Source organism: Ravibacter arvi (assembly GCF_039540405.1).
Classification (GTDB): domain Bacteria; phylum Bacteroidota; class Bacteroidia; order Cytophagales; family Spirosomataceae; genus Ravibacter; species Ravibacter arvi.
In genome coordinates this window covers 1-115,343 of sequence record NZ_BAABEY010000029.1, presented here as the reverse complement: position 1 = coordinate 115,343, position 115,343 = coordinate 1, and the positions used below count along the sequence as shown (strand labels likewise).

The window sequence follows — 115,343 nt, the reverse complement described above, 5'->3', positions numbered from 1 at the left end:
GTGCAGGATCAGGTCACCGTCGATCTGGATGATATAGGACTTGGAAGCCGCGGCGATAGCCTTATTCCTGATTTTTCCCAGCCGGAAGCCGTCGTCCGGCTGCCAGATATGAACAAGCGGGACAGGGAGGTGTGGTCGCATCCGATCAATTACCCGCGCAGTCCGTTCGTCGGACCCGTCATCGGCTATAATCACCTCATCCGGAAGAACAGACTGGTGCGCTACACTGCGGAGGCATAGTTCAAGAGCTTCGGGCCAGTTATAGGTGGAAATGATAAGGGCGATACTGACAGGAGTACTCATAAAGTGTGAGGGTTATAGCCGTTGGGACAAGTTTTAATGTTATTTAGTCGGACATTGCGCAATAATGCCGTATGAGAGGGTTCGTTATCCCTTGGTCTTTCAAAATGATGCAAGTGGAACTGGACCGCTGAAAGTTTTACGATTTTTTTGATAATTCCATTGTTGATGAAGCGGGCGGCGAGCTCTTCATCTTCATGCCCCCAGCCTTGCAGTTCGTTGTTGTAACCGTTGACCAGGATAAAATCTGATTTCCAAAAGGCCATATTGCTCCCTCTTACACTTCGGGAATTCATTTCCCTGCGTTGGCCGAAGAACCGTAGTACAGGTATACGCATCGCATTCAGCCGATTATATACACCATTTGAAAAAGCGTGGATCCCGGTTTCCCCGGATAAGAGTACTTTTGTACTCCTGGCCGGGGTCAACATAGCCCGGGTGCCGCGTATAAATGCACCTTTTTCAGCTGCCGCCAGGTGATCCCGGACGAAATACCTGTTCAGAATCACATCGCCGTCGATCTGAATGATGTATTCTCCCGTGCTGCTTGCTGCGGCTTTATTGAGTATCCGGGCTTTTCTGAAGCCTTCGTCCTGATGCCAGATATGAATAAGGGGGACAGGAAAGTTTTTTTCTATCGCTTCAAGCATGGCGCGGGTGTCGCCGGTCGATCCGTCATCAGCAATTATCACTTCGCCTGGGAGGACTTTTTGCCTGGCCACGCTGAGCAAACAGCAGCGCAAGGCTTCGGGCCAGTTGTAGGTGGATATGATCAGCGACGTCTTGGGCGCTGATGATAGCGGAGATAGAGCCGGGCGTTTGAACATACTATCCAACCAATGTCGTTATACCATCAAATTAAGGTCTATCTGGCGCCCTGGGTAAAAAAAGGAACAAAAGGCGGCATGTTTTGCCACGAACCGTGCCGGTGTTTTTGGGATAATACTAGATCCGATAGCATGGTATTTGCTATTCCTGTTTTAGAAGAGTTTCTGACTTAGTAGATCGAGATTGCGTCAGGCGGATAGTGTACCGGTTGACATCTATTGCCTTCAGGGGCGTTTCCTATCTGCATATTAACTACAAGTGATATTATAGGATGAGTTTCTTTTGTCCGCTTCCTGCCCGGAGGGTTAACCCGCAGCAAGCTTTGGAGACCAAATATCAATTTATTTTATACTTTATGCAAAAAAATGACAGTACCGGGCCGATATTTTTAATCAGTGCGACGTTAGTCCATATTGCATATACGTCGACTATTTGGATTTTGCACAATTTGTCCTGTCTGCAACCAAAGGCGGCGGCATAGCTGCCCCTTTTGAAAGCATTGAGGGGGGCTATAATAATTGAAATGGATTCACATTTGAGTGGTCAGCCCGTAGCTTTACGAAAAGGAACTGCCTTGCGCCGGCGACCCCGGTAATTGCCATGACCCTTGATTTCCTGTAATGCGCCTATATTTGTACCGTCATTAAACAGACAGAAGGACGTAAACCCTTTCTGCACCCTCTTCCTTAGATACGAGTTTCCATGCGCCTCCTGACGCTTTTCCTGTTCCTGTTTTTTGGGTTGCCGAACCCGGCGGCTGCTCAGTATGAGCATCTTTTGCACAAATCCTATGCGGAGAATGTCTACGGGATCCACGATATGTACAGGGACCTGATCGAGACGCCGGACTCTGTGCAGCGGGCCTTGAAGGCCGGGCATATCAAAGAATTCGCCCGTCATCACAAGGACAGGAGACTCGAATTGAATGTCGATTTTTTCCTGGTTTTTTGGAATACGTTCTATCAGCAGCAGCCAAAAGACATATCGCTCCGTAAACTGACCGGCCAGTTGGAAGCAGCGACCCGGGAGAACCTCGATTTTTTAAGGGCGCGTTCGTTGCGGGCGCTGGCTGAGTTCTATTGGAAAATAGAAAAAAACTATGAGCTGGCTTTCGAGCAGTATCTGTTGCTGGACAAAGAACTGGCATCTGCCAGGCCGGCCGATTACCCGGAAATGGCGAGGGACCTGATGCAGATAGGACAGGCTTATTATTTTTTCCAGGACTACCAGCTGGCCGGAAAGTATTTTAAAAAAGCGATGGTATTACCGGAAACCTCATTTACCACGATGGTGATCAACGATGCGAAAAATACCTTGGGGCTGTGTTACCAGCAGCTAAACCAGCTGGATAGCGCCGATTATTTTTTCAGGGAAGTTCTGAAAACGACCTTCCCGGAGGCGGCCATCTGGAAAAGAATCGCGACCGGCAACCTTGGGGCGAGCCAATACCTGCGGCGGCAGTATGACCTGGCCATACCATTGCTGGAAGCAGACTTTAAAGGGGCCGTTGCGGCCAACGACTATGGCTGCGCCGCCGGGGCTTCCATTTTGCTCGCCGATATTTTCCGGCACCAGAAAAAAATGAAGCTGGCCGCCGTTTTTATTGCCAGGGCGGAGAATTATATCGCAAAGGCTGAGCAGCCCGACAGGCTCCGGCTTTTGTATCCGGTAATGAATAAATGGTTTGCCGCCAACGGAGACGCGGAACGTGCCCGGCAATACCTGGACTCATCGGTAGTAGCTATTAACCGTTACCACGAGAAGTTCAGCGCGCTGAAAGTGCTGAGGGCACAGCAAAGAGTGGATCTCCAGGCACAGGAACTGCAGCTAGCTGCTTTCGGCCTGGAAAGACAACGGAAAATAGCCGAGCGGAATTTCCTCGTTATGCTGGTGCTGATTCTGATCGCTATAACGGCACTTACCTTTTTTATCCAGAAGAAACGGCAACTCGCCAAGGACCTCAGACTACAGGCTGCAACCCAGGATCTCGAAATAGCCGCGCTTAAGCTGAACAGGTTTACTGAAAGTATCCTGGAAAAAAACAAGCTGATAGAAGATTTGCAAAGCCGGAGTACTCAGGAAAATAAAGATTTGATTTTTAAGGAGCTGATGCAGAGCACCATTCTCACCGACGACGACTGGCTGTCTTTTCAGCAGTTGTTTGAAAGGGCTTATCCCGGCTTTATCATGCGGATAAGGGAAAAATACCCGGAACTTTCACTTGGCGAGCAACGGTACTTTGTGCTCGGCCGGTTGAGTCTTTCAACCAAAGAGATGGCGGCAATGCTGGGGGTTTCTCCCAATGCAATCCAGGTAATGCGCCATCGCATCCGTAAAAAACTTGAGTTATCGGATAATGCCCCGCTCGAGGAGATAATGAAAAACACGTGATCCGGACGGCCCTCGCGGCCGGGAAAAAAGAGGACAGCTACATGCTGGGAGACGGATTTTATTTTTATAATATTCTAATATTTTTTTGATTGATAAGGTGCCGGTATTGCGCTCAGTCTCACAGGTTGTGTCACTACACTTTTGTCTGGAAGTTTGTCGTTTTCTATACTATGGTTGCCGGAAGTGCGACCTGGAGCGCATTAATAGTTAGTACTGTGTTTCAGTGTATTGGCGGAATTTTTGCAATGAGATTAGATTTTTTTTATTCGAAAATGTAGAATTATTTCGAATATTCATAGTTTTCTTTTTTGTCTTTCCTAATACAGTTAATATTGCGCCGGACATGGTCGGTTCCGCATGTCCGGTGTTTTTTTTGAATAAAGGAAATTGTCTTTTTAGTAGATGATGCATGCACGATTATTCAACAAGATCCTTTAACCTGTAGAAATATGTAACAAAAACGCTATCCAAAACAAGCCCCCCTGTTTTTGGATAGCACTTTGTTCCGTATGGCTTGATTCCCGGTTTCGTGTCGGGCCGGCAGCGCTTTGCTACTACTGTCGTTTCAGCGCCCCCCGCTGTTAGGGCATGTTCTGCAAACTCTGACTTTCGACGCCACTATGAACTTTAATAATTAACAAAAACAACACATGAAATTTTTTAACTCAAAGCTGATTATTTCAGCGTTTGCCGTTATTATCGCGTCTCAAGCTGCTATGTTTGCCGCCGATTGCGATGATGCAAAGAATGTGCTCGTCAACGGATCCTTTGAACGGGTCAGCAACGGCAGGCTCGTCGGGTGGACCTCGGAAAGCACGGGTCAGCGCGGCGCCTCTTTTACCAGGGAAAGCGGTTACCAGGTGTGTGGAAGCTATTACGGCCTTATCACTCATCAGTACGGGTCTTTTGCCCGTTTGTACCAGGATGTCGCAATAGCAGAAAAGGCATCGTCCGTGACGCTGACGATGTGGGGCGGCGTGCATGAATTATGCCGTGGCGAATTCCGGCTCATATTTCTCAATGGTACGGGTGAAATTGCCGGAACCCGGAAGGTAGCAGAAGTGAAGAAGCGGGTTCCCGGCCTGCAAAAATATACGCTTACCGCTGACATTCCCGCCTCTGCCACAAAAGTAAGGATAGAAGTCGCTATGAACAGGACCAGCAACAGTAACGGTATCTACCTTAAAATGGAAGCCGCAAAGCTGGAGTTCGAATTCTCGACGAGCTTGCCTGTGACGCTTGCCGGCTTCTCCGCAAAATCGCTTGAAAACGACGTGCAGCTGTCATGGCAAACCACCAGCGAAACCAACGCTGCCTATTTTGAAGTTCAGCACAGCCGGGATGCGAAATCCTGGAGCAGGATAGGGGAGGTGAAGGCTCAAGGCTCGGAAACCGGCTTTTTTACCTATAATCAGCGGCACAACCTGCCGGAAGCCGGGAAAAATTATTACCGGTTAAGAATGGTGGACGCGGATCAAACCTTCACATTTTCGAAAATCGAGATAGTTCAATTTCAGCCCGGCGGCGGTTCTTCAGTGTTTATTTATCCTAATCCCACCCGCGGAGAAGTGAAGCTGTATCCCCGCGCCGTGAATTTCTCGGTGTATAATGCTGCCGGGAGAATGGTGCTTGAAACCCGCAGTGCAGGATCGGAATCGGTCGACCTGGGTATGCTGGGCGAAGGAAACTACCTGTTGCGGTGGTCCGATCACCTGAACCAATCGCATAGCCGTTCGCTTGTGATTTCGAAATAGTTTTTTTGATACAGGAGCTTGAAAATAAGATTGCGCCCGCATAACGGCGGGTTTTTACAAAAATTGATTTCCTTGTTCGAAGTAACGCTTTCTAGGTAGGTATCTATTTAGAAAGCGGTTTTTTTTTGGGCTATACCGAAAAAAGCGATCTATCTCCTCCCGGTCATTCCCTCAATTCTGCCAGCCGTAATTTTTCCCAGAGAAAGGGTTTGATTTCAGGCCAGTATGCTCCGCCTAAATCCATATCAATGGTGTGGGTCATATTGGGTTGTGCCACTATGCGGCATTCATTGCCCGAGGCGGTAATCGCAGTCTGGGTAGGCAATACGTTGCCGGTCCAGGTTGCCCCCGTGAAGCTGTCGGTTGGCCGGGCATGAAAAAGCAATACCGGTGAATCGGAGGCGTCGTAGTGGAACAAGCCCGATACCCCGCCGATTTTTTCGTTGACCAGGGTTGCCCCGGTAGAAAGGCCGGCCTGCACTTTTGAAGAAAATCCCGGGAAGTCCGACCGGAGCAACCGGCTATCGGCTTCAATCGCATTGACCAGGGCGAGCGCGCCGCCGGCAGACGTGCCCATTACGCAAATCCTGGCCGTGTCAACGCCGTACCGGGCCGCATTCGCTTTCAGGAAGCGGATCGCGTTTTGAGTATCCTCTTCGGCGGAGACAAGCGTTTTATACCTCCGTTCAGCCGTAGCGAGGTTGTTGGCCGTAAGCCTGTAGTTAATGGAGGCCAGTACATACCCGGCTTTTGCGTAAGACATGCCTTTTTCAATGCCCTCAGCCTTGTCGCCATTTTCAAATCCGCCGCCATGTATGAACACCACCAGGGGCTGCCTTTTGTCCGGTGTTGCATTGGGAGGTACAAGAAGGTCCATTCTGATAGTCAGTGTATCGGCTCCCTGCTCGCGCGCCCTGGTCCGCTCGGAAGTATATTGAAGCCCTGAGAAGTTCGGACGGGTACTGTACGGAATCTCTCTGAAAAACGCCAGTTCCTGCTGGGCGTACTGCCCGGCAGCGTAGAAGCCTTCGGCGGGGAGCGAAGGTTCCGGAGAAGGAGTTTCCGTTTTGCTGCAGGCCAACAATAGCAGGATGGCACTTGCAAGGACGGGAAGTGGAAATTGCATACCAGAATTTTTTTGATGAGATTGCCAGTCCTAAACCGGTGAGCCGCCCCCGATCTCACAGATTCCCGCCATAAGAAAGATCACCACTGATTTCAATACCCCCATTTCTTCAATATTTGATTTGCACTGCAAAGGTAGAAAGGTGATGGTGCTTTACCGTCGAAAACTAGTCCTCTCTCGAATCCATTACCAGGTTTTCTTCTGCGCCTTTGAAGGCGAGCCGGTATTCTTTCGGGCTGTGGCCGGTAATTTGCCTGAACTGGCGATTAAAGTAAGACAGGTTTTTGTAACCGCATTCGTAACATATCCGCAGAATATCCCACTGTTCTGTCACCAGCAGGCTGGTGGCATGGGTAATGCGTACTTCGTTAACAAATTGGGAGAAGGTCTGCTCCATACGCCTTTTGAAATAGCGGCAAAACGAAGCTTCATTTAGGTGCATCAGTTCCGCGGCTTTCTTACTGTCCAGTTCTTCTTTGAAGTTCCCGATTACGTACTTCATAACGGGTTCAAGCCGTTCCGAGTCGCGGTTGGTAAGCTTCACGAGCGACTGTGATTCGTTCATGATGGCCAGGTTGCCGGTGTTCATGGAAGAAATATGGTGCAGCATGCGCAGGAACGTAATCAGCTCGTCCATGCCATGCTGCGTGACGAGCCTGCCGAAAAGTACGGACAATTCTTCGGTTTGCCGGACCTGGATACCATTGGCAGATTTTTCCATCAGTTCTTTCACCTTAATATATCCGGAATTATCGAAGAAACCGGGGCCCAGAAAGTCTTCCCGGAAAAAAACCACCAATGCGTGTGCTTTCTCGCCCGAATCGATAAACGATTGCTCATTATAGAAACAATGGCCAAATCCCGGTCCGAAGAGAAAAATATCACCGTCCTGGAAATTCATGATGCGCTTCCCGGCATAAAGCTTTCCATAACTCTTCCTGATCAGGATCAGCTCGTACAAATCATGGAAATGAAAAGGAGACGTAAAATAGTCCTGTACGTACTCCTTTACCAAAAAGCCCAGACCGGATGGGTGAGACTGGTGTTCGAAAATTACTTTCATGGAACTTGGAAATCGGAACTTGGAAGTCGGAACTTGGAAGTCGGAACTTGGAAATCGGATTCAGGAATACGGCCCCGAGGTAGCTCCGGTAACGTCATTAGCAACGGGCTGACTTCCGATTTCCGACTTCCGATTTCCACTCATCACGAAATTAGCCCTTTTTTTATGAAATTATTAATATTGGCAAATATTGTATCGGTATTGGCAAGCGTAGTGGTGTAAAACCCTTTCCGGGCCCTATACCTTTACAACACGAAAAAGTATCAGCTATAGCTAAACGCGAGTGTGGTCTCCGGCCCGGGCAGTTGCCTGTGTCCTGGAACTGTCATGTTGAACCCTGAATTAATTTAGACCTGGTGATGAGTTATTTATACCTTTTATTCCGGCAATGATGAAAATAAGATCCTTTGACTACAGGTTGCTGAACAGGTATGTTCTCCTGTGGCTTGCTGTTTTTTTGCCGGCAACGGTCGTTGAAGTCCGTGCAACGGCAATTAGTCCGAAGCCGGGGCGGCTTGCCGCCGGCGTGAGCCAAATTGAAATTTCCGGTACGGTCAGGGACGAAAGCGGGCAGGAGCTGCCGGGCGTCAACGTGCTGGTGCGCGGTACACAGACCGGTACCATTACTGATGCTTCCGGCAAGTACCTGATCCGGGTTCCCGACGAAGATGCAGTGCTGGTCTTTTCCTTTGTAGGCTACCTGAGCCGGGAAATCCAGGTGTCGAAGCAAAAAGTGCTCGATGTGACGCTGGCTCCCGATCAGAAAAACCTGGATGAAGTAGTTGTAATTGGTTATGGTACGCAAAAGAAAACGTCGTTGACCGCAGCGGTATCAACATTGAAAGGCGACGAGGTCCGTGAGGCGCCCGTTACCAATATCACGAATGCTATCGGCGGCCGGGTGGCGGGCGTTATTCTGAAGCAAGGCTCCGGCGAACCCGGTCGCGACGGTTCGAATATTTTTATACGGGGTATTTCTTCTACCGGTTCCACCCAGCCCCTGGTGATTATCGACGGGATTCCCCGCGATTTCAGCCAGTTTAGCCAGCTGGACCCCAATACAGTTGATTCATATACCATTTTGAAGGATGCAGCTGCAGTGGCGCCTTATGGTGTGGCCGGCGCTAACGGCGTAATCCTGGTCACTACCAAACGCGGGAAGACCGGGGAGCCGGTGCTGAGCTACAACGGCTACATCGGGATTCAGAACCCGACCGTTCTTCCAAAATACGTGACGAACTATGATTACGCACGCCTGAGAAATGAAGCCGCCGCCAACGACGGTCTGCCTCGTCCTTACTCCGACCACGCGCTTCAGAAATACAAAGACGGGACAGATCCGGATGCTTTTCCTTCTACCTATGTATGGGACTACCTGGTAAACAAAAACGCAGTACTGACCACGCATAATGTGGAAGTAAGCGGCGGAACGGAGCGTATATCATATTACGGTAGTTTTGGCTATCAACTGCAGGAAGGTATGTGGAAAACAACATCGAATAACCGGTTTAACCTCAATATGAACCTGGATGCCAAAGTGACGCGTACTACACGGCTTTCGCTGGGGATGATCGGACGGGTACAGAAGTTTCTCTACCCGCCTTCCGACTATCCCGGTAACGGAACGGGAAGAATTTTTGAACTGGCCGGCTTCGCCACACCCCAGTATGGCCCCTTTGAGTTTAGCAACGGTATGTTTGGGAATCACGTAGCTTCCGGCATTTTCGGTACCGGCTACTACCGGTTCAATACAACCAATATCAATACCCAGCTCACTCTTACCCAGGAGCTTCCTTTTGTTCAGGGGCTTAGCTTCAAGGGAACGGTAGCTTTTGACCCGACCTTCACCGACGACAAGACCTGGCGGACTCCCATGCACGTTGCGACCATTGATACCACCCGTAAACCCTATGTGATTTCGGATGGGATTTTTAATGATCCGAAGGCGAGCCTCGGGCAGTCCTATTCCAAGGCACAGCAATTGACTTACCAGGCAGGACTTTACTACAACCGGGCGTTCGGGAAAAATAACCTGAATATTATTGGTGTATTTGAGGCCAAAAACAATTACGGCGCCAGTTTCGGGACCAGTAGAAGAAACTACGACCTCCTGGTAGATGAAATCAATATGGGGAGCTCAAACCCGCAGGATTGGGGAAGCAACGGTAGCTCCTGGGAAGCAAAGCAATTGGGGTTGGTTTACCGCGCCGCCTATGATTTTGACGGGAAATACATGCTGGAGGCAAGCGGCCGTTACGACGGCAGCTACTATTTTGCCCCCGGCAAACGGTTTGGCTTTTTTCCCGCGTTTTCGGCCGGTTGGCGCCTGTCTGAAGAACCGTTCCTCAAAAATGTACGCGGCCTCAGCAACCTGAAGCTCCGCGCTTCCTATGGCGAAGTGGGGGCGTTGGCGGGCAGCCCGTTCCAGTACATGGGAACCTATAACGTGATCGGCGGTAACCACGTTCTGGGCGGCAATCCTGTTATGGGGATCAGCGAAAGAATTGAGCCTAACCTGAACATCACCTGGGAGCGTGCGCGCAAAACCGATGTGGGGGTAGAAGTGGGGCTATGGAATGGCCTGCTCAATGCGGAAATCGACTATTTTTATGAGAAAAGATCCAATATGCTGGTGAGCCCGAACGAGGTGGTGCCGCTCGAATACGGCATCGGGCTGAGCCAGCAGAATGCAGGGATTATGTCGAACCGCGGAATTGAGTTTACGGTGGGTTCGCGTTACCAGGTTGCCAAAGACCTGTCAGTATCGTTAAGCGGTAATTTTACCTATGCCCGGAATAAACTGGAGCAGGTATTCGAAACCTCGGCGACGTATGACAACCCTAACCGGCGACGGACCGGAAGACCGTTGGGGACCCAGTTCGGTTACCAGGCTCTGGGATTTTTCCAGCAGTCTGATTTTAACGGCGACGGCGCGCTGAACGAGGGCATTGCCATTCAGCCCTGGGGTAAGGTTAGCCCGGGTGATATCCGCTACCAGGACATGAACCATGACGGTAAAATTGATGAAAATGACCTCACCGTGATCGGCGATCCGTCGGCAGCGCCAAGAATTATTTATGGATTGTCGCCTTCGGTGAAGTATAAAAACATTTCGCTGGACTTGTTATTCCAGGGAGCGGCCAGGGTGAATTATTACTATCACGCTTCATCCATTATGCCTTTCTGGAACGGAATGCAGGCGTACACCTTTAATTTTGACTACTGGAAACCGGAAAATCCAAACGCCGCCTACCCGCGGCTTACCGGCAGCCCATTGGCCAATAATATGCAGACTTCGTCATTCTGGATGGGCAATGCAGCCTATCTGCGCCTGAAGAGTATCAATGTTTCCTACACACTTCCGGCAGGCATCCTGGGCCGGGTCGGGCTTGAGGCGGCGAAAGTATATGTGTCCGGGCAGAACCTGTTTACCTGGACCAAAATGTTGTATGACCCGGAGTTGGGCGGAAATACGTCCTATGCGCCGTCAAGCGCGTGGACCTATCCTCAGCAAAAAGTGGTTTCCGTCGGACTTAATCTAACTTTCTAACCCCAAGATCATGAATTTCAAAAGCTATCGAGTAGCGACAGGCGTTTTGGTGGTTGCCATGATGGGCGCTTGTTCCGATTCACTGGATGTAGTCCCCAGGGACCAGGTGTCCGACGCCATTATGTGGAACAGCACGGCGAACGCCGACCTTTTTCTCAACAATATTTACGGGGCTGTAGGCGGCCCCAATGTGGCGGACTCCTGGGAGAATTTTTCCGACAATGCCATCAACGGCGTGGCCGGGCAATACAGTTCTACCGTATTCGGCCAGGGAAACTACACGCCGAGCAACGCACCCAGCCTCTGGGGGAACTATGACTTTATCAGGAAAGCCAATCTTTTTATAGAAAAAGTCACGGCGTCGCAGCTTCCCGCAGATTGGAAGAAGTCGCGCCTGGCCGAGGCGAGATTTTTACGGGCTTACTTTTATTCCCAGTTATGGAATTACCACGGCGGCGTGCCGCTCATAACGGTTGTGCTCAACAAAGCTGAGCAGAAGGATGAGGTGTTCTATCCGAGAAGCACATTTGATGAAACTTTCCAGTTTCTTGTGACCGAGCTGGATGCCGTAGCCGGAGATCTCGAAGCAAAGCCCGTGACCGGCCGGGCCTCCGCCGGGGCAGCACTTACCCTGAAAGCCTGGTGTGAATTGTTTGCCGCAAGCCCGCTGAATAATGGCAGCAATGATCTGAAAAAGTGGGAAAGGGCGGCACAGGCGTACCGGAAGGTGATTGACCTGAAGGCTTACGAACTGTTCCCCGACCACCGTGCGCTTTTCCTGGAAGAGAACAACAACAACCCGGAGGTTATTTTTGACAAGCCTTACTACAAAAACAACGGGCGTACCGGCGTTCAGGGGCCTTCTTATGTGGGTACCGAGTATAGAGGTTACGGGATGTCCAACCCCACCCAGGAACTTGTCGACGACTACGTGATGGCCAATGGTCTGCCCATTTCCGATCCGCTTTCGGGGTATAATGCGAAGCAGCCGTACAAAGGCCGGGAGCTGAGGTTCTATAATGACATCGTGTACGACGGATCGGAATGGCTCGGCACCGAAATGGTAATGAAACAGGGCGTAGGCAGCAGAAGCGCAACCGACCTGAGCAACCTGAATGAGGCGACCAATACCGGCTATTACTGGAAAAAAATGATGGACCCGAAATACGCTTTTGTAGGGAACAGCCAGAACAGCGCGCATTTTATCCTGTTCAGGTATGCCGAGGTGCTGCTGGGTTATGCGGAGGCTCAAAATGAATATGTTGGACCCGATCAATCGGTTTACGACGCGGTGAACCTGGTAAGAAAGCGGGTGGAGCTGCCGCCGTTGAAAGCGGGCCTGGACAAAGTTTCGATGCGGAAGGCCATCCTGCGCGAACGGCGGGTAGAGTTTGCATTGGAAGAAAAAAGGTGGATGGACCTGGTCCGCTGGAAACTGGCAGAGGAAAAACTGAACGGTCCGCTGCACGCGGTGGTAATCAGGCAGGTGAACGGGCAATGGGAGCATAGCTACGTACCGGCCCCCGGTGGGCTCAGGGCGTTCCATGCCAACCGGAACTACTGGCTGCCCATACCGCAAGCGGCGAAAGACAGGAATACGAAGCTGGTACAAAATCCGAATTATGAATAAGGGAGGTCGGAAATCGGAAGTCGGAAATCGGCCGCGCCGCGCAGGTTCCGTTGCAGGTAACGCCGGTAGTATCCGACCTCCGACCTCCGATTTCTGATTTCCGATTTCCGACTTCCCACCCACTAATGAACACTAAACATGGATCAAAATAAAAATGGCATGAGTTCAAGACTAATCTTATTGCTTGCGGCGCTGGTTATGGGGACGGCGTTTTCTTTCGGCCAGAAGCCGCCCGCTACTGAAGCCGGTGTCGTCATGGTTTGGGAGGGAAGCGTGAAGAGCGGCTCAATCGAGGTATCGAACGGGAAGCCGGGGCGCATTATTTTACCGAAAGGGGGCGGAAAAGCTGACGGAAGCAAGTTCGCGGTCAGTGACAATACCAGGAGCCTCCAGGTGCATATCAGTGAGGCGCATTTGGGTATAGGACCTGATCCGACCATTGTACATGTCAGGTCTGACCGTTTTTCGTTCTCGTTTTTACTACGTGATGTCAACCGGGAATACCCCGTCTATCTCCCTCAATATAAAGTAGCGGTTTCGGCAGCCGGTGACACGCGGTCTTACGGCGAAATAGAGAAAGCGATACTCGAACGCAAGACATTTACCAAAGTTCAGCAAATCGAAAAGGAGCCGGAGACTTCTTTTGAAGCCGTTGCACCGCAAAACAAGGATATGAATGTCCCCATCTGGCTGGGAATAGGGCGGGATATGCGGATGTTTGACATAACCGAGGAGCTGCAGGACGTAGGACAGGAAGGAAAAGTGATCCGTCCCAAATACGCCTCTTCCGGCGTAAGGGTCGAGGAAACTAAAAATAACGGAGCTTATATCTACGTGCTGGGCAGGGGAGTGGGGGCCAAAAACAATGTTTCCAGGCGATTGGATAAAGGGGTGCTCCCGATTTATCATTCGGAGCTGAAAGACGATGATGTGGTATACAATTCCATATCGTTCGTGTCCTTCGCCGGCAAGTCGCTTACCGAGGCTACCAACAAAGGAACGCACTATGTGGTATCGGACAAGCACAGCTATGGTCGCTCGTTCAAAGACGAGCACAAGGCAGAGCTGGAAGAACGGATGAAAACTGCTTACAGCTTTGACGAGGATATGGTGTTGTACAGCCGTACGACCATTGAAAACACGGGCAGGGTCCCGCGTTATGCCTGGTTGAAGGCGCCGCGGCCCGGAACCGGTTGGTGGTATCAGAAGATCCACAACTACGATGAAAAAACGGGTTTTTCTTCCTATACAAGCAGCAATAACGTTTTTTGTATTTCCCACCTGAACGGGGAGCCACTTCCCAACGAAGAGGTGGCCATCCTGTTGAAACCGGGGGAGAAGGCTGAATACGATTTTTTTATGCCCCATTCCCCGATTTCAGCTGAAAAGGCAGGCTTGCTGGCAAAGCAGTCGTTCCCGCAGCGCCTGGCTGAATCCCGGAAGTACTGGGAGCAAAAGCTTGCCGCCGCAGGAAAGCTCAGACTGCCCGAAAAGCGCATTGAGGAAATGCTTCAGGCCGGCCTGCTCCACCTTGACCTGGTTACATTCGGGCAAGGCCCGCAGGGTACGCTTTCAGCCAATGTCGGGGTGTATTCGCCGATCGGGACCGAAAGTTCGCCTATTATCCAGTTTTACCTGTCGATGGGTTGGTTTGACGTCGCGAAAAGAGCTTTGAATTATTTCCTGGATACACAATTAAAAAATGGGTTTATCCAGAATTTTGAGGGGTATACGGTCGAAACCGGGGCGGCTTTATGGAACATGGGCGAGTATGTTCGCTATACCGGCGATTCGGAATGGCTGCAGCAGTCCAAAGCCAGAATCCTCAAATCGTGCGAATACCTGATGGAGTGGCGGGAAAAAAATAAAAAAGAAGAATTGCGGAAAAAAGGCTACGGGATGATCGCGGGCAAAGTCGCCGATCCCGAAGATCATTTCCACCAGTTCATGCTGAACGGCTACGGATACCTGGGTTTGTCGCGGATTGCCGAAGCGTTGAAAAATTCCGATCCGGAGCTGTCGGCCCGTTTGGGCAGAGAAGCTGCGGCATGGAAGAACGATATCAGGGAAACCGTCGGTGCGCTATGGGGGCATTCGCCCGTGGTACCGCTGGGTGACGGCCGCTGGGTGCCGACCCTCCCCCCCTGGGCAGAAGCTGACGGGCCGCGAAACCTGTACCTGAAAAAGGAAACTTTCTGGTCGCATGGTACTTTTACGGGAGCAGATGCACTGCTGGGACCGCTGTACCTCGTTTTCTGTGAGGTGATTGACCCGCAGTCGCCGGAGGCCGCTACTCTGCTCGACTACCACAGCGAGCTCTACTACCAGGGGAATTCCGCATTCAGCCAACCCTACTACAGCCGTCATAACTGGCTTCAGGCCAAACTAGGAATGGTAAAACCTTTCCTGAGTACTTATTACAATACGTTTTCCGCGCATGCCGACAGGGGGACCTATACCTTCTGGGAACATATGTACCGGCTCAGCGCCCATAAAACACATGAAGAAGCATGGTTCCTCATGGAAACCCGCTGGATGTTGTACATGGAAGACGGTGATACGCTCGGTTTGCTGAAAACCATTCCGCGGGCCTGGCTGGAAGATGGAAAGGAAATTTTGCTGGAGGGAGTGAAAAGCTACTTCGGAGAGGTTACGGCAAAAGTCAGCTCGAACGTAGAACAGGGCTTTATTGAGGCCGCAATCGACTGCCCGGGGAATAAAAAGCCGCGCACGGTTACCATCAGGCTGCCGCATCCCGAAAACAAACGGCCGGCGGCAGTTACGGGCGGCGTCTATGACGAAAAATCCGAGACGGTCACCATTAAGGACTTTAACGGCTCGGCCCGGGTCAGGGTAACATTTTAATGTTGTGAACACAAGATTATATGCCTGCAAATACGATTGATATTGCCACTATTGTCGGCTATTTCGTAGTTATTCTGTTCATTGGCCTGCGGTCGAGCAGGGGGCAGCAGCGTGACGCGGCCACCTATTTTACCTCCAGGGGGTCTTTGCCCTGGTGGGCTATGGGAATGGCCTACGTATCGACCGGCCTTAATTCCGAACAGCTCATCGGTATGAACGGGATGGGCTATTTCGTAGGCCTGCCGTTGGTCAACTCGTACCTGAACGCTATCCTGGTGTTCACGGCATTAATCTTTTGCTTCTTCCCGGTCTACCTGCGAAACAATATCATTACCATGCCGCAGTACCTCGAAGAGCGGTTCGACAAAAGAAGCGCCAATGTTTTCAGCGTATTGTTGCTGATCAGCTATGTTTTTCTCAGTCTGGCCGTGGTACTGTACGGCGGGGCCAAGCTTTTTGAGGTCATTTACGAGGTTCCGCTATGGCAAAGCGTACTGGTACTCGGCCTGATTTCGGGCGTGTTTACCATTTTCGGCGGGATGTCGTCCATGGTCAATGCTTCGGTCTTCCAGTTTGTACTCATGTTCCTGGGCGGCGGTATCCTTTTTTACCTGGGTTACGACCAACTTCCCAATGGCTGGCAGGATATCATGGACCACGCGCCGGGCGGGTTCCACCTGATGCAGCCTGCCGACACGCCCGTGATGCCCTGGCATGCCGTTTTACTGTCATTATTCAATTTGCAGCTGTTTTACTCCTGCATCAACCAGGCATTGGTACAGCGCGGTTTCGGCGGGAAAACCGAGTGGGACGTACGGATGGCCATTGTCTTTGCGCTCGTCTTTGCCTTGTTCCGACCTTTCCTGGAAGTGTTCCCGGGACTGATGGCGCGGGCGCTCGCCTTTACCGGCCATACCGCATTCCAGCTGACCGAGGCCGAAATCGATAATGTTTACCCCTTGCTGATCGCCAACCTGATCCCGGCCGGATTGCAGGGCCTCATTATCGTGGGAATCCTGTCTACCGTGATGTCTACCATTGCGGCCTTCCTGAATTCAATTTCCACGCTGTTTACCTACGACGTCTATAAGAAATGGATCAATCCGGCTGCCGGCGACCGGAAGCTGGTAAGCGTGGGAATGTGGTGTACGTTTGTGCTGATGGCATTCAGTATCTTGTATGCACCGGTGATCGGGAAACTGGGCGGTATTTTTATATACTTCCAGTCGCTGGCCACCTACCTGGCCGTCCCGGTGGCTACCTGTTTCCTGGCGGGCATGTTTTGGAAACGCGCGACGCCCGCGGCCGCCCTGGTTGTTTTGGTTGCAGGCATTCCGTTGGGAGCAATGATTCAGCTGGTAGCGATCCCGGCATTGTTTTCGCCCGGCTTCATTGCCGCTCACGGCCTGGGTAATTTTTACGTAACAGGCGGTATTACCCAGGTATTTTGTGTGGCGATCATGGTGGCCGTGAGCCTGTTCACACCACCCAGACAGACCGCTGAAATAAAGCGCCTCATGTGGACACCGGCCATGATAAGCCTCCCGACCAGCGACCCCCAACGCCCCTGGTGGCAATCCGTAGGGCTCTGGTGGGGCATCATGGCAATAGTTTACGGGGTGTTGTATTGGATGTGGTGGTAGGAGTGAGGGGTGAGCCGTGAGGTGTAAGGCGTGCGACAGACACCAAAACCACCTCCCATCAAAAATTACGCACCCCTCATACCTCAAACCTCAAACCTCACGCCTCAAACCTCACGCCTCATACCTCAAACCTATTAACCCCATGAAAAACAAAACTGTTTTATGCCTGATGGCTCACCCCGATGACGCCGAGATACTGAGCGGGGGGACGCTGGCTCGGTTGGCCAGGAGTGGATGGCAGGTTGTGATTGCCAGCATGACGCCCGGACAGGCGGGTTCCGCCAGGCTGAATGCAGAGCAGATCAGCGCCGTACGCCGCGTAGAAGCCGCCCATGCAGCCGCTGTCGTAGGCGGAAGCTACCATTGTATGGAATCGGAAGACGTGTTTATCGCCTACGACAAGCCGACTTTGCTCAAAGTGATCGCCCTGTTTAGGGAAGTGCAGCCCGCGCTGGTGATTACGGCAAGTCCTTCTGATTATATGTTCGACCATGAAATCACCAGTCACCTGGCACAGACCGCCTGCATGGCGGCTACCATTGGCAACATAGAAATTCCCGGGCTGCCGCTGCTGGCGCAGGTGCCGCACCTCTACTATGCAGATCCCGTTCAGGGAAAAGACCGGTTCGGCGCGGAAGTTACCGGTAGCCTCCTGGTGGACGTGACGGACGTTATGCCGGTCAAGGAAGAAATGCTGTGTCATCATGCTTCCCAGCGGGACTGGTTGAAGGTAATGTCCGGGGTAGATGAGTTCGTTCTGATGATGAAGTCTTTTTCGGAAAGGAACGGGAAACTTATAGGGGTCCGATATGCCGAGGGCTACCGGCAGCACCTGGGGTTTAGCTATCCGCAGGACGATTTGCTCGCCGCGGAATTGGATGGTTTCGTTTATTCTCTCCCGAAATCGCGCTCATGATTTTTAGAAAGGAAGAAAACGGGATCGTCTTGCTGGTGATCGAGAATGACCGGATCAGGGCTGAGCTGGCGCCGGCATTGGGCGGAAAATTTACCAGTGTATACAACAAGATCCTGGGAAGGGAGTTTCTCTGGCACAATACTGCGTTGCAGCTCGAAAAGTCGGCGCCCGGAGCCGATTACGAGGATAACTTCTGGGGAGGTATCGACGAACTTATACCCAACGATGTTCCTGAAAACGTCGATGGTATCGATTATCCCGACCACGGGGAGCTTTGGACGACAGAACTGGAAGCCACGCTTGAGAACGGGAAAGTAGGCTTATGGGGTGTACTTCCGAAAAGTGGCCTGTATTACCTGAAGGAAGTTTCGGTAGTGGACGGGAAACCCGAAATCAGGGTCAGGTATGTGATCCGCAACACGGCGGATGCTTCGCGCAGCTTTCTCTGGAAACTTCACGCAGCGCTCCGGATCAGTCCCGGCGACCGCGTGGTGAGCAACGCCAAAGCAGCACGCATCGTTTACCCGCAGTCGTCGCGGTTTTCTTTTCAGGGGGAATTTCCCTGGCCGCAGATAGAGGGACAAAACGCGTCCATCGTCCCGCCCAAAGACGGCTCAATGGACTTCTTTTACCTTTACCGGGAAACAACCGGGGCGATGTCCATGTTTTCGGAGGGCGACCGCCTGCAATTCAGGTATGAATACGACCCTGCGGTGTTCCCCTACCAATGGTATTTTGCTTCCTTCGGCCAGTTTCGCGACCATTATACGGCCATACTTGAACCCGCAACCGCTATGCCTTTCAGTGTGAACGAGGCGGCGGCGCAGGGACAATGCACCGTGCTGAAACCGGGAGAGGAAATTGTGACAACCGTAACCATTTATGCAGGGAAGAGTCAAATCTGAATTTTATTTTAACATTTATCACAGAGCGGGTATGAAAAAGTAGAAACCGGAAGTCAGAAATCAGAGGTCAGCGGGAGCTGATTTCCGATTTCTGATTTCTGACTTCTAACCCCTCACACCCCATCGCTCAAACCTTTTAAACACATGAAAATTGAATCAGTAGATTTCTTTTACCTGAGTATGCCGGTGGTTGAAGACATAGGCGATGGAAGCCAGGACGCAACGCTGGTCCGGGTCAGGGCGGGCGGTTTGGAGGGCTGGGGTGAATGCGAGGCTTCGCCGTTGCCTACGATAGCCGCCTATGTATGTCCTATGTCGCACAGCGCGTGCAAGCCGGTGAGGTATTCGGTTGAGGGAATGCCGCTCAATGAGCCGGCCGACATTGTCAGGATTGGTCAGAAAGTACATGCCAATAGCTTTGATTTACTGCAAGCGGATCATACGCTTTCGGGGATAGACATAGCGCTCTGGGACTTGCTGGGGAAAAAATTGGGGGAGCCGGTATACAGCCTCCTGGGGTATAAAAAAGCTTATCCCAAAACACCGTATGCCTCACAGTTGTTTGGCGACACCCCGGCGCAGACCTACGAGAAGGCAGTGCAATCGCGGGCTTCGGGCTATAAGGCGGTTAAATTCGGCTGGGGGCCGATTGGCAAGGGCAGCGCGGCAGAAGATGCGGCCCATTTCAGGGCTGCACGCGAAGGGCTGGGGGGCGATGCCTACCTGATGATCGATATCGGTACCGTCTGGGGAGAGGACGTTGCTACCGCAGAGCAACGCCTGGAAGCTCTGAAAGAGGTGAATGCCTACTGGTTGGAAGAACCATTTGCCAATATGGCACTCGGGCCTTACAAGGCGCTTTCGGGGTGCACGCCGCGTATACCGCTTGCAGCAGGCGAAGGATGCAACAATTATGTACAGGCTGCTGCAATGCTGGACTTCGCCGGCCTCGGCTTCGTGCAGATCGACACCGGTCGGATCGGTGGCATAACGCCGGCCAAACGGGTGGCCGATGAGGCTGCCGCCAAAGGCATTACCTATGTGAACCACACTTTTACCTCGCACCTGGCGCTCAGCGCGTCGTTACAGCCCTATGCCGGGGTAGAGAAAGATGTCATTTGCGAATACCCGGTAGAACCGAGGCAACTCGCTCTGGATATTACGACCGACCGGATATTGCCCGATGCCAACGGACAGGTGACGGTACCCGAAAAGCCCGGTCTGGGGCTGACTATTAATACCGAAGGGTTGAAGCCATACCTGCAGGATATGCAGATTACCATAAATGGAAAGACTCACTATCAGACACCTTTGTTGTAAGTGGCAGCCGCCCGGCTTTTTTCAGGCAGGCGGTAATCAAAATCGGTAGCGGCTGCCTGGGTGCCCATAATTTTGATTTTTAGGTATGAATAGAAAGAAAGTAGTGATCCTGGGCGGGTCTTCGGGTATAGGGAAAGCGACCGCCGAACGTTTTTCAAAAGAAGGATGGGCCGTGGTAATCGCGTCTTCCGACCGGTCGAAGCTGGAGATTGCCTATGCCGGGCTGACCGGGAAGGGGCACGAAGCGATACAGCTGGATATCCGTAACGAAAGTCAACTGCAGCATTTTGTCTCGGATTTGAAGGAGACGCACGGGACTTTCGACGTTTTGATCAACAGCATCGGCGTGTCGGAAAACATCCCGGCACTCGACAGCAATTTCGCCGAGTGGGACGATGCCTTGCAGGTAATGCTTTACGGAACGGTAAGAAGCTGCCGGGCCCTCATCCCGCTGATGGAAGCCGGCGGAAGGGTCATTCATATTACTTCCATACATGATCGCCGTGTGGAGCATGGCGCGTCGGCCTATGGCATGGCGAAAGCCGCCATTACCCAGTTCACCCGCTCACTGGCCCTCGAGCTCGCGGCTAAAAATATTCTTGCCAACACCATAGCCCCCGGTTTTATCGATACGCCCATGTCGGTTGACCGTAACGGCCAAAATGAGCTGGAGACCGAATGGTTTCATGATAACTATGTGAAATACAGTCATTTGCCTTTAAAAAGAGCCGGCCGTCCGGAAGAGGTAGCGGGTGTAGCCTGGTTCCTTGCCGGGGCGGATGCCACTTATATTACCGGGTCTGTGCTGACGGTGGACGGCGGATTGACCATTACATTTTGAGGTAAGTTTAGACCAATAGAAATGCCCGCCGGTTTTCACCGGACGGGCATTTCTATTGGTCACTAAAACATACTCCGGTATCCCGGAAAAAAGTTAGTCACGGATTACCTTTCTCACCAGGGTGGTATGTCCATCCGAGAAATGTACGAGGTTCATACCTTTGCCGAGTTGGTCAACGGTAATGGAATGAAGACCGCCAGGGAGCGTACGGGATTCCGAGTGGACCTCCCTTCCCAGGGCGTCGAAAATCCGGATTTTCCATACGCCGGGCCTGTCTGTATAAACATCGATTTTCCCGCTGCCGGACTGAGTAACCGGGTTCGGATAGAAGCTTCCGACTACCGGAATACCGGCGCGTCCCCTGATTGAGATTATATCGGAGAAGTCAACCGAGCCGTCGATATCAACCATTTTCAGGCGGTAGTAGGTTTGTCCGCGCGGGTTAGTGTCAATGAACTGGTATGCCCGGAGCTGGGTCGGCTGTTTTTGGGCTGCATCCACATGACCGATGGTTTCAAACGACTGTGCATCTCCTGACCGCATTATTTCAAAATGACTGAATGCCTCTTCATCGGCTGTCACCCAGTTGAGCTGGTTTTCACCCGACGACAGCGCCTTGCCCTGGAATGATACCAGTGTAACCGGCATGGCCTGTGACGCTGACTTAATGAAGAAGCCGCTAAACCCGGAGGTTACCTGGAAAGTAACTGCCCAGTGGTTCAGCACCGGGTCCCAGGTGACGGCATCAGGCACAATATAAGACGGCACGTCTGACGCATAGTGCTGTGGCAAACCGTCGTTCGGGTCGGAGACTCCTGCAAATCGTACTACTTGTACATTTGTGGTACCGGAAGCCGGGCCCGATGGAAGAAAGTCGGCTGTGATGGTCTGGTTATAGGCATCAAATTCGCCTTGAGTGAAATAAAGTGTGACCGTTCCTGTAGAAATTTCCGGGTCAGTTGCCGGTGCAATTTCATAGTGACGGCCTACCAGGCCATTTATCGGTCCGGTTTCAACCCAGACACTTGCTTTTACCAGCCCCGCCACCGCGTGGTTACCTGACGGAACGATTTTAGCCACGAATGAACAGGAATTTGCAAACATGCTTCCGGGCCCGACTACCTGTTCAACACTGGCAGAAGACGCAGGGATGTTTGCCGCATTTACCGTGACGCTGTGAGTGGAGGATGCAGAACAGCCATTGGCCGCTACTACCGAAACCGTATACTGCTGCGTTCCGGTAGCGACCGGATTGGCCACTACGGCATTGGTATTGGAAGCTGTGAGACCATTGCCACCCCAGGTATACGTGGCGCCCGCGCCGGCTGAAGGTACGCTAAGCGCAAGGTCGGCGGTCTGACAGACTTCACTTGCCGCCGTAATAACCGCTGATGGCAATGCATTTACGGTTCCCCGGATGGCAAAAGTGTAGGGATTCTCGTCGAGGTCGTTGTTGGCGATCGTCACCACGGCATCATGCGTTCCTGCCGTACCGGTAGTAAGCTGAATAGTAAAGCTGGTGGTTTGCCCGGATCCGACCGAGCCTGCCGGCTGCGTGGTTACCGAAAAATTCGATGCGCCCGGCCCCGACAAGGTAACAGCGGGCGAACCGGTCAGGGAGAGGGCTCCCAGGGTAGCCAGGTTCTTGATCGTGTACGATATTGAAGGGGCGGTTCCATTCAGACAAACAGCCCCGAAGTCGGTCTGGGCTTCCACAGACGGAGTTGAGCTCCCGTCGGCGATTACCTGGTCGGCGGCATTCACCACTTCTATTTCGGGGTCGCTGTTGGCGGTTACATAGCTGAAGTTATCCAATGCAACGTAATTGGCTCCGCTGACGATGATGACCTCCAGTGAATTCAGCACTACATTTTCGAGCGGAGTACCGCTGAAAGCAATGTTCTGAACCCAGCCGCCGGGCATGTCGCCAGACGGGCTGATGTTTTTGTCGACTTCTACCGTACCGCCGCCGTCGGTGCGGGTACCTTTAAATTTAATCACGGCAGAGGATTGGCTCCCTTCTGCGCCATCATTGTTGGACGTCCAGGCGTCGATAGCGATCAGCTTAAACCCGGTATTCGCGGTCGTGATCGTGGCAGACCCGGCCGATCCGGTCGGTGTCCCCCCGTTTCCGATGCCGGTGTCGAGGAAAAAGTTGGATGGGCCGCTACCCAGGCCGGAAGAGCTGCGCACTTTAAAGTGCCCGGTAGAATTAAATGCGATGCCATTTTCTGAAAAGGTAGTTGCGTTGGGAGTTTCGCCTTCAAACCTTTCAATAATGCCGTCATCATCGTTGATGGTTCCTACCCCGAGCCCGTCCAGTATGGCCACGCCATTGGTCGAATTGGAAAGCACCATGTGGAAAACTTCGTTGGGCTCGGCCACAGCGTCACGGTTGACCGCAACGGTGATGTCTTGCGTAAGGGCGCCGCCTGCTGTAAAGTTGACGGTAGTCGGCGGGAAGTTGGAAACAAAGTCATTGCTGCTGGTCGTGACATGTGCAAGCGCGACATCTACCGAGAAAGCGGTCGTGTTATTGGACCGGGTCAGCGTGAAGGCCATATTGGTATTGCCCGGGCCGGTGCCCTCCGAGATTGCAGCGTCGCCGATAGATACCTGGTGCACAACAATCGCGTTTGTTCCGAATTTCATGTTGTCAAGCGCCAGGTAATTCAAACCTGGTGAAATTGCCACGGAAACGCTGGTCAGCTGGATATTACTGAAAGGAGTGCCTGCAAAATTTACATCTGTAAAGTTATTGCCTGAGGCACTAAATGCTGCGGCATGGGTGACTGTGCCGGAACCATCGGCTTTTGTTCCGGTAAAGGTTACGGTTCCGTTTTGCGCTGAGACGCCGTCATTGGCCGAGGTGAAAATTTGTATCGATACCAGGTTGAATGAGGTGGCCAGCGTCGTTATTCCGAAGGTCCCCACCGTACCGGCCGGGGTGCCGCCATTGCCGATACGGGTATCCAGCGTCCCGCCTGAAACCGAGCCGCCGTTAGGTGAAATGATCAGGGCGCCGGTGGCTGTGAAATTGATCCCGTTCTGGCTGAAATTCTGGCTGTCGGTGGTTTCTCCTTCAAAATTCTCCGTTATGCTGTCGTCATCGAGGATGGTCCCGACACCCGTTCCTTTTAAAATTACCCCGTTAACCGGCGCGCTGAGGTTAACCGAAAAGAATTCGTTAGGCTCCAGTGAAACGTCGCCGTTTATGGTAACGTTGAAAGACTTGGAGGATTCTCCCACCCCGAAGTTGATCACCTGCGAATTGGGAGCATAATCCGTGCCGGCGCTGGCACTTCCGTCGACGGTTGTAGCGGTTACCGAACCTGACGAGCTGGTCTGGGTCCGGCTGACTGTAAATGTGAGCGTCTTCGTGCCGGAATTCCCTTCGAGCGTGCTTACATCATTGATGGAGTATTGATTGGAAACAATCGGGGCGGTTGTAAATACAATGTCGTCCAGGTCAATGTATTGAATCCCGGAAGGCAACGTAACAGTCAGCGAGGTAATGGGCGCATTGAGCGCTCCGGTAAAGGAATTGCTCAAATCATACCCCGATCCGATGTTGGTTGTGTTGATCGTTACATTTTCTGTAACCGTGCCGCCGGCCGCCAGGTTGGCTGTAAATGTTACGGTGCCGTTGGTTGGGTTGTTTCCGAATAAGTCCGATGCTATGTAAGCAGCAAATGAGCTGATATGGAAAGAGGTCGCGGGAGTGGTGATAGAAAAACCTCCCACACCATTTGCGCTGGTGAGCGTGTTGTCAGTATGGAGATAATAATGCGAACCGTTGGCCCCGTAAGCGCTGCCTGTGTTACCGAAGACCACGAACTTGCCTTGCGTGGTGAAGCTGATCCCGCCCTGGGAGAAATTCCGTAGGGGCGATTCCCCTACTGCCGGCCCCTCGTCTTCGAAGGACTCGGTGATCTGTGCGCCTGCGGGGAAGGCCTGTAAAAGAAAAAGCAGGCCGACCACAGCAAGATAACCTGTTTTCAAGCGCGGCGTGACAGATCGTAAAAGTTTGTCGATCATGGTTGGTTTATTTTCATAGTTGAGAAGCTGCCTTTCCCGGAAATGGCGCAGGCAGCCGTAAAATTGGCAGAGGCATGAGGGCCGTTCGCTTTGGAAACCCCTCATGCCCCGCTGTAAATGCTAGTTGCGTGACGGGAAAACACCGAACAAGCAGATGATATAGTTCATTCCTAAAACGGGCTGAACGATGCTGAAAGGCTGCCCGGCACCGGCCGGGGCCGTAGTGCTGCCCATATTTACCGGGTTTGAGGCCGCGGCATAGATGTTGGGCATCGGCGGATTTGTGGACCGGCCGTTCGATGCCAGCGCGGCTCCCGACGCAGTGTTCTGCGACGGTTCGTTCCCGGATGCCGTTTGTTGATGTACGTGCGGGGGCAGGTTGTTCTGTGTAAGCGTCATGTTTTCCGTCCCCTGGACTTGTCCGAGTGTGTAGTTACCGAGACCGGGCCCCTGGCCGACCCCGATTCCCACACGGCCCCGGAAATCGGGAAGTCCGAATGTAGTTTGTCCATTTCCGCCGTAAGTAGTGCCCAGAATAGAGAACAATGCGGTATTCTGCTGGATAGCCAGGATTTGCCCCTGGCAAAGCGCCCAGTTTCTGGGTGCAAAATTTCCTGCAAATAGCCTGATTTCGCCGATAGTACCTTCCATAAATGGTTGAGTTTATAAGGTTTACAAGATGTTTAGTTTCTGCTGGGGAAAATGCCTTCCATGCAGATAATGAAATTTGTTGTCAGAATTGGCTGTATGACGGAAAAGGGTTGGCCCCCTCCCGCAACACCCGTCGTTTGACCCATTGATACCTGGGACACGGTTCCCGTATAAACGTTGGGCATCGGCGGGTTCGTGGACCGCCCGTTCGATGCCAGCGCTGCTCCCGAAGCGGTATTCTGAGTGGGCTCGTTTCCTGATGCCGACTGCTGATGGACGTGGGGAGGCATGGTGGTAACCAGAAGTGTAGTAGATTCCATCCCGGTCATCTGGCCGAGCTCAACGTTGCTGAGGCCGGGGCCCTGGCCTGTACCAACAGGCAGCCTGCCGCGTAAATCGGGCAGGGCAAACGTATTTTGTCCGTCTCCACCGTAGGTTGTTCCCAGGATCGCGAACAAGGCCGTTTGCTGGGCGATGGAAACCAGACTTCCGTCGCAGAAAGCCCAGGTCAGGGGTGGGAAATTGCCGGCAAATAGCCTGATTTCCCCGATTGTTCCTTCCATAAATCAGAATAGGGTTGGTTGAAAGATATGTAAAGTATAACGTTGAAATCTAACGGTGAACGGTCAGCTTCCTGCCCACATCCGGAGCAGGTTACTGTGCGCCTGCAGCAATAAATTCGCCTCCGGAGCATTCGGGTCGCGCTGGTAAAGCGAGCCATGCACCTGGTTCAGATCGAAAAGGATCTGCCGGTGCCCGATATCTTTTACCTGGCTTTGTATCCAGCTCACTGCAACGCACCGCTGTCCGCTCAACACCGGGTTCACACAATGTAAATACTGGCATGGATATACGACGGCATCCCCTTTGCCCGCTTTGAAAGCCGTTACACCCTGTGGTCCTTGTATCACCAGCTCGCCGCCTTCATAGGCGTCCGGGCCGGAGAGGAAAACGGTCATCGCGAGATCGGTCCTGATGGGGGGCTGCCCCATAAACGGGCTGTCTACATGCCAGCCGTAGGCCATCCCTATTTCATACTTGCTAAGGAGAAAAGGGACTATTTGTGCGGGCATGGAATAAATCTGGAACAGCGGGCTCGCGCGCAGCGCCTCGTCAAAAATTGCCTGGATCCGGGGAAGTGTATCCTGGTCCTGCCGGTCGATCTGGAGGTTGTTTTTGACTGCTTTTGCAGCCATGCTTGCGGTTTTCGAGCCATCCAGGAAAGCGCTTTCGTTCAACAGGCTGTCGATCAGCTCAAGCTCGTCCGGTTTCAGTAATTGCGGAATGTGCAGCATATTTTCAGGCGACATTACGGATCCACCGCCGCATTTTGGGGTACACAAAACGCTCTTCCGGGCCAGTGGCCGCCGGCCGGTCGGTCAATCCCAGCCACTCCAGGATGGGAACTCCGAAATATCGGCCATCCTTAAAGTTCTCCAGGATATTTTTGCCCCCGCCGTGATATCCGCTGTTGTGAAATACCACCGCAGGATCTATCCCCGCCTCCAGGCTGGCAGCAAATGACCATGCAATTACAGCCATTTCGATGGCTTCCTGGTTTTCCTGCCCGGTCAGGTCCCCGGAGCGAAGCAGGCGCTCCCCCGGTTCCAGCAGGGCGATATGTCCTGCCTCATGTAGAAGGTCGCCAACGTATAACAGGCGCGACTTATCGACCAGCAATTTGCCGCGGTCTATTTTGATACCCGGTAAAAAGGTGTCCTCTGTTAATGATGTAAAAATAACTTCAATCCCTATTTCTTCGAGAAAGCGTTGTATTGCCAACAGCGAAAAATTGTCAAGATTTTCCATAGGGCAACTATTATAGCGTTTTGTTTGCCGGTAGAATAGGAAAACGGAATGCCGGAGACAGGAAATGAGCCATAGAATTATGCAAATAAAGCAGATCGTTGAGAAAAAGGAGGTCGGTAAAACTATTTTACAATAGTAGTAGAAATAGCTTGAACAAAAGTAAATATTTTAAACAAATACTTTATACAACAGTTCGTCACATTTTTTGATGATATAACTATAAATATTAGCTATGGATTCCTGTCAGTTTGACATAAAATTTGATCAATCGTTATTGTCGTGGGACCTGGCGATTTGTCTGAAAACGAAATGGCCGGTCCATTTCAACCAGCAGGATTATAGCGGTACCTGGTCCAGTATTTCGCTTCGCTCGGCCAGCGGCTCCGAAACGGATATACGTGCTACGGCAAACGCACGGTATCAGGATACTCCGTTATTGGACCGGTGCCCTTATTTCAGGTCCGTAATGGATTGGTTTCTTTGCGAAAAAGAAGCGGTACGGTTGCTTTCTCTCTCTCCCGGCAGCTTTATACGTGAGCACCGGGATCTGTCATCGGGCTATGAGGACGGTTTTTTCAGGATCCACGTTCCGATACAGACCAATGACTCGGTGTTGTTCCGGGTAAACGGACAGGAACTGAAAATGCTGCCCGGGTCGTGTTGGTACGCTAATTTCAACCTGCCGCATTTCGTTTCCAACGACGGCGGGACTGACCGGATACACCTGGTAATTGACTGCATCAGGAACAGCTGGTCGGACGAGCTGTTCCGTCGCGCGGGGTACGACTTTGAAAAAGAAGGGTACGTTCGTTACGACAGGGCCACCAAACTGGCTATGATCAGTCAGTTGTCGGCCATGAACTCGGAGACCGCTGCCCGCATTGTACGGCAACTGAAAGATGAGCTGGCGGCGGAGCAGGATGCATTATAGTGGAATGCGTTCAAAGCGGTCTCCTTCCGAAAGCCCGAAAGACCAGATTCTGGTTGTTTCGAAATAGCCGAATGTGCAGTAGAGGATCCGCAAGATTACCGAGGTTTTGTCGCGGCAGGCAACCGCCATTTCACCGGCGGCGGTCCGGAAAATAGTGCCGGGAGCTAGTTCCGTATCTTCCCCGGGACCGGCTTCCATGATTTTCACGTCGAACCCGTTGACCAGGGCCAGCGCGCCACGGTTCCAGGGATTGGTGGCCAGTACGAGCGCAGTAACCTGCTTTGCGTTCATTTCTTCCCACCGGATAACAAGATCTTTTACGAGCGGTTTCCCTTGCGCCGGTGACGTAGGCGCAGTTTGAGGCACCAGTTTCAACGTATTGTTCGCAATAGACGTCAGCAGCTGGATGGTTGCCTGTACAGCCACAAAGCCGTATTGTGCATCCACCAGTCCGAAAGATTGACTATCCCCGATTTCGAAAGGAATTTCGACGGCTACCGGACCGGTATCGAGTCCGGCGTCCATGCGGTGAATGGTAAGTGTTGCGCGCTGCGCTCCATTTAATATTTGCCAGAAAACAGGGAATGACCCGGCATATTCCGGCAATTTGCCAAAATGGATATTGTACACGCCGAAAGGTGCCGAATCAAGAGCGCGGCGCCGTATTCTGAGCGGGAACCCCAATACCAGTACGATATTTATCGAAGAGCTTTTCTGCCAGCCGACCAGTTGGTCGGTGATGTTCTGACGGTCCAGGATACGGAGCGGAACGCCCATGCGGGTGGTGAGGGAAACGGCCTGCTCATAAAATTCCGAGGCCTGGTTCAGAATTGCAACACCGCCCAGCAATTGGTTGGCAGCGGCCCATTGAAGCAGGGGAAATGCCGCAGCCGTGTTACAGATCAATCCTATTTTTAACATAGAGCGGTTTAGAAAACTTCCCAAAGGTGGGGAAAAATTTCTTTAGATTTGAGGGGTGAGGTTTGTGGAGGAACCATTCCACCCAAATTTCCCCCCACACCCCACACCTCACACCTCATACCTCACACCTCATACCTCACAACTTACACCTCACACCTCATGATCAATACCAAAGCCATCGTCATTACCGGCGGACCGGGAATGGGGAAGACGTCGATACTCGAGTATTTGGACCGCGCCGGGTATGCCTGCGTGGCGGAATCCGGGAGGCATATTATCCGGCACCAAATCGAAACCGGGGGGAGCAAGCTTCCCTGGGCAGACCGGGAGGGCTACGCCATCGAAATGTTTCACATGGCGGTACGCAGCCATCAATTGGCGGCCGAAACCGGCGCGCTTACTTTTTTTGACCGGGGACTGCCGGACACAGTCGGTTATCTAAGGCTGTGTAACCTGCCGGTTCCTGATGAAATCAGGCTGGCGGTTATGCGCTACAGGTATTGCCAAACGGTTTTTGTGACACCTCCCTGGCCGGAAATTTATGTCAACGATACCGAACGAAAACAATCATTCAGGGAGGCCGTCGCTACCTACGACGTGATGAACGAAGTCTATGCCGGTCTGGGGTACGACCTGGTCGAAATCCCGCATCTGCCTGTGCCGGAGCGGGCAGATTTTATTCTGGACTATTTGTGAGTAGCAATGTTTTCCCGTTTCATGATCTGTTCCCGGTCAGGGCCGACCGAAAGGTAGCCGACGGGTATCTGAAGCTCACGTTCCAGGAAAGCAAGAAAATTCAGTAGTGCCGGCGGCAACTCCGCGGGGTTTTTCCTGTTGGAGATGTTTTGTTTCCAGCCTTCGAGCTCTAACCAGACCGGTTTTATTTCTTGCTGCGTGAACAAAGACGAGGCATCCGCCGAGATATGGTCGCCGCATTGATAGTGGGTGCATACCTGGATACGATCAAAATCATCCAGGATATCCGCTTTGGTGAGGACCAGGTGTGTTACCCCGTTGAGCATGACCGAATACCTGAGAGCAGGCAGGTCGAGCCAGCCGATTCTCCTCGCCCTGCCGGTATTAGACCCGAATTCATGACCTTTTTCGCGGATAAGACCCCCGGTTTTGCCTTGTATTTCCGTCGGGAAAACACCGTTCCCGACGCGGGTGCAATAGGCTTTCGCCACGCCGTAAATCTTACCGACCAGCCTGGGCGAGACGCCGAGACTGCTGCATGCGCCGGCGGCGAGCGTAGTGGAAGAGGTTACATAAGGGTAGGTGCCGTGATCGATGTCGAGAAGCGTTGCCTGGGCACCCTCTGCGAGTACTTTTTTCCCGGTTCTGATCGCTTCGTTGAGGAACAGCTCGGTGTCGGTGATGGCGAAATCTTTAAGGAATGAAATGGCGTCGAGGAAAAGGTCGAGTTCTGTGTCGGGCACATTCACGCCCAGCCGGGCCAGTTCGGCGCATTGCCTGTCCCAGCTTTGAAGAAGCTCCGCCTCGAACCCCGGGGCAAAAATGTCGCCTGCCCGGAAATTTTGGCGAAGTGCCTTGTCTGCGTAGGCCTGTCCGATGCCGTTTTGAGTCGTGCCGATGGTGCGGTAAGCGGGATCATTCTCCATGTAAACATCCCGCCATTTATGCGTGGGAAGCAGGAGGTTGGCCTTTCGCGAAATCAGCAGGTGTTTCCGGGGGGTAAGGTCGCTGTCGAAATCAGTCAGTGACTGTACCTCTTTTTGAAAGCTGACGGGGTCTATCACCACACCCGACCCCAACAGGTTTTGTACACCGGGAAGCAGGATGCCGGAAGGCAGGGACTTCAGCGTAATTTTTTTGTTCTTGTAAACGATGCTGTGGCCGGCATTGGCGCCACCGTTGAAGCGCGCGACAATGTTGTAATTGCGGCTGATAAAATCGATGAATTTTCCTTTGCCTTCATCTCCCCACTGTAGTCCCAAAACGATATCCATATTGATTGTTTTTTGGACAAAATTAAGGACGGTCTACTCGCCGGCAATTGTCATTTGACAACTAACGGCCGGGGAGAATGGATTTCCTGATCCGGCTTAATGACGACGGCGTTACGCCCAGGTAGGACGCCAGCATGGCCTGCGGAACGCGGTTGGCGAGCCCCGGATAGTGCTGGAGAAAATGAAGATAGCGGGCCTTTGCGTCGAGATTGAGCATCATACTGGCTGTTTTGAGTTTGCTTTCGATGGAAAATCCGTGCAGCTTGGCCAGGAGGCGCGGCCATACCGTCACTTTTTTTTCCAGGGCGGCGAAACCGGAGAAACTGATGCTCCACACTTCACTGTCGGTGATGGCTTCGGTGTATTCAGTAGCGGGCGTTTGTTCGGTGAATGCCTGTAAGTCGCCGATAAACCTGCCTTCGTAGATGAAATACCGCGTGAAATCGTCTCCTGATTTGTTGTAATACAAAGTGCGGAATACCCCGGACCTGACAAAGGCAATACTGTTGCTGGTTTTCCCGGCTTCGGTGAAATATTCGCCTTTGGGAATAATTGTATTTTTGAAGGATGCTGCTATCGCCTGCTCCTCCGTTTCCGAAACGTTGCCAAACTTTTTAAGGTAGTTCAATAATTCTTCCATTTGCAGACGGTCGAAAGGTGCCGGAGCATAAAGGTAGAGAAACGGGTACTCCCGGCCATTGTCATTTGACAATAAAAATGCGGCGCCCGGGACCGTTATTGCAGCTTTACGGCCGACAGCGTAGTATTCAGGAATTTTTTCCGAAGTTTGAGGTGAACCAATTTTGTGAGTTTTGGATCCTGACCGTCTTATTATCCGTCGCCTGACCCGTGCCGACTTCCCGCTTTGCCGTCAACTGGTGGAGCAGGCCGGCTGGAACCAGCTTGACGACGATTGGGAGCGGGCGATCAGGCTGGAACCTGATGGGTGTTTTGTCGGGGATCTGAATGGGGTAGGAGTTGCCACGACCACCTGCTGCCGCTTCGGTACAACCGGCTGGATTGCCATGGTCCTGGTAGACAGGGCGGCACGCGGCCGGGGAGTTGCGCGGGAGCTGATGGCTCACGCGATTGCCTATCTCCGCGACTCGGGAGCTCAGACGATCCGGCTGGATGCCACGCCCCTGGGCTTGCCGGTGTATCAAAAACTGGGGTTCCGGATTGAATTTGAGCTGGTACGTTATGCGGGTAGATTTCCCGGTGCGGCCGCGCCGGAACGGGCAGTGAGACGCTACGCGGACGCTTCGGTGATGGCGGAGATCGCTGCCCTGGACGCGATAAGTGCAGGTGCGGACCGGTGTTCCTTTCTCGCATTGCTTCATCCGGCTGCCCCCCCTTCCTTTTACCTGAACAGAGATCAATCCGGCCGGCTTGCCGGCTTTGCCGGTTTCCGCAAGGGCCGCAACGCGGTGCAGATCGGTCCGGTTACGGCGGTTACCGAAGCTGCTGGAGCAGCGCTTATGGCAGACCTGGCTTCGGCTTTTCCCGGTACGGCTTGTTTCCTGGACATTCCCCTGGCAAATCCCGGGGCAATAAAATGGGTGGAAGCCCGCGGTTTCGAAAGGCAGCGCGGGTTTATGAGAATGTGCCTCGGGCCGGAACCACGCGACAAGCCCGAGTGGATGTGGGCCAGCTCGGGACCGGAAAAAGGTTAAGTTTTTTTTCTCCATGGCTCCGCCCGGCGGAATGGTTGTCGGGCGGAGCCGTGGAGCGCTGAACTCCGCTTATTGTTTCGCGTATACCAGTGGATTCAGATCGGAATCGGCGAGGCTTCCGACGGGACGACTGCGAAGCCAGGTATCAAGATCGGCCTGCTGATTTTGATTTTGCGGTTCGGTGACCCTGGCGCCGTCGGCGAAATAAATCACGGTCATTACCTCCCGCATCCGGTCGGGCGTATTGTTGCCGGGGGCCGCGTGGAAGGTCCAGCCGTAATGCCAGGTGGCATCACCGGCTTTCATGGTTTCGGCCCGCGTAACGGCCATGCCCTGTGATTGTATGAGGTCCAGGAATTCATTTTCCGACTGGTCGGAAATGCCTACGTCTACGGCGAAGCCCTTTTTGTGCGAGCCTGAAGCGAAGGTAAGCATACCCATGTCTACGTCAATGTCTACGAGCGGCATCCACATGGTGACGGTATTGCGCGTGTCCAGTGGCCAATAGTATTGGTCCTGGTGCCAGGGGGTGTGCCCGCCGCCCGGCTCTTTGTAAAGCGCCTGGTCGTGGTAGAGTCGTACCCGGTCGACGCCCAGAAGATCTGCCGCTATTTTGGCAAAGCGTTGCGCCAGCGTAAAATGTTTTACAACCGGGTCGACGGTCCAGAGATTCATGACCTGGAGAAAAGCCTTTCCATAAGTGTCGCGGTCTTTGATATCGCGGGTTTCCTTGTTGTTGGCGAAGGTTGCGGCATTGATGGCCTCACGGTAGAAGGCAACCTCGTCAGCATTGAGAACGCCGGGGATGAGCACGTGACCGTTTTCCCGGAAGTAGGTTTGTTGTTCCTCCGTTATGTTTTTATAACCGCTCAGATCGGGCGGGTTTAGTGTTTTATTCATAATAAATACAGCTTTTTGTAGTAAAGGTGCTGCAAAATTGTAGAATGCGGAAAGAAATAGTAAGGCAAAAAATTTCCAATTAATGGTTTATTTTGTCCTGAAATTAGAAATTGTTAAAAATATCAAAAAAATAAGCGATGATAAGGGCCACTTTCGAAAGTATTACGCCCAATGACAAATCTTCTTTCCTGGTAAATAATTTTGCGCTGGAGAAGTTCACTGCGCCTTATCATTTTCATCCTGAATTTGAGCTGACCCTCATCACCGCCGGTACCGGTACCCGCTTCGTCGGGAAGAGCATCCAGGCTTATGGCGCGGGAGACCTGGTATTGCTGGGCCCGGACCTTCCGCATTGCTGGAAATCGGAGGACATAGTCAGAGGAGAGTTAAGGTCGCATTCCATCCTGGTGCAGTTTGAGAGCATGTTCCTCGGCCCGGCTTTTTTCGAGCGGCCGGAGCTGGCGTCAATTTCGGAGCTCTTCAGAAGAAGTGCCTGCGGTATACGTTTCCTGGGCGACACGGTAGCGGATGCTACGGGGATGATGAAGTCACTGAGCCGGGAGGAGGATCGCTTCCGGAGAATGATTGCTTTGCTTGAACTCCTGGAGATGCTGGCCAGTTCAAGACAATACGAACTTCTCGACACTGACGGTACGATGGGCCTGTCGAAGCCCGGCGAGCAGGAGCGGATCAGCATTGCTTTGGCTTACGTGGTAGAAAACTTCCGGGACAAGGTGGTACTTGAAAAGGTAGCTTCGGCGGTAAGTATGTCTGCAAGCGCTTTCTGCAAATACTTCAAGCGGGTGACGGGAAAAACGTTTGTAGAGACCGTTACTGATTACCGGATCCATTTTGCCCGCGAGCAGCTTCTGATGTCGGAGCGATCGATGACCGACATAGCCTTTGATAGCGGCTTCGGGGATTTATCCCATTTCTATAAGGTGTTCAGGCGCCGGATGAAAATCAGCCCGCTGCAATACCGGAAGGATTTTCTCAGGAAGCTCCGGCATTCGAACGGCTGATGTAAACAACGGATACCATGTACCCGCCGCGCGTATTTTTTTGACTGAATTACGCCCGGGAGCATCCTGCTGCGACTTAGCTGAGCAAACATGATGAAAGTCATTTGTTTGCTTCCCCGGGAGTATTACTTTAGACGTTATTATAATCCTCCTTTATCTATTGTATTCTCCGGGCCATCCTGGAAATACAGTTGTGCCCGGAACTTCCGGGACCTTTGATGGGCAGCGTGAGCGGTAGTAATGCAGTTCGCGCTGTCTGCTTTGGGAATGAGGAGGTGATGTGGAAGGCGTAGTAAAGTTGAAACCAACCACTGCCTTCTAAGCAGTAGGTCTTTGGTTGTTACAATCGTACTGTAGTGAAACATTGTCCCAACGACACTCTCCTTGTCACTTCCCCACATTCTAAAAATAAAGCCACGCCCACTCACTCATCCCTCACACCTCACACCTCATCCCTCACCCTCCCCCCTAGTATCTCCCCTTAAATACCAGATTATACGAACAGGTTTATTCTCATACTCCGGTTAAGGTTTTCACGATGAAAAAAAACTTGTTTCTGATCGCCGGCTTATGCCTGGCAATTCTCCCTGTATTCTCTAAAGCGGGAAATATTCCTGAAGGCGGAAGCCGCGTAGAAACTGCGGCACCCACGGCTCCGGCCCCTTTTCGTTTCACCGCTGCTTCGGCCAGGGTCAACCCGGCAACGGCGGGCATCGTAACCGACGAGCGCCTCGGCGAGGGTAAAGGCGTTTCATTAAAATCGGGGATACAGCCGGCCATCGACAGCGGGCGCGTTGATGCCGACGTGGTTTTTGACGTGAAACTCCCGGCTCCCGGGCGGTACCTGATGCACACTTTCGCCGTTACTGACGAAGAAGGAGCCGAAATGATGAAAAAGGCAAAAACCAAGTTCGAATCGCTCTATATCAAAATACAGATCGACGAAAACCGGCCCACCAAAAGGGTGGTGTATGTGCCTTGGGATGTGAAAAGACAGGAATCCGGGAAGTTTGAATTTTCGGGCCGGGACCAGCAGCTCAAGATCTGGCTGCCTAGGGGGGTCAGGCTCGAATATATTGAGTTGAAACCCTATGTGGCGCCTAAAATTCCTGAGGGAGCGGTGAATTACAAGCCGGCTGTTACGCCGCCCGCTTCTCATCCGCGGCTATGGGTAAACCGGCAGACGTTACCTGCCCTGAAAGCCGGCCTTGACAGCCCGGAACATCGTGACGCCTGGAAAAAAGTAGAGAAAGCCGCCGCCGAGTCCTATGATTTTAAGTTTGAACCCAACCAGGAGGTTTCCTTCGATCCGAAGCTGGAAAAGGCCGCCGAAGCCAAAGCCTTTTACTACCTCATGACCGGTGACCAAAAGACAGGACGGGAGGCGGTAACGTTGATCCGGAACTACATTTCACTGGTGGAATTTGGCAACCTGCTGGATATTACCAGGGAAATCGGCCGCGCTATCTATACCACTTCACTGGTATACGACTGGTGCTACGATCTCCTCTCCACCGAAGACAAATTGTCTCTGCAAAAGCACCTGATGCGATTGTCGGACGATATGGAAATCGGCTGGCCTCCGTTTCTGACGAGCATTGTCAACGGCCACGGCAACGAGGCGCAGGTATGCCGCGATCTTCTTTCCATGAGTATTGCGTTATACAACGAAGACCCGCTTCCCTACCAGTATACGTCCTATGTCGTGCTCGAAACCTTGGTCCCGCTTCGAAAATTCGAGTACCAGTCGCCCCGGCACAACCAGGGAGTCAGCTATGGCGCTTACCGGTTCGCCTGGGACATGCATGCGGCCCTGCTTTTCGAACGGATGCTCGGGAAACCGGTATTCGACGACAATATCAAACGCGTTCCGGAATATTTCCAGTACATGCGCCTGCCCGACGGTCAGATGCTGCGCGATGGCGACGGTTTCGGCACCGGGAAACCGGGGGAAGTTTTCTATTGGAAGGCGCCGCTCACCATGCTGCTTTGTTATGCTTACTCTAAAGACCCGCTTATTAAAGGCGAATTTGTGAGGCAAGGCGGGTTGCCTGCTGACCCGGTCCTGTTCCTGCTGCTCAACGACCCGGCGGTAAAAGCAAACGAGGACGTGACGTCACTGCCGCTCACAAAGGATTTCGGCCCGGTGCTGGGATCCATGATTGCCCGCACAGGGTGGAATATCGGGATGGATAGTCCCGACGTGGTAGCTGAGGTAAAGGGTGGCGGCTATCATTTCGGAAATCACCAGCACAGCGACGCCGGCTCTGTCCAGCTTTACTATCGCGGCCTGCAGTTCGGCGACCTGGGGGTATACAAGTTTTATGGTACGCCCTACGACTTCAGTTTTAACAAGCGCTCTATTGCGCATAGTATGGTGCTTGTTGAAGATCCTTCAGAAGAAATACCGCGGAGCCAGGACATCGACGGCGGTACCAGGTTCAACCAGCGCTACCCCAAAACCGCCGAAGAGGTAACGACCGACCCCTGGTATAAAAATGGAGAAGTCCTGGCGGCAGATTTTGGCCCGTCAAAGCAGAAACCCGCTTTCAGCTATTTCTCGGTAGACCTCGCAAGCGCGTACACAAAAAAAGTAGAAAAATTTAACCGCAGTTTTGTCTTCCTGAACCTGGAGAGCACCGATATCCCTGCGGCGATCGTCATGGCCGACGACATCACCGCTTCCAACCCGGCATTTAAAAAATACTGGCAGATCAATGCGCTGAATGAGCCGGTCATAAATGAAAAGGGTTTTGTGCTGCACAGCGAGCGGGAAGGTAAAAAAGGTTTTACCTATGCCGAAATGCTTGTTCCGAACCCACAGGAGCGAACCATCAGCGTAAAGAGTGGCGGGGAGGCGAACAGCTCGCTGGTAAAAAAAGTGCAGGCACCTGATGTGAATCTGCCTGAAATAAAGGGGCACAGGATCATGGTCTCCCCGCTGAAAGCCGCCGCGAGGGATCATTTCCTGACCGTGTTCCAGGTAACCGCCGATGGTGTAAAACCCATGCCGGTGCAGCATTTGAGTACTGAGGTAAGCGACGTAGTTGTGCTTGGCGACAGATTGGTAAGCGTAAGCAGAACAGGCGGGCTTATCGCGGAGAAATTTACGTTGAAAGTGCCGGGCAAAGCCGGCGTACAGGCTGTATTAACCGGTATGAAAGCGGGGAAATGGACGGTTTCGGGTGGAAAACCCCGTACCAACCTGAAATTAACAGTAGAAGAGGGCAGGCATACTCTCTATTTCGAGGGCCGAAAAGGAGCTTACGTGATAGCGCCTGCTGAAGATTAGGTGTGTAAAAAAGAGGGTGTCTGAAACAACCGTTTTAGACACCCTCATATGGTGTAGGATTACTTTTTGAGATTTTTAATGCCGTCAGGCAAAGACTCCAGGAAGGCCATAAGGTCGGCAAGCTCTTTTTTCTCAAGCAGCTCATCCAATCCCGGAGGCATCATCGACACGTTGTGAGGATCAATGGATTTGATTTCCGACCGGTTGATGCGCAGCCCCGGTCCGGGGCCCGGCGCAACCACCACGTAGTCGGCGGTTTGTTCTTTGATGATCCCCATATAAGTTCCGGATGCAGTTACGACGTTCACTGTCTCATGCTCTCTTGCAAAGCTTGAGCTGGGGAAAACAATAGCTTCCAGGATATCGGAGCTAGACCTGATATCACCGATGTTGGTCAGGTCGGGCCCGAAAGGATTTCCCTCTGGTCCTACTGCGTGACAGGCCGAACAAGAAGCTTTGCCGAAGAAGAGCTTGCGGCCCTCCAGCACATCGCCGCCTTTCAGCTCACTTTCGAGAGAGGTCAGTCTTTCCTGCTGGGCAGCATGCAGGCTACGGATTTTCGCAATTACCGGTTTGGCCTGCTCTTTTACGCCTGCCGGGTATTTGGAAAGAATGCGGGCCAGGTCCTGTTCCGGTATGTTCGTCAGGTTGTCAGAGATCCTGGTCAGCGTTTGCACAAAGCGTTGTCCCACTTTTTCAGATGTGCTGTGGCCGAAAACCTCCATAAGCCCCGGGAGCAGGAAAGGGTCGGCTTCCGGAAGTGTCTGTCCGGCAACGGAAAGCAGCTGGCTTTCGGTCGGTTTCATCTGGCCCAGTACGTTTACTGCAGCCTGACGCACGGGAGCTTCCTGTTTCTTGCCAAGTAAATCTGAAAGGAGACCGAAATCCTGGTCGCCGAGCTCGGGGGTGGTGGCAATGCGGGCTGCGAGCGCCTTGACGCGTAATGCAGCCGGAACTGACGTATTGCGGAAAAGGCCAAGCAAAGGTTGATCTACACCTTTCACACGTCTCGATTGAATGAGGTTAAGCGCCTCTGAAACGATGGCTCCATCCTTTGACGTCATCAGCTCTTTCAGCTGATCAGTCCAGGTGGATGGCAGCTGACGTACGTCGCAACGGCCGATTACAGAGAGGAACAGGAGTTTTTCCGCCGGTTCAACACTTTCCCGAAGCTGTTTGGAAACGAACTGCTGCATTTCGTCATTCTTGCAGAAGGTCACCATCAGGTCGCGCAGCGCCATTAGCTCTTCGTCGGTGTGGTCCTTTTTGGTGAGCTGCTTCTTCATAAAATCAACTACCAGGTCGGTCCATTCGGGGCGGTGCGTAGCTACCCAGATGCCTACGGTCCGGAGATCAGCGCTGTTGCTGGCCAGGAACGGCGCGAGGTGCTCTTTTTTCAACGGGGAGTTATCCATTTGATCAAGTGCGATAATGGCCGCCTTTTTTACCCGTTCCGACGGGTTCTGTAGTGCCGATAGCAAGGCGTTGCTATCATTCAGCGAGATCAGCGTATAAATGACGGCGTGTTCTACAAAGCGGTCATCGGTCCGGGCGACTGCTTTCAACAGGGAAGGAATGGCCGTTGCATCGCCTATTTGACCGAGTGCGGTAGCCGCCTGCCGGCTCACCTGGGGCACGTCGGTAGCTGCTGCCTTTGACAGAAGGGGCACAGCTGCTTTATCGCGGGCCATGCCGAGCGCGCGTGCAGAAGCGGTCCTCACCAGCGGGCTTTTGTTTGAAAGCATTGACCGTACCGCCGCTAGTGAAGCCGGGGTGCCGATACGTGAAATGGCAAAAGTCAGCGCTGCAGCTTCTTCCGCATCCTGGGTAGCGGCAATTTTCGAACGGAAAACCGCGATAGATGCGTCTCCTTTTTCAACCAGCTGCTGTATGGCCCGTTTTCTCACCGCCGGTCTTTTATCGGCCAGGAGTGATTTCAACTGTGCCGGTGTCGAGGCAGACCAGTTGATTGCGTTGCCCCAGGGGTCTTTGGTCTGCGCAACGCCGTTCTTCCGGATCCGGAAGATGCCGCCTATTACATCCGGTTTGGCTACCCTTGAAAGCGGGCAGCCTTCTATGAACCAGCCGCCGGTGGTAACCACCAGCATACCGCCGTCGGCGTCCATCAGGACGTCTGTCGGATGGCTGTCAGCGACAGACGACGTCATGAACGGGGTATCTACGCTGGTATAGCTGGCGCCGGCAGTCTTTATTTCATGGCGCATAATCCTGCCGGTATTGAATTCAGCGCTGAAGAGGTTACCCTGAAATGCTTTGCCCCATTCCTGGTTTTCGAGGCGCATCAGGCCGGAGGGTGCTACGCGGGCCGTTTTGCTCAGCACCGGCATGAGCGGGCCGGTCAGTTTTAACTGGTCTTCCTGTATAACCGGGTTGGGTTTGGGATATACGCCGCCTTCTACCCAATGCATCAGTGCATCGCGGAAACCGCCTTGCGGGTCAACAAAGTAAGTCATGGTACCGATTGTCTCGCCACCCGGCATGAAGGCCAGTTCAATTGAATTGTCGAACCCGCCGGCAGAAATCCATTCCAGGCCGCTTCCGTCGGTCCTGCAGCGCCAGATCCGCGCTCCTTTTCCTTTGAGATTGACCCCCTCTTTGGTGGTGATGTTGAAGCTGCGGCGGGCATCGGTCATATAAAGCCAGCCGTCAGGCCCCATAAAAGGCCCGTGGAGGGTAGCCCCGTTGGCGTGCAATACCCAGCCGCTCATCAGCACCTCGCGTTTGTCTGATTTGCCGTCACCGTCGGTGTCCGTGTATTTTACCAGGTTGGGAGATTCGGTGACATAGAGGCTGCCCTGGTGGAAGACGCCGCCCATAGGAAGCGGGATTTTATCGGCAAAGATGCCGCTCTTGTCGAACTTGCCATCGCCGTCGGTATCTTCCAGCAGGCGGACATGGTAAGTCGGGTTTTTGAGCATTGTCTCGGTACCCATGTCGTTGATTTCGGTCGATTCAAAGACAAAAAGCCGCCCCCGTTCGTCATAGGAGGCAAACATGGGGTAAGAAATCAGGGCGGGATCTACTACCTGTTCAATAGTAAAACCTTCAGGAACGTGAAGCCCGGGGGCCGGAATAGGAGAGTCGCTGAGCTGTTTCGGGAGCGCGGCAAGGCCCAGCAGGGCCAGCAGCGGAATTCCTTTTGACAGCAGGGATCGCTTCTTGTGTAACATTGATATAAACGTTTATAGGTACTCTTTTCCCTGCGCGGCACCTGCCGCGCAGGAGGGATATTATGGGTTTTGCTTCAGACTGGGGTTCACAATTATTTCCCTTTCCGGAATGTAGAAAACCACCCTGGGATCGGTAGGTTCTACGCGGAAATGAAAATTGTCTGTTCCGTGCATGCCGGGGTAAGCCCGTACCAGCGGCAGGTTGTTCCGGTACAAATCCCCGGGGCGATGTCCTTCGTAGGCGAGCTCCATGCGGCGTTCCTCCAGCACCACCTCCAGCGCGGTGGCATGCCCTTGCATGTTGCCGGTCGAATACAGCGCGTTACCGGTTAAACCCGCCCGTTTGCGGATCAGGTTGACGTCGTCGAGGGCGCCTTTCGCATCGCCGGTTTTTGCCAGCGCTTCCGCACGGTTCAGGTACATTTCGGCCAGGCGGAGGTATACCGGTGACGACAGGTTGGCAATGCCCTCCTGCCAGTTGAACTTGTTAATGAAATACTGCGGGGAAGTGCCGCGGTATTGCAGTACGCCATTGATATAATGCACGGTTATAAATTTGAGCCGGGCGTCCTCCGGGTGTTTCATCAGCAGGTCCATCAGTGATTGAGAGGTGTAATACTCACCCCAACCGGTAGATAGCGTTGCCGGGTCGTTGTAATAAAGGGAACCTACGGCATTTTTATCCTTATTATCTGCGATGGTATGCCTGAAATTAAAAATGGTTTCGGGGTTGGACTCCGGCACCAGGGTAGGCGATTTGATATAAGTGTCGCGATTGGCCAGCTCATATTTGCCCGATTCAATCACCTTATTGGCGAACGCAATGGCCTTGTCGTTTTCGTTCTGGTAGAGGTACACGCGCGAAAGAAGGGCCCAGGCAGTCTCACGGGAGGCAAAATTGGCATTTTTTTCAACCGTCATGAGATTGGAAGCCTTTTCGAGATCCTGTATAACTGCCTCATATACTTCTTTTACCGAGTTGCGGGCTACCTCCATGGGCGGCTGTGCCGTCAGGATTACCGGAACGCCGGGGTTTTCCCCGTTCCCCTGCGTAAAAGGACGACCAAAAAGGCGCACCAGGTTGAAATGTGCGAGTGCCCGCAGGAAAAGATTTTCTCCTTTCAGCTGGTCGAGCTCGGGAGATTCGCCGTCCGCGATGCGCTCGATGATCAGGTTGGTGCCGTAAATCAGCTTATACGACTGTTGCCAGAAGTCGGTGGTGGGGTACATGGTCGGGATGTGCTGGTACGAAGCCCCTAGTGATGCCTGGTCGCCATCGGCGCCACTTTGTACGACGTTGTCGCCCGGCCACTCATTCAGTGTAAGGTAGTGGCGGGTATACGGCTCGGCTACCAGCATGGCATAGTTGCCATAGGTGGCAATCTGGATGTCCGACAGGGTAGAAAGCGCCGTTTCGTTCGACTTCCCGGTATAGGGCTGCAAATCGGTGTCGCAACCGGCGCATACTACCGAGAGCGAGAGTGCTATTTTTATGATGGTTGTTTTCATTGGGATAAAGGTTTGAGCGGTGAGGTGTGAGGTTTGAGGTGTGAGGTGTGAGCGCTTACGCCAATTCTCTCATAGCTAACACCTCACTACTCATAGCTAATACCTCACTACTCATGGCTATTCTAAAAACCTACGTTAATACCAAACATGACTTTTCTGCTGATCGGGTATTTGATACTCGATGACCCGCCACCTGAACCGATGACTACCTCCGGGTCCATGCCCGAGAATTTGGTGAACGTCAGCAGGTTGTCGGCGCTCACGCTCAGGCGCGCGTGCTTCATCCTGATTTTCTGAAGCAATGATTCCGGCAGATCGTAGCCCAGGCTTACGTTCCTGAGCCGCAGGTAGCTGCCGTTTTCCAGGTAGCGGGACGAGGCCTGGTTGGAGTTGCGGTTGCCCCCGAATACCGGTTTGGGGTGCGTCGCAACGTCGCCGGCTTTTTGCCAGCGGCTCCAGCCGTCGGCCAGTGCCATGCTGTTATACGTGTAATATGCTCCGTCTGAGTCGAATAGCTGGCGCGAAGTGTGATAAATCTTGTTGCCGCTCACGAAATTAAAGAACAGGTTAAGGGTAAATCTCTTATAGCCGAAGGTGTTGGACATACCGCCGGTAAAATCCGGCAGAGAGGGGCCCACCACCTGGAGCGTGGCGTCGCTGTAGTTGTTGGTGATGGTTTTGACCTGGGAACCATCGGCTTCCGTCGTGATTTTTTCCCATTGCGGGTCCCCGTTCGCAGGATCAACTCCTGCCCATTTCCTCATCTGCCACATATACAGTTCTTTCCCTTCGCTGATCAGGAGGTTACCCTGCCTGATGTCTTTTCCCTGGTTAAGCGTGAGGACATTGCTTTTGTTGAACGCGATGTTCAGACCCGCATCCCAGGTGAAAGCGCCGCTGCTCAGGTTATAGGTTAAATTGGCTTCAACGCCCTTGTTCCTGATGGCGCCTACATTGCGGGTGACGGACGGGAAACCACTGGTAAAGGGCAATTCTACGTTGAGAAGTAATCCGTCCGTGGTTTTTTGATAGGCGTCGAGGTTGATCATCAGCTTGTTAAAGAGCCCGATGTCCACACCAATATTCCCGCTTTTTGCCTTTTCCCAGGTGAGATCCTGATTCTCCAGCTGGAAGGGCTCTGCCCCTGAATTGCCGGCATACTGCGTGGCATAGCTATAGAGTCCCAGGGCCTTGTAATTGTCGATCTGCGCGTTACCCGTTACGCCGTAGCTGGCCCGTAGTTTCAGAAGGTTGACCGTAGACTTATCGAAGAAATCTTCATTGCTCACCAGCCACGAAGCGCCCAGCGTGAAGAAATTGCCGGCTTTGTTGTTTCTTCCAAAACGGGAGGAATATTCCCTGATGTACGACGCCGAAAGAAAATACCGGCTCGCATAGTCGTAATCCAGCTGGACAAGGCCTTTGTTAAAGCTATTTTCTAAGATATCGCCGGATGCACTAAGAATCCGTGACGCAGTGCTCATGACATGCAGGCCCGGGGCGAACCCTTCGCCGGTGGTATACCGGTCTTCGGTACGGTTTTTTTCCATTTCAACAACACCGAGGGTTTTAAACCCGTGAAGGCCAATGTTGAAATCGTAGTACAACCGGTTGGAAGATACCATTGAAAGATTCTCTCCCATACCGTTTCCAAGCCGACCCAGGCCTTTGCCCGCTTTGGAGCGTACGTCGTTGTAAAGCTCGCTTTTCGAGCTGGTATAGCTTACGCGGTTATACGAGGAAAAGGAAAGCCCTTTGGAAATGTGGTAGGTGAGGTTGACATCGGTATCGGCCCCCGACTGGTTGCTGTTGTTGCGGTTATACTGCCAACCGTGGAGAAAATTCTCCTGCTCTCTTCCGAACCATCCGCCTTCCGTACCCCGGTTGACGGAGCCGTCTGCATTGTAGGGGCGGTCCCAGGGCATGTTGTTGTAGGCGCCGTACAGCGCGCCGTCCAGACCCGACGGGTCGTATTCGGCGTTGTTTCTTCTCAGGTTGATTTTGACCGCCAGCTCGAGCTTGTCATTAATGGCGTGCGTAATATTGGTCCGGAGATTGAACCGCCGGGCAGAATTATGGCGGAGCGTACCCTGTTCGTAGTAATAATTGCCGGCTGTGTAAAAGCGTGTTTTTTCGGTGCCGCCTGAAAGCGACAAAACATAGTTCTGTGTAATCCCGGTGCGGAAAGCGAGGTCCCGCCAGTTGGTATTCTGTTGCAGCACAGAAGAAGGGATGTCCTTGTCGAACCGGTCGGTCGGGTAGAAGCTCTTGGTATAATCATAAAGTTCCCGGGAGTCCATCACCCTGAAATTGCCGGAGGTAGGGGTTGCGGTTCCCGTGTTGATGCTGAAATCAATCCTGGGTTTGCCGGACTTCCCGGACTTGGTGGTGACAATGATCACCCCGTTAGAGGCCCGGGAGCCGTAAAGCCCGGTTGCCGCCGCATCTTTCAGAATGGTGACCGACTCCACGTCATTGGGGTTGGCGGACCCGCCCACGATACCGTCAACCACCATCAGTGGTCCCGCACCGGCGGTAATAGAGCCCGAGCCACGTATGATGACTGTCGACGTGGCGTTCGGGTCCCCGGAAGCATTGGAGACGATGACACCCGCGGCTTTTCCCTGCAGGAGATTGGTGGTATTGTTGGACGTTACGTCGTTCAGCTTCCTGCCTGACACGGTGGCGACAGCGCTCGAAATCTCCGAGAGCTGCTTTGAAGAATACCCCACAACGACCAGCTCATCCAGGGCTTTTTCGTCCTGCACCAGGGTGATTGACAGAGTGCGCTGCCGCCCTACCGCAACCTCCTGCGTTGCAAACCCTACGAATGAAAAGACCAGGAGGGTATTTTCATCAGGGATTTCCAGCTCAAAATTTCCTTCATTATCAGTAGTTGTGCCTCTCTGCGTGTTTTTGATGAGAATACTCACGCCGGGCAGGCCGATGCCGCTTTCGTCCGTTACTTTCCCTTTTACCACTTCCGCTGCGGATCTCGCTGGCGCCGGTGCAGCCTGAAGCACCGCACTCCCGCTTCGCCTGCCATTTAACTGTGAACTGCCTATTGGCTCGGGGCGTGCTTTGCCTGTCAGCACAATCTGGCGGTCTTCCAGCTTCCATTCAATTCCGAGGCTGCCGAACAGGTTATTCATGACCTGTTCCAGCGTACCGGTTTCCCTGAAGGTGATTTTGCGCTGGCTGTCGATGCGGTGGTTATTAAAGAAGAAGCTGACCGAAGTTTGCCGTTCAATTTCTTTGAGAACATCCCGGAGCGGCGCTCCCTTAAAGGCCAGCGATACCTTCGCTTGCCTCAGGTTCGATTGGGGCCCGTAAATGGCCGGCGCATTGCCTCTCGATGGTGCGCCGCTGGCCGGGGTACCACCCTGAAGGATCTGGAAAGAGAGCAAAATTGCAACGATCATTCCTTTTTCTATTTGGAAGGATAAGGTGTTGAATGGAAACAAACCGTATGAAGTATTTCTCATATCTTTGTTTAAGGTTTAAAATCGGAAAAGGATTTGGCCCGGATGCCGTCTTGCTCTCGCCAAAGACTCTGACGGCATCCATTTTTATGGCAGGACCGGAAACAACTCCCTGTTTCGGTTTCTGAGGTTTTTACATTTTCTTAAGGGTCAGGTTGCTGGGTTTGGTTATCTGCACAAATCTCCGCCTAACGAGATGACTCCCCCGGCGGAACGATTGAATTTAATACCTTCGGAAAGCTCGAAAAACCGGAGCATCTGGTCGAGTGTTTCGGTCTCTATCGACATGCTGAACCGGCATTTCGCATTTTTAGGAGCTACTTCAAACCTTACACCATACCATTTTTCAAGCACCGGCAGGATATGGGCCAGCGGTTCATCTTCAAAAACCAATTTCCCGCTGCGCCAGTTATTTTGGTAATAGGCGGCCATATCTCCGGGGACAAGTGCCAGGTCCTGCTTCCTGAAATGAACCTGCTGGTTCGGGCTCATCTCCATTCCGTTGCCGGCGTCAGTTTCCAAATGGACTTTCCCTTCCAGCAGTGTGGTGGAAACCGCCTGGTCTTCCTGGTAGGCCTTTACGTTAAAAGAAGTCCCCAAGACCTTGATCTGAATGCCGGTGGCCGCCACTTTGAAAGGTTTTTCAGGGTTGCGTTTCACATCAAAGAAAGCTTCGCCGGACAGGGTTACGTTCCTGGTTCTGTTATTCTGAATGAATGAAATTTTAGAGTTGCTGTTCAACGTTACCAGCGACCCGTCAGGTAAAATGATGCTCCGTTTCTGCCCTTTCCCGGTTGCGTAATAGAGCTTTTCTCCCACCGGTTGGTAGAGCCGGAAAACCAGGCCGGCACCCAGCAGCAGCAGGATCGATGCCGCCCAGCCCCATATACGCCAGTTGATTTTCCGGGCAGTTGTTGTTTCCAGGTTTTCTTCGATGCGGCTCCAGATCCGGTCTGTCGTGGCCGGGGCCAGACAGAGCGCGTTCATCAAAATGATCTGAGCTTCCTGGTCGATCATCTCGCCCAGTACCTGTTTTCCCTGTTCTGTCTGTAAAAGGCGCGAAAGCTCCGCACGTTCGTCGTCGGTCAGCGCCTGTTCCAGGTACCGGGTAATAAGTGATTTAACTCTGTTTTGCATACTGTAGCGGTACTTGCTACCATTCAATACAGGATATAAGGCGGGTAGACATGCCCGGTGCGGAAAAAAATAAATTATTGAAGAGAATACTTTGAAAAAAGCAGACGAGGCGTCAAAGCCATAGGAAAAACAGGAGCAGCATGTCGATCCGGATCCCGGCGAGGTTTTTGACATAAGTCCGCAGATACCGGTGGGCTTTCAGAAGGTGATCCTTGACGGTGCCTTTGCTGGTCCCCAGTTCGGCGGCTATTTCTTCCAGGTTCTTGTTTTCAAGGCGATACATGCGGAATACACGCTGGCGTTGGGCGGGAAGCGAAGCTATGCCTTTGTCAAGCAGCGCCGCGTATTCCGAAAAGACCAGGTCGTCAACCGGGCTGTCCATACCCGCGATTTCGTCGGAATGGGTATGGATGGATTCAAACCTGGCTCCCTTTTTTGCCAGCTCGTTGATCAGGTGGTTTTTGCAGGACCGCAAAAGATATCCTTTGGCTGAACGTCCGGGATCAAGGGCCGCTCTATTTTGCCAGAACTTCAGAAACACGTCCTGAACGGCTTCTTCGGCCGGTTCCGTTTTTTTGAGGAAACGCAGCGACAGGTGGTATACATGGGCATGATACCGCAGATAAAACGCTTCAAATGCGCGCTTTTCGCCCTCCCTGATCCTTACGACCAGTTCGGGATCGCTCAATTTTGCCAATGCGTTATCCATGGCCTGTCGGAAGACTAGCAGATTGAATTGAAAAAAGCCCTCCGGGCTTACCGGAGGGCCCCGTGCCTCTAATATACGGTTTTTCCTGATTTCTACTCGTCCGGCCGGCTGACAGCCTTCATTACGGTGGTTAGGGTTTAGCGTTTTTTTTGATTAACCATACTTCAGCTACCGAACAGCCGCGCCCCGGCCCGTCGCCATTAGGGTCTATTTGCCAGTTAAGCGTCAGTGTGCCGTTTTGCGTGGCCCGGGCCGGTACATCGAACACCAGCGGGCGCGGATCAAATTCCGGCATAACAAAATCATGTACGACAATACCGTTATTGGCAGTCAGTTTCAACGGGATGTCTTCTATGTAAGTCACTTTTACCTGGTACTCGGCTCCGGGGTCAAGATTTTCGTACCGGAGTTGCAGGGGCAGGCCGTAGATGGTCTGCATGTAGGTCTTCCAGGAAACGCGCCATTGCCGAATTCTGTCCATTTCGAGGCTGTATCCTCCGGGCAGGCCCGCAAAAACCGAATGGAAGGAGTTGGGGTCTTTGGCATAGTTGTCATGCAGGACCAGGTGACGCTGGTGGTCGGGGTTGCCGAGGTCGTCATAGAAGCCTCCCGGGCCGGGGTTTTCCCAATCCAGCAGCTGTTGTATTTCCTGTATCCGCTTGGCTTCGTCTTTCATTTCTTTGATCCTGTCGAATTGTTTTTCCAGCCAGAAACGGTTATTGAGCGGCGAATCAACCAGGTCGAGATTAGCCCCCCTGATGGTTGCGATGGCATGGTATTTGGAAACGCTGAGCTGCATCCTGATGCTCTGGAAAAGCGCTTCGGCCAATTCGAACACCCGTTGCCTCCAGTCGGGAGAAACCCTTTCTTCGGTTGCCCTGGCCAGGAGATTCCGAGCTTTTTGCATGGCCTGGAGGCTCCCTGTCTGTGACGCACCGCGCAGCGCGCTCAAGGCTGCATCTTCAAGGTGATTTTCGTACACCAGGCGGCTGCGGGTATAAGCATCATAGTACGAACGGTACAACGCCATCTGGAAGCGCCAGTTGAGCTTGACGGCGGGCGACGCATTCTTTTCCAGCGCCTGGAAAATGGCGTGGTGACTGTAGACGCCCTGGTTGGTCAGGAGCGCCTTTCGCCAGTTCTGTTCCAGGCTGAGCAGGCCCTGGGCAAAATCGTCAGTATATTGGCTGCCAATGAAATACCGGCTATAGTCGCGGAGAATATCAATAACCGGGGTGTCACGGTTCCATCCGAGTCCGCTCCAGATAATTTTGTTGACATCGTCATTTACGCCTTCGGAGTAACTGATAAAGCCTTCGAAGGAGGCCGGGTCTACTGCTTTGTAAATAGTCTGCTGGTCGAGGGGGCGGGGGTTAATGCTTTCCCGGTTTTCGGTGACCGTATAGGCGAAATCCCAATCCGGTACATAGTACTGGGCGTCAATATTGTGCGTGATGTCCGGGTACCGTCTGATGGGGTATTCCGCCGGTATGATTTTGCGGAGCGAATCGGCGTCCATGCGCGTCCAGGGACCATGTACAATGCCGGTAAGGGCCTTGGGTTTCCCCTTCATGATCCTGATAAACTTGTCCATCCACTCTGCATTGTATCCTTGCGGGGACATCCAGATCTGTGCTTTCGGGTGATATTTGTGAAGAAGCTTCAACTGGCGTTCGAGGTGTTTGAACAGCACATCGGGGTCCTGCTTCCCGGGGTCGCCGCCGGGTACAAAAACGGCATCAAGCTTGGGCATGCTGCGGAAAATGGAGTCGTTTTCCTGCAGTGACCGTTCAATTACCTCTTTTTTGCTATAGTCACCGTGCATAAGCGGGTACCAGATCCATGCATCCAGGCCATATTTTTTCAACAAACCGCTCATTTCAACCAGCATTTCTTTCTGCGGAAGCGGGAACATGGGGCTGTCGGAGTCATCGTCCGTAAAAGGGGCCATGAGCTCTATGGCGTTCGTGCCGAATACGGCGAGATCGCGAATGTATTGCTCCCACATCTGCACTGTGAAACCGTCGTACGAATTGACTTTTGGCCGGTAGCCCAACTGATGTCCGCGGATCGGTACTGCGGGTGCCGTCGTGACAGGTATAGAAAGTGGAATCGAGATTTTGCCTTTCGCGAAAGAAGATTTTCTCAGCACATACCCGATTCCGAACAACAAACCCCGGCTGTCGTTGCCCAGTACCAGGAGCTTCGGAGCAGCACTGTTGCCGTCAACCAGGCTGATGGTGAAGCCGTCCGGCCTGGAGTCGGCCTGTGCGGTGATCCATTTGGCGTACGCCTGTTGTTTCATGATGGAAGACCGGGTACCCACTACAATTTGAGGAACATTGGCGGGCGCCTGCTCCCGCAACCGGACGATGCTGCGCGCCATCACTTCTTCGATGAACATTTGGATCGCTGCGGTTTCGGTTTCGGATTTGTCGGAGGCGTTGACAATAATTGCCTTCGAAAAATCGAGTGCCGGGGCAGCGGCGAAAAGGCGTCCCGGCAGAACCATGCATAAGAGCAGGACGGGGCTTATGAATCGGTGATAAGGGAAAGTGGCAAGAGAAATAGCTTTGAGAAAACGGAACTGCATATTGACGACGGGTAAAATAAGCGGGTATTGTTTACCAGATTTTACGCCCTTTCGTTAAAAAGGGGCTATCGGCCGGCTTATGCCGGCTTCTCGAATACAGTTGGCAGGTTTCAAAAAGCCGGTATTGGCGCCGGCCGGCCGGGGAGCTCATCCGCCGGAGGGGGTGTCGCTATCGAGCCGGTAGCGGTAAGTTTTTTGGGAGGGAATCCTGGCCAGCAGGAGCAACCCGATCACGAAGTAAATAAGCAATGCCAACACACTGTTGCGCATGCTGCCGGTGACAGAATCAATAAAGCCGAAGGTGAAAGTACCGAGCACCAGTGAAACTTTTTCTGTTACGTCATAGAAACTGAAATACGAAGCGGTGTCTTTGGTGTCGTCGGGAATGAGCTTGGTATAGGTTGCCCGCGACAATGCCTGTATGCCGCCCATAACCATCCCGACGGTGGCGGCCAGCATGTAGAATTCTTCTTCTTTGGTTACAAAGTATGCGCCGGCGCATATACCGATCCAGGTAGCGACCCCCACCATTAGCGCATAAATATTTCCTATTTTTCCAGACAACCAGGAGAAAAAATAAGAACCGGCGATGCCGATCACCTGGATAAGGAGGATGGTCGTAATCAGGCTCTTGGCTGGTAGTTTTAATTCATTGGCGCCGAAAAGCGTCGCTACGTACATCACGGTCTGTACGCCCATGTTGAAAATAAAGAAGGCGATCAGGTAACGCGGGAGCATCACCTGTTTCTGTAGCTGGCGAAATACGGTTCCCAGTTTCCTGAAGCCGTTAAAAAGCCAGTTGCCCGTGGGTGTGCGCTCATAAATGTTGTTGGGCAGCCTCCTGAAAGGTATCTGTGCAAAAACCACCCACCACACGCCCACCGACAAAAATGACAGCCGGGCCGGCAGCGACTTGTCGGTGATGCCATAGAAAGCGGGGAACATAATCATGGTCAGGTTAAACAGCATCAACAGCACTGCTCCGGCATAGCCCCAGGCAAAGCCCCTGGCGCTGAACCGGTCGTAATTGTCTTCGGTAGCTATTTCGGGGAGAAAAGAATTGTAAAAAACAATGCTGCCGCTCCACCCGATAAGGCTCGACATAAAAGCGAGTACCGAAAACTCCAGGGTGTCACGTTTGAAGAAAAACAGCAGCGCGCAGCTGGTCGCACCCAGGTAGCAGAAAAATTTCATGAAGGTCTTCTTCCGCCCGGTATAGTCCGCTATTGCGGTACAAAACGGGATGAGCAATGCAATGAGGAGGAACGATACCGAAACTGAATAGGAGAAGAGCACCGTATTTTTTACGGGGTGCCCGAAAAAGCTCACCACGTCGCTTCCGTCTTCGGCGAGTGCGGTGGCGCTGAAGTAGACCGGGAAAACGCTGGCCGTGATCACCAGGTTATGAACCGAATTGGCCCAGTCGTACATGCACCAGGCATTGATCAGTTTGGGGTCATTTTTCTTCATGCGGGTACTTGCTTGAAAATAGGGGTGGGGAGAGAAAAATATCAGAACGGGTAACCCACCCCGATATTGAGGTTCAGGAAATTGGTTTGGCGGTTGTTAAACAGCTTGTTAAACTTCAGCTCATCGAGCACAAATCGCTGGAGAAACGGATCGTACACTTTAGCGCCGAAATCGAACCGCAGCACAACAAAGCTGAAATCATAACGCAGGCCGAAGCCGGTTCCCACCGCAATTTCCTTAAAAAAACGGTTCGCCCGCAAGGTGCCTGGCCCCAGCTCCGAGCCGGACATGTTCCAGACGTTCCCGGCATCAAGGAACAGTGCATAATTGATCTTTCCGAAGAAATTGGCGAGATGTCCTCTTAGCTCCAGGTTTCCTTCCAGCAGGAACTCTCCCGGCGACTCAATGGAAAGATTGTTGGAGGTATAGCGGGGCTTGGTAGAACCAGGGCCCAAACGGCGGGGAAGCCAGGCCCGCACACTGTTGGAGCCGCCTGCAAAAAAGTACTTCTCGTAAGGCGGAACGCTGCTGATACCCCTTCTGCCGCCCCCGTAGCTATGCACGCCGCCGGCGTTGATCCGGGCTACAAAGGAGCTGGTGTTGCTGATGCGCCAGTATTTCCGGAAATCAAAATTCCACCGGATATACTTAAAAAATTGCAGCGTATCGCGTCCCGCTCCAGGGTTGACAATCTTATTGATGATATTCATCTGGCCCGGGAGGAAGTTCAGCGTGGTGCCGCCCGATTCAACCGACGCCCGCAGGTACCGTGCATTTTCCGGAGCGCCGAACAAGGGGTTGGTATTGTAGACAAAAGTAAAGTTGATGTCCGACACGAAGGAGCGTAAAAAGCTGTTTCTCAGATTGTTGCCTTGTATGGCCAGTGAGTCGAGTAATTGCTGGAACTCTGAATTGATCCGCTGCGTGTTGAGCACGCTGAGGTCGATTAGCGACAGGTTATAGAATACGTGGTTATTGGGCTGTAGTGAATAGGTAGCGGCAGATTTAATGCTGGTTCTTACGTATTCCGGGCGATCCACGTAGTTGTACCCCAGGTTTACCTGCGTTTTGGGGTTGAGGTGGCCGTATTTGTAACGGATTCCGCCTACGGGCACGAGCAGCTGCGGGAAGGTAAGCGAGCTGTTCAGACCCAGCTCGGTGCTCCGGTACAGCAAGTTGCGGCCGCCATAGCCGGAAACCGCTTCGATACCGCCCCTGAGATTTACCTCGAAGTTCTCGAGGCCGTTGAACACATTCCTGATCTTATAGGAAAACGTTGCAAACGGTCCCGGCGCCTGTGATTGAATTACGTTGAGACCCAAGTCGGTCGACAGCTCATATTTGTTGAGGGGGATCATGTTGATGCGGCCGTTGAGCTTGTTCCCGGTGGAGTCAAACATGACGTTGACAAACTGGAACTGGTCGGTAAGCGACAGCTGTCGTTGGGTGTAGCGCTCGTCCAGCTGGCTGAAAACGCTGTCAGGACGGAGCCGTATCATGGAATTGAGGATGCGCGGAGAATACCTTTTGTCGCGGTGGATATACATTATACCCTGGTATGTGACTGTATCGGCGATATTCAGCGCCGCGGGAAGGCCATTGGAGGGCTGAATGTCCACGACCAGGCTGTCTATCCGGAACCGTTTTTGTCCGCCCGCCGGTGGTGTGTTGGCTACGTAAGTTCTGATGTCAATGGTTTTCCGGAGGCTGTCGGTATCAAGCCTGATGGTATCGTTGATCAGGAAGGAAATGTTCTGGCGCCCAAAAGCAAAAAAACCATTGTTTTTGAGCAGCGATTCAATGCGTATCCTTTCTTCTTCGAACACCGCCTGGTCGTAGCGGTCGCCCTGCCTGAGCTTGCTGTTGGCTCCGCGGCCATGGTGCAGCAAACTGTCGATGTCCTTGTTGCGGCTGCGGACCGTGACGTCACGGATAATGGTGGGGCGGCCCTCCGTGATGTGATAGGTGTTGCGCACCCGCTGGAAAGAGGTATCCGACTTTGCACTGACCGTGGCTTCAAAAAAACCGCGGTTAAAGAGGTACGACCTGATCTTTTCCAGGTTCTTTTCCACATCTGCTTTGGAGTGAAAAACCGGTGGTTCGCCGGGCACGCGCATCCACCAGTTTCCTTCGTCTACGCCGAGACGGGCCTTTTCGATACGGCGCGCGTATTTTTTCCGGAGCTTGTTTTGGGCTTTGGTGGTCAGGCTGGTGTCGGCCGCCTTGATTTGGTATTCAAGTGTAAGGTCTGAAAACCGGCGGCGGTAGTGTTCTTTGTTATAGACACTTTCACCGACGCGGTAAAGCCAGAGGTACGGATATAGGGGCAGAGCCAGGAACCGACGATTGGGTTTGGTCGGAATAAGCGCCTCCATATCTTCATTTTTGATAACTTTATTGCCTTTAAAGACTGTGTTCCCCAGGAGGTATTCTTTCCTGCCATCGGTTTTCGTGGTGGCACACCCTGAGAACCAGACGGAAAAGAGAGTCACAAGAAGAAGACTTACAAGGCGCTGATTTTCAAAATATGCTTTCAAAAAACCAAATCAAATATTATAAATCGCTGCAAATTAAAAAGTTCAGACAGATTCACCAATCTTTCACGGTAGAAGGCGCCAAAAGCGTGGTGGAACTGTTGGAATCGGACTTCGAGGTTGAGCTGGTGGCGGCAACGGAAGATTTCCTGGACAGCCACGCGACGCTGCTCCGGGCAACCGGTGTGGACACTGTTCCGGCGACGGAAGGCGATCTTGCGCAAATAGGTAGTTTTCAGAGCAACAACGCCTGCGTAGCCATTGCTAAAACGAAAGAAAACAGATTTACGGATGTCAGCGGCCAGGAAATTGTGATTGTGCTCGACGATATCCGCGATCCGGGCAACCTGGGCACCATTATCCGCATCGCGGACTGGTACGGTTTTCCTAAAATAGTATGCTCCGTTACCACAACCGATTTTTACAACCCGAAGGTCATTGCGGCGAGTATGGGCTCGTTTACGCGGGTGCAGATGTATTACGCCGAGCTTCCGGCCTACCTGGAAACGGCCGCGCCGGCGCCGGTATTCGGCACTTTTTTGGAGGGGGCTTCGGTCTATGATGCCGTATTTGGTCCGAAAGGAGGCTACCTGGTGCTGGGCAACGAAGCGAACGGCATCAGCGGTGAGGTAGCGGCCTATGTAACCGAAAAGATTTCGATCCCGCGTTTCGGCGGGGCGGAGTCGCTGAATGCGGGCATCGCCACGGCAGTGGTATGTGACAACATACGGCGGCAATGGAAATAAATTTTTCCGAGAATTTGGTGTGAATCAAACAAACCCCTACATTTGCACCCACAAAACGCATAAACGAATGTGTTTTGACTTTTAGAGAGTTGGCGGAGTGGTCGATCGCGGCGGTCTTGAAAACCGTTGTACCGCAAGGTACCGGGGGTTCGAATCCCTCACTCTCTGCTTGGGGGGATTTCTTTACGAAATTCCCCTTTTTTTCGTAAATCAAGTATTCTTTCTTGCTTATTTCCAGATGATTATGGGTGAAGATGCCCATCATAGTGGGTGTTCGATAAATACCGTTTTGGTAGTATAAGTTGTTGTCGAACACCAGGTGTATAAATTCTCTCTTTTGCAGCGTATCGGCCTCCGAGTACACATACCGGATATCGGTCAGATAATCCATGTTCTTTTCTAATATTTTGTAGGCATGGCTATGGTCTGCACTCAAACGCTCGATAGCTCCTTTTAAGGTAGGGATCTGTCATTATAGTTACCATACCAGCGCTCATAAGTACCTTTGATAATTCCATTCCTGATCCACTTTTCTTCTACGGTAAACAGTTTCTCCTCTATGTCTGCCAGTTGCTGCTGTTTCTCAATTACTTTTTTGTGGTTATTCTTTACTTCCCGCTGAACAGAAGTCCTGCATTCGGCCTTTATTTTCCACATGGGACATCGGAAGGTTCATCAGGCTGCACGCTCCCATTAGCTGCTCTTGCGCTTTGGTGGCACTAATGTTATTATGTTTGGCGTGCCTGCATTTATAGAAGTACTTTCCGGCTTTTCCTCTGGATGCTGCACCCGATAAAGGATTGCCACAATGACATTTCAATACACCGCGTAAAGGGATTTCGTGATCAATGACTGCCCTTGTTTTGGCAGGGCGCTTCATTTTCTCCTGTATTAACTTCCAGGTCGTAGATTGCTAACATATTTTTCATTCCGCTATTAAGTGTTCTAAATCCATACTCTTTGTCTGCTTAAAAACCGCAGTTCACTTTGTACACATTTTTATGAGTGACAATTTTGTACTTACTAACGCTATGGAGGCCCAAAGTGGTGAAGATATGGGAGTATCTCACGGATACGTAAGTATGTTGGCGGTGTTACAGATTTCTAAGAGAATGCTATTTGTTTATATTTTAATTTTATTATACTGAAATATAACGCCTTATAAGGGTTTTTGTGGATTTTATGATAGACAAATATTATCTATGTGATAGATTTTGATTAATTTTGTCTTGATGTACTTTTAAAAGTGCAATCATTATTTATATGACACACACAGAACAATTTTTATCATGAATAAAAAAAAGAGAATGGAGGTGGGGAAGAAATCCAACAAGGTTAAAAAAGGTGCCGAATGTACTGATACCGAAAGCTATTCGAGCTTGAGTTTTCCGCAACTCATGCATAGAGAAATTACAAAAGGTACTGGCTCTCTTGAGCGATCGTTAGATACTATATCTAATAATTTACATGCTATAGACCAGGTATGTAATTTCGGTAGAATTTCTGAAAGCGTTATAGATGCCTCCTCACGGTTACCCTGTTCGTTATATCAGGGCAATAGTGGCTATACAGCAGCAGCATTGGTGGGAGGCCGGGTAAAGACGAATCCTTGGGATTACGATATCCTATCGGCAGGCTCCCCATCATTGTATAGCCCATTGCATCAATACGGAAATGGTTACATGGCAGCATCGTTGGTAACAGGCCAGGTGAAGACCAATCCCTGGGTATCCGATATTTCATTGGTCGCTTCTCCATCAGCATACAGCTCATTATACCAGCCAGAACGAGGATATGGTGCAGTATCGTTAGTAGCATGCCAGGTAAATACGAGCCTTTGGGCATCCGATATTTCATCAGCCGCCTCTCCATTAGGATACGGCTCATTGTACCAACCCGATAGCAGATATACCGCAGCATCGTTGATAACAGGTCAGCTAAAGACGAGTCCCTGGGTATCCGATATTCCATCGGTTGTCTCTCCATCGTCGTACAGCTCATTATACCAACCCGACAGCGGATATACCGCAGCATCGTTGGTAACAGGTCGGGTAAAGACGAGCCTTTGGGCATCCGATATTCCATCAGTTGCCTCTCCATTAGCATACAGCTCATTATATCAGCCTGAAGGAGGATATGGTGCAGTATCGTTAGTAGCAGGCCAAGTAAAGGCAAATTCTTGGGATTCCAATATTCTATCGGTTTCATCACTGGTATATAACTCATGTCATCAGGCTGAAAGAGAGTATTGGGCGGAATCGTTGATAGCAGGTCGTGTAGAGACGAATCCTTGGATAACCAGCATTCCTTCGGTAGCCTCCTTTCCCGCAGATAACCCATTGTGTGTAAGCACTAAAAACGGTGTAGCTAAATTTTCAGTACTATCTACAGAACTACGAAACTCTTGTAAGATACAATCCGATCAGAAAGTATGGGTTGACATGCTAGAAAGAATGGGAAACGAAAATTCCATTTCTAAATTGCTTAGTTATGATAATTCAATATCTATGACGGAAACGCGAAATGGAAATAATTATACTCTAGCGCTACATATACACATATATATAAATGGCAGCTACAATATAGTTGGTGACAAAAACACTCAGGTGATTATAGCGATATAAATTATGAAGAATATAAAAATAGTAGGAAACCAGAATATTGTTGGCAGCCACAATAATGTAACTTATACTGCCGATTCTGCTGTATTTGAAGCTATTAAAGTCTTGATTGAGAATGAAAGTAGGAATGAAGATGAAAGGCTCCAATTGTTAGAGGCGATTAAAAACCTGACTGATAATAAAAAGGAATCGTTGGTTAGGAAAGGTGCTGCAACGGTGATATCCGCATTTTTATCCAGTTTGGCTGAAAAAGCATGGGATATTTTCCCACAATTTCTTGCGTATGCCCAGACCATCCCCTTGGGATGAAGATAATACGGCATCTCTGCCCGGTTAACAAGCTAGGAGATATTGTAGGTTTAAGTGACTTCCGGAATATATCGTATGTTAAATATATGCTCCATAAAAAGATAGGTAAAATGTTAAACAAATAGAAGGAGAAGCACGATCCGATTTATTCATTTTACTTTTCCAAAGGAAGCAGCATACTGAATATTAGTCACTTAAATGCATCCAAAAACGGTATCAGGTGTTCGACTGGAACCCCTGTAGCTTGCTGGTTTTTAAAGCGCTGATTTTCAGTGCTTTTTGTTTTATGGTGGAAGGGGGCGAACATCCGATAGATTTTCAATACAAAAATCCAAAAACCCAAAGAGGAAGTTGCGAAATGGGATATTCGGTATCATCGGCCACGATGAAACCATTGGGAATATGCTGCAGTTGTTTATTGCCTTTACTTTTGCCCCCCACCTCAAAAATATAATTTTCGTCAACCAGGAAATCGCCGTGTGACGGATAGGTCAGTTGATGGCTTACCCGAAGTTGAGAGGCGAAGAAAGTTTCGCGTAGGTTGCCTTTGTCCGGCTCGCCGGGGTGTAGTGCATAGGCTAGGTTTGTGTTGTCAACGTAAATTTTCTCAGGCTTTTGCAGAATAGCAACGCTGATTCCGGCCGGGTAAAGCTGACGGATAAGCCTTGCCTGTTCTAGGAAATGCAGGTAAGAGTTCACGGTGTTTCGATGTATACCGCTTTTTTCAGCCAGCATTTTTAAGTTGGGCTTAAAAGGGACATTGGCTGATAGCACATATAGTAACTGAAGCATTTTTTTTGCATTGCGGATATCAAAGTCGTGAAGCTCGGCCATGTCGTATTCCACAATGGTACGGATAAGCTGGTTGAGCCGGGCACCATAGCCTTCTTTACCCTCCAATGAAAACGGATAGTAGCCAAACTGAAGGTAATCACGGAAATGCTGTAATGGCCTGAAGTCAGTGGGAAAGCCACGACGCCATTCCCGGGCGGGAGATATCAGCGTATCCAAAGAAATGGGATGAAAGGCCCCTATCTCTGAAAATTCAAGGAATTCCCGGTAGGAAAGGCCGAACAGTTCGTACATAAGGGCACGACGACTCAGATCAGCTTCCTGCCGAACGATATCGATAATCGAAGAACCGGTGAAGACAATATTCAGATCCGGATAAAAATCATACAGATTTTTGATGTGGGCGCTCCATGCCGGGTACTTGTGCACTTCATCGAGAAACAAATATTTTCCGCCCTGCCGGTAAAATTTCTCCACTACTTGAGAAAGCGGATGAACAGTAAAATAAAGATCGTCCAGGGAGAAATAAGCTGCCACTGTCGGCGGGAGATCAAGGGATTTTAGCCGCTGAAGCAATATAGTGGTCTTTCCGGTGCCGCGGGCTCCTTTAATTCCTATCAAACGGTTTTTCCAGTTTACCTGATCAAAAAGGTATCGACGTTTCGGGGAAAGAGTACGTGTAACCAAACCTTCTGATTGCTGAAGTAGTTTTTCCATCTTGCACTTTTTAATATGCAAATATACTGAGAAAATGCATATCAAAAAGTGCATTTGATTATCATAGGCTTACACGGGATTTTGCCTTGAGACTATATGAATCCAATCCGGCTCCGGTCATGATGCCGCCTCTTCCATCATCCACGCTTTTCTTCCTGCCAGACGGAAAATAGGTTTTTGATGCCTAATGAACTTCACAAATTGTGAAGTTGTTGTATATTTGCAGTAAGATGAGAATACTTAACAAAGAGGTATTAGATGAGCTCATGGGCAAACATGCTGATGCCATAGCTCCTGTGAACAGGTGGATTGAGATTGTTGAAAACAACGATTTTAAGAACCACAATGAGTTGAAAAGCTTGTTTCCCAGTGCGGACTATGTGGGCAACGGCCGTTATGTTTTCAATATAAAGGGGAATCGATATCGGTTCCTTGTGCTGATAGTTTTTATCAATGGGATAATGCAGATCAGGTTTTGCGGAACCCACGCCGAGTACGATAAGATCAAAGACATCGAAAATTTATAATACCATGGAAAAGAAATTTCAGAGTATAGAAAGTATCACAGATCGTCAAACCTATGACGAGGTGATGGGGTATATCAACAAGATGGTGGATTATGCCACCCGGAACGGGTACCTGAAAGACCCTGATGCAGATAATGAATATACGCAGGAATTAGGCCGGGCCATGGCTCTGGCTGCCGATTATGAAAGTATTTATATGGATTTTAAGCATTTGAAGGTAAAAAACCCGCTTATTATATCTATAGAAAATGAGATAAGGAGGAAAGCGCTGAATCAGCGCCAGACAGCGGAATTGCTAGATGTAAAGGAGAACACCCTGAGTCAGATTATGACAGGTAAAAGAAATGTATCCATGAAGTTGGCCAAAAAGCTGTATAAAACCCTGAATATTGATCCCAAACTTATTTTGGAATTTGCATAAGACGGAACAACGGAAGTCATCAATAACATCGATAGAGACAGAAAATACTTCAAGGAAAAGTTTCCGGATCTTTTATTCTGATAGTCAGGGCCGGGAATAGAGTTGAAGGTCATATCGGGTTGTTACGCCCCTCACTCATCCCGAACCTTATACGACGTGACATCCAGAAGGTAAAATTCTACTCCGGCGGGGTATCCAGTTTTCTTGTCCCCTGTATAAGCGTAGAAGTTACCGCTGACATATACCTTAAGTCCGGCTTGTTTGGGGATTGACGAGGCTTCACAGATAAGTCCTACATCAACGGAATCATAAGTGCCGGGTATAGGGATGCTGATTGAATATTGGTCCCCGGAAGCGTTGGACTGTACGATCCCTTTTTGATTTCTGACGCTTTTGACAATCTTGCCGGAGTGGCAATTTTCCGCGCTGGGCTTAAGCGTATCTTTTTCTTGGTTGCATCCGGATACGCCTAACATCAGCGCCGCTAAAAATGGAAATACAAATTTCATGTTCTTTATGATTCTTATATTGACAGCACTATGGATGGGGGAGCACCGACCGGAGGGTCATCCCGACCGCAGTGGAGGGATCTCCCGCTCCCCGTACCCAATCCCTTTCAGAGGACTTTTTTCTTGCAACAGGAGATCCTTCAGTTCCACTGCGTTCCATTCGGGATGACCATCCGGCAGATGCGCTACCATTGACAACATCTATTTGTCATCTCTGCTCCAAGGTGTTTTGGTAAAAAAACTTCTTTCTCATATTGACGTATAGCTTTTACGACCCACGACAGGCGGGAACGGTTGTAAAGGTGCAAAATAAAGCGCATAAAAGCTGGGGACCAACTGAATGAAGTACGAGGCAGACACCGAGTCAGACGATCCTTCGGGTTTGCAGTTTTGGATCTAATTTTTCTAGGAGAGGACAAGCTTTTTTGCTTGTGTGAGCGGCCGGAAAATCGAGAATTCAGAATGGCCGGAAGTTCTGGTGATGCTGAGACAAAATGGTGTAAAAGAAAAAGAGATGATGGTCTGCAGCTGCCGATGTGCAATTGATGGAAGTTTATTTTGCGATTGTCAAAGACCACACAACAGTTTCCAGGCGTTTTTTTATTTCATACAGTGTCTGTTGTATTGCTGCTTCAGTAGGGAGCTCCTGATATACAATGTTTCTAAAATCCCTGTTATAAGCTCCGCGCAACTCTTTCCAGATAACTTCAATATCGCGGAATATCAAAGCATCTTTCGGATGGTTGGCAAGCCATCGGTTATTGTTCTTAAAGCTGACAACATCATCTTGACCAACCCGTAAAAGCATTTGGTCGAATCTGGTGGAATTAAGGAAATTGGAGTACTCTGTCTGCTGTAGTAATTGGTGGAGATCGTAGATATGTCTGATTTTTTTTCTCAAATCTGTAATCGGCTCTTCTCCATAGGAGAACCGTACCAGGCTCATTATTTTCTCACAAATTGTTCTCACCGGTTCTAAAACGAGAACTTCAAAGGGAGTCAATTCAAGATCCGCTGTAATTTTTTCCTGCCCGTTGGCCAGCATCATGGATCCGACAAACGAGTTGATTGGCCGGGTAGTATAGGGTTCAAAATACCCGAGCCAGGTGGCTTCCACAATAATGACATCTCTTATCTCCCCATAGACCCCGGCAAATTCCTTGTGATAAGTATGTGCAGTTTTACGGCTCATGCCCATTTTGTGGGTTAGGCCTTCGATTCGGATTTCCGGCAAAACGGCATTTATTGCTGCGCCTATCGTTTTGATTTTGGTTGCCAGTTTTGTGTTTGAGTCTCCCTCTCTCCGAAAAACCACGAGGTCGATATCTTCGGAGAAACGATTTATCATGGCGTAACATTTTGAGAGCGCGGTCCCTCCCTTAAACACAGTGTCGACGCCGATCTCGCTTTCGAAGATAGTCTTCAGTGCAAACGTAATCCAGTAGTCTTTTTCTACATAGATTGCCGGAATCTGCATTTGATCTGCCGTGAACTGAACTGCTTGCCTGAAAAGACGTGGATCTTCGTGTAATCTCATTTGATGTTCCAGTTTTTTGCCGAGCTAACCACGCTTCCTATCCCGGTAAACGTATAACTGGTAATCGGGTTCAACGTTTTTCGGAGGGGCGTTGTCACACCTTCCTTTCCCAAATCTTCCAGAAGAGCTCCTAGCAGCGCCCTCGTAGCTGGAGGATATTTTGCAGCCAGGCGGATCATTTTTATATGATCAGTTTCCGACAAGTCTCTAAGTATAGCAAGCAGCCTTCGTAAAGATGATTCCAGTGTCGCATCCGGTATTTTTTTGATGTTTTTGACAGCGTCTAGGATTTGCAGGAATGGGATATTTTCTTTTGTGATCGTGTTTTTCTGCCTCACAAATGAGATCGTGTACCGTTCCCGCCTGAAGGCTGGTCGCACTTCATTTTTGCCAATTTCTATCGTGTTACTCACCTGGGTGGATAGCCCGAGACGGTTGTAAATGCTGGCTCCTGTAGGATAGCCGGTAATTTTTCCATTGTCTTCCAGCAGGTCCTTTACAACCTGGGCTTCATCTGGAACCAGGTTTCCAAATAGGGTGCGTTCCGGCTTGTAGTATTTCCCTTTGGCCAACTTGGTGATCTTGCCTGATTGTGCCATGCGATTCAAAGCTTTGATCACGGCCTCTTTCCTTTCAATATCACCAGATATATCGGTATAGGTAAAAACATAGCCGGTGGGAAGCTTATTTATCCGGGATGTTACGATATCAGACGCTTTCATGTGACAATAATAGGGTTTTGTTTTTAATATGTCCAGTTTTTTATATAAAAAACTGGACATTTTAGCGTGAGCCACCGGCGCTGCAACCAACCACAATCCTTTAAAACAAAGAAGCACCACCCTCAGGCAGTGCTTCTTTGCTTATATCGCTCGTTCGGTTCGCCATTCCTGACCCGCGCTACTAATCCACTACAAGCCTGCACGTTTGCAACAGGGCGCCTTCGCTGCTATAGCACGAAATAAAATAAATCCCGCCGGGTGTTTCTGCCGGTAGACTGAAAGAAGAATCCCCCGTTTTTTCAACCGTATACGCGCCTGCCAAAAGGCCCGCCTGCGTGTACAAGGTAACTCTCGCCACGGGTTGGGCACTGCGGGCAATAGCAATACGCAACGGCCGTCCCGCCTTGCCCGGATTGGGATAGACTTTAACAAGGTTCACCTGGTGGCGAGGGTAAAATACCAGGATCGGAGAATAAGTAAAGCTCCCGTCGAAATCCTCGATGCGCAGGCGGTAATAGACCGGTGATAAACCGTATAGCGCACCATCATTAAAAGCGTACGTTTTTCTTTCCGCTTTGCCGGAAGCTTTTACATTGCCGATCTTTCTGAAAGTGCGCCCGCCTGTACCCGCTTCAATATCGTAATGGGAAACGTTTTCCTCTTCGGCTACCTCCCAGGTAATCCGGGTGCCGGCCTCCCTTTCCGTAACATCCAGGCGCACCAATTTTACGGGAAGCTGAACCTGCACCGTGATCGGTTGCGACGGCCCGACACAGGCGCCGGCCGAAGTAACAAATACCTGCACTACGTCACCATTCTGCAGCGTGCTTGATTTCCACTCGTTCGAGGTAGTCTTCTGGACTTCGGTACCGTTCAGGTGAAAGCCGAAAACCGGGTTGACGACCCCACCTGCTACTGAGCCGGTAAAGGTGACTTCTGTCCCGGGTTGAATATTGTTGGAAGAAGCCGCCAACCCTGTAGTCGAGGTATTGGCGTTGACTGTGATTTGAACGGAGTCATTAAGTACGGTGCTGCATCCCCCGCCCGCTACCGACAGCCTCACCCATTGGCTTCCGGGCGTGTCAAACCTGAAAACTGCCGTCCCCAGGTTATCGTCTGAGGCAACGAGGTTCCCGTTGCCGGAGCTCCATAGAATGCCGGATTCAAAAGTCGAGCCCGCGGCGCTAAAGTTCAGGGTCATGCCCTCGCAAACCGAAGTTGCAGAAGAAGCAAGTGCAATCGATGGGGGCGGCGACGCAAGAAACGGGTGTACGTAAAGCGAGGCACTCAGGTTCCAGCTTCCAGCGGTGGTGTATTGATACCAGTTATTATCGGATTGCAGTTCCCAGATTGCGCTCGGGTTGGTTTGTCCGGCCGTATTGCTGATAATTGACAACGTGTCTTTGACCGTGTTATTCCAGCGAAGGTTCGAAAAATCAACGCCTACAAAAATTTTCCTGGAGGCCGGAAGCTGTACGGGGCTCCTGAATACGGCCGAGGTATAGAGACCTGCCGCATGGTGCTGCATGATCTCTTTCATTTTGAAAGGCACCTCACCGAGTACCGCACCCGGCCGGTTGGAGGTGCCGTCGTATACCCGAACGTTTATCGTCTTTTCAGGATCGGCGGAGTAAGTACGTCCAAAACCCACGTAGACTTCCGTCAGGTGCGTTTCTGTACCGGAAGACAGGTCGAAATACATGGCTTTTGCTTTATCCTGGTATACGTTCATGCCGTTGATCCATCCGTCGGAGCCTACCGTCGCTCCCGTGTAATAGTTTGTAGCACCCCAACCCGCGGGTGCGGGATAATTAATCCGCGAGCAGGAGGCAGCTGTCCTGGCATCGGAATTTCCCCTGTTCGCATAGCCCGTTATTTTTGGCAATGGAGTTTCAGGGTGGATAGCCTGAACGGCTCCCGGGGCAGTGTCTTTCTTTGCCGGCCGCGGCGGAAGCCCGGGGAGAATGCCCTGGCCTGAAGCCGTTAATACCATCAATACGAGAAACAAAGTTTGCGTAAAATTCTTCATCGTTGAGAATATAAATAGAGGAAATTGACTACAGTCTGCTTATTGTGAAGATATTAGCGGGCAGGAATGTCGTTGAGTAACCAATATCGGTTCACAATAGCTCAGACTGGTTACGCAAAAGTATAAAATAGTCGCTGTGATTCTACAAAATGCAGGCTCCGATGGTTAGATCCCAGCCTGCACCGGTTTCAACTAGCCGGGCGTTTGCCTGACCTTCTCGACGAAGGATATACGCGGCGGAGCGCAAAGTCCGTTAGTTAGAGAACTCATTAACCCGAAAATCAACCCGATGGAATTCAATCCCAACAACCCCGTTGTAAAGCACTGTCTCCAGGGAATGGAAATGGAAGGTAGCAACCGACCCGAAGAAGCGCGCGCCTGCTTTCGCCGGGCCTGGGAGGTAGCCACAAACGACTATGAGAAATTTATGGCGGCGTACTACCTGGCACGCCACCAGGATACCACCCGCGACCGGCTAAAATGGCTTGAAACGTCTCTGCAGTTGGCCTTGCAGGTGAATGACGAAGGGGTTAAAGGCGCATTCCCTTCGCTGTATCAAAAGATCGCCGGATGCTATGCGGAGCTGGGCGAACACGAGCCTGCGAAAAAGAATAGGGAGCTGGCAGCCACATTCAGCGAAAAACCCTCTGATAAAGGGCCCTTCTATCACGGAACGAAAGCAGATTTACAGGTTGGGGATATGCTCACTGCGGGTTCGGTATCCAACTATGATGCGGCCATCGTGATGAATCACATCTATTTTACAGCCCTGGTAAATGGCGCCGGGCTGGCCGCCGCGCTGGCCAAAGGAAGCGGACCGGAACGCGTGTATATCGTAGAGCCGACGGGAAGCTATGAAAACGATCCCAACGTGACCGATAAAAAGTTTCCCGGTAATCCCACGCGCTCTTACCGTAGCAGCGCACCCTTGAAAATAGTGGGCGAGGTACCGGACTGGGTACGGCAGACGCCGGAGCAGATTCAGAAATGGCGTGAAAAGCTGGCCAGTAACCAAGGGAAAATCATCAATTAGCATTGCGGGTAGGTGGCGCGCTTTTCCCGGAAACCTTGCCCGGTAATCACATATTCATGCGATCAACCCGTTTTGGTATTCTGTTAACTTTGTTGCATGATTTTCAGGGCGCTCCTCATCGTTATCTTCCTGCTGGCAAGCCGGTATAGCCACGGCCAGAGTTACATTTTTAACCGGTTGTCTATCGGGGAAGGACTGCTTTCCAATCATGTTCTCTGCGTATGGCAGGACAAAACGGGCTATCTGTGGATCGGGACCCAAAGCGGTTTACAACGATTCGATGGCCTCAACTTCCGGACCGCAATGGAAGGACGGGTCGACCAGGTACTGGAGGACGGATCAGGAAAGGTATGGATCAGGGCGGGCAGCAGGATCGGGATATTGAATGTGCATGACTTTTCGGTGCGTTACGTCGCTTACGAAGGCAGTAAAGAAGTTTACGGCCCGTTTAAGGTGTGGCTCCGGAAAGACGAATCGGGCCGGGTTTTCCTGGTCCACGTCGGGAAAAACTGTCAGTATTACGACAAGGAACGGGGAAGTTTTTCAAGGCGGAACAATCCTTTTTCTCTACCGGATTCGCTTCCGGTGATTGACGTCGTGCCTGACCCGCGCCTGGACCGGTATTGGGTTTTGTCGCGCAATGACCTGGGGTATTGGGATAAAAAAACAAAACGGTATTATTCGCGGTCCCCGGGGGAATCTTCAGACCCGATACTCGGTAGCCCATTGTTGCCGCCCGCAATCGCCAGGCTGCATATAGACAGGAAAAACAGGTACTGGATGGTGGCCGGGAGACCAGCGGGCAGCAGTTTTTTCTGCTTTGACGGAAACAAGGGGAAATTCAGCGGCGACACCCTCGGGATGAACGGCCCCGACCACGACGCCCCTTTTGAAGTATACGGGTTCGGGAGTTTCGAAGATTCGGTTACAGTGGCTTACGGGCAGAATTATTTGCGGGCCCGAACCGGGAAATCGTTTGCCGATCTCCGCTCGCCGGTCAGCAACCCCTACGGTATTCATTTCAATGTAGTTACCAGTGTTCTCCAGGACCGTGAAGGAATTTTGTGGGTGGCAACCGACAATGGCCTGTATTATACGTCAGGTACCCGGAACCAGTACACGCACATTCTTTTCAGCCAGGAAAAAAAGCGTTCAGTTATCAGTAGTTTACTGGTGGGCCGGCAAAACAAGCTTTGGATCGGAACCTGGGGGCGCGGAGCATTTGTGCTGAGCAACGAATTCAACAACGTGCACGTGGAACCGGTCGCGGCGCTTAACCGGTTGGGGGATCCTGCGCAGCGAATTATGTCGCTCTGCGAAGATGCCTTCGGAAATATTTGGGCCGGCTGTGACCTGGGGTACCTCGCCCGGTACAATGGCGGCCGGGAAACGGCGGTGCTTTTTAAGCCCGGAATGTTTGAAAGCAGCGAGATCAGGCAAATTGCCGCAGACCGGGCCGGCAGGTTATGGATCGGGCTTCAAAATGGCGACGTTTGGACTTATGACCCTGCGCTGCCGCTCGTTGAGGCTTCTTTCCGCAAGGTGTTTTCTTTCGGCGGTCCCGTGAGCCGTATGGTATTTTTACCTGGAGACCGGCTCTGGGTAGCTGTAAGCGGGAAAGGGATACTGGTGATCGATGCGCAGAACGACAGGCTTTTGGAAACCATAGATATCCAAAAAGCCGCAACCAGCGATATTGCCGGGCTCCGTGACATCATGCCCGTAAACGATACACTCGTACTTGTTGCCGGCGAACACCTGGGCGCCATCCACCCGAAAACCTATCGGGCAAACTTTGAAAATGTTCACACCGGGTCGCTTAACGGGACCATATTCGCCCTTCTGAAAGATCAGGATCAGAATGTCTGGCTGGGAGGGGCTTCAGGTATTTATAAATTTAACCCGGTAACAAAGGCCCTCACCAAATATTCCCAGCAGGACGGGCTCCTTACCATTCATAACAACAGCTATGTGCCGGAGCGAAGTGCCGGCCTGAAAAGCGGCAGACTGGCGTTCGGCGGTAACCAGCACCTGGTGATTTTTGACCCCGCCGAATATAAAACTGCCCGCCGTCCGCCCGATGTAACCATCACCGGTTTCCAGTTGAATAACCGGTATCTTCCCGTTGACTCCCTCCTCCGGTCCGAAACCATCCTGCTGCCTTATACGCACAACAGTTTCAGGATTGATTTCGCCGCCATCAGTTTTTCGGACCGGGAAAGGATTACGTATGAATACAAAATGGAAGGGCTTGATGAAGCCTGGGTTCCCCTCGTAAAAGGCGGCCAGGTCAATTATAATTTCCTGCCCGACGGCCGCTATCGTTTTATGGTACGGGCAAAAAATGAGCAGGGCGATTATTCCCCGGCCATCACCCACCTGAACATGCGGATCAGGCCCCCTTTCTGGAAGACCATCTGGTTTTTCCTGCTAATGGCGGTGTTTACCGGCTGCGTGCTCTTTTATTTTCACCGGCTGAGGCTTCAGAAACTGCTGCATATAGAAAAGGTCAGGAACCGGCTGGCGCGCGACCTGCACGATGACATGGGATCGACCCTGAGTACGATCAATATCCTGAGTAGTATTGCGTTGCAGCAGAAATCGCTTGATGCGGAAAAAAGCAAAAAATACCTGGATACTATCAACCAAAGCACCCACCAGATGATGGAAGCAATGGATGACATTGTGTGGAGCATCAATCCCGGGAACGACAGTATAGGAAAGATGGTAGCCAGGATGAAGGAAACTGCCGGTTCGGTGTTGGAGCCCAAACAAATCGATTATCGTTTTGAAACAGATCCGCGCGTGTCGGAGCTACACCTCTCCATGGAAGCCAGGCGTGAGATTTTCCTCATTTTCAAGGAGGCGCTCAACAATATCGTAAAGTATGCCGGGTGTAGCCTGGTCGTGGTCGGATTGTCAAAAAAAGGCACTGAGCTGATGCTGACCATCACCGACGACGGCGTAGGCTTCACCGAAACGCAAACTGCCAGTACGGTAAGGGGAAATGGTATGAAAAACATGCAGAACCGGGCGGGAAATCTAAAGGGAAGACTCACGGTTGTTTCCGAACCGGGAAAGGGTACTGCCATCAGTTTGTTGATGCCTATCGCATGAATATGCGTTGTTTTCGAATGTCAGGGCTGCGATCTTTGTAAGGTCAAATCGCCTCACTGCAGGAGGCGGATCTGAAAACTGAACTTATGATACGGGTACTCCTTTACGACGATGTTTTGCAATTCAGGGAAACAATGGGCCTGCTGCTCGATGAAACCGACGAGTTCACGATTGTGGGCAAATTCGGCAACTGCGAGTCTGCGGCAGCCGACGTTGCGCTGCTGAAACCCGATGTGGTGCTGATGGACATTGATATGCCGGGCGCCAGCGGTATCGAAGGCGTACGCATGATCCGGAAAAAGAACCAGGAGGTAAGAATCATTATGCTGACCGTATTTGACGACAACCGGAATATCTATGACGCGATCCGCCTGGGCGCGAACGGTTACGTGTTGAAAAAGAGCACGCCGTCTGCAATAATCAGCGCGATCCGGGATGTTTACGAAGGCGGAGCGCCCATGAACTCCTCCATCGCGACGCAGGTGCTCCGGATGTTCGCCGGTATGTCGCCCGGGGATGAAAGCTACGGCCTTACCGAAAAGGAAAAAGCAGTGTTGAAATCGCTTGTAGATGGCAATAGCTACAAAATGGTAGCAGCCGATTTGAACATATCTATTGACACGGTCCGGACCCATATCCGGAATATTTATGAAAAACTTCAGGTTAATTCAAAAAGCGAGGCCGTGGCCAAGGCCTTAAAAAACCGGATCGTCTGACAGGCTTTTACCGGTCCGTATAGCGACGAGCGTATTTTCTCTTCACAGGGTACACCTGGTGGAGGGGACACGCGTCCAGCCTTTCAACAAGAGGCCGGTGCGTTAAATTGATGTAAGTCCAACGTTTCAGTGACTGCTTATGGCGTTTTGTCGCCGGGGCATTGCCATGCCCGAAAATGGCTACACTTGACAGCATTATATTTCTATTTAGCCATGAAACAGCCATTGAGTCGTGAGGTTTTGGCGGCCCTCAAACCTCACGACTCACCGCTCAAACCTCTCACCAAATGAAATCTCCCATCACGTTCACCGTTCTGTTACTTTTTGCCTTTTTTGCATGCAGGCGAGAGGTAGTTGTGTGTCCCGACACAGCTATACCCGACTCGTCGGATACCACCCTTCAGCGAAATTTCAGACTGGTTTTTGTCAACCTGAGAGAGCAGTGGAAAGGACCTGAAAACCTGGTTGCACATGTTACGGTCGAATCTCCCCGGACACCGGAAAAGCCCGTTTTTCTGACCGTTCCCGTGCGCTTTGAAAATCTTTGTTCAACCCCGGTAATATCCCTGCCCAAGGGCGCCTACCGGATAAAGGCGCTTACGATCACGGATAATAGCGGTGTAACCAGGTTGGCTACACCGGTTGCAGGCTCACCCAAAGCCGGTCAGTCCGGCACGCCGCTCAGCGTTTCGCTGACGCTTGACACAAAGACAGAAAAGGAAATCAGGTTGGAGGTCCTTTCCGTCGGCGCGACCGATACGGCGGCAAGTTTCGGGTATCCACCCGGATCTTTCGGAAAAAATCCGGATAACCCCCAGCCGCCGATGGACAAACGTGTATTTATCCGCTCACTGATCAGGGTCGGCGAAATTGTATACGACAGCATTCCTGTACAACTCATCGTAAAAAGCTGGGACGCCAAAGAGGTAATGGATTACAGGATTCATTACCTGGCGGCCGGCACGCAGTCCGTCTATTTGTCTGCCAAAGCCGAGAGGTTCCATCTCTCGGTAAAAAAGTGGGGCAGCTACTCCGAGCTCACATTGTCGCAGGCTGAAGTGGAGGAAAATGCCGTATACGACCTGGGCGGGCAGGTGGCCGCCAAAAAGCTGAAATCTGTTATCGAATCGAGAATTGCCGGCGGGACTACTACGCCGCAAACCAAAACCGACTACGAATATCACCCCAACGGAGAAATCAGGCAACGGCTCATTTGGGGGAAAAAGCCGGACCTGTCCAGCTATGTGGTACAGAAGGATGTTTTCGCTTACACCAACAACTACATTACCACCATTCAGAGCTATAATGAAAGCAACGCGCTCGTCAGGACACTTACCGCTCACTATGGGCTGCCGGGCCGCGTTACGCTGCTGGAAGAGACCAAAGGTTCCGCCCGGATCACCGCAACGGCCGCATATGTCCCGTTGGAAACGCATTCCGGAAGAACCCGTGACTACCGCATCGACGTAGCGTACCGGCTCGGAAACGGGATAGACTACTACGCCAAAACCATGCGCGGAGGCGCCGTGGTCAGTGATGTATACCGGGGGCATACGGGCGGGTTGGAGGAAGGAACGTACGACTACGATTTTTCTATCAATCCCTATGTACATCTTCATATACCGGATTTGTTCTTCACCCAATATGCCAGGCATAACATGGTCGTGTCGCGAAAAATCAGAACCGGCGCCTATCCGCAGGAAGAACCCTATGACTATCAATATGTCTATGATGCGGATGACTATCCCAAAGAGCTCCTGACGAAGTACCGCTCGACGAAAACCGGGGCTGATCTGTTTGTGATACGCACCGTCTTTACCTACTGGTGATCAAAATGCACCATTCTAATGTCACTTTTTCTATAACAGTCATGAATAATAAAATCAAAAAAGCCCTTCACCTCTTCCTTCTGGCATTGCTCTTCGTTTTTCCTTCCGCCTGTGAAAACGGGGGGACAGAACAGCCTGATGCTTCGCCGGTAATTACGCCGCTGGTAAGGCCGAAAGGCGTGTCGAACGGAATGGCCGTTGGCAGAAATATCGGCCCGGAGGGCGGTTCACTCCAATCGGTTAACGGCAGGTTCAGAATTAACGTGCCGCAGGGGGCACTGGCTTCAAACACCATGATCACCATAGAGCCGGTTTCGAATACCAACATCGCCGGCATAGGAGCGGCCTTCCGGCTAACGCCTCACGGGCAGATATTTTCCAAGCCGGTAACCATCACCTATTCCTGGGCGGGTTATGCCGACAGTGTCGGATTGCTCCAGACGCTGGGACTGGCTTACCAGATGGCAGATGGCGTGTGGAATTTCGTTGGCGCCGACAGTTTCGACAGCGGGGCAAAAACTGTCAGCTTTAAAACTACCCATTTCAGCGACTGGTCGTTAATGAACAGAATCTCGCTCTCTCCTTATCGCGCATCGCTTGAAACCGGTCAGAAGCTAGCGATCAAGGCCATGACCTTTACCGATGCCCACCCGGACAATTTGTTTGTTCCCCTGGTAAATGACCCCAACGGTCCCTACAATGAGCCGGGTTACCCGGTTGGAGAACCTGCGCCGCTTCCGTCCCGCTTTATCAAATCGTGGGAGCTGAATGGCCCCGGCGACCTTACCAGGTCAAGCGGGCAGGTGGTCGAGTACCGGGCGCCGGCATCAGTGAACGGAGCAGAAGAAGCTACCGTCACCGTGGAGCTGAATGCACCGGTGCCCGGTACCTACCTGCTGGTTTCCAATATTTCCATTATGGGCGACGGTTGGATCGAATTGAGCATGAATGGCGGGGCGCCGGTGCGCTTCCCGGCATCACCGGTGGTTAAAATGGGTTCCCGGTACCTGCTCGCAAATCCCGAAGACGAAGGCGGCGGGCATTTTCTGCTGACCTGGAACGGAGAATTGGGCAGCCATGGCTATGATCTGAGCACAAGCGGCACCAGCTTCCATTTCCTCACTCCCGGCATCTCCTACGTCAGCATGTATTTGCCTCATCCCGACTCGCCGGTAATGCCCAGTGGGGGAAGTGTAAACGTTACCAAGCTCAGTGACGGGATTGCCGAAGGTACCTTTACCGTGACCAAGGTGGGTGTAAACAGCGAACTCAAACCCCTGGCCTCCGCAAGCGGGCGCTTCAAAGCGAAATTGTTTATCCCGAAAGATCAGTAGCTCGCCCCACCGGTACCGTTTTTATCATTCCAGGATTGGCCCGCTGTAAACGGGTCAATCCTGGATTTTTTTTTCCTGGTTGCCTGATCTTTCGCCGAACATGAAATTCTTTTTATACCTTTGCTTGTAAAAGGTCTAAATAACAATAAACCTATCGGAAAGGTTTTCATCCAATCATAAAATTAAGATGCTTAAAAAAAGCTACACATTACGGTACGCGTTGGTGGCAATGGCCATTGTGGGCCTCACATCCTGCGATGATGATAATAACGTCATAGAAGATACCACACTCCGGGACAAAATCGATTACGCTTCCATCACCGCTACAACGCCGTACGCTAAACTATTTGTAGACAAAGCAGGCAATTCAACCGTTGATCTCAGCAGTGGGAACAACCGTTACAAAATGTTTCAGATGCTTAACTCGGCCCAATCTTCGGCGGTAGGCGGAAATAAACAAATTGATGCGGCGGCGCTTAAAAATATGTTTTCCAATACCGGCAACCCTTTTGGCGACAGCGTGAAGCTCAACACATCGGGCTTGCAGCTCCGTGACAAGGTAGCATCTTCCTGGGCGACTGCCGACGCCGAGGCGGTCCGAGCCAGGGTTGAAGCTTTATTCACAGAACTGGAAACCACCAGCAAGTCGGTAACTGAAACCGGTGAGAAAGGCAAAGCCGGGAAAATAGGCAACTACCTCGTGAACGCACAAGGTATTGAGTTGGTACAGATCGTGCAGAAATCACTGATCGGCGCGCTGCAGCTTGACTATATCAGCAATGTCCTGCTGACGAAGGGGCTTGAAGCAGATAACCGGTCATTGGTGCCCGGGAAACCGTATACCCAGCTCGAGCAAAATTGGGACGAAGCCTATGGTTTTCTCACCCTGAACCCGGTTTACCTGATCGGTTCTACCGACGACAAACGTGGTACAACCGAGTTTGGCCTCGGAGCTTATACCTGGGAGTATAACAAGCCGGCCTATCCGAAAATGCATGAGGCTTTCCTGAAAGGCCGGGCTGCTATCGTCAACAATGACAAAGCCGAACTCAAGGTACAAGTTGATTTTATCCGGGCTGCCTTCGAAAAAGCATTGGCCAAAGCAGCGGTAGGCTATCTTAAAAAATTCATCGACGGTACCACTGACGCTGCACGCGTACACGCGATCGGCGAGGGGCTGGGCTTTATCTACTCGCTCCGTTTTGCTAACGTGAACGGGGCAGACGCCAAGTTTTCGGATGAGATTCTCGCCGCGCTTATTTTGTCGCCCAACGGATTTTGGGATTTGACGCCGGCCAAAGTTACCGCAGCTTCCGACGCCATCACGGCGAAGTTCAAGCTGTAATTTTTTTACCCGAGTATCGTACAGGGATCAGTGGCATACGGCCATTGATCCCTTTATACCGTTAAAAACATGATGCGATTCAAACCGGTCGTCTTCGCCCTTCTCTCAGCTTTTTCATTAGTTGCCTGCTCAGGCAGCAATAATTCATCAACCCCCGACCCGGTAGATGGCGGAAAAGACCGGAAGGCAATTCTGACCCATTGGGCCGATAATATCATCATCCCCGCCTACGCAGGTTTCAAAGTGAAACTCGATGCAATGGTGGAAAAATCAAATGCTTTCGCGGCTAAACCGGATGCCGGTACCCTGGCCGCTTTTCGCGAAGCCTGGGCCGAAGCCTACATCGAATGGCAAAAAGTGGAGCTTTTTGATGTGGGACCTGCGTCGCGGCGTTCTATCAGGAGCTTTATTAATATTTACCCGGCAAACGTGAGTGGGATCGGGAAAAATATAGCGGATCCCTCCGAGAGTATGGAAACCACGTCGTCCTACGACCGCCAGGGGTTCCCGGCCCTCGATTACCTGATCAACGGGACCGGCAGCAGCGATACCGAAATTGTGGCCTATTTTACGGAGCCCGCCCAGGGAGCGCAGAGGCTGAACTACATCAAGCGCATCACGGACCACATGCAGCAGCTGGTCAACAACGTAACCGCTGATTGGGCCGGCGCCTACCGCGAGGATTTTGTTACCAAAACCGGGACTGACATAGGCTCCCCGATGGGCGAACTGGTCAACGGCTATGTGCTGCACTACGAGCGCTATATCCGGTCCGGGAAGTTTGGTATCCCGTCAGGCGCAATGCTGAACGGCGTGGTTGCCGCCGATAAGGTGGAAGCCTTTTACAAAAAAGATCTTTCGAAGGCGCTTGCCCAGGCCGCCCACCAGGCGGCAGTGGACTTCTTTAACGGGAAAAATGTTAAAACCGGTGCTGAGGGACCTTCATTCAAGACTTACCTGGATGCGTTGCAAGCAAAAGACGCCACATCCGGCAAGGCATTGTCCGAAATTATCAATACGCAGCTTGCGGCCGGGAAGGCCAAAATAGACGGGCTCCAACCCAACCTGTACCAGCAGATACTGGACAACAACCAGGCTGTGAAGGAGGTTTTTAATGAGCTTCAAAAGGCCGTTCGCATGCTGAAAGTGGACATGACTTCGGCCATGAGCATCACGATCACCTATACTGACAACGACGGAGACTAAAAAAGGGAAGGCCCATTACCCATGATTTCCTGTCTGGAAAAACAAACGTCTTCAGCCCCTCTCGCAACAATTCGTATTGTGCTGGGGCTGATGTTGTTTGCCGGCCTCGTGAGATTCTGGGCGAAAGGCTGGATCAACGACCTGTATATAGCGCCGCATTTTTTTTTCAGCTATTACGGATTTGAGTGGATCAGGCCGTTAGGGCAGTACACCTACGGGCTTTTTGCACTTTGTATGGTTGCGGCGCTGCTGGTAATGCTGGGCCTGTATTACCGCGTGGCCATCGTCAGCCTTTTTCTGTGCTTCACCTATATTGAGCTGATGGACAAAAGCACTTACCTGAACCACTACTATTTTGTAAGCCTGCTTTGCTTCGTCCTTATTTTTTTGCCTGCCAACGCCAGCTTTTCCCTGGATGCGGCCAGGAACAGGAACCTGGCGGCAGGAACCGTGCCGCGGTGGACCATCGGCGTGGTCAGGCTCCTGGTATTTGTGCTCTATTTCTACGCCGGTCTGGCAAAGCTCAACAGCGACTGGCTGCTGAATGCCATGCCGCTGAAAATCTGGCTCCCGGCCCGGAACGACATGCCGATCATTGGCCCGTTGCTCAACCAACAGTGGGTTGCCTATTTTTTCAGCTGGTTCGGCTGCGCCTACGATTTGTCTATCGTGTTTTTCCTTCTGAATTCCAGGACCAGGAACGTGGCCTACCTGACGGTCATCGTCTTTCACCTGATGACTGCCCTCCTGTTCCCGATCGGTATGTTCCCGTACATCATGATCCTCGCCGCGCTGATTTTTTTCCCCGGCCAGGTTCATCAGAAGCGACTGTCCGCAATAGCCAGTTGGTTGCGGTTGCCGTCCATCGGCATTTCAAAAAACAGGCTGGTGTACAACCGGCGGTACCAACGCATGGTATGGGCGGGGTTCTTTTTGTTTTTCCTGGTACAACTGCTTTTTCCGTTCCGGTATTCGCTCTACCCCGGTGAGCTGTTCTGGTCCGAGGAGGGTTACCGGTTCTCATGGCGCGTCATGCTGATGGAAAAAGCAGGCTATGCACAGTTTACCGTAAAAGACCGTGACGGAAAGCAGGCGGTGGTGAACAACCATGAGTTTCTGACGCCGCTTCAGGAGAAAATGATGTCCACCCAACCGGATATGATGCTGCAGTATGCTCATATGCTCAAAGCACATTACCTCCAAAAAGGCTTTAGCGCCCCGCAAGTATTTGTTGACTCCTATGTTGCGCTGAATGGCCGTTTGGGCAGACCATTGGCAGATCCGGCAGTTGATCTAGCCGCCCAATCCGAATCGTTTCGCAGCAAATCCTGGATTATCCCTCTCGAAGATGAAATTAAAGGTTTATAGTTTCCTGTTTTTTTCCTGTGTTTTCGGCAATTGTCTGGCCCAGTACCGCCTGAGCGGGGTGATCAGATCGGCGGCTGATTCCGGGGCTGTTACCGGCGTCCGGGTGGTGTTGCATACGGGAAACAAAGCCGTCAGTGATTCGCTGGGACATTTTGAATTTAAAAGACTTGCCGCGGGCACCTATACGCTGTATGTCTTGTCCGACGACTTCAGGGCCTACCAGGAAGAAATTGTTTTAGAAAAGCATATCCATCTGCAAATCGGGCTGAATAGCCGCAGTGAAAACCTGCAGGAGCTGCTTGTGAGCGAAAAGAAGACCGATTTCGGGTTTTCAAGGCTACGCGGCGTCGAAGCGATGGGGATTTACGAAGGCAAGAAATCAGAAGTGATCAACCCGGAACAGTTGGTGGCCAATCTTTCTACCAACAATGCACGGCAGATTTATGCGCGCGTAGCCGGGCTGAATATCTGGGAAAATGAAAGCGGCGGCTTGCAGCTCAATATAGGGGGAAGAGGGCTTGATCCGAACCGGTCCTCCAACTTTAATGTGCGCCAGAACGGGCATGACATCAGTGCTGATGCGCTCGGCTACCCCGAAAGCTATTATACACCGCCGGTTGAAGCTATAGGGCGCATCCAGATTGTCCGCGGGGCAGCTTCCCTGCAGTATGGTACGCAATTCGGCGGTCTCATCAATTTTGTGATGCGGAAGCCTGTTGCCGACAAACCACTTGAGCTAGTGGCCAGGCAGAGCGTCGGCTCCTTCGGCTTCTACAACGCTTTTACCAGCGTCAGCGGAACCAAGGGGAAATTGAGCTATTACAGCTTCTTCCAATACAAAAGAGCGGACGGCTGGCGGGCTAATTCGCATTTCAACAGCTATAATTTTTATGCCGATATCGACTACAAACTGAGCGAGAAAACGTCGGTAGGTTTTGACGTCACACACATGAACTACCTGGCCAGGCAGCCGGGGGGGCTTTCGGACGCAATGTTTGCCGACAACCCGCGCCAGACCAATCGCGCCAGGAACTGGTTCGACGTGAACTGGAATATGCTGGCCGTCCACTTCGATCACAAGATCAACACTTCGTCTGACTTTAACCTCCGGTTTTTTGGCCTGAGCGCACACCGGTATTCCATAGGCTTCCGGCCGAACAGGGTTGCTACCATTGACGACAACAGTGCCCGGGACCTGATCAAGGGTGAATTCACCAACTGGGGGACGGAAGCGAGGTACCTGAAACGCTATAACCTTTTGGGCAGACAGTCGGTCCTGCTGGTGGGCGCACGCTTTTACAACGGCTTCAACCACAGCTTGCAGGGACAGGGCAGTCACGGCAGGGACGCGGATTTCAGCTTCGTTGAACCGGAACGCCTGACTACCTACGATTATGAATTTCCTAACCGGAACGTTGCATTGTTCGCCGAGCATATTCTTTACCTGGGCGAGAAGTTTTCAATCACGCCCGGTGTCCGCTACGAAAGCATCAGTACCCGTGCAGACGGGTACTACGGGAGTATCCAGCGCGACCTCGCCGGGAATATCATTAACATTACCAAAACAGAAGAATCCAGGAAAAACAGCCGCAGCTTTTTACTGGGGGGGATAGGGCTCAGTTACAAACCGCATGAACAAATAGAGGCTTATGGAAATTTTTCGCAGAATTATCGCTCCATTACTTTCAGCGATATGCGTATTTCCAACCCGTCTTCGGTAATCGATCCCGATATGAAGGATGAAAAGGGGTATTCGATCGACCTCGGCATCAGGAGCCGTGGCACCGAACTCCTCAATTTTGATTTCAGCCTGTTTTATCTCAACTACAACAACCGGATCGGGGAAGTCCAGTTTTATGACGAAATGAACCGGATTATGCGGCTGCGGACCAACGTGGGGCAGGCCGTTATCTTCGGTTTGGAATCATACGCCGAGGCAGATGTTTTTCGTTTGCTTAAACCGGAAATTCCTGATTTTAATGCGGTTGTATTCGGGAATGTGGCCCTTATCAAATCCGAATACCGCAAGAGCCTGATGCCGGGAGTGGCCGGCAACCAGGTGGAGTTTGTTCCGGCACTTAACCTGAAAACCGGTGTAAAACTGGCTTACAAAAAGGTGAAAGCATCGTTCCAGTTTACCCGACTGAGCGACCAGTTCTCGGAAGCCACCAACGCACGCGACGGCGGCATTTCTTCGGTTGTCGGCCTGATACCGGCCTACAAGGTCATGGATTTGAGCCTTTCCTATGAGCTGGGGAAATTCCGGCTGGAAGGCAGTGTCAACAACCTCTCCGACGAAATGTACTTTACCCGCCGGGCTACCGGGTACCCCGGACCGGGTATTTTACCTTCTGACGGTCGGAGCTATTACCTGACGGTACAGTTCAAAATCTGAACTAACCCGCGTCCTGCAGGAGCCGCATCGCTTCTTCTACCGAATGAACGGGGAGCCGGCAGGTTTTATCGAAACAAACATACACGGTGGTTTTGCCGTTAACCGCGACTTTGCCTTCAGCCAATGGCAGAGATGACACCGTTTCGCTGCCCAGTACTACTTTGTTGGGGATGAAAAAGCGGTCCAGGTCTTTTCTGAAAGCTTCGGCCTCAGGCCCGATGATGACAATTTCTGCAGTGGGGGAGGCCATCTGGCAGTGAAGCGCCGCCCAGTTTGCAACCCATTGCGCGTCGTTGGTGATCAGGCGGATCATTTTTTTTGCCATATCGCGCGCCAGCGTCAGATAGATCTCATGATCCAGCAAATGCCCGAGTTGGAACAAGGCATGCGCCAGCATGGAATTGGAGGCCGGGATTACATTGTCGAACAGTTCTGTTTTCCGGGCGATCAGCGGTTCCGCTGTAGTGTCGGAGAAAACGAAAAAGCCTTCTTCCCGGTCCAGGAAATGTTCAATGGTGTAGTCGGCCAGCTGCCGGGCGAGGTCGACCCATTGTTCGTCGAAAGTTACCTGGTATAATGCCGTAAATGCGTCGATCACTGCTGCGTAATCTTCGAGGAAGCCCGGTATGCGCGCTTCTCCCTTGTAGGTCCGCATAAGCCGGCCGTTTACGATCAGCTTTTCACGGATAAAACCGGCGTTACGGATAGCGAGTTCGCGCACGGAATCCGATTGGGTCGCTTTGTATACATCGGTCAGACCGCGCAATGCCAGGCCGTTCCAGGACGCCAGGATTTTGTCGTCCAAACCGGGCCTGACCCTGTTTTCCCGTGCTTTGAAAAGACGCTGCAGTATATCGGAAAGGCGTTCGTCAAGGTTTTCAATTTCAAGCCCTTTTGCTTTGGCAGTGGCGCCCGGGAGTTCGGTCAGGTGCAGATGGTTTTGGCCGTGCTCCCAGTTCCCATGTGCCGAGAACCCGTACAGCCTGCAAAACCAGTCGGCATCCTCGCCGAGCACCTGTTGCAGCTCGGCCATGTGCCAGGTGTAAAATTTGCCTTCCTCGCCTTCGCTGTCCGCATCTAACGCAGAGTAGAAGCCCCCTTCCGGCGACTGCATCTCACGCTCCAGCCAGGCAACGGTCTGATGGATCCGCTGTGCGTACAGCGGGTTGCGGGTAAGCGCAAACGCTTCCGCATAAAGACTTAGCAGCTGCCCGTTGTCATAGAGCATTTTCTCGAAGTGCGGGATAAACCATTCATCATCTACCGAATACCGGGCCCATCCGCCGCCTACATGGTCGTAAATACCCCCAAGCGCCATGCGGTTGAGAGAGAGTTCAACCTGCTGCAGGGCTTCGGGGTGTTGCGTCAGGTCGTAGTAGCGCAGCAGGAACTTGTAGATAGCCGGCATAGGGAATTTGGGCGCACGGTCCATACCCCCTTTTTCGGTATCAAAATGTCGCTTGAGCCGGTCAAAAACGAGGTCCAGCTCTTCTGCGGACAGAGATGCGCTTTCAGCACTGAGCCCGTATTTCTGAACTTCCGACAGGTTGAGGTTCTCTGTAAAGCCGTCTGCCGATTTTTTGAGCTCTTCATAGTGACCGGAATAGGCATCGCGTATGCTTTCCAGCAGCTGCGCCCAATTGGCGGGTGGCAGGTAGGTAAGGCCGTAAAAGGGACGGGCGTCTTCCAGTAGAAAGACATTCAGGGGCCAGCCGCCCCGTACCCCCATTGCCTGAACCGCGTCCATATAAATCGCGTCTATATCCGGGCGCTCTTCCCGGTCGACTTTGATACAGACGAAATCGTGGTTCATGATCTCCGCGATGGCTTCATTTTCGAAACTCTCCCGTTCCATTACATGACACCAGTGGCAGGCGGAATACCCGATGCTGACCAGGATGGGCTTTTTCTGCGATCTGGCCTTTGCCAAAGCTTCATCGCCCCACGGATACCAGTCAACCGGATTATGGGCGTGCTGAAGCAGGTAAGGGCTGGTTTCGTGTATGAGCTGGTTGGCCATGGTGTGCAGGTTTTAGATTAGAATTTCATCCGTTGAATACGTGTGGCATTCAGAATGGCAAGTAAAGATACGCCTACATCTGCAAATACGGCTTCCCACATGGTAGCCAGGCCGCCGGCGCCGAGCACCAGCACGAGGGCTTTTACCGCGAAAGCGAAGAAAATATTCTGCCAGACAATGCGCTTGGTCGCTTTGCCGATGCGGATAGCCATGGGTATTTTTCCCGGCCGGTCGTCCTGGATCACGACGTCCGCGGTTTCAATAGTAGCGTCGCTTCCCAGCCCGCCCATGGCGATGCCTACGTCGCTGAGGGCTACCACGGGGGCGTCGTTAAGCCCGTCGCCTACAAATGCGACGCTTTCGCCGCGCGCCAGGATTTCCCTGACTTTGGTTACCTTGTCTTCAGGCAAAAGATCGCCCCACGCATCCCGTACGCCCAGGGTGCCGGCAGCTTTCTGTACTACCGACGACTTGTCACCGCTCAGCATGGTGGGCGTTACCTTCATGCTGCGTAATTGTGTAATGGCAGCCGCCGCATCGGGCTTCAACTGGTCGGCGATGGTAAGGTACCCCGCAAATTTCCCGTCGAAAGCAACCGCGGTTACCGTGTCCACAATGCCCGCCGGATTTATTTCATAGCTGATATTGAATTTATCCATCAGGCGAAAATTGCCTACCAGCAATTGCCTGTCCTGGTACATGGCTTTTAAACCGTGCCCGGCAATCTCCTCTACGTCCTGAAATGTAATATCAGGATCGGGCGCGCCCGCATATTCGTGGATAGCGGTGGCTACGGGGTGGGTGCTGTAACGTTCCAGCGCGTTAACCAGCGGAAGTATTTCAGCCCCGCTGACCCCCTGGCTCCACCACACTTCCTGCACGCTGAAGACACCTTCCGTAAGCGTCCCGGTTTTGTCCATGACTACATTGCGGATCTCCGCCAGCTTGTCCAGGAAGCTCCCACCCTTGACCAGGATGCCGTTTCTGCTGGCTGCTCCGATCCCGCCGAAGTACCCGAGCGGAATGGAGATCACCAGCGCGCAGGGACAGGAGATTACCAGGAACACCAGCGCGCGGTAGAGCCAGTTACTGAAAATGTAGTCAGTGACAAACAGTGCCGGCAGAAAACAAATCGCCAGCGCCAGCAGTACGACAATGGGCGTATAAATGCGTGCAAATTTGCGGATGAAAAGCTCAGTAGGCGCCTTCTGGGCGGTGGCGTTCTGGGTAAGTTCCAGGATGCGCGCCAGCTTGCTGTCGGCATACAACGCGGTAACCCTGACCTCCGCTACGGTGTTGAGGTTGATCATCCCGGCGAGTACCTTATCGCCTTTTCGTTTGGTATCCGGCGTGCTTTCGCCGGTAAGCGCAGCCGTATTGAAAGCTGCCGTGCCGGATGTGAGCTCACCGTCAAGCCCCAGTTTTTCCCCGGGTTTTAACCGGACGAGGTCGCCTATTTTCGCGTTTTCCGCCTTAATCAGCGTAGGTTGCCCGTTGACCAGCACTGACACCTCGTCGGGGCGCTGATCCAGTAACGTTTTGATGTTGGTTTTGGCTCTTCTTACCGCCAGCGATTGAAAAGCTTCGCCGACCGAGTAAAAAAGCATGACTGCTACGCCTTCGGGGAATTCTCCTATGGCAAATGCGCCGATGGTGGCCAGCGACATCAGGAAGAATTCCGAAAAAACGTCGCGGTTCCTGATGCTTTCTATCGCTTCACGGATAACGGGAAGTCCCACAGGAAGATAGGCGGCCAGGTACCAGGCGAGGCGTACATAGTCTTTGAACCAGGATTGCGGTATCCAGTTGTCGAGCGCTATGGCAGCGATCAGGAGAACAAAGGAAATGGCCGAGGCCCGGAACAGACCCCCATTGCCTTCCTGGCCATGATCGTGGTCATGGTCGTGATCATTTTCAGCGTGCTGATGCGTCGGTTTCGTCGCGCTGCAGCAGTGATTATCGAGATCTTTATCAATGGTTTTCTGATTCATAGTAGCTTAGATTTTGAGGTGTTAGCCTCACCTATACCTCCACACCTCATCCAGCAAATTGTTGATGCAAAGATACACCCGATCCCGGTCTGAGGTACAGGCAGATAGTCTTTCGCAGCAACTATGCAACCCGTTTGCACGCGTGGTTGAGACGTGAGGTATGAGAGGTGAGGTATGAGAGGTGAGCTGCAGGCAGTGCCCGCGACAGCCGTAAGGTGTGAGACATGAGCGGTGAGCTGCGACAGCGTCTGCAACCGCCCGTTCACCTCACGCCTCACGGCTCATACCTCACAGCTCACAGCTCATACCTCACAACTTTTAATTGAGAAGATCCGCCGCTTCCTGGCTATATTGCTGCTTGAAATAGCGATGAGGCGTGAGCGGTAAGGTGCAGGCCGCCCGCCACTCACACCTCACACCTCATTACTCATGAAAAAAATAGCACTGATTACCGGGGCGACCTCCGGCATTGGATTGGCCACCGCAAGAAGGCTGGCACAGGTTGGAATTGATCTGATTTTATGCGGGCGAAGAATCGACCGGCTAAAAGAACTCGAGCAGGAGCTGGGCGCGATAGTGAAAGTTAAAACACTCCATTTTGATGTCAGGGCGGAAGCTGAGGTGACCGCCGCGCTGCAGTCTTTGGAAGGCGACTGGCAAAATGTAACCATCCTGGTCAATAACGCGGGTAATGCGCATGGCCTGAGCTCAATTGAAGAGGGCAATACAGCAGATTGGGACGCAATGATAGACGGCAATGTGAAGGGATTGCTGTATGTTTCCCGGGCGATCCTGCCGGGTATGGTCGAGCGGAAAACGGGGCATGTAGTCAATATCAGCTCCATTGCCGGTAAAGAGACCTACCGGAATGGCGCCGTTTACTGTGCTTCCAAGGCGGCGGTAGAGGCCATCAGCCAGGGTATGCGCCTGGATCTCACCGAGCATGGCGTGAAGGTAACTAATATTGCGCCCGGCGCAGTGGAAACGGAATTTTCGCTGGTCCGCTTCAAAGGAGATGCCGAACGTGCCGGCAAGGTGTACCAGGGATTTGAGCCGTTGCGGCCTGAGGACATTGCCGATGCCGTTTGCTATGCGGTAAGCGCGCCGGCGCACGTAACCATTGCCGACATGACGATTCTCGCCGGTGCACAGTCGCAGGCGACTACCATCTTCCGTAATAGCTGAATTTCTTATCCTACGTCAAGGCGCTGCGGCGCTCCGGGTGGTATCTTGCGGTAGTTCGCAATAACGAAACGGAGTGAAGGCAGAAATGAACAGAAAAGGTTTTATCAGGACAGCAGCAGCATTAATGACTATGGGAGGATTAGGCGATTTTCAAAGGTTTACAGGCAGTCTCCGGGAAAACGGTGTTTTGATGCCCGTTTTGTTTATCGGCCACGGGTCGCCGATGAACGGAATTGAAGACAATGAATTCAGCCGGCGTTGGGAAAAACTCGGAAAAGAGATACCGGAACCAGCAGCCGTGCTGGTAGTGTCGGCGCACTGGCTGACCCGCGGAACGCATATTACCGCCATGGAAAATCCGCGGACTATCCATGATTTCGGAGGGTTTCCCAAAGCGTTGTTTGAGGTGCAGTACACTGCGCCGGGGAACCCCGAACTGGCGAGAGAAACGCAGACGATGGTTCATTCCACATCCGTAGAACTTGACCACGACTGGGGCCTGGACCATGGCGCCTGGACGGTGGTGCGCAGGATGTACCCCGACGCGCGTATCCCGGTGTTACAGCTCAGCATCGACTATGGCAAGCCGGCGGCCTATCACTATGAGCTGGGAAAAGAGCTGAAGGCATTGCGGAAAAAAGGGGTGCTGATCATTGGCAGTGGTAATATGGTACACAACCTCAGGATGATTGACTGGGCCCATATGCACACCGATAATTTCGGATTCGACTGGGCAATAGAAATGAGCCATCTTTTCAAAGACAAGATAAACGCCGGCGATCACGCGGCGCTCATTGACTATCTTCGGCTGAGCCCGTCGGCAAAGCTGGCGGTGCCCACGCCCGATCATTATTATCCTTTGATGTACACGCTAGCGCTTCAGGATCCCGATGAGCAGCCGGTCATTTTCAATGACAAACTGGTGGCGGGTTCACTCAACATGACTTCCGTGAAATTCGGATAGCTTCAGGCGTTTTTCCCGGGTGCGGCCTCTGTCTCCGAATTGACCATGAAGAAGGCGGTTTGGGGAAACCTGGCAAACAATTCCTGTTTCAGGTCTTCCGGGATGTCCAATGAATTTACTGCGCTTGCCATGCACTCGAGCCATGCGTACGCATCGTCATGGGTGATCGGGTGGGGTAAATGGCGCGCACGCATTTTCGGGTGTCCGTACTGCTCGGAGTAGAGTGCCGGGCCGCCCAAAAACTGGCTCAGGAACATTCTTTGCTTTTCTTTGATCAGCTCCTTGTCGGTTTTAAAGAGACGTCCGATCAGGGGATGGACGAAGACCTGGTCGTAAAACTTCTCTACCAGCCGGCGGAGCGTGGCATCGCCGCCAAGCCGGTAATACAGGGCATCTTCGTTTAAATTGTGTTCTTCCACTTTCATAATGAGGTCAACACAAAAATGAGGCATTTTGTGCCGCCCGGGTACTGAGAAATGCCCGGAAAGCCTTTTTTGAGGGCATTTCTCAGGGGCTTGCAGCCGGAACAACGGTAGTTCTCGGCTACTGGCTGAGGTAGCCGCCGTCAATCGGGTAGTAACTGCCGGTAGCAAACGACGACTTATCGCTGGCCAGCCAGAGAAACAGTTCCGCAACTTCCTCCGGGCGTCCCAGTCTTCCGATAGGGTGCGCCCTGGTGATAGCCTCCCTGAATTCTCCCGTCAGGCCATTCAGGATGGGCGTATCAATAAAAGCAGGGCCGACTGAATTGACTCTTACTCCTTTGGCCGACGACTCGAGCGCCGCTACTTTTGTGAGACCCACTACAGCGTGTTTCGAAGCCACGTAAGCGGAAGCATTGGCCAGACCTACCGCGCCAAGAATGGAAGCCACATTAATAATGGATCCTTTTCCCGCTGTTTTTTCAATGGCGGGGATCTGGTATTTGAGGCCGTAAAAAACGCCTGAAAGATTAATGTCGATCACTTTTTGCCACTCGTCAACCGGGTACTCGGCAATGGGACCGCTGTACCCGCCAATACCGGCGTTGTTGACCGCGATATCCAGCCGGCCGAAAGTTTCAAGTGCAAAAAGAACGGTTTTTTCGGCATCTTCCGCTTTGCCGGCGTTCGCTTTCAGAAACGCGGCTTTTCCCCCGGAGGCCAGTATCTTTTCTACGAGGGCCTTTCCTTCGGTTTCATTAATGTCGGTGACGATTACGCCTGCTCCTTCCCGGGCGAACAACAGGGCGGTGCTCGCCCCGATGCCGGAGGCGGCTCCTGTTACGATGGCTACTTTACCTGATAAAACGTTCATTTTGATAAGGCAGATGATGATGATTAGATAATAGTACAAAGTACGCGTTTTTGACCCTCGCCCCGACTCCGTACCGGGTGACTTCGGTCATGTATTGCTATGATATCGGTTGTCATTTTGCCTTGCGGAGCCAGGTTCTGCCGAGGGTCCATTCCACGAAATCGGCTTTCCCCATATGGGCTTTGATGGAGACGCCGGTGTAATATTTCCGGAAGATTTTATACCGCACCCCAATTCTCAGGAATACCGGGCTGACTTCGCCATTGAAGGCATGCCGGTTCAGGTAAAGGCCTACGTTCCCGTTGAGGTAAAGTTGTTTGGTGAGGACATGGTCGATATAGAAGGCGGGCCCCCCGGAAAACAGGGTATTGAACTTTCCCTTACTGTCGCCGGCAACGGCAGGATACCGTCCGGAATCCGAGTAAAAGAGATCGCCGCCGAGACCGAGCCGCCACTTGTAGCCAAACGACCTGCTCCCGTAAAAGCCGACGGTGGATTTGAAATACCGGCGTCCACCCGGTGTAAATTGCTTGATTCCGAATGAGTAATGCAGGTGATGGGCAATGTCATTTTCCTTGGGTGCGTCGGCATTTTTCGAAAAGTCAGGCTGCCGGCGGCCAGGGTGGTAGGTGAGGGCAAAAGTCAGCGGAATCAGGTTAATACCTTTATTGGGGAGCTTGATCGAACCGTTCGAGAAATGATGAAAAGCCAGTCCGGTTCCCAGCTGAAACCGTTTGCCCAGCCTGTAATTGGCCTGGGCGCCCAGGTCTATAAATACGGTCCGGTGACTTCCGAGCAGGATATTATTGGGATTGTTCACTTCATCGAAGGGTACAAAATTGCTTGCCATGCCAAGCGAAATCCTGTAGTTGAAGTCCCATCTCCTGAAGCGGCCGGGTGCAATAGGGATAGCCACGAAGCCGTACAGGGCGGTGGGAGTGCCAATTTCCTTTTTCCGGAAAGTGCTGGCATAGAAGCCGATTCCGTAGATCGGGTAATGATAACGTTGGTGGTACAGGTCGCCACCCCGCTCCGTTTGCCAGCCTACCTTGAGATTAATCCCGTTGTAGTAAATGTCATTGAGATCTTCCCGTACCTGCTTGTTGTTGTGGATCATCCCGCCGTTTTCCGTTTCCAATTGCCATACCACGCGCCATTTCGCCGGCAGCGGCTCGCGGGCAGTGGTGTCGGCGCCGTAACGGGGAAGCACCTGCGCCCCGCACCACGAAACCACGAAGAAGAATAAACTGATCAGTAAAGTTTTTTTCATAGCCTGTCAATGAATTTGAGCGCCAATCCCCACAGCTCACTGCTCATTACTCACCCCTTTTTTCTTAAAATCCGACCCCAATAGTTTGTCCCAAAGCATACTGCTTACCCCGAACCCCTTTGTTTCGTCCTGGTAGTGGTGGGTCATGTGATGTTTCTTCAGGGCTTTCCAGAAGCCGCTTTTAAAGTTGGCGTGATGCAGGGCATAATGGGTCATATCGTAAAGGAGGTAACCTGTAACAAACCCTGGAAAGAACCCGGATAGATGATGAGGGTCCAGTAAGGTATTGAAAAAAAAGAAAAAGAGCAAGGCGAGGGGTATGCTGGCGGAAGGCGGCATGACCAGGCGCTTAGCATCGTTGGGGTAATCGTGGTGTACACCGTGAAAAATAAAGTGAATGCGTTCCATAATTCTACCTTTCGGGTGAAAATGGAACACAAACCGGTGCAGGAAGTATTCTGTGGCCGACCATACCAGCAGACCCAGGGAAAACCAGCCCAGGTACCGGAACAGGCTCAGCCGGTGTTCCGAGAAGGCGGTCCAGGTAAAGAAGCCGATAACCGGCAGGTAGATAAACAGCGGGACGCTGTAGTGAACCTTTGAGAGCGATTCCAGGAAATTGTTTTTGAACATCCTGGTAGACTCCGTTGCGTTTGAAATATATTTCTTTTTCACGGCTATAAGGGAATAATTCGCTGAACAACGGGTTTGCCGGTTGCGGCCTCTACTCCTGTGAGTTCGATGTACAACACATTAGGCGACCAGAATGTCCCGCCGTCAATCCTGATGAATATGCGTTTGAGAATGCTTTCTTTCTGATAAATTTCCGTAAAGACACGGTATCGGTTGTCCTGGTCTTTTTTCAGGACCAGGCGGTGCTTCGGGTAGGCGACAGCCCGCAATTCGTATTGGTTTTCTCCGATTCGCTTCGACTTTATACCATAAGCGAAGGTGCGTTGGATGTAGTTGAGTTCGGTCTTAGCGCCATTCTCGGCATACCGGATCCAGAATGGTTTTACCGGTGTGCTGCGTGCGAGGTTCCCGTGACGATCGGTCTGCAGCGCATAACAGATGGTGTTGGTATTCGGATCCCGCTGAATATAAAACAGAAGTCCTTCAAAAGCAGGCACCGGGAAGGACTCATGGACGGGTTCCGTCGGACTGCGCTCGGTTTCCCGAACAAGGAAGTTAGGGAAAAAGGTGAAGAAAATCAAGAGCATTAAACTCCACATGGCTCACAGGAATTGTAATTCTTTGAGAACTGCGAACGTTTTTTCCGCGCTGGCGATGGTATTTTCTATGGCTGCCTCATCCCTTGAAAACGGGCCGAAATGTTCTGTTTTGATCGAAGCCAATGCAGATCCGAAATGCCCCGCCTCTTCAATGCCGCCATTTCGGGCTCTTTTATAGAGATAACCAGCCATGTAAGAGTCGCCGCAGCCGGTCGTGTCCGTTACCTGTTGGGGGCGAAATGCGGGGATCTGGGTAAACCTGCCTTCTGAAAGAATGACGGACCCCCGGTCACCGAGGGTGACAATTACTTCTTCCACACCCAGGTCGGCAAGGTAGTTTGCGCCTACGTAGATATCTTTTGTTCCCGTCACCACTTCCATTTCAAACTCGTTGGTTTTCAGAATGCTCACATATTGAAGCGCTTCCCGCTTTTCGTGCCAATCCCGGTAGGCGACTTTCTGATAGACCAGGTGCCGCAGGTGCCCCTGTATATCCATCGATATCTTTCCTTTTCCATGCAGCGACCGGATCAGCGCCAACGGTATATCGGAGGCGAGAAGGGCGCCTAGGTGATAATACCGCGCGTTTACTTCGGGGAACTGATCAGGTGAAATCGGATCGGCTACCTGTAATACATTCTGATCGCGACGGTTCATGTCTTCGCCGTAGATGTTTTCGAAGTAGACTGTATTCCGGGTCGGCAGGTTAAACACCCGGATGCCCTGGTTCCGGATTTCTTTCAGAATTGCTGTGTCGGAGGCAGCGATAGCCGTTACGAGCGATGCGTTTACCTCAAGCTGACCCAATGCCCGCGACAGGTAATAGGCAGTTCCGCCGGCCATGATTTGCGTGTTTTGACGGGTCACTACTTTGTCGAGCGTGATATGTCCCACCGTACAGATTTCGAAATTTTTCATTGGCTTGCCAGGTTTAAGACCTTGTCTAAGTCTGAAATGGCAGGTTTCAGATCCAGCAGGTCGTAAATAATAAGATCGGGTTGATGTGGCTGCGCCGGGGCGGAATCGCCGCTGAAAGCTTCCCCTTTCAGCCATATGGTGTGGCACCCCACGATTGCGGCGGGCACAATGTCTTTGGAAAAAGAATCTCCTACTACCACACATTCGCCGGGTGAAAGGCCGAGTGCCGCGACGCCCAGGCGGTAGATCTGAGGGTCGGGTTTGCGAACGCCTACCACGGCAGATTCGATCACCGATTGAAAGAAGCCGAAAATGCCGAAGTCCCGCAGCACGGTGGCAATGTTTCCGTAGAAGTTGGAAACGATCGCCATCGGCAGTTGTCCGGCGAGGGCCTCCAATACCGGTGTTGCCTGTTGAATGGCGTATTCGGCGAAATAGGTGCAGTCTTCGGCAATAGAGTCGATATGGGCGGCCGCAAGGCGCGTTCCGTTATGCTGCAGCCACTCGAACTGGTACCGGATTTTGAGCGTCATCACTTCCTGGAAACCATAGTCGGGTTTCACAACGTTGTTGACGGCAAGCGCCCTTTCCCCGAACCGGTAGGCGTCGAGAAATAATTCCCTGGAGACGGGAAGCCGGTATTTTTGATAATGCTCCCAGATGACCTCCGCCCAATGAAAACCATTGGTGTCGATGGTCCCGCCGTAGTCAAATAAGATCCCCTTTATCATGTTTGGTTGATGATGTTTTGATGGAATAAATTTCTTCCTGTCCACGTTCCTGGAAATACATCAGGCCGTAGCCCACTGCGATCCAGAAGAGTTCCCGGATCCGGGTAACCAGGCTGATAAAAACACCGGACGCAGCAGGCAGACCTACACTTTTCAGGGCCAGCGCCATGCCTCCTTCGCGTGTTCCGAGCTGCATCGGGAAGAAGAATACCAGGTTGGCAAAGAGTGACGAACCGGAGCTGATAATCAAGGCATCGAGCCAGCTCATGTCCAAATGGATGGCCGCACCTATGAAGTAGATTTCGGCGCACCCCACGATCCGGGCCAGGAATTCCAGGCTCATGGACCGGTAAAAGGTAGAACGCCTGTCGGCATAGAGAGTTTTAATCTGGTCGTCGATCCCGGTCAGTGTGGCCCTGTGTCTTTCCAGGAAAAATGATGCCTTTCCACCCACGAGCGGCCATTTTGAAACCGATACAAGTACCGCCACCAGGAAGCCGCGTCGGTACATGCGCATAAACAGGAATCCGAGCAGGAGTCCCGCAGCGAGCAGCGCGGCACATCCGGTCAGCAGCAACATACCCGGCTCGAGAAATACGACAATGAGTACCAGCGAGAACAGCCAGAAAACCACATGTGAAAGCATGTGCATCAGCCCGTATTGTACAACGGCCGACGAAGCGCGGGCTATACCCAGCATAGGTCTCAATTCCATAATGCGGTACGGTTCCCCTCCGAGCCCGACAAACGGCGTGATATAATTGATGGCATAGCCGGAAATAGTGAGCTGCAGTACCCGTCCGAATGCGAGACGCGTTTCCGGTTTATCGCGTTCGTAGATAATGTCATGGAATGCCCAGGCGTTCAGCAGGTAAATGATGATCCAGGAGCCTATTACCGGGGCGAGCCAATAACCCATTCCGGCTATGTGCCCGACCATCTCACGCCAGCCTGTGCGGTAAACCAGCACGGCCATCGTCAGCACGCCCAAGGCGAAAAATAGCAGCTTATAGCGCCTCGTATTCACCGGTTGTTTGCAGTTTATTGAGAAAATGAGCGCTTACCCCCTCCTGTCTCACACACATGTAAACCAGGATAGGATTGAGCACAAATACATCGAAAAAGAAGTACAGCCAGGCCTGGTCAATCAGGAGCCACAGGAAGAGAAACAGTACCCGCGTGTTGAACTGGACAATATTGGTATACTTCATCAGCGGCTTGTTGGCGGTCCTGAAATCGGCAATAAAATTTAACGGCAGTCCATTGGGGAACCGCGTTTTTATTTCGTGCAGGAACCGTTGCAGCCTTGGCGAAAAGAACTCCTGCTGCCTGGTATAGTTGAGGTAACCCCTCGCAATGAGTTTCTTAAAAAAGTCGTGGCGCCAGGACAGTTGTTCATACTCGCGGGCGAGGTCTGCACTGTTGTCGAGTTCGCTGCCGTTGCTGCCTTTGATAAAGAACAGGTGTACCTGGCGGTAGTAGTCGGCCATTGCCGATTGGACTACATGCGAAGCCCCTGCGGCAACTCCCCAGAACCAGATCCACGACGACCACCCTTCTTCCATACTGCGGAAGCAGATGGCAATGTGTATGGCTGCAAACCAGAAATCGCCGGCCAGCCCGTCCAGGATACGGCCGAGGCGGCTTTTGTTGTTGGTCATGCGGGCCAGCTGACCATCGGCGCTGTCGAGCGAATTGGCTATGACCAGGCAAAGCATCCCGACCGCATTGATCGCCAGGCTTTGCGGGTAAAACAGGATCCCCGCAGCAACACCAATAAAAATGCTGATAATGGTAACGGTGTTGGGCGTGATGCCCAGCCGGGCGCAGACCGTGGCGATCCTGAAGCCTATCGGCCGGTAGAACCAGATGTCGATTTGTTCTTCTGTATCATTGGACTTCAGCGATTGCTGAAAAGCGGTCGAGGTCTCCATTGGTGTATCTGCTGGTCAAAATAGTGCGTTTGCTACGGTTGCGCCCTCTTTGGCAAGGCACCGCTCCATAATTCTTTTGGCAATGAAAGGCGCCGCTTCCGACCGGCAGGGCGCAAAGCTGGGCCAGTCGTTGAAGTCGATCAGGTGAAAATTTCCGTCGGGGGCAACAATAGCATCTCCACCGTAAATATCAACATCGAGCAAGGCTGCGGCCCGGTTGGCCTCCTTTCTGAGGTCGTCAATTGCAAAGGTGCTATGTACCATGCCGGGGGCAGGCTGCCGGGTCTCGGGATATTTCACGTGATGGTGGTCGTACGGGTAAAACCAGTAAAAGAAATCGGTCCCGCGGACGCCGTAAAATTTGACGAGGTCTCCCTTGAGGTGCTGATTGACAACCACCTCCGCGATGTCCCGGCGTGCGAACTCTTCCAGCATTTCAACCGCCTGAATTACGTCGGGCACGTAAACCACGTCTTCCTTGTGAAGTGCATGGAAGTCGCCCCGCTTTATCCAGCAACCGTCACTTGCAATGGTTTCCAGTGTTTTTTGAAGGTGTTTTCCGCGGGTAGGCATAATGACGCTGCCTGGGTGCGGCACCCGGTTGGCCACCAGGATTTGCGTCATCTGTGCCCGGTAGCAGTTGCCGATGCCGGTCCCCGAATTGGTGACCCGCACCCCGTCCTCCGCCAGCATTTTCAGCCGGCTGACCACTTCTTTCTCCCGAGCCATTGTAAATACAAATCGGGGGGTGGGAGACGATTCCAGGAATTCGGTTTCCGAAATAAAGCTGATCTGAGCGCCCAGAACTTCCAGGTTACGTGCTGCCAGCCGGAAAATCGCTTCGTCGTTGGCGGTGTGATTGGGAGAAAACTTAGCGCCTCTGTAAATGCCCAGTATTTTCATAAGTCTGTGGTGATAGTCGGGTCTTTGATCAGCCCGGTGTTTAAAAGCTCTTCGGCAACGGCTATATCGGTAAGGTGATCTACATCAACTATACGGGAAAACGGAAATGCTTCCAATGAGAGCCCCCGTTCCAGGAGTGCACGCTGGTAGTTGCGCATACGGCTTACGTGCAGGTCTACGCTCGAAAGTGCCAGATCGAGTGCACGTTGGCGGAGGCAATAGATCCCGCCGGAAACAAACGAGGTTCCGGCAGACGGGCTATCTTCGAAGGCAGTTATTTTTAGTCGGTCGCCGGTCCGTACATAGAGCGGCTTTTCATCGTCAACGAAGGAAGTAACGGCCATTAGCCCGTCCAGGTGAGGTTTGGCTCTGAAGGATTGAATCAGCGACCTGAATTCGTCTTCTTTGAAAACCGTATCGACGGTCGTCAGGCATACTTCACCCCGGATACCGGAAGCGACCAGCGCAGCAAAGCTGTGCAGCGAGCTTTCGGTGTTTTTTACCACCAGGTGAACCGCCGCGCGCATCTGCCAGTCCTTGAGGTATCCGATAAGGGCGGGAGACGATTCGTTGACGATCACGTGGATGCGGCCGGCGCCAAGCCCGGTAAAAAACCGGAGCAGCCGGTCTATCATCGGCTCGCCATTGAGCAGGGTCAACGGTTTGGGGGCCGACGCTCCTTCCTGCGCCAGCCGTTCTCCTTTTCCTGCAGCTATGATGGCATATTCCATGGGCATATGTTTAAAAGTCCAGCCTGAAGCGCGCCCGGATTCCCCATTCGGATACATTCGGGTGGTCGAGATAGGAAAGGCGCTTCACCAGGTCGACGCGAATCAGTTTAAAAATATTGGCTACTCCCACGCTGGCTTCCATATAAGGCTGCCTGGAAAGCGTGTAGGTAATCGGCCGCCCCTGGTCGTCTTTGATGAATTCAAAAACGTTACCGTTTTTAAAAGCCGGGTCGTTTTCGTTCCGGAGCCCGCCGCTCAGGAGTTTGAAGCTGAATACTTCACGCCACTTCAGCCGTTTGAACAACGGGACTTTGTTAAACAGGAAGCCGTTCATGTAGTACTGCACGTTGACACCGGCCCAGTGGTCGCTCGTGAATTCCAGGAAATTCATGAGGTTGTATGAATTCAGTTGATAGGCGTAGGTTTGGTTGGCGCGGTGAATCATGAGCAGCGGGAACGGTATGCCGCCTCCGAAAATATACCCGCCTTCCAGGTCGACGTCGGCAAATCCGAGTTGGGAGAGGTAAACCCTTTTGAAAACAGAGGCATTGACGCTATGATAGGTGTTTTCGCCGCGCATCAGGCCCTTGACGCCGGAGTTGTACCGAAGTGTGTAAATGGGATACTTGTTGATGATGGGTGTCCGGTAGAGTTTGCCCTGGTAGAATTGTTCGTTGGGAGCGTAGCGGAGTTCGATCCCGATGTCGGTATTGTTAAGCTCTCTTACCAGCATCGGCGCGTCATCCGGGGTGCCTGCGAGCCGGTATTCCAACGCCCCTGCGGGCCGTTGGGCCCATTTTGTTATGGCAAACTTCACAGAAAACCTGCTGGCAAATTCTTTTACATATTCGAGCTTCAACTGATCGTTGTAAAGGTACCTGTCGTTTTTCCCGCGCTTGAACGAAAGCAGGAAGTTGTCCTCCTGGACGAATTGCAGGTCCTGACCGGGGATTTTGGTGTCCTGCTGGTAGCTCAGCCGGATGTAATGCAGCGGGAAATGGTATACGGACTTGTTATTGAGTGAGTAGGTGCCGCCGAAGAAATACTTCCATTTCTGGTCTTTAAATCCATAAGCCGCATACGATTCAAGATAATACCGTTTACTGAGCTCGGTGGTAGTCCTTCCGCCAAACCGGAGCCGGAAGCCTTCTACCTGGTTAAAGCTGTAAAAAGTATTGATCGGCCCTACTTCCACTTTCCCGAAAGATTTGTAGCCCGCGAACAAAACTGTTGCAATGTCCATCGCTCTCCGGAAAGAGGGAATCGTCTGGAGAGAATCCACATTCCGGTATATATTTTTTTCCGTTCGGTCAAGCTCGACATGGCGCGCCGTGGTCCAGTAGTAGTCGTTGTTCAGAACCGAGCTGTCGGGTTTGAATTCCCTGGGCTGACCGTAATAAAGAGCGTCGGGATGGGGACGGTTGATTTCGTAGTTCCTGAAACTGACCGTCCGCCGCCCGAGCACACCTGCGCCGCGGTCGCTGAGGGCAAACTCCATTGAAAGTGTGGTGCGTTCGGGCCTGTACCGGTTGTTTTCCAATCGGGCAAACTCAAGTTTTGCTTCAAGGCCGCGCATGAAGTTCAGGTTGATGTCCTTGTTAACCGAGAGGTAGGCGTAATTGACCGCGTAGTGACCATCCAGCGTGATGTACAGCTTTCCTTCGAAGAGCATGTCGGCCTTGTTGCGGGGAACAAACCCGAGCTCAATCAGCATGGGCTCATGGTCTCTGATGGTATCCCTGATGAAAAATTTGTAAAAAGTTGGCGCCGAGGAAGCAAGCGGACTTAGCAGCAGGTTGGTCGCAATAGAAATGTCGTTTTTGTAAATATCGATATCCTCGTAGAGCCGGTTGATGTAGCTGGTCAGTCCGTCATTATCCACGAAACGTTTGTCATATTCGGCTTTCTTTTCGGCTTTGATATACTGTTTCAGCTTGTATGGATTTTTACGGAAATAAATTTGCGAGACCTGCTCCTGCATGTAGGCGGGCAGTTGATGACGGTTTCCTTCAGCTGTAGAATCATCCTCGAAAAGGAATTGGTATTTTTTGAAGATGCCTCTTTCTACGAACTTGTCCGACAGGTTGCTGAGCGCAAGCGTGACTTTCTCGTACTGTTCATATTCTACGTAATCGTTTTTTAGAACACGATTGCTGTCTTTGTTGGCGATTACCTTACGGATGAGTTCTACCGCGGGGTTATTCCGATTCCGGTAACGGCCCCGCGCTTTTACGGTGACCTCGCTCAGCATAGAGGCGTCAACGGTCATTTTTATCTCCAACGGCTGGCGTTGCCCGTCTTGTATTTTGACTTTTTCCGTTACGTACCCAATGTAGGTAAAAACGAGCGTCTGGTGCCCGGCCGGTACGGAAATGACAAAATTGCCGTCGTCATCCGCCATGGTGCCGTTCGGCGTTCCTTCTACCAGAACGCTGGCAAATGGAAGCGTTTCTTTGGAACGCGCATCCGTTATTTTCCCTTTGACTACCTGGTTCTGGGCAGCAACAGGGAAGTGGGCTGCCAGCAACAGCAGGCCGAGAAAAAAAATCCTGGCCCTGCAAGCTTTTGCGGGCGAACAGTGTATGTTTTGATCTTTGTTGATTGATGAAATTTTCATAAAACACAGGAAACCCGGGGGCTTCCCATTTTAATTTTCAATTCTCAGAGCCATTTGTGCGCCCTGTACCAGCGGACGGTTTCGTCCATTCCTTTGTCCAGGCTGAATTGCGGATCGTATCCCAGCCCGATTCTTGCGGGCGTAATGTCACAGTACCAGTTTTCGGCAGTGAGCTCTTTTACTTTGTCTCCATTGAGTGCCGGGTATCTGCCGGAGACCGACGAGAGCCCCTCATTGAGAAGCGCGAGCGCCTTTACGAGCTGCGTGGGAACATGCAACCGGCGGGTTTTGACCCGGCTTGACCGGACAAAGGCGTCGGAAAGTGCATAACGTTCATACATGGCGCCGTCTGAAATATCGAAGCTGGCCCAGTTGCCCGGTTGTTCTTTCATCGCCAGCAAAATGGCCGAAACCAGGTCCTGTACATAGACGAACGACAGTTTTTGCGGCTTTCTGCCCATTGAAAGGTCCCACCCGCCGGCCAGCAGCCGAAATACGATCAGGAGATCTTTTTCGCCGGGGCCGTACACGGCAGTGGGCCTGATGACGGTGACCGGCAGCCCTTTAATCGCCCTGAGATAAGTTTCCGCCAGCAATTTGCTCCTGCCGTACCCGGTAACCGGGCGTGGCCTGTCGCCTTGACCGGCATAGGAAACGGGGCCGAGGGCCGCCAGGCTGCTGATCAGTACAAAGCGGCGCAGATCGATGCCGGCATTGACAACGGCTGCACCGAGGTTTTTTGTCAGTTCGGCATTGATATGATTATAGGTCTCTTGCTGCCGGGTTTTGGTAATGCCTGCATTATGGACGATGTAGGTATAGCGCTCGCGTTTGAACAGGTCCGCGAGTTCTTCCCGGTCCGCGTAGACAGGATACACTATTTTCAGACTGTCTGCCGGCGTAACCAACGAGCGGAAAAGTTCCATGCTGCTGTTTTTTCGTACAGCGGCATGGACTTCGAAACCCTTCTGCAGACATGCTTCCGTCAGATGGGATCCGATAAATCCATTAGCACCGGTAATAAGGACTTTTTCTTTCATGGGGATGAGGTGTGAGTCGTGAGGTGTGAGTCGTGAGGTGTGAGTCGTGAGGTGTGAGTCGTGAGGAGGTATTCGGTCTGTGACTTGCCCTCATAACTCATAGCTCAAAGCTCATACCTCACCCCTCACAACTCCTTTCTATACAACCGGTAGCGCCGGTATGGCTTCGCATTCAGCTTTTCAACTGCACTGGTAATGGCATGATTGTCTTCCAGCAGCCAGGAACATTCGGCGGTGTCTATTTTGGTGTTTTCCAGGTTTTTGATCAGCGTGGTGTACAGGGCGCTTTCGATTCCCAGTTTCCGGTAAGGTTCCAGTACGCCGAGCGTCAATACCCGCACGGTGGTGATGTTTTTTCGCCCGGTCAGCAGCTTGAAAAGGCCGGTCGGGAAAAGCCGCCCTTTTTTGATTTTGATGAGAATCTGGTTAATATCCGGAATCCCCAGCAACCAGGCCACCAGTTTCCCGTCTTTTTCGGCTACGAGACATGCCTCCGGGTTGATTATCAGCTTCAATTCCGCGGCAAGCCGGTTGAATTCCGCGTCGGTCATGGGGACGAATCCCAGGTTTTTATCCCAGGCCGAATTGTAGACGGCCTTTATCTGGTCCGTTTCCGATTTGAAATCCTTCATGCGGATCGGGCGGATGGTGATGCCATTTTTTTCCAACCGGTGCAGGAGCAAGTCCCGGAGCGCTACCACGCGTCCGCTGAGTTCTTCCCGCTTGATAATATAGGCCAGTAAATCGGTCCATTTTACAAGGCCGCTCTCCGTGATGAGCGCGTCGTAGTAGGCGGCGTTATAGGGCATCATGGCTACCGGCGGCCCGTCGAACCCGTTTACCAGTGTGCCGCAGGGATCGTTGGTAGACGGGTTTACCGGCCCGAGCATGGTCCCGATATTGTTGTCCCTCAGGTATCCGGCGGCAGTCTCCAGCAGCTTTGCAGCTACTTCAGGGTCGTTGATGCAATCGAAAAAGCCGAAAAAACCTTCCCGTCTCCCGACAAATGCATTGTGATTGTCGTTGATGATCGCGGCAATCCGGCCGACGATACGGTCGTTGCGTGTCGCCAGGAAAAGCTCCATTTTCGCATGCTGGAAAAACGGGTTCTTTTTCGGGGTCAGGAGCTCTTTCTGACTGATAAACAGCTCGGGAACGTAATTGCTGTCGCCGCTATACAAATCATGCGGGAAGTCGATAAAGCTGTCCAGCATGGACTTCCCCCGGACTGTAGAAATGTGGATCATACCTGTGAAAATTGCCTGGATACGCCAATCCTCTGGAACACTCTGACCATTTTATCGATGGCCTCTTCGATCTGCGAAAATGAATGGGTAGCCATCAGTGAAAACCTGATCAGGCTGTCTTCCGACTTGACCGCCGGGGAAATGACGGGATTTACAAATACGCCTTCTTCCTGGAGCTGCCTGGTCACCAGGAAAGTCAGGTGGTTGTTTCGCACGTAAACCGGTAAGATGGGGCTTTCTGTTCTGCCGATATCAAAGCCGTTTTCCAATAGCAAGGCTTTGGCGTACCTGGTGTTCACCCACAGCCTTTCCATATGGTCCGGCTCAAATTCGATGATATCCAACGCTGCGAGCGTACTGGCTGCCGCTGCGGGTGTCATGCTGGCGCTGAAAATCAACGACCGCGAACGGTGCTTCAGGTATTCGATTGTGTCGTTGTCGCTGGCAATAAAGCCACCAAGAGAGGCGAGCGATTTGCTGAAAGTGCCCATAATGAGGTGCACCTCGTCTCCCAAGCCGAAATGAGAAGCTGTTCCCGCGCCATTCTTGCCGATTACGCCGAGACTATGGGCGTCGTCGACAAGAATTGATGCGCCGTATTCGCGGGCTACCTCGGCAATATCAGGGAGCCGTGCGATGTCGCCCTCCATACTGAAAATGCCGTCAGTGGCAATTAGTTTGAGGGAATCTTCGGGTAAAAGCGCAATTTTTTTCCGGAGATCCGCGGTGTCGTTGTGTTTGAATTTAATGATTTTTGAAAACGAGAGCCTGCTGCCGTCAATAAGGGAGGCATGGTTGCTTTCGTCCATCAGGATGTAGTCCGTGCGGCCGGTAAGGCAGGACAATGCGCCCAAATTGGCCTGGTAGCCGGTGCTGTAAAGAATGGCTTTTTCTTTTCCCGTAAAGGCAGCCAACCGTGTTTCCAGTTTTTCGTGAATATCGAGTGTGCCGTTTAGAAAACGGGAACCCGCGCATCCGGAGCCATATTTTTGCTGTGCAAGCTGTCCGGCTTCTACGACTTTAGGGTGATTGGTGAGCCCCAGGTAGGAATTGGAACCAAACATCAGGACAGGCTTTCCCTGAATTTTAACGACAGTGTCCTGTCCTGAAGAAATGGTTCTGAAGTATGGGTATAGCCCGGTTTTTTTGATAGCTTCAGCGTCCTGGAACTGAGCAATCCGATTCTTTAAAATTTCATTCATGGTCTTGTTTGCCTTTGTTAATGAAACCTTAATACCGAAGTAACCTTATTGTAACAATTAGATTATTCCCGTGGTTTACTAAACGGCCCTGAATTTTCAGTTTGTCTAATTTTTTTGTCTCTTTTATCCTTAAAATCAGCGGTAGTGAGTAATTTTTTTGACTCAATAAAGTTGACAGCGAAGAGGGTGATCGCAATGGCCGCCACGAAATAGCTGAGGAGGCCCGGCGAGAAAAATTCGAGTATCAGAATTGCGGCGAGAATTAGCCGGAATTCGGTAGGCCCCATCAGCCCCGAATCAATCTGGTAGCGGTCGGCGACCTTAAACCTGAGCAAGGCAATGATCATGGACCAGCCGTACATTACCACGATGGAAAAAGCAAAAAGACTTCCCCAGCCACCCACGTAAAGTATGCCGCCGAACCCGATGAAGAACGTGCTGAGCCAATCCATTATGATGTCGAGGGAAAATCCGTACCATTTGCGCGGGATGCCGCGGTAGTAGGCAAGCCGACCGTCAAGGGAATCTCCCAGCCAGTTAATGGCTAAACCCGCAATCGCCAGCAGCAGGTAGCCCTGGTGCACATATTTGGAAAGAACAAAGGCGGTCAGCACGATCAGGCTGCCGGCAAGTCCCACGCCGGTCATAGCATCTGGGGTTATCTTCGCCGGTACGCGGCCGAGCAGGCTGGTAATGGCTGCCTGTTCATGCTTTTTAAGGAAGTTGGTCCTGGGTCTGTCGTCAAAAAGTTTCTGCGCCATCGGGGTATTGCTGGGCGTTGGAGGGAAATCGGAAATCAGAAATCGGAAATCGGAAATCGGAAATCGGGAATCAGAGATCGGAAATCGGAGGTCGGTTGGGATGCGTATGCGACCGCCTGATTTCCGATTTCCGACCTCCGATTTCCACTATGTTGATGAAGCTAATTCCATGTCCTCCTAAATCCTTCGTTTTAAATTACTGTGAACAAATTTGGGGTGTGATTTTACAAAATGATTACACATTTGGGGGGAAGCGGACAAATCGGCGGGTGAATCGAACGAACCGGAGCGGCGGCGGAAATCCCATGCGGGAGATCGGAAAGGAAGATTGCCAAAAAACATTCGTGAGCCCTGATACGGATTGCAGGTCTATTACGTTACTTTTAAATCATCGCCTTTCACGGGGTTACCGATAGCCGGCGCCAACCTTTGACCGACAGTTGATTTGTAAATGAGTCGAATCCTTAAAAGTTACCTCAAACGGTTGACCAACCTGTCGAGCCGAAATAAGTCGCTTTTGTTGACGAGGCTTGTTTCCGAACAGTTTGCAGACCTTCACGAAGTTGATTTTCTTCTTAACACGCCCTCATTCGAGGTGCTGCACCAGGTGATCCAGCGGAGGAAGCGGATTGCTCTTTGCGATGCAGTAGATCCCAGGTTTGAGCGGGTGAACCTTTTGAGCAAGCGGCTGCGGAATATTGCCCGTACCGTCGATTTCATCGAAGAGGAGCGGGGCAGCAGGAGTCTTTTTGTGGGGTATCCCTTTGTCCGGGGAAAATTCTCTACCGGGCAAGTGGTGCATGCGCCGCTGTTGTTTTTCCCGGTTTCACTGGAGTTGGACAAAGGACAGTGGTGTTTGAAATGTGACAGTGAGGCGGGAGCCCACCTTAACCGGTCGTTTGCGCTGGCTTATGGCCAATTTAACGAGGTAGCAATACCGGATGTCGTCCTCGAAGCGGATTTTGACGAGTTTCCTACAAATATTACGATTTTTAGAACCGAGCTATACAAGTGGCTGAAGGAATCCCCCTTTGTTATTAATTTCAACCAGGACTTATTCGAAGACAAGCTGAGGCATTTTGACGCCGTGAAAGCGAAAGACCTGGAGGCAATTGAAAAGTCCGGTGAGTTGAAATTATATCCGGAAGCGGTACTCGGCGTGTTTCCCCAAACCGGCTCTTACCTGGAAGAGGACTACAATTTCCTGCTGGAGCATGACGAATCGTTCTCGTTGAACGATTTTTCGGATCCTGACATTTCGGAAAGCAATATTAAAGAAGAAGACTTGCTTACCCCGTTTTCTGTCGATGCGTCGCAGGAAATGGCACAGACGAAGGTAAGGCGGGGCCAACACCTGGTAGTTCAGGGCCCGCCGGGCACCGGGAAGTCCCAGTTGATTTGCAACCTCATGGCAGATTATGCGGCCAGGGGAAAACGGGTGCTGCTGGTCTGTCAGAAACGTGCCGCGTTGGACGTGGTGGAAAGCAGGATGAAGGCCGCAGGCTTCGGCAATTTTACGGCGCTGATTCATGACCACCTCACCGACAGGTCGGCGCTTTACCGCCAGATGGCCGGCCAGATTGAGCAGCTGGAGGCTTTTCGCAAGGAAAACTATAGCCTCGACGCCGTTTACCTGGAAAGAGAATTTTTGAAAGAAAGCCGGCTGACCGATCGGCTGGTGGAAGAGCTGACGGGCTTTAAAAATGCGCTTTTTGATGACTCCGTCGCCGGCGCCAGCGTGAAAGAGCTGTATCTGACTTCCGATCCGCAGGGGCCGGACCTGGTGCTGACGAATCTTCTCAAGTCGTTTCCAATGGATAAAACCGAGGAGATCATCCGGGCAGCAGGCCGTTATTTTACCTACGCGCTGAAGTTTGATGACCACCATAGCTGGACATGGCGACGGGATTTTTCTGAGCTTAACCAGGTGGATTACAAGCGGATACAGGAGTTGATAAGGTCGTGGCCGGAAACTTTCAGCCAATTGGAAAAACGCTTTACAGATATTTTTTCGACTGGTTTATCGCGGAAATTCCTGGTTGGAACGGATCATCTCAAGGAAATTCTGGCTGAGGTTGAACGGAGCGTGAACCAGCGTAAGGTGTACGACCTTTTTGTGCGCTACCTGGCCCAACCCGCGCCGACGGCTGTATTGCTGGAGAAAATCAGCAGCCTGACCGGGCAGCTGGCGGCGCGGGAAGGCGTGGAAGGGCATTTGGAGAACGCACGACTGGAGGTGATGCTCGGAAAAGTTGAAAAGGCAGTCTCTGCCAAAAAAGAAGTTGTCGGGGGGCTTTGGTGGGATTGGTTTTCGAAAGATAAAGAAGAAGTTTCAAGGCTCTCGGGCAAACAAGGGCTCACAACAAATCTAGCCGATCTCGGCAAACTGGCCCGTCGCATTAAAAACCGGATGGCCATCGAGGACGCATTGGCGGACGATGACCTGGGATTTGACCGGAAACAAATGGTCGGAACAACCGGTATTCTACACCAGTACGGCCTGTTTCTCGACGATGCGAATGAGGCTGCCGCCGCCGTGGCCAGAACCCGCTCCAGTGAGTGGGCGGAAGTAATTACCGGCCTGGCTGCGCGCACCAGGGACGTGACCGAGTTTCAGAATCTGCTGAAATCGGCGCTTGCCTGGATCCAATCCTGGGAAAAGGCGGCAGACGAGATGGATCAGTGGCTTGTGCCGCAACAATTTAACGGGTTAGTGGCCCAGCCGGCTGCCTTTGGACAACGTCTTGCCGCTGACCTGGAAGAAGACTTTGATCACCTGGTTGAGATTGATACCATGTGGAAGGACTTTTCTCATTCCGAGCAAGTGTTAATGGAAAGGCTGAAAGAGCGCGGAAAGGAATTGAACCTTATTGCTGCCGGCGACTACCAGAGGCTTCTTGATAACAGCCTCCGGCTGGCCTGGATTGAACAGATCGAAAGAAGGTATCCCGTTCTCAGGTCGGTTTCGTCGCTGAAAATGGCACAATGGGAGGAAGACCTGCAACGCAGTGTCGAAAGAAAGCAGGCGCTCAGTGCGGAGATAGTCAGGATGAAGCTTCGCGAGGAAGTATACGGAGATGTGGAAAAAAACCGCCTCGGAAACACCGTTACTTACCGCGAAGTGCATCACCAGCTGACCAAAAAAAGAAGGATCTGGCCTATCAGGAAGCTCCTGAGCCAGTTTTCTGAAGATGTTTTCCGACTGGTTCCCTGCTGGATGGTCTCCCCGGAGTCAGCTTCCGTGATCTTCCCGATGGAGAAGGGATTTTTTGACCTCGTTATCTTCGATGAGGCGTCACAGTGTTACGCGGAGTACGCTTTGCCGGCTGCTTACCGGGGGCGACAACTCGTAGTTGCCGGCGACAGCAAACAGCTGCAGCCTACCGACCTTTACAAAGTACGGTACGAGCCGGTGGAGGACGACGAAGCACCCGCAGAGCTTGAAGCGGAGTCACTGCTCGATCTGGCCGGGATCAGTATGCCGTCCCATCAATTGAACGGCCACTACCGCAGCCTGTCCCTGGACCTTATCCAGTTTTCCAACAGGCATTTCTACGAAGGCACATTGCGGCTGCTCCCGGACTTCCAGTATGCCAATACCGCTGCTCCCGGCATCAGTTATCACAAAGTCGAAGGGCTGTGGGTAGACGGTACCAATTCGGTAGAGGCAGCCAAGGTGCTGGAACTTTTAAGAGAGCTGTCGTCGCAGTCCAAAAGTGTGGGCGTAGTAACTTTTAATTACCCGCAACAACAGCTCATTGCGCAGCGTGTGGAAGAATCCGGCCTGGTCATACCCGACCTGTTCTTCAAAAATATTGAAAACGTGCAGGGGGATGAGAGGGATGTGATTATTTTTTCGGTGGGGTATGCGCCAGACCGCGACGGCAGGCTTACTATGCAATTTGGCACCCTCAACACCCGCGGGGGAGAAAACCGGCTGAATGTCGCCGTTACACGCGCCAAAGAAAAAGTACACGTCGTGACCAGTCTTTCGCCCCATCAGCTTAAAGTGGAAAACACGCTGCACGAAGGGCCGAAGCTGCTGAAAGCTTACCTTGAATATGCCAAACGTGTGTCGGACGGTGATTTTCTGCCCTCGCCTACAGAGGTGACGGGTAAACACAGCGAATGGCTGCTAAAGAAGCAGTTGGTTAAGAAAATACCCGGCGCAATGTTCGAGCTCCCCTTCGCAGACCTGACGGTAAAGGCTGACAATTCTTACCAGGCGTTGGTCTTGACCGACGACGATCAGTATCACCATAGCACAACGCCCAAAGAACCCCACGCGTATCTGCCCATCCTGCTCAGGAAAAAAGGCTGGCCTTTTAAACGCATCTACAGCAGGGAGTTCTGGAACGGGAAGGTGTGAGCCGTGAGGTATGAGGTTTGAGCGGCTTTTACCTCATACCTCACGCCTCATACCTCACACCTCACACCTCTCAACCATTTTTCCCTTTCTGTGCGCTCGGTTGCGCCGGCAGTATCACGCAGGTCAACGCCGTTCTGATCCCAGGCCATTTGCAGGCCGACGAAGGCAAGTGCTTCGTTCAAACGGTGCTCCAGCGGTGTGGCGCCCGTGATGCATTCCTGCCAGTACCAGGGAATCTCGTGCCCGGCTACGGTTTCAGCCACCCGTACATAATCCTCATAGTGATAGCCGACAAAAGGCTTCCCGAACTCCTCCCACATGGCCCGCATCACTGTATCGAGTGATTTCCGGTGATTGGAAATTTTTCTCAGGTAGAGGTCCAGGATCAGGGCGACCAGGGCGCCTTTCTGGTATACGGAAACCTTACGCTGCGGTATACCGGCTTCGTAGCCGTCGAGCCAGAGGTCAAAAGACGATTCGGTAAGCGAAAGTGCCGCCTGCCCGGCCTGTTCAAAATGTCTTTTCAGATAGACATGGAGCTCTTTAAGGTAGGCTGCGTCGTCAAAAACGCCGGATCTTCTCAAAAACAAGTCCCCGTAATAGGTGGTGCACCCCTCCGCTACAAAACATGTGGTGAAGTAGTTTTCTCTTGTGAAATCGTAGGGAAGCAGTTCTTTTGGCCGGATTTTGATAATATTCCACGCATGGAAAAGCTCATGCGAGCTGACGCCGAGCAGATCGGTATAGAGGTTCTCGCCCTCATCGAGAGGCCCGAGCACGATCATAGTAGAATTCTGGTGTTCAACACCGTGATAGTAGGGCGTAGGCAATATCAGGTTGAGAAAATGATAGTCTTTTTCCGGGAATTCGCCCATTGCCGCTATTTGCACGTCGGTAAATGCCTTGAAATCGCGCACCAGCTTTTTGCCGTCGAAGGGCAAGCCGCCCTGGAACCACACGTTAAAAGGTATCCCGTGACTTACATAGCTGAGCTTCTGCAGCTGCGGTGACGCCAGCAGGGGGCTGTCTACCAGCTGGTAAAAATCGCGGGCAGACAGTCTTCGGGGTGCGGTTTGGGGCAGGCCGCAGGCAACCTGGTAATGGTCGGGCAGGTCGAGGTCTATCGTACACGGCTCGTCAATACGTCCTTCGGTGTACAGACAAAAATTGATAAAATTCAGGTAACAGAAGCTTGTATCCAGGTAGCTGCTCCCTGCGTTTTGCTGGTTCGCGTAGTACGAGTAGGTAATGGTCACCGTTTCGCAGCCGGCAGTCCGGAGCTTCCAGCGATCTTTGGTTATTTTGTGAAGTGAAATTGAGTTACCTTTGTGGTCCTTTGCCGAGAACGTACGGATGTTCTTTGCAAAATTCTGCAGTTCATAGCGCCCGGGCCGCCAGGCAGGGAGCTGGACTTCCAGGTAATCGCCGCCTGGGCCGGGAATGGTGTATTGAATTTCGAGAAAATGAGATTCCGGGTGCGGGGCTGATATCAGGTAATGCATTATGATAATTGAAAATGGACGAAACAAAAGGAGTACCTGTTTCGTTTGATGACAAGAACTTATAACTCCTTCTCATACGTGTTAATCGGATGACAAAAATAAAAAGACATTTCTTTCCGGCAGCATGGTTGCTGCTGTTTACCCTGGCTGCAAGGGTCGGATTTGGACAGGAAGAATATTTTAAGATTGAAGATAAGGAAAAGAAGACCGGCGTAACCCGGGCCGAAGCCGCCAGGGAGATCGAGCGACCGGAAACGGGAAGCGGGAAGTTTGCCGATAAGCTTCGGTTGGGTGGCAGCTTCGGATTGCGGCTGGGGTCGTATACAAACATTAACCTGTCGCCAATGGCCGGCGTAGCCCTCACCGACAATTTTGTGATGGGCCTCGGCGCAACCTATATGTATGTAAGGAGCAGCTATTATATCCCTACGAGCAATGATCATTTTTACGGAGCCAGAGCCTTTGCACGGTACAATTTCTTGCCGATGATTCACCTCCATGCCGAACATGAAATGATGAATGTGTCGTTTTACAACCACGGCTACGGAAAATATCAATTTGTCGATAAAGAGTTTCCGCGCAGGTGGATACACTCGCCGATGTTGGGAATAGGCTATACGCAGCCGTTGGAAGGGAAGCTGGTTCGGGGAATTCACGCTACGCTGTTGTATAACTTCAATTACAACAACCATATTAATCCCTCAATCAACTACGATCCAAGGTTTTTTAACCCGAGCATGAGCCAGCGGAATATTTCTCCCTATGCCAGCCCGATCGTTTTCAGAGTAACGATATTGTAAGGAGGTGTGAGGTGTGAGCCATGAGGTTTGAGCGGCTAGTACCTCATACCTCACACCTCACCCCCCCAAATTAAACAAACATTACCATTGGAGAATCCGGTACTCATTTTTGGCGCAGGTGCTTTGGGGCACCAGGTTTATGACATTTTTCGGAACAACAACGTTCTGGTTTACGGTTTTCTGGACGATGACAAAGCATTGCAGGGTACCGAGATAGGAGAGGTGAGTGTACTGGGTGATACCGATGACGGTGGTTTTCTGAAGGTAATTGGCCAGAAATGCGAGGCATTTGTAGCGATAGGCGAGCGACCGGTAAGGCAGCAGATTACCGAAATGTTGCTGTCGAGGCGGAAAACCATGCCGGTGAATGCCATTCATGGTACTGCTGTCATTTCTGACCAGGCCGCAATGGGTCACGGAAACCTGCTGGGGGCGGGGACGGTAGTTTCGGCAAAATGCCGGATCGGGCATCACAATATTATCCAGATCGGCACTATCCTGGAACCAGGGGTTGTTGTCGGTGACTTTGTGAATATTGGCAGCGGGAGCGTGATTGCGAGCGGCGTCGAAATTGGTGCGGAAGTATTTATCGGCCCGGGGGTGACCATCGTGTCAGGCGTGAAAATAGGCGCAGGCGCCAGGATCGGAGCCGGCTCAGTAGTGGTCAGCGAAGTCCCCGAGGGCGCCACCTTCTTCGGGAACCCGGCGAAAAAGGTTTGAGGTATGAGGGGTGAGCTGTGAGGTAGGGGGCGATCCAGGCGGCAGGCTCATACCTCACAGCTCACACCTCACCCCCCAAAACCTATTTCTCTCAAATTGTTTGAAAACTAAATAACTAACTCATATCTTTGCACTCCTTTTTAGGGATACTGTGGAAGAGCTGAAAAAATATAACATCGATATTGTCGGGCTGGCTGAGCGGGAGCATGTATTTCATTATACATCAGGAGATGGCTTTTTTCAGGAATTTGAGCAGGATTTAATCGAAAAAGGGAGGTTTGAGGCGGACCTGGTCCTGCAGAAATCATCGACGATGATCCGGCTTGATTTTAAGATCAGCGGGGTAGTCGGCCAGGTTTGTGACCGCACGCTGGAGCCTTATGACGAGCACTTTGAGACTGAAAACCGTATTTTTCTGAAATTCGGTGACCGGGACGAGGAGCTGACGGATGAAATTGAAATGATACAGCGGAACACAGCCCGTATCAACGTAGCCAGGTACGTATATGATTTCATCGCCCTGGCGTTGCCGGTAAAGAAGTTGCATCCGCGGCTTCGATCCGACGAAAATGGGGAAGAGGAGGAAGTACTGGTTTACGGCACTTCGGCAGATTCGCCCAAAGGGGAAACGGCTTCATCTGAAGAGGATATAGACCCGAGATGGGCAGCATTAAAAGGTATTAAACAGGAAAAATAGTAATAGATCAAAGGTTATGGCACATCCAAAACGAAGACATTCATCGACCCGCCGTGATAAACGCAGAACGCATGATGCATTGACTTCCAAGCAGTTGTCAGTAGATTCTGCAACTGGTGAAACGCACCAGTCGCACCGCGCTCACGTACACGAGGGCAACCTTTACTACAAAGGAAAAGTTGTAGTAGAAGGCTATGCTAAAACAGTCTGATTTACAGGCGATAATTTCTTTTAAATTCGCAACAACTAACAAAAGTTGTTGCGGATTTCTTTATTACTTCGAATCAACTGCTAATTTTACGAGCGTTATCTCATTCCAATATAACCGCGATAAATGAAAATTGCAGTAGACGCCATGGGCGGTGATTATGCACCGACAGCGATAATTGAGGGTGTCATAGCGGCAATACCTGACCTGGAGGCAGACGCAGTAGTGGTGCTGATAGGCGACGAGCAGGTGGTACGCCCCATGTTGGAGAAGTACCCGGTGCCTGAGGGAAGAGTCGAAATTGTACACGCTCCGGAAGTAATAGAGATGGGGGAACACCCCACCAAGGCGCTTACCCAAAAACCCGCCTCCAGTATTTCAATCGGTTTCAAGCTTCTGAAGGAAGGGGCTGTCAATATCTTTTGCAGTGCCGGCAATACAGGCGCCATGACAGTTGGCGCTTTGTTCAGTATCAAGGCAATTGAGGGGCTGCTCCGCCCGGCAATTGCAGGCATTGTTCCCCAGATCGACGGTTCCCAGTCCATTATGCTGGACATCGGCGCAAATGCCGATTGCAAGCCTGAAACCCTTGCCCAGTTCGGGGAAATCGGGTCCATCTACTACAAGTATACTTTTAACGTGGAGAAACCGCGTGTCGCCCTGATGAATATCGGGGAGGAAGACCAGAAAGGTTCTCTGGTGGCCCAGGCCGCTCACGTGCTCCTCAGGGACAACAAGAAAATTAACTTTATCGGCAACATAGAAGGCAAGGACTTTTTTACCAATAAAGCCGATGTGATCGTTACTGATGGATTTACCGGCAACATTATGTACAAGCTCGGTGAATCGCTCTACCCGATTTCCAAAATCAGGGGTTTTAAAGACCAGTTTATCGATCAGACTAATTATGAGGCTATAGGGGGAAGTCCGGTTTTGGGCGTAAACGGCAATGTGATGATCGCACATGGTGTTTCGTCCCCTTTGGCGATTCGTAATATGCTTGGCCTGGCTTACCGGCAGGTTAAGGCGGACGCCTATCGCCATATTGTAAAAGCTCTTTCGTAACCGGTAGCAAACGATTAGTACGTTAAGTAAGGAATTATGACCCAAATTAAGGCTGCGATTACAGGCGTTCAAGGCTATTTGCCTCCTGACATTCTGACTAATGCAGATTTGGAGAAGATAGTAGACACCAACGATGAATGGATCGTATCGCGGACAGGGATCAAACAGCGACATATTTTAAGAGGAGAAGGCCTCGGAACTTCGCACATGGCGGTGGAAGCCGCCAGGGGCTTGCTGAAGAAAACGAATACTGCTCCTGAAGAGGTAGACCTCATTATCTGCGCCACTGTCACGCCCGATTTTATTTTCCCCTCAACCGCAAACCTGGTTTGCGATATGCTAGGAATTAAGAACATCGGAAGCTTCGATGTGCAGGCGGCCTGTTCGGGTTTCATTTACGCACTTTCTACCGGTGCGCAATTCATTGAAACCGGAAAATATAAAAAAGTAGTGGTTATTGGCGCCGACAAAATGTCGTCGATCATAGACTACAAAGACCGGACCACCTGTGTGTTGTTCGGTGACGGCGCCGGAGCGGTAATGCTCGAACCCGGTACCGAAGGCAACGGCATCATAGATACCCTGCTCCGTTCGGACGGGGGCGGGCTGCCGTACCTCAACCAGAAAGGAGGCGGGAGCCGCTATCCGCCTTCACACGAGACCATTGATGCACGCTGGCATTATGTCTACCAGGACGGCCCGCAGGTATTCAAGTACGCCGTGAAAAATATGGCAGACGCCGCGGCGGAAATCATGGAGCGTAATCACCTCAGCGGTGACGACGTGAATTGGCTCGTACCGCATCAGGCTAACAAAAGAATTATAGATGCCACCGCAAACCGCATGGGTGTCGGCTCCGAAAAAGTAATGATGAACATTGAGCGCTATGGAAACACCACGGCTGCTACGATTCCATTGTGTCTCTGGGATTACGAGAAACAACTTCATAAGGGCGACAACCTCATCCTGGCGGCTTTTGGTGGAGGATTCACCTGGGGGTCAGCCTATATCAGGTGGGCATATTAAATAGATTGGTAATAATTCGGTATCCGGCAAACTACCCGCCGGTTCATTTCAAAGAGACTCTAAATTATGGCAACGACGTCTGACATTCGCAATGGTCTGGTGATCAATTTCAATCACGATCTTTTTCAGATTATTGAGTTCCAGCACGTAAAACCTGGTAAAGGAAACGCTTTCGTAAGGACAAGGCTGCGCAGCCTTACTACAGGCAGGGTCCTGGATAACACTTTCAACGCCGGAGCAAGCATTTATCCCGTGCGCGTTGAGCGGCATAAGTTTCAGTACCTGTACCGTGATGAGCTCGGGTTCAATTTCATGAATTCCGAGACGTTCGAACAGGTTTTGATTGACGAAAAGCTGATTGAAAACGCGGATCTTATGAAAGAAGGCCAGGAAGTTGAAATCCTGATCAATACTGAAAACGAACAACCGCTTACCTGTGAGCTTCCTTCATCGGTAGAGCTTGAGGTAACTTACGCCGAGCCGGGGATACGCGGTGATACGGCCAACTCTCCTAAAAAGTCTGTGGAAGTGGAAACAGGTGCGAAAATTATGGTTCCTTTGTTTATCGAGCAAGGGACGCGCATCCGGGTGGACACCAAAACTTACGAATATCTTGAAAGGGTAAAATAATACCCACCCCGCTGAAAGATTTATATAAGACGTTTTTTGTGACTATGGAAACGAAAGAAATTCAAAAATTGCTTGATTTTATCGCTAATTCCGGGTTGGACGAAGTGATTATCGAGACTTCGGAATTGAAGGTGAAGGTAAAGCGCAATTCTACCGTGCAAACGGTTGCTGTGGGAGTTCCCGCTCCCCAGGCTGTTGCAGCACCGGTCGTTCAATCAGTAGCCGCTGCGCCTGCTGTCCGGAAAGAAACGCCTGCTGAAGAGGCGCCGGCCGAGAAGGCGGATTCGAAAATTGTTACCATCAAATCTCCCATGATCGGTACGTTCTACCGGGCTTCCAGCCCCGAATCTCCGCTTTTTGTTAATGTTGGCGACGAAATCAAGCCCGGCAAGGTAGTGTGTGTGATTGAGGCGATGAAGCTTTTCAATGAAATCGAGTCGGAGTTGTCGGGTAAAATCGTGAAGGTGCTGGTGGAGAACGCCACACCTGTAGAATTTGACCAGCCGCTGTTCCAGGTTGAACTCGCCTGAGCAGGGATCTAAGGAGATCTCTTCCTTTTGAAGAAGATTTGGTTCTACTAGAGATTTGCATGGATTATGTTTAAAAAGATACTTATAGCTAACAGGGGCGAAATCGCCCTCCGGATTATTCGCACCTGCCGGGAAATGGGAATTAAGACCGTGGCGGTGTATTCCGTGGCGGATCGTGAAAGCCTTCATGTAAAATTTGCGGATGAGGCTGTTTGTATCGGTCCGGCGGTTAGCAGGCAGTCTTATCTGAATATTCTGAATATTATTTCTGCCGCCGAAATCACCGGCGCTGATGCTATTCACCCGGGTTACGGGTTCCTTTCGGAGAATGCCGAATTTTCTCAAATCTGCCAGGATTACGGCATTAAATTTATCGGCGCCTCGGCCGATCAGATCAATGCCATGGGCGACAAGGCTACGGCCAAGAAGACCATGCGCGAGGCAGGCGTACCGGTGATACCCGGGTCGGAAGGGTTGCTCAACTCAATCGAAGAAGGGGTGGAGCTTGCGAAGCAGATCAAATACCCGGTAATCCTGAAAGCCACTGCTGGCGGCGGCGGACGCGGAATGCGGATTGTGAACAAGGAGAGCGAGTTCGAGAAGGCCTGGAACGACGCCCGTAACGAAGCGGGAGCTGCATTCGGCAACGACGGCCTCTACCTTGAAAAGTTCATCGAAGAGCCGCGCCACATCGAGATACAGATTGTGGGCGACCAATACGGGAATGTGAGTCACCTGTCAGAAAGAGACTGCTCTATTCAGCGCCGCCATCAAAAGCTGGTAGAAGAAACGCCTTCACCGATAGTTTCGCCGGAGTTACGGGAGAAAATGGGTGCGGCCGCTATAAAAGGCGCCAAGGCAATCGCCTATGAGGGGGCCGGGACTGTAGAGTTCCTGGTAGACAAATACGGGGAGTTTTATTTTATGGAAATGAATACCCGTATCCAGGTGGAGCATCCGATTACGGAAGAGGTAACGGATTTCGACCTGATCAAAGAACAGATTAAAGTTGCCGCCGGCGAGAAGGTGTCGGGTAAAAATTATTTCCCGAAGTTGTTTGCTATGGAATGCCGGATCAATGCGGAGGATCCGGGGGCGAACTTCCGGCCCAATCCCGGCAAAATCACCAACCTGCATTTCCCGGGCGGCCACGGCGTGCGTATAGACAGCCATGTATACGGCGGCTATACCATCCCGCCAAATTATGACTCCATGATCGCCAAGGTGATTGTGAGCGGTCAGTCACGCGAGGAAGTCATTACACGCATGAAGCGTGCACTGCAGGAATTCGTTATTGAAGGCATTAAAACGACCATTCCTTTCCATATCCGCCTCATGGACGACCCCTCGTTCAATTCCGGGCAATTCACCACGAAATTTTTGGAGGGATTTGATTTTGAAGGGTTGTAATACCCACTTGTGAGACCAAAGAAAAAGGGCGCCATACAGCCAGTCGTGGTCGGAAGATTTTTTCTTCCGACTTTTTCATTTTTCAGATATTCAATATTATTACCTTA

At 51.7% G+C, this 115,343-nt stretch carries 88 protein-coding genes and 1 tRNA gene (1 of these 89 running past the window's edge); 42 read left to right on the top strand and 47 right to left on the bottom strand.

Going from position 1 to position 115,343, the window contains the following annotated elements; genetic code table 11:
• Positions 1–303 carry the start of a glycosyltransferase gene (locus tag ABD852_RS16645; RefSeq protein ID WP_345030962.1) on the bottom strand. Its footprint begins 1,293 nt before the window's first position, so 303 of the gene's 1,596 nt are visible here — the first part of the coding sequence; the start codon lies at positions 301–303; its stop codon lies beyond the left edge, outside the window.
• Positions 300–1,127 (bottom strand): glycosyltransferase family 2 protein, encoded by an 828-nt coding sequence (locus ABD852_RS16640; protein WP_345031086.1) that lies wholly within the window; start codon positions 1,125–1,127, stop codon positions 300–302. Before ABD852_RS16640 ends, ABD852_RS16645 begins: the two co-directional genes overlap by 4 nt.
• 703 nt (positions 1,128–1,830) lie before the next feature.
• On the opposite strand from ABD852_RS16640, the gene ABD852_RS16635 reads away from it, so the two are divergent.
• Both ABD852_RS16635 and ABD852_RS16630 read left to right on the top strand, forming a co-directional pair.
• Entirely contained in the window at positions 1,831–3,519 is a 1,689-nt protein-coding gene (locus ABD852_RS16635) for a tetratricopeptide repeat protein (RefSeq protein ID WP_345030961.1), read from the top strand.
• A gap of 650 nt (positions 3,520–4,169) precedes the next feature.
• On the top strand, positions 4,170–5,273 hold the full coding sequence (locus ABD852_RS16630) for a T9SS type A sorting domain-containing protein (protein WP_345030960.1): 1,104 nt from the start codon (positions 4,170–4,172) through the stop codon (positions 5,271–5,273).
• Between the two features lie 163 nt (positions 5,274–5,436).
• Here ABD852_RS16630 and ABD852_RS16625 read toward each other — a convergent pair whose 3' ends face one another.
• Positions 5,437–6,399 carry a carboxylesterase family protein gene (locus ABD852_RS16625; RefSeq protein WP_345030959.1) on the bottom strand — a complete coding sequence of 321 codons (963 nt, stop codon included), beginning with the start codon at positions 6,397–6,399 and terminating at the stop codon, positions 5,437–5,439.
• Between the two features lie 166 nt (positions 6,400–6,565).
• A complete protein-coding gene (locus ABD852_RS16620; RefSeq protein ID WP_345030957.1) occupies positions 6,566–7,462 on the bottom strand; it encodes a helix-turn-helix domain-containing protein in 897 nt (298 codons plus the stop codon).
• 388 nt (positions 7,463–7,850) lie between these two features.
• Between ABD852_RS16620 and ABD852_RS16615 the strand changes: the two genes are divergently transcribed.
• From ABD852_RS16615 to ABD852_RS16580, 8 genes are all read left to right on the top strand, one after another.
• Positions 7,851–11,012 (top strand): SusC/RagA family TonB-linked outer membrane protein, encoded by a 3,162-nt coding sequence (locus ABD852_RS16615; protein ID WP_345030955.1) that lies wholly within the window; start codon positions 7,851–7,853, stop codon positions 11,010–11,012.
• 10 nt (positions 11,013–11,022) lie between these two features.
• A complete protein-coding gene (locus ABD852_RS16610) occupies positions 11,023–12,642 on the top strand; it encodes a RagB/SusD family nutrient uptake outer membrane protein (RefSeq protein WP_345030951.1) in 1,620 nt (539 codons plus the stop codon).
• 159 nt (positions 12,643–12,801) lie between these two features.
• Positions 12,802–15,507 carry a hypothetical protein gene (locus ABD852_RS16605; RefSeq protein WP_345030950.1) on the top strand — a complete coding sequence of 902 codons (2,706 nt, stop codon included), beginning with the start codon at positions 12,802–12,804 and terminating at the stop codon, positions 15,505–15,507.
• Positions 15,508–15,527: 20 nt separating this feature from the next.
• On the top strand, positions 15,528–17,150 hold the full coding sequence (locus ABD852_RS16600; protein WP_345030949.1) for an SLC5 family protein: 1,623 nt from the start codon (positions 15,528–15,530) through the stop codon (positions 17,148–17,150).
• 142 nt (positions 17,151–17,292) lie between these two features.
• On the top strand, positions 17,293–18,066 hold the full coding sequence (locus ABD852_RS16595; RefSeq protein WP_345030947.1) for a PIG-L deacetylase family protein: 774 nt from the start codon (positions 17,293–17,295) through the stop codon (positions 18,064–18,066).
• A complete protein-coding gene (locus ABD852_RS16590) occupies positions 18,063–18,971 on the top strand; it encodes a hypothetical protein (protein WP_345030944.1) in 909 nt (302 codons plus the stop codon). The genes ABD852_RS16595 and ABD852_RS16590 overlap by 4 nt, the downstream gene beginning before the upstream one ends.
• Before the next feature lie 144 nt (positions 18,972–19,115).
• Positions 19,116–20,291, top strand: coding sequence for a mandelate racemase/muconate lactonizing enzyme family protein (locus ABD852_RS16585; RefSeq protein WP_345030941.1), 1,176 nt, complete (start codon positions 19,116–19,118; stop codon positions 20,289–20,291).
• Between the two features lie 85 nt (positions 20,292–20,376).
• A complete protein-coding gene (locus ABD852_RS16580; protein WP_345030938.1) occupies positions 20,377–21,132 on the top strand; it encodes an SDR family NAD(P)-dependent oxidoreductase in 756 nt (251 codons plus the stop codon).
• A 93-nt stretch (positions 21,133–21,225) separates the two neighbouring features.
• Here the strand turns inward: ABD852_RS16580 and ABD852_RS16575 are convergent, their stop codons facing one another.
• The 5 genes from ABD852_RS16575 to ABD852_RS16555 form a co-directional block, all read right to left on the bottom strand.
• Positions 21,226–25,170 carry a Calx-beta domain-containing protein gene (locus ABD852_RS16575; protein WP_345030935.1) on the bottom strand — a complete coding sequence of 1,315 codons (3,945 nt, stop codon included), beginning with the start codon at positions 25,168–25,170 and terminating at the stop codon, positions 21,226–21,228.
• A 120-nt stretch (positions 25,171–25,290) separates the two neighbouring features.
• A complete protein-coding gene (locus ABD852_RS16570; protein WP_345030932.1) occupies positions 25,291–25,821 on the bottom strand; it encodes a phage tail protein in 531 nt (176 codons plus the stop codon).
• 32 nt (positions 25,822–25,853) lie between these two features.
• On the bottom strand, positions 25,854–26,384 hold the full coding sequence (locus ABD852_RS16565; RefSeq protein WP_345030930.1) for a phage tail protein: 531 nt from the start codon (positions 26,382–26,384) through the stop codon (positions 25,854–25,856).
• Positions 26,385–26,447: 63 nt separating this feature from the next.
• A complete protein-coding gene (locus ABD852_RS16560; RefSeq protein ID WP_345030928.1) occupies positions 26,448–27,131 on the bottom strand; it encodes a Fe2+-dependent dioxygenase in 684 nt (227 codons plus the stop codon).
• A complete protein-coding gene (locus ABD852_RS16555) occupies positions 27,121–27,630 on the bottom strand; it encodes a hypothetical protein (RefSeq protein ID WP_345030926.1) in 510 nt (169 codons plus the stop codon). Before ABD852_RS16555 ends, ABD852_RS16560 begins: the two co-directional genes overlap by 11 nt.
• A gap of 232 nt (positions 27,631–27,862) precedes the next feature.
• Here ABD852_RS16555 and ABD852_RS16550 point away from each other — a divergent pair, with 232 nt between their 5' ends.
• Positions 27,863–28,561, top strand: coding sequence for an aspartyl/asparaginyl beta-hydroxylase domain-containing protein (locus ABD852_RS16550; RefSeq protein WP_345030923.1), 699 nt, complete (start codon positions 27,863–27,865; stop codon positions 28,559–28,561).
• Here ABD852_RS16550 and ABD852_RS16545 read toward each other — a convergent pair.
• Positions 28,556–29,482 (bottom strand): formyltransferase family protein, encoded by a 927-nt coding sequence (locus tag ABD852_RS16545; RefSeq protein WP_345030922.1) that lies wholly within the window; start codon positions 29,480–29,482, stop codon positions 28,556–28,558. The genes ABD852_RS16550 and ABD852_RS16545 overlap by 6 nt on opposite strands.
• A 159-nt stretch (positions 29,483–29,641) precedes the next feature.
• Between ABD852_RS16545 and ABD852_RS16540 the strand changes: the two genes are divergently transcribed.
• Entirely contained in the window at positions 29,642–30,178 is a 537-nt protein-coding gene (locus ABD852_RS16540) for an AAA family ATPase (RefSeq protein WP_345030920.1), read from the top strand.
• Here ABD852_RS16540 and ABD852_RS16535 read toward each other — a convergent pair.
• Together ABD852_RS16535 and ABD852_RS16530 are read right to left on the bottom strand one after the other, a co-directional pair.
• Positions 30,169–31,452 carry an adenylosuccinate synthase gene (locus ABD852_RS16535; protein ID WP_345030918.1) on the bottom strand — a complete coding sequence of 428 codons (1,284 nt, stop codon included), beginning with the start codon at positions 31,450–31,452 and terminating at the stop codon, positions 30,169–30,171. The genes ABD852_RS16540 and ABD852_RS16535 overlap by 10 nt on opposite strands.
• A 61-nt stretch (positions 31,453–31,513) precedes the next feature.
• Positions 31,514–32,092, bottom strand: coding sequence for a Crp/Fnr family transcriptional regulator (locus ABD852_RS16530; protein ID WP_345030917.1), 579 nt, complete (start codon positions 32,090–32,092; stop codon positions 31,514–31,516).
• A gap of 172 nt (positions 32,093–32,264) precedes the next feature.
• Here ABD852_RS16530 and ABD852_RS16525 point away from each other — a divergent pair, with 172 nt between their 5' ends.
• Positions 32,265–33,125 carry a GNAT family N-acetyltransferase gene (locus ABD852_RS16525; protein ID WP_345030915.1) on the top strand — a complete coding sequence of 287 codons (861 nt, stop codon included), beginning with the start codon at positions 32,265–32,267 and terminating at the stop codon, positions 33,123–33,125.
• Between the two features lie 69 nt (positions 33,126–33,194).
• On the opposite strand, the gene ABD852_RS16520 is transcribed toward ABD852_RS16525, so the two are convergent.
• On the bottom strand, positions 33,195–34,025 hold the full coding sequence (locus ABD852_RS16520; RefSeq protein WP_345030913.1) for a phytanoyl-CoA dioxygenase family protein: 831 nt from the start codon (positions 34,023–34,025) through the stop codon (positions 33,195–33,197).
• Between the two features lie 137 nt (positions 34,026–34,162).
• Between ABD852_RS16520 and ABD852_RS16515 the strand changes: the two genes are divergently transcribed.
• Positions 34,163–35,047 (top strand): AraC family transcriptional regulator, encoded by an 885-nt coding sequence (locus tag ABD852_RS16515; RefSeq protein WP_345030910.1) that lies wholly within the window; start codon positions 34,163–34,165, stop codon positions 35,045–35,047.
• A 538-nt stretch (positions 35,048–35,585) separates the two neighbouring features.
• On the top strand, positions 35,586–38,339 hold the full coding sequence (locus ABD852_RS16510) for a hypothetical protein (protein WP_345030906.1): 2,754 nt from the start codon (positions 35,586–35,588) through the stop codon (positions 38,337–38,339).
• A 59-nt stretch (positions 38,340–38,398) separates the two neighbouring features.
• Here the strand turns inward: ABD852_RS16510 and ABD852_RS16505 are convergent, their stop codons facing one another.
• The 8 genes from ABD852_RS16505 to tamL form a co-directional block, all read right to left on the bottom strand.
• Positions 38,399–41,530, bottom strand: coding sequence for a PVC-type heme-binding CxxCH protein (locus tag ABD852_RS16505; protein ID WP_345030903.1), 3,132 nt, complete (start codon positions 41,528–41,530; stop codon positions 38,399–38,401).
• Positions 41,531–41,590: 60 nt separating this feature from the next.
• Complete coding sequence (locus tag ABD852_RS16500; protein ID WP_345030901.1) at positions 41,591–43,039, bottom strand: RagB/SusD family nutrient uptake outer membrane protein; 1,449 nt, start codon at positions 43,037–43,039, stop codon at positions 41,591–41,593.
• Positions 43,040–43,161: 122 nt separating this feature from the next.
• Complete coding sequence (locus tag ABD852_RS16495; RefSeq protein ID WP_345030899.1) at positions 43,162–46,524, bottom strand: SusC/RagA family TonB-linked outer membrane protein; 3,363 nt, start codon at positions 46,522–46,524, stop codon at positions 43,162–43,164.
• A gap of 165 nt (positions 46,525–46,689) precedes the next feature.
• Positions 46,690–47,658 (bottom strand): FecR family protein, encoded by a 969-nt coding sequence (locus ABD852_RS16490; protein WP_345030896.1) that lies wholly within the window; start codon positions 47,656–47,658, stop codon positions 46,690–46,692.
• Between the two features lie 112 nt (positions 47,659–47,770).
• Complete coding sequence (locus ABD852_RS16485; protein WP_345030893.1) at positions 47,771–48,367, bottom strand: RNA polymerase sigma factor; 597 nt, start codon at positions 48,365–48,367, stop codon at positions 47,771–47,773.
• Positions 48,368–48,497: 130 nt separating this feature from the next.
• Positions 48,498–50,960, bottom strand: a complete 2,463-nt coding sequence (locus ABD852_RS16480) for a glycosyltransferase family protein (RefSeq protein WP_345030891.1) — start codon at positions 50,958–50,960, stop codon at positions 48,498–48,500.
• Between the two features lie 147 nt (positions 50,961–51,107).
• Positions 51,108–52,430: an MFS transporter gene (locus tag ABD852_RS16475; RefSeq protein ID WP_345030889.1), complete on the bottom strand. Its 1,323-nt coding sequence runs from the start codon at positions 52,428–52,430 to the stop codon at positions 51,108–51,110.
• 41 nt (positions 52,431–52,471) lie between these two features.
• Positions 52,472–54,922 (bottom strand): translocation and assembly module lipoprotein TamL, encoded by a 2,451-nt coding sequence (gene tamL / locus ABD852_RS16470; RefSeq protein WP_345030888.1) that lies wholly within the window; start codon positions 54,920–54,922, stop codon positions 52,472–52,474.
• A 35-nt stretch (positions 54,923–54,957) separates the two neighbouring features.
• Here tamL and ABD852_RS16465 point away from each other — a divergent pair, with 35 nt between their 5' ends.
• Positions 54,958–55,710: a TrmH family RNA methyltransferase gene (locus ABD852_RS16465; RefSeq protein WP_345030886.1), complete on the top strand. Its 753-nt coding sequence runs from the start codon at positions 54,958–54,960 to the stop codon at positions 55,708–55,710.
• 83 nt (positions 55,711–55,793) lie between these two features.
• Positions 55,794–55,878: transfer RNA gene (locus tag ABD852_RS16460), tRNA-Ser, on the top strand.
• Positions 55,879–56,163: 285 nt separating this feature from the next.
• Here ABD852_RS16460 and ABD852_RS16455 read toward each other — a convergent pair.
• Positions 56,164–56,367 carry a hypothetical protein gene (locus tag ABD852_RS16455; RefSeq protein WP_345030884.1) on the bottom strand — a complete coding sequence of 68 codons (204 nt, stop codon included), beginning with the start codon at positions 56,365–56,367 and terminating at the stop codon, positions 56,164–56,166.
• Positions 56,368–56,999: 632 nt separating this feature from the next.
• Between ABD852_RS16455 and ABD852_RS16450 the strand changes: the two genes are divergently transcribed.
• Complete coding sequence (locus tag ABD852_RS16450; RefSeq protein WP_345030883.1) at positions 57,000–58,334, top strand: hypothetical protein; 1,335 nt, start codon at positions 57,000–57,002, stop codon at positions 58,332–58,334.
• Between the two features lie 3 nt (positions 58,335–58,337).
• A complete protein-coding gene (locus tag ABD852_RS16445) occupies positions 58,338–58,640 on the top strand; it encodes a hypothetical protein (protein ID WP_345030882.1) in 303 nt (100 codons plus the stop codon).
• 318 nt (positions 58,641–58,958) lie between these two features.
• On the opposite strand, the gene ABD852_RS16440 is transcribed toward ABD852_RS16445, so the two are convergent.
• The gene (locus ABD852_RS16440) at positions 58,959–60,149 is read right to left on the bottom strand and encodes an ATP-binding protein (protein ID WP_345030880.1); all 1,191 of its coding nucleotides are present in this window, start codon (positions 60,147–60,149) and stop codon (positions 58,959–58,961) included.
• Positions 60,150–60,379: 230 nt separating this feature from the next.
• Between ABD852_RS16440 and ABD852_RS16435 the strand changes: the two genes are divergently transcribed.
• Together ABD852_RS16435 and ABD852_RS16430 are read left to right on the top strand one after the other, a co-directional pair.
• Positions 60,380–60,676 carry a type II toxin-antitoxin system HigB family toxin gene (locus tag ABD852_RS16435; protein ID WP_345030877.1) on the top strand — a complete coding sequence of 99 codons (297 nt, stop codon included), beginning with the start codon at positions 60,380–60,382 and terminating at the stop codon, positions 60,674–60,676.
• A gap of 4 nt (positions 60,677–60,680) precedes the next feature.
• Positions 60,681–61,097: a helix-turn-helix domain-containing protein gene (locus ABD852_RS16430; RefSeq protein ID WP_345030875.1), complete on the top strand. Its 417-nt coding sequence runs from the start codon at positions 60,681–60,683 to the stop codon at positions 61,095–61,097.
• Positions 61,098–61,228: 131 nt separating this feature from the next.
• Here the strand turns inward: ABD852_RS16430 and ABD852_RS16425 are convergent, their stop codons facing one another.
• The 5 genes from ABD852_RS16425 to ABD852_RS16405 all read right to left on the bottom strand — a co-directional run bounded on the left by ABD852_RS16425 (position 61,229) and on the right by ABD852_RS16405 (position 65,894).
• The gene (locus ABD852_RS16425) at positions 61,229–61,606 is read right to left on the bottom strand and encodes a hypothetical protein (protein ID WP_345030873.1); all 378 of its coding nucleotides are present in this window, start codon (positions 61,604–61,606) and stop codon (positions 61,229–61,231) included.
• 57 nt (positions 61,607–61,663) lie between these two features.
• Positions 61,664–61,798, bottom strand: a complete 135-nt coding sequence (locus ABD852_RS16420; RefSeq protein WP_345030871.1) for a hypothetical protein — start codon at positions 61,796–61,798, stop codon at positions 61,664–61,666.
• Positions 61,799–62,159: 361 nt separating this feature from the next.
• Positions 62,160–63,143, bottom strand: coding sequence for a nucleotidyl transferase AbiEii/AbiGii toxin family protein (locus tag ABD852_RS16415; RefSeq protein WP_345030869.1), 984 nt, complete (start codon positions 63,141–63,143; stop codon positions 62,160–62,162).
• Positions 63,140–63,865 (bottom strand): DUF6088 family protein, encoded by a 726-nt coding sequence (locus ABD852_RS16410; protein ID WP_345030867.1) that lies wholly within the window; start codon positions 63,863–63,865, stop codon positions 63,140–63,142. Before ABD852_RS16410 ends, ABD852_RS16415 begins: the two co-directional genes overlap by 4 nt.
• A 181-nt stretch (positions 63,866–64,046) precedes the next feature.
• A complete protein-coding gene (locus ABD852_RS16405; protein WP_345030864.1) occupies positions 64,047–65,894 on the bottom strand; it encodes a hypothetical protein in 1,848 nt (615 codons plus the stop codon).
• A gap of 619 nt (positions 65,895–66,513) precedes the next feature.
• Between ABD852_RS16405 and arr the strand changes: the two genes are divergently transcribed.
• The 9 genes from arr to ABD852_RS16360 all read left to right on the top strand — a co-directional run bounded on the left by arr (position 66,514) and on the right by ABD852_RS16360 (position 80,237).
• Positions 66,514–66,927 carry an NAD(+)--rifampin ADP-ribosyltransferase gene (arr, locus tag ABD852_RS23090; protein WP_425568819.1) on the top strand — a complete coding sequence of 138 codons (414 nt, stop codon included), beginning with the start codon at positions 66,514–66,516 and terminating at the stop codon, positions 66,925–66,927.
• Between the two features lie 96 nt (positions 66,928–67,023).
• Positions 67,024–70,044, top strand: a complete 3,021-nt coding sequence (locus ABD852_RS16395) for a two-component regulator propeller domain-containing protein (RefSeq protein ID WP_345030860.1) — start codon at positions 67,024–67,026, stop codon at positions 70,042–70,044.
• A gap of 86 nt (positions 70,045–70,130) precedes the next feature.
• Positions 70,131–70,760 carry a response regulator gene (locus ABD852_RS16390; RefSeq protein ID WP_345030857.1) on the top strand — a complete coding sequence of 210 codons (630 nt, stop codon included), beginning with the start codon at positions 70,131–70,133 and terminating at the stop codon, positions 70,758–70,760.
• Between the two features lie 287 nt (positions 70,761–71,047).
• The gene (locus ABD852_RS16385) at positions 71,048–72,589 is read left to right on the top strand and encodes a hypothetical protein (protein WP_345030854.1); all 1,542 of its coding nucleotides are present in this window, start codon (positions 71,048–71,050) and stop codon (positions 72,587–72,589) included.
• A 41-nt stretch (positions 72,590–72,630) separates the two neighbouring features.
• Positions 72,631–73,923, top strand: a complete 1,293-nt coding sequence (locus ABD852_RS16380; protein WP_345030852.1) for a beta/alpha barrel domain-containing protein — start codon at positions 72,631–72,633, stop codon at positions 73,921–73,923.
• Between the two features lie 187 nt (positions 73,924–74,110).
• Positions 74,111–75,268, top strand: coding sequence for a DUF4856 domain-containing protein (locus tag ABD852_RS16375; RefSeq protein WP_345030850.1), 1,158 nt, complete (start codon positions 74,111–74,113; stop codon positions 75,266–75,268).
• 69 nt (positions 75,269–75,337) lie between these two features.
• Positions 75,338–76,474, top strand: a complete 1,137-nt coding sequence (locus ABD852_RS16370; protein ID WP_345030849.1) for an imelysin family protein — start codon at positions 75,338–75,340, stop codon at positions 76,472–76,474.
• Positions 76,475–76,495: 21 nt separating this feature from the next.
• Entirely contained in the window at positions 76,496–77,842 is a 1,347-nt protein-coding gene (locus ABD852_RS16365; RefSeq protein ID WP_345030847.1) for an HTTM domain-containing protein, read from the top strand.
• Positions 77,823–80,237, top strand: coding sequence for a TonB-dependent receptor domain-containing protein (locus ABD852_RS16360; protein WP_345030844.1), 2,415 nt, complete (start codon positions 77,823–77,825; stop codon positions 80,235–80,237). The genes ABD852_RS16365 and ABD852_RS16360 overlap by 20 nt, the downstream gene beginning before the upstream one ends.
• Position 80,238: 1 nt before the next feature.
• Here ABD852_RS16360 and ABD852_RS16355 read toward each other — a convergent pair whose 3' ends face one another.
• Both ABD852_RS16355 and ABD852_RS16350 read right to left on the bottom strand, forming a co-directional pair.
• Positions 80,239–82,257: a thioredoxin domain-containing protein gene (locus ABD852_RS16355; RefSeq protein ID WP_345030841.1), complete on the bottom strand. Its 2,019-nt coding sequence runs from the start codon at positions 82,255–82,257 to the stop codon at positions 80,239–80,241.
• A 17-nt stretch (positions 82,258–82,274) separates the two neighbouring features.
• The gene (locus ABD852_RS16350) at positions 82,275–84,248 is read right to left on the bottom strand and encodes a heavy metal translocating P-type ATPase (RefSeq protein WP_345030838.1); all 1,974 of its coding nucleotides are present in this window, start codon (positions 84,246–84,248) and stop codon (positions 82,275–82,277) included.
• A gap of 429 nt (positions 84,249–84,677) precedes the next feature.
• On the opposite strand from ABD852_RS16350, the gene ABD852_RS16345 reads away from it, so the two are divergent.
• Positions 84,678–85,433 (top strand): SDR family NAD(P)-dependent oxidoreductase, encoded by a 756-nt coding sequence (locus ABD852_RS16345; RefSeq protein WP_345030836.1) that lies wholly within the window; start codon positions 84,678–84,680, stop codon positions 85,431–85,433.
• A gap of 130 nt (positions 85,434–85,563) precedes the next feature.
• Positions 85,564–86,397, top strand: a complete 834-nt coding sequence (gene ygiD / locus ABD852_RS16340) for a 4,5-DOPA-extradiol-dioxygenase (RefSeq protein ID WP_345031084.1) — start codon at positions 85,564–85,566, stop codon at positions 86,395–86,397.
• A 2-nt stretch (positions 86,398–86,399) separates the two neighbouring features.
• Here the strand turns inward: ygiD and ABD852_RS16335 are convergent, their stop codons facing one another.
• The 16 genes from ABD852_RS16335 to ABD852_RS16260 form a co-directional block, all read right to left on the bottom strand.
• The gene (locus tag ABD852_RS16335) at positions 86,400–86,849 is read right to left on the bottom strand and encodes a globin domain-containing protein (protein WP_345030833.1); all 450 of its coding nucleotides are present in this window, start codon (positions 86,847–86,849) and stop codon (positions 86,400–86,402) included.
• A gap of 91 nt (positions 86,850–86,940) precedes the next feature.
• Positions 86,941–87,732, bottom strand: coding sequence for an SDR family NAD(P)-dependent oxidoreductase (locus ABD852_RS16330; RefSeq protein ID WP_345030831.1), 792 nt, complete (start codon positions 87,730–87,732; stop codon positions 86,941–86,943).
• Between the two features lie 73 nt (positions 87,733–87,805).
• Complete coding sequence (locus ABD852_RS16325) at positions 87,806–88,963, bottom strand: acyloxyacyl hydrolase (RefSeq protein ID WP_345030829.1); 1,158 nt, start codon at positions 88,961–88,963, stop codon at positions 87,806–87,808.
• Positions 88,964–88,999: 36 nt separating this feature from the next.
• A complete protein-coding gene (locus tag ABD852_RS16320; protein WP_345030827.1) occupies positions 89,000–89,638 on the bottom strand; it encodes a sterol desaturase family protein in 639 nt (212 codons plus the stop codon).
• 2 nt (positions 89,639–89,640) lie between these two features.
• Entirely contained in the window at positions 89,641–90,195 is a 555-nt protein-coding gene (locus tag ABD852_RS16315; RefSeq protein WP_345030825.1) for a DUF4833 domain-containing protein, read from the bottom strand.
• Between the two features lie 3 nt (positions 90,196–90,198).
• Positions 90,199–91,113 (bottom strand): PfkB family carbohydrate kinase, encoded by a 915-nt coding sequence (locus ABD852_RS16310; protein WP_345030823.1) that lies wholly within the window; start codon positions 91,111–91,113, stop codon positions 90,199–90,201.
• On the bottom strand, positions 91,110–91,844 hold the full coding sequence (locus ABD852_RS16305) for an HAD family hydrolase (RefSeq protein WP_345030822.1): 735 nt from the start codon (positions 91,842–91,844) through the stop codon (positions 91,110–91,112). Before ABD852_RS16305 ends, ABD852_RS16310 begins: the two co-directional genes overlap by 4 nt.
• Positions 91,822–92,871 (bottom strand): lysylphosphatidylglycerol synthase transmembrane domain-containing protein, encoded by a 1,050-nt coding sequence (locus tag ABD852_RS16300; RefSeq protein ID WP_345030819.1) that lies wholly within the window; start codon positions 92,869–92,871, stop codon positions 91,822–91,824. Before ABD852_RS16300 ends, ABD852_RS16305 begins: the two co-directional genes overlap by 23 nt.
• The gene (locus ABD852_RS16295) at positions 92,852–93,778 is read right to left on the bottom strand and encodes a CDP-alcohol phosphatidyltransferase family protein (RefSeq protein WP_345030818.1); all 927 of its coding nucleotides are present in this window, start codon (positions 93,776–93,778) and stop codon (positions 92,852–92,854) included. The genes ABD852_RS16300 and ABD852_RS16295 overlap by 20 nt, the downstream gene beginning before the upstream one ends.
• Positions 93,779–93,793: 15 nt before the next feature.
• Complete coding sequence (locus tag ABD852_RS16290) at positions 93,794–94,681, bottom strand: hypothetical protein (RefSeq protein WP_345030816.1); 888 nt, start codon at positions 94,679–94,681, stop codon at positions 93,794–93,796.
• The gene (locus tag ABD852_RS16285) at positions 94,678–95,412 is read right to left on the bottom strand and encodes an NTP transferase domain-containing protein (RefSeq protein WP_345030814.1); all 735 of its coding nucleotides are present in this window, start codon (positions 95,410–95,412) and stop codon (positions 94,678–94,680) included. The genes ABD852_RS16290 and ABD852_RS16285 overlap by 4 nt, the downstream gene beginning before the upstream one ends.
• 10 nt (positions 95,413–95,422) lie before the next feature.
• Entirely contained in the window at positions 95,423–98,029 is a 2,607-nt protein-coding gene (locus ABD852_RS16280; protein WP_345030811.1) for a DUF5686 and carboxypeptidase-like regulatory domain-containing protein, read from the bottom strand.
• A 44-nt stretch (positions 98,030–98,073) separates the two neighbouring features.
• Positions 98,074–99,069 (bottom strand): NAD-dependent epimerase/dehydratase family protein, encoded by a 996-nt coding sequence (locus ABD852_RS16275; protein ID WP_345030808.1) that lies wholly within the window; start codon positions 99,067–99,069, stop codon positions 98,074–98,076.
• A 125-nt stretch (positions 99,070–99,194) separates the two neighbouring features.
• A complete protein-coding gene (locus ABD852_RS16270; RefSeq protein ID WP_345030805.1) occupies positions 99,195–100,316 on the bottom strand; it encodes a GNAT family N-acetyltransferase in 1,122 nt (373 codons plus the stop codon).
• Complete coding sequence (spt, locus tag ABD852_RS16265; protein ID WP_345030802.1) at positions 100,313–101,518, bottom strand: serine palmitoyltransferase; 1,206 nt, start codon at positions 101,516–101,518, stop codon at positions 100,313–100,315. Before spt ends, ABD852_RS16270 begins: the two co-directional genes overlap by 4 nt.
• A 62-nt stretch (positions 101,519–101,580) precedes the next feature.
• Positions 101,581–102,279 (bottom strand): CDP-alcohol phosphatidyltransferase family protein, encoded by a 699-nt coding sequence (locus ABD852_RS16260; RefSeq protein ID WP_345030799.1) that lies wholly within the window; start codon positions 102,277–102,279, stop codon positions 101,581–101,583.
• Positions 102,280–102,730: 451 nt separating this feature from the next.
• Between ABD852_RS16260 and ABD852_RS16255 the strand changes: the two genes are divergently transcribed.
• On the top strand, positions 102,731–106,648 hold the full coding sequence (locus ABD852_RS16255) for an AAA domain-containing protein (RefSeq protein WP_345030796.1): 3,918 nt from the start codon (positions 102,731–102,733) through the stop codon (positions 106,646–106,648).
• Between the two features lie 47 nt (positions 106,649–106,695).
• Here the strand turns inward: ABD852_RS16255 and ABD852_RS16250 are convergent, their stop codons facing one another.
• Positions 106,696–108,150, bottom strand: a complete 1,455-nt coding sequence (locus tag ABD852_RS16250) for a M61 family metallopeptidase (protein ID WP_345030794.1) — start codon at positions 108,148–108,150, stop codon at positions 106,696–106,698.
• Between the two features lie 89 nt (positions 108,151–108,239).
• On the opposite strand from ABD852_RS16250, the gene ABD852_RS16245 reads away from it, so the two are divergent.
• The 9 genes from ABD852_RS16245 to accC all read left to right on the top strand — a co-directional run bounded on the left by ABD852_RS16245 (position 108,240) and on the right by accC (position 115,236).
• A complete protein-coding gene (locus ABD852_RS16245) occupies positions 108,240–108,950 on the top strand; it encodes a hypothetical protein (RefSeq protein ID WP_345030792.1) in 711 nt (236 codons plus the stop codon).
• Between the two features lie 87 nt (positions 108,951–109,037).
• Positions 109,038–109,670 (top strand): acetyltransferase, encoded by a 633-nt coding sequence (locus ABD852_RS16240; protein WP_345030791.1) that lies wholly within the window; start codon positions 109,038–109,040, stop codon positions 109,668–109,670.
• Positions 109,671–109,821: 151 nt separating this feature from the next.
• Positions 109,822–110,367 (top strand): YceD family protein, encoded by a 546-nt coding sequence (locus ABD852_RS16235; RefSeq protein WP_345030789.1) that lies wholly within the window; start codon positions 109,822–109,824, stop codon positions 110,365–110,367.
• 16 nt (positions 110,368–110,383) lie between these two features.
• The gene (rpmF, locus tag ABD852_RS16230; RefSeq protein WP_345030787.1) at positions 110,384–110,578 is read left to right on the top strand and encodes a 50S ribosomal protein L32; all 195 of its coding nucleotides are present in this window, start codon (positions 110,384–110,386) and stop codon (positions 110,576–110,578) included.
• Positions 110,579–110,701: 123 nt separating this feature from the next.
• Positions 110,702–111,640, top strand: a complete 939-nt coding sequence (gene plsX / locus ABD852_RS16225) for a phosphate acyltransferase PlsX (protein WP_345030785.1) — start codon at positions 110,702–110,704, stop codon at positions 111,638–111,640.
• Positions 111,641–111,676: 36 nt separating this feature from the next.
• Positions 111,677–112,666, top strand: coding sequence for a beta-ketoacyl-ACP synthase III (locus tag ABD852_RS16220; protein ID WP_345030783.1), 990 nt, complete (start codon positions 111,677–111,679; stop codon positions 112,664–112,666).
• A gap of 66 nt (positions 112,667–112,732) precedes the next feature.
• On the top strand, positions 112,733–113,296 hold the full coding sequence (efp, locus tag ABD852_RS16215; protein ID WP_345030780.1) for an elongation factor P: 564 nt from the start codon (positions 112,733–112,735) through the stop codon (positions 113,294–113,296).
• A gap of 44 nt (positions 113,297–113,340) precedes the next feature.
• Positions 113,341–113,826, top strand: a complete 486-nt coding sequence (gene accB, locus ABD852_RS16210) for an acetyl-CoA carboxylase biotin carboxyl carrier protein (RefSeq protein ID WP_345030778.1) — start codon at positions 113,341–113,343, stop codon at positions 113,824–113,826.
• Between the two features lie 66 nt (positions 113,827–113,892).
• Positions 113,893–115,236: an acetyl-CoA carboxylase biotin carboxylase subunit gene (gene accC, locus ABD852_RS16205; protein ID WP_345030777.1), complete on the top strand. Its 1,344-nt coding sequence runs from the start codon at positions 113,893–113,895 to the stop codon at positions 115,234–115,236.
• Positions 115,237–115,343: the final 107 nt, after the last annotated feature.

Bases quoted from the DNA above. Each gene is read 5' to 3' on its own strand.
- ABD852_RS16465 (WP_345030886.1), top strand. From the start codon at position 54,958: ATGCTTTCAAAAAACCAAATCAAATATTATAAATCGCTGCAAATTAAA.
- ABD852_RS16415 (WP_345030869.1), bottom strand. From the start codon at position 63,143: ATGAGATTACACGAAGATCCACGTCTTTTCAGGCAAGCAGTTCAGTTC.
- ABD852_RS16220 (WP_345030783.1), top strand. From the start codon at position 111,677: ATGACCCAAATTAAGGCTGCGATTACAGGCGTTCAAGGCTATTTGCCT.
- ABD852_RS16350 (WP_345030838.1), bottom strand. From the start codon at position 84,248: ATGAATCAGAAAACCATTGATAAAGATCTCGATAATCACTGCTGCAGC.
- ABD852_RS16395 (WP_345030860.1), top strand. From the start codon at position 67,024: ATGATTTTCAGGGCGCTCCTCATCGTTATCTTCCTGCTGGCAAGCCGG.
- ABD852_RS16495 (WP_345030899.1), bottom strand. From the start codon at position 46,524: ATGAGAAATACTTCATACGGTTTGTTTCCATTCAACACCTTATCCTTC.
- plsX (WP_345030785.1), top strand. From the start codon at position 110,702: ATGAAAATTGCAGTAGACGCCATGGGCGGTGATTATGCACCGACAGCG.
- ABD852_RS16365 (WP_345030847.1), top strand. From the start codon at position 76,496: ATGATTTCCTGTCTGGAAAAACAAACGTCTTCAGCCCCTCTCGCAACA.
- ABD852_RS16360 (WP_345030844.1), top strand. From the start codon at position 77,823: ATGAAATTAAAGGTTTATAGTTTCCTGTTTTTTTCCTGTGTTTTCGGC.
- ABD852_RS16305 (WP_345030822.1), bottom strand. From the start codon at position 91,844: ATGATAAAGGGGATCTTATTTGACTACGGCGGGACCATCGACACCAAT.
- ABD852_RS16640 (WP_345031086.1), bottom strand. From the start codon at position 1,127: ATGTTCAAACGCCCGGCTCTATCTCCGCTATCATCAGCGCCCAAGACG.
- ABD852_RS16440 (WP_345030880.1), bottom strand. From the start codon at position 60,149: ATGGAAAAACTACTTCAGCAATCAGAAGGTTTGGTTACACGTACTCTT.
- ABD852_RS16410 (WP_345030867.1), bottom strand. From the start codon at position 63,865: ATGAAAGCGTCTGATATCGTAACATCCCGGATAAATAAGCTTCCCACC.
- ABD852_RS16610 (WP_345030951.1), top strand. From the start codon at position 11,023: ATGAATTTCAAAAGCTATCGAGTAGCGACAGGCGTTTTGGTGGTTGCC.
- accB (WP_345030778.1), top strand. From the start codon at position 113,341: ATGGAAACGAAAGAAATTCAAAAATTGCTTGATTTTATCGCTAATTCC.
- ABD852_RS16625 (WP_345030959.1), bottom strand. From the start codon at position 6,399: ATGCAATTTCCACTTCCCGTCCTTGCAAGTGCCATCCTGCTATTGTTG.
- spt (WP_345030802.1), bottom strand. From the start codon at position 101,518: ATGAATGAAATTTTAAAGAATCGGATTGCTCAGTTCCAGGACGCTGAA.
- ABD852_RS16270 (WP_345030805.1), bottom strand. From the start codon at position 100,316: ATGATCCACATTTCTACAGTCCGGGGGAAGTCCATGCTGGACAGCTTT.
- ABD852_RS16345 (WP_345030836.1), top strand. From the start codon at position 84,678: ATGAAAAAAATAGCACTGATTACCGGGGCGACCTCCGGCATTGGATTG.
- ABD852_RS16285 (WP_345030814.1), bottom strand. From the start codon at position 95,412: ATGGAATATGCCATCATAGCTGCAGGAAAAGGAGAACGGCTGGCGCAG.
- ABD852_RS16390 (WP_345030857.1), top strand. From the start codon at position 70,131: ATGATACGGGTACTCCTTTACGACGATGTTTTGCAATTCAGGGAAACA.
- rpmF (WP_345030787.1), top strand. From the start codon at position 110,384: ATGGCACATCCAAAACGAAGACATTCATCGACCCGCCGTGATAAACGC.
- ABD852_RS16560 (WP_345030928.1), bottom strand. From the start codon at position 27,131: ATGTCGCCTGAAAATATGCTGCACATTCCGCAATTACTGAAACCGGAC.
- ABD852_RS16290 (WP_345030816.1), bottom strand. From the start codon at position 94,681: ATGAAAATACTGGGCATTTACAGAGGCGCTAAGTTTTCTCCCAATCAC.
- ABD852_RS16635 (WP_345030961.1), top strand. From the start codon at position 1,831: ATGCGCCTCCTGACGCTTTTCCTGTTCCTGTTTTTTGGGTTGCCGAAC.
- ABD852_RS16405 (WP_345030864.1), bottom strand. From the start codon at position 65,894: ATGAAGAATTTTACGCAAACTTTGTTTCTCGTATTGATGGTATTAACG.
- ygiD (WP_345031084.1), top strand. From the start codon at position 85,564: ATGGGAGGATTAGGCGATTTTCAAAGGTTTACAGGCAGTCTCCGGGAA.
- ABD852_RS16600 (WP_345030949.1), top strand. From the start codon at position 15,528: ATGCCTGCAAATACGATTGATATTGCCACTATTGTCGGCTATTTCGTA.
- ABD852_RS16295 (WP_345030818.1), bottom strand. From the start codon at position 93,778: ATGGAGACCTCGACCGCTTTTCAGCAATCGCTGAAGTCCAATGATACA.
- ABD852_RS16490 (WP_345030896.1), bottom strand. From the start codon at position 47,658: ATGCAAAACAGAGTTAAATCACTTATTACCCGGTACCTGGAACAGGCG.
- ABD852_RS16575 (WP_345030935.1), bottom strand. From the start codon at position 25,170: ATGATCGACAAACTTTTACGATCTGTCACGCCGCGCTTGAAAACAGGT.
- ABD852_RS16485 (WP_345030893.1), bottom strand. From the start codon at position 48,367: ATGGATAACGCATTGGCAAAATTGAGCGATCCCGAACTGGTCGTAAGG.
- ABD852_RS16245 (WP_345030792.1), top strand. From the start codon at position 108,240: ATGACAAAAATAAAAAGACATTTCTTTCCGGCAGCATGGTTGCTGCTG.
- ABD852_RS16595 (WP_345030947.1), top strand. From the start codon at position 17,293: ATGAAAAACAAAACTGTTTTATGCCTGATGGCTCACCCCGATGACGCC.
- ABD852_RS16515 (WP_345030910.1), top strand. From the start codon at position 34,163: ATGATAAGGGCCACTTTCGAAAGTATTACGCCCAATGACAAATCTTCT.
- ABD852_RS16425 (WP_345030873.1), bottom strand. From the start codon at position 61,606: ATGAAATTTGTATTTCCATTTTTAGCGGCGCTGATGTTAGGCGTATCC.
- ABD852_RS16420 (WP_345030871.1), bottom strand. From the start codon at position 61,798: ATGGTAGCGCATCTGCCGGATGGTCATCCCGAATGGAACGCAGTGGAA.
- ABD852_RS16280 (WP_345030811.1), bottom strand. From the start codon at position 98,029: ATGAAAATTTCATCAATCAACAAAGATCAAAACATACACTGTTCGCCC.
- ABD852_RS16325 (WP_345030829.1), bottom strand. From the start codon at position 88,963: ATGAAAAAAACTTTACTGATCAGTTTATTCTTCTTCGTGGTTTCGTGG.
- ABD852_RS16260 (WP_345030799.1), bottom strand. From the start codon at position 102,279: ATGGCGCAGAAACTTTTTGACGACAGACCCAGGACCAACTTCCTTAAA.
- ABD852_RS16275 (WP_345030808.1), bottom strand. From the start codon at position 99,069: ATGAAAGAAAAAGTCCTTATTACCGGTGCTAATGGATTTATCGGATCC.
- ABD852_RS16250 (WP_345030794.1), bottom strand. From the start codon at position 108,150: ATGCATTACCTGATATCAGCCCCGCACCCGGAATCTCATTTTCTCGAA.
- ABD852_RS16535 (WP_345030918.1), bottom strand. From the start codon at position 31,452: ATGGATATCGTTTTGGGACTACAGTGGGGAGATGAAGGCAAAGGAAAA.
- ABD852_RS16370 (WP_345030849.1), top strand. From the start codon at position 75,338: ATGATGCGATTCAAACCGGTCGTCTTCGCCCTTCTCTCAGCTTTTTCA.
- ABD852_RS16450 (WP_345030883.1), top strand. From the start codon at position 57,000: ATGAATAAAAAAAAGAGAATGGAGGTGGGGAAGAAATCCAACAAGGTT.
- ABD852_RS16435 (WP_345030877.1), top strand. From the start codon at position 60,380: ATGAGAATACTTAACAAAGAGGTATTAGATGAGCTCATGGGCAAACAT.
- ABD852_RS16615 (WP_345030955.1), top strand. From the start codon at position 7,851: ATGATGAAAATAAGATCCTTTGACTACAGGTTGCTGAACAGGTATGTT.
- ABD852_RS16605 (WP_345030950.1), top strand. From the start codon at position 12,802: ATGAGTTCAAGACTAATCTTATTGCTTGCGGCGCTGGTTATGGGGACG.
- ABD852_RS16500 (WP_345030901.1), bottom strand. From the start codon at position 43,039: ATGAAAACAACCATCATAAAAATAGCACTCTCGCTCTCGGTAGTATGC.
- ABD852_RS16335 (WP_345030833.1), bottom strand. From the start codon at position 86,849: ATGCCTCATTTTTGTGTTGACCTCATTATGAAAGTGGAAGAACACAAT.
- ABD852_RS16620 (WP_345030957.1), bottom strand. From the start codon at position 7,462: ATGAAAGTAATTTTCGAACACCAGTCTCACCCATCCGGTCTGGGCTTT.
- efp (WP_345030780.1), top strand. From the start codon at position 112,733: ATGGCAACGACGTCTGACATTCGCAATGGTCTGGTGATCAATTTCAAT.
- ABD852_RS16445 (WP_345030882.1), top strand. From the start codon at position 58,338: ATGAAGAATATAAAAATAGTAGGAAACCAGAATATTGTTGGCAGCCAC.
- ABD852_RS16455 (WP_345030884.1), bottom strand. From the start codon at position 56,367: ATGTGGAAAATAAAGGCCGAATGCAGGACTTCTGTTCAGCGGGAAGTA.
- ABD852_RS16255 (WP_345030796.1), top strand. From the start codon at position 102,731: ATGAGTCGAATCCTTAAAAGTTACCTCAAACGGTTGACCAACCTGTCG.
- ABD852_RS16355 (WP_345030841.1), bottom strand. From the start codon at position 82,257: ATGGCCAACCAGCTCATACACGAAACCAGCCCTTACCTGCTTCAGCAC.
- ABD852_RS16550 (WP_345030923.1), top strand. From the start codon at position 27,863: ATGGATTCCTGTCAGTTTGACATAAAATTTGATCAATCGTTATTGTCG.
- accC (WP_345030777.1), top strand. From the start codon at position 113,893: ATGTTTAAAAAGATACTTATAGCTAACAGGGGCGAAATCGCCCTCCGG.
- ABD852_RS16380 (WP_345030852.1), top strand. From the start codon at position 72,631: ATGAATAATAAAATCAAAAAAGCCCTTCACCTCTTCCTTCTGGCATTG.
- ABD852_RS16510 (WP_345030906.1), top strand. From the start codon at position 35,586: ATGAAAAAAAACTTGTTTCTGATCGCCGGCTTATGCCTGGCAATTCTC.
- ABD852_RS16540 (WP_345030920.1), top strand. From the start codon at position 29,642: ATGATCAATACCAAAGCCATCGTCATTACCGGCGGACCGGGAATGGGG.
- ABD852_RS16530 (WP_345030917.1), bottom strand. From the start codon at position 32,092: ATGGAAGAATTATTGAACTACCTTAAAAAGTTTGGCAACGTTTCGGAA.
- ABD852_RS16590 (WP_345030944.1), top strand. From the start codon at position 18,063: ATGATTTTTAGAAAGGAAGAAAACGGGATCGTCTTGCTGGTGATCGAG.
- ABD852_RS16310 (WP_345030823.1), bottom strand. From the start codon at position 91,113: ATGAAAAATTTCGAAATCTGTACGGTGGGACATATCACGCTCGACAAA.
- ABD852_RS16385 (WP_345030854.1), top strand. From the start codon at position 71,048: ATGAAATCTCCCATCACGTTCACCGTTCTGTTACTTTTTGCCTTTTTT.
- ABD852_RS16505 (WP_345030903.1), bottom strand. From the start codon at position 41,530: ATGTTACACAAGAAGCGATCCCTGCTGTCAAAAGGAATTCCGCTGCTG.
- ABD852_RS16570 (WP_345030932.1), bottom strand. From the start codon at position 25,821: ATGGAAGGTACTATCGGCGAAATCAGGCTATTTGCAGGAAATTTTGCA.
- ABD852_RS16315 (WP_345030825.1), bottom strand. From the start codon at position 90,195: ATGTGGAGTTTAATGCTCTTGATTTTCTTCACCTTTTTCCCTAACTTC.
- ABD852_RS16585 (WP_345030941.1), top strand. From the start codon at position 19,116: ATGAAAATTGAATCAGTAGATTTCTTTTACCTGAGTATGCCGGTGGTT.
- ABD852_RS16375 (WP_345030850.1), top strand. From the start codon at position 74,111: ATGCTTAAAAAAAGCTACACATTACGGTACGCGTTGGTGGCAATGGCC.
- ABD852_RS16475 (WP_345030889.1), bottom strand. From the start codon at position 52,430: ATGAAGAAAAATGACCCCAAACTGATCAATGCCTGGTGCATGTACGAC.
- ABD852_RS16630 (WP_345030960.1), top strand. From the start codon at position 4,170: ATGAAATTTTTTAACTCAAAGCTGATTATTTCAGCGTTTGCCGTTATT.
- ABD852_RS16480 (WP_345030891.1), bottom strand. From the start codon at position 50,960: ATGCAGTTCCGTTTTCTCAAAGCTATTTCTCTTGCCACTTTCCCTTAT.
- ABD852_RS16565 (WP_345030930.1), bottom strand. From the start codon at position 26,384: ATGGAAGGAACAATCGGGGAAATCAGGCTATTTGCCGGCAATTTCCCA.
- ABD852_RS16430 (WP_345030875.1), top strand. From the start codon at position 60,681: ATGGAAAAGAAATTTCAGAGTATAGAAAGTATCACAGATCGTCAAACC.
- ABD852_RS16580 (WP_345030938.1), top strand. From the start codon at position 20,377: ATGAATAGAAAGAAAGTAGTGATCCTGGGCGGGTCTTCGGGTATAGGG.
- ABD852_RS16545 (WP_345030922.1), bottom strand. From the start codon at position 29,482: ATGTTAAAAATAGGATTGATCTGTAACACGGCTGCGGCATTTCCCCTG.
- ABD852_RS16555 (WP_345030926.1), bottom strand. From the start codon at position 27,630: ATGGAAAATCTTGACAATTTTTCGCTGTTGGCAATACAACGCTTTCTC.
- ABD852_RS16520 (WP_345030913.1), bottom strand. From the start codon at position 34,025: ATGAATAAAACACTAAACCCGCCCGATCTGAGCGGTTATAAAAACATA.